At 31.0% G+C, this 115,343-nt stretch carries 106 protein-coding genes and 4 tRNA genes (1 of these 110 running past the window's edge); 61 read left to right on the forward strand and 49 right to left on the reverse strand.

The annotated features are described in order from the left end of the window. The coding region (locus tag M9Q43_RS04515) for a PKD domain-containing protein (protein ID WP_262317780.1) at positions 1–1,844 on the reverse strand (1,844 nt) is incomplete at its 3' end. A gap of 6 nt (positions 1,845–1,850) precedes the next feature. Further along, positions 1,851–2,252, reverse strand: a complete 402-nt coding sequence (locus tag M9Q43_RS04520; RefSeq protein WP_262317781.1) for a hypothetical protein — start codon at positions 2,250–2,252, stop codon at positions 1,851–1,853. Between the two features lie 149 nt (positions 2,253–2,401). On the opposite strand from M9Q43_RS04520, the gene folE reads away from it, so the two are divergent. Next, the gene (folE, locus tag M9Q43_RS04525) at positions 2,402–3,073 is read left to right on the forward strand and encodes a GTP cyclohydrolase I FolE (protein ID WP_262317782.1); all 672 of its coding nucleotides are present in this window, start codon (positions 2,402–2,404) and stop codon (positions 3,071–3,073) included. 291 nt (positions 3,074–3,364) lie between these two features. Beyond that, complete coding sequence (gene cysS, locus M9Q43_RS04530) at positions 3,365–4,852, forward strand: cysteine--tRNA ligase (protein WP_262317783.1); 1,488 nt, start codon at positions 3,365–3,367, stop codon at positions 4,850–4,852. A gap of 130 nt (positions 4,853–4,982) precedes the next feature. On the opposite strand, the gene M9Q43_RS04535 is transcribed toward cysS, so the two are convergent. Continuing rightward, positions 4,983–5,591 carry a hypothetical protein gene (locus tag M9Q43_RS04535; RefSeq protein WP_262317784.1) on the reverse strand — a complete coding sequence of 203 codons (609 nt, stop codon included), beginning with the start codon at positions 5,589–5,591 and terminating at the stop codon, positions 4,983–4,985. A gap of 150 nt (positions 5,592–5,741) precedes the next feature. Here M9Q43_RS04535 and yidD point away from each other — a divergent pair, with 150 nt between their 5' ends. Both yidD and lgt read left to right on the forward strand, forming a co-directional pair. Beyond that, a complete protein-coding gene (gene yidD / locus M9Q43_RS04540; RefSeq protein ID WP_262317785.1) occupies positions 5,742–5,999 on the forward strand; it encodes a membrane protein insertion efficiency factor YidD in 258 nt (85 codons plus the stop codon). Between the two features lie 124 nt (positions 6,000–6,123). Next, positions 6,124–7,074, forward strand: a complete 951-nt coding sequence (gene lgt / locus M9Q43_RS04545; protein WP_262317786.1) for a prolipoprotein diacylglyceryl transferase — start codon at positions 6,124–6,126, stop codon at positions 7,072–7,074. Between the two features lie 35 nt (positions 7,075–7,109). On the opposite strand, the gene M9Q43_RS04550 is transcribed toward lgt, so the two are convergent. The 10 genes from M9Q43_RS04550 to M9Q43_RS04595 all read right to left on the reverse strand — a co-directional run bounded on the left by M9Q43_RS04550 (position 7,110) and on the right by M9Q43_RS04595 (position 22,673). Beyond that, on the reverse strand, positions 7,110–7,571 hold the full coding sequence (locus tag M9Q43_RS04550) for a gliding motility lipoprotein GldH (RefSeq protein ID WP_262317787.1): 462 nt from the start codon (positions 7,569–7,571) through the stop codon (positions 7,110–7,112). Positions 7,572–7,648: 77 nt separating this feature from the next. Beyond that, the gene (gene secDF / locus M9Q43_RS04555; protein WP_262317788.1) at positions 7,649–10,576 is read right to left on the reverse strand and encodes a protein translocase subunit SecDF; all 2,928 of its coding nucleotides are present in this window, start codon (positions 10,574–10,576) and stop codon (positions 7,649–7,651) included. A 290-nt stretch (positions 10,577–10,866) separates the two neighbouring features. Continuing rightward, positions 10,867–11,799, reverse strand: coding sequence for a malate dehydrogenase (locus M9Q43_RS04560; protein WP_262317789.1), 933 nt, complete (start codon positions 11,797–11,799; stop codon positions 10,867–10,869). A gap of 30 nt (positions 11,800–11,829) precedes the next feature. Then, positions 11,830–12,858, reverse strand: coding sequence for a DUF6588 family protein (locus tag M9Q43_RS04565; protein WP_262317790.1), 1,029 nt, complete (start codon positions 12,856–12,858; stop codon positions 11,830–11,832). Then, positions 12,830–14,770 carry a DNA topoisomerase (ATP-hydrolyzing) subunit B gene (gene gyrB / locus M9Q43_RS04570; protein WP_262317791.1) on the reverse strand — a complete coding sequence of 647 codons (1,941 nt, stop codon included), beginning with the start codon at positions 14,768–14,770 and terminating at the stop codon, positions 12,830–12,832. Before gyrB ends, M9Q43_RS04565 begins: the two co-directional genes overlap by 29 nt. A gap of 176 nt (positions 14,771–14,946) precedes the next feature. Next, positions 14,947–16,563: an asparagine synthase B gene (asnB, locus tag M9Q43_RS04575; RefSeq protein ID WP_262317792.1), complete on the reverse strand. Its 1,617-nt coding sequence runs from the start codon at positions 16,561–16,563 to the stop codon at positions 14,947–14,949. 235 nt (positions 16,564–16,798) lie between these two features. Further along, on the reverse strand, positions 16,799–17,248 hold the full coding sequence (locus M9Q43_RS04580; protein ID WP_262317793.1) for a GreA/GreB family elongation factor: 450 nt from the start codon (positions 17,246–17,248) through the stop codon (positions 16,799–16,801). 51 nt (positions 17,249–17,299) lie between these two features. Then, positions 17,300–17,692, reverse strand: a complete 393-nt coding sequence (locus M9Q43_RS04585) for a hypothetical protein (protein ID WP_262317794.1) — start codon at positions 17,690–17,692, stop codon at positions 17,300–17,302. 154 nt (positions 17,693–17,846) lie between these two features. After that, positions 17,847–19,601, reverse strand: coding sequence for a porin family protein (locus M9Q43_RS04590; RefSeq protein WP_262317795.1), 1,755 nt, complete (start codon positions 19,599–19,601; stop codon positions 17,847–17,849). Positions 19,602–19,661: 60 nt separating this feature from the next. Continuing rightward, positions 19,662–22,673 carry a tetratricopeptide repeat protein gene (locus M9Q43_RS04595; protein WP_262317796.1) on the reverse strand — a complete coding sequence of 1,004 codons (3,012 nt, stop codon included), beginning with the start codon at positions 22,671–22,673 and terminating at the stop codon, positions 19,662–19,664. 188 nt (positions 22,674–22,861) lie between these two features. On the opposite strand from M9Q43_RS04595, the gene M9Q43_RS04600 reads away from it, so the two are divergent. Then, on the forward strand, positions 22,862–23,545 hold the full coding sequence (locus M9Q43_RS04600) for a cell division ATP-binding protein FtsE (RefSeq protein ID WP_262317797.1): 684 nt from the start codon (positions 22,862–22,864) through the stop codon (positions 23,543–23,545). On the opposite strand, the gene M9Q43_RS04605 is transcribed toward M9Q43_RS04600, so the two are convergent. Then, a complete protein-coding gene (locus M9Q43_RS04605) occupies positions 23,542–24,366 on the reverse strand; it encodes a 2OG-Fe(II) oxygenase (RefSeq protein ID WP_262317798.1) in 825 nt (274 codons plus the stop codon). The two genes, M9Q43_RS04600 and M9Q43_RS04605, sit on opposite strands and share 4 nt — an antisense overlap. 42 nt (positions 24,367–24,408) lie before the next feature. Between M9Q43_RS04605 and M9Q43_RS04610 the strand changes: the two genes are divergently transcribed. From M9Q43_RS04610 to M9Q43_RS04620, 3 genes are read left to right on the forward strand one after another with little or no spacing between them, the layout of a single operon-like run. Beyond that, a complete protein-coding gene (locus tag M9Q43_RS04610) occupies positions 24,409–25,305 on the forward strand; it encodes a glycosyltransferase family 2 protein (protein WP_262317799.1) in 897 nt (298 codons plus the stop codon). Next, complete coding sequence (locus tag M9Q43_RS04615; RefSeq protein WP_262317800.1) at positions 25,298–26,026, forward strand: class I SAM-dependent methyltransferase; 729 nt, start codon at positions 25,298–25,300, stop codon at positions 26,024–26,026. Before M9Q43_RS04610 ends, M9Q43_RS04615 begins: the two co-directional genes overlap by 8 nt. Before the next feature lies 1 nt (position 26,027). Further along, complete coding sequence (locus M9Q43_RS04620) at positions 26,028–26,963, forward strand: glycosyltransferase family 2 protein (RefSeq protein WP_262317801.1); 936 nt, start codon at positions 26,028–26,030, stop codon at positions 26,961–26,963. Here M9Q43_RS04620 and M9Q43_RS04625 read toward each other — a convergent pair. Together M9Q43_RS04625 and M9Q43_RS04630 are read right to left on the reverse strand one after the other, a co-directional pair. After that, entirely contained in the window at positions 26,960–27,364 is a 405-nt protein-coding gene (locus M9Q43_RS04625; protein WP_262317802.1) for a sugar 3,4-ketoisomerase, read from the reverse strand. The genes M9Q43_RS04620 and M9Q43_RS04625 overlap by 4 nt on opposite strands. Further along, complete coding sequence (locus M9Q43_RS04630) at positions 27,342–28,160, reverse strand: glycosyltransferase family 2 protein (RefSeq protein WP_262317803.1); 819 nt, start codon at positions 28,158–28,160, stop codon at positions 27,342–27,344. Before M9Q43_RS04630 ends, M9Q43_RS04625 begins: the two co-directional genes overlap by 23 nt. An 83-nt stretch (positions 28,161–28,243) precedes the next feature. On the opposite strand from M9Q43_RS04630, the gene M9Q43_RS04635 reads away from it, so the two are divergent. After that, entirely contained in the window at positions 28,244–29,383 is a 1,140-nt protein-coding gene (locus M9Q43_RS04635) for a glycosyltransferase family protein (protein WP_262317804.1), read from the forward strand. Here the strand turns inward: M9Q43_RS04635 and M9Q43_RS04640 are convergent. The 5 genes from M9Q43_RS04640 to M9Q43_RS04660 are packed head-to-tail and all read right to left on the reverse strand — an operon-like array spanning position 29,349 to position 34,606. Continuing rightward, positions 29,349–30,698 carry a glycosyltransferase family 39 protein gene (locus M9Q43_RS04640; protein WP_262317805.1) on the reverse strand — a complete coding sequence of 450 codons (1,350 nt, stop codon included), beginning with the start codon at positions 30,696–30,698 and terminating at the stop codon, positions 29,349–29,351. The genes M9Q43_RS04635 and M9Q43_RS04640 overlap by 35 nt on opposite strands. After that, positions 30,691–31,956 carry an O-antigen translocase gene (locus tag M9Q43_RS04645; RefSeq protein WP_262317806.1) on the reverse strand — a complete coding sequence of 422 codons (1,266 nt, stop codon included), beginning with the start codon at positions 31,954–31,956 and terminating at the stop codon, positions 30,691–30,693. The genes M9Q43_RS04640 and M9Q43_RS04645 overlap by 8 nt, the downstream gene beginning before the upstream one ends. Position 31,957: 1 nt before the next feature. Beyond that, positions 31,958–32,527, reverse strand: coding sequence for an acyltransferase (locus M9Q43_RS14180; RefSeq protein ID WP_316044624.1), 570 nt, complete (start codon positions 32,525–32,527; stop codon positions 31,958–31,960). Position 32,528: 1 nt separating this feature from the next. Further along, complete coding sequence (locus tag M9Q43_RS04655) at positions 32,529–33,632, reverse strand: DegT/DnrJ/EryC1/StrS family aminotransferase (RefSeq protein ID WP_262317807.1); 1,104 nt, start codon at positions 33,630–33,632, stop codon at positions 32,529–32,531. Continuing rightward, positions 33,629–34,606 carry a GNAT family N-acetyltransferase gene (locus tag M9Q43_RS04660; protein ID WP_262317808.1) on the reverse strand — a complete coding sequence of 326 codons (978 nt, stop codon included), beginning with the start codon at positions 34,604–34,606 and terminating at the stop codon, positions 33,629–33,631. The genes M9Q43_RS04655 and M9Q43_RS04660 overlap by 4 nt, the downstream gene beginning before the upstream one ends. A gap of 239 nt (positions 34,607–34,845) precedes the next feature. Here M9Q43_RS04660 and M9Q43_RS04665 point away from each other — a divergent pair, with 239 nt between their 5' ends. Then, complete coding sequence (locus M9Q43_RS04665; RefSeq protein ID WP_262317809.1) at positions 34,846–36,507, forward strand: gliding motility-associated C-terminal domain-containing protein; 1,662 nt, start codon at positions 34,846–34,848, stop codon at positions 36,505–36,507. Positions 36,508–36,509: 2 nt separating this feature from the next. On the opposite strand, the gene M9Q43_RS04670 is transcribed toward M9Q43_RS04665, so the two are convergent. Further along, positions 36,510–37,250, reverse strand: coding sequence for an RDD family protein (locus M9Q43_RS04670; RefSeq protein ID WP_262317810.1), 741 nt, complete (start codon positions 37,248–37,250; stop codon positions 36,510–36,512). A gap of 20 nt (positions 37,251–37,270) precedes the next feature. Between M9Q43_RS04670 and M9Q43_RS04675 the strand changes: the two genes are divergently transcribed. From M9Q43_RS04675 to M9Q43_RS04795, 25 genes are all read left to right on the forward strand, one after another. Next, entirely contained in the window at positions 37,271–38,248 is a 978-nt protein-coding gene (locus tag M9Q43_RS04675; protein WP_262317811.1) for a stage II sporulation protein M, read from the forward strand. Then, positions 38,232–39,170, forward strand: a complete 939-nt coding sequence (locus tag M9Q43_RS04680; RefSeq protein WP_262317812.1) for a hypothetical protein — start codon at positions 38,232–38,234, stop codon at positions 39,168–39,170. Before M9Q43_RS04675 ends, M9Q43_RS04680 begins: the two co-directional genes overlap by 17 nt. After that, positions 39,160–39,870, forward strand: a complete 711-nt coding sequence (locus tag M9Q43_RS04685) for a DUF4129 domain-containing protein (RefSeq protein WP_262317813.1) — start codon at positions 39,160–39,162, stop codon at positions 39,868–39,870. The genes M9Q43_RS04680 and M9Q43_RS04685 overlap by 11 nt, the downstream gene beginning before the upstream one ends. Position 39,871: 1 nt before the next feature. Further along, positions 39,872–41,065 (forward strand): DUF4350 domain-containing protein, encoded by a 1,194-nt coding sequence (locus tag M9Q43_RS04690; protein WP_262317814.1) that lies wholly within the window; start codon positions 39,872–39,874, stop codon positions 41,063–41,065. A gap of 49 nt (positions 41,066–41,114) precedes the next feature. Then, positions 41,115–41,501: a GxxExxY protein gene (locus tag M9Q43_RS04695; protein WP_262317815.1), complete on the forward strand. Its 387-nt coding sequence runs from the start codon at positions 41,115–41,117 to the stop codon at positions 41,499–41,501. A gap of 38 nt (positions 41,502–41,539) precedes the next feature. Beyond that, positions 41,540–42,550: an AAA family ATPase gene (locus M9Q43_RS04700; protein ID WP_262317816.1), complete on the forward strand. Its 1,011-nt coding sequence runs from the start codon at positions 41,540–41,542 to the stop codon at positions 42,548–42,550. Positions 42,551–42,574: 24 nt separating this feature from the next. Further along, a complete protein-coding gene (locus tag M9Q43_RS04705) occupies positions 42,575–43,909 on the forward strand; it encodes a DUF58 domain-containing protein (protein WP_262317817.1) in 1,335 nt (444 codons plus the stop codon). An 84-nt stretch (positions 43,910–43,993) separates the two neighbouring features. After that, positions 43,994–47,017: an amidohydrolase family protein gene (locus M9Q43_RS04710; protein WP_262317818.1), complete on the forward strand. Its 3,024-nt coding sequence runs from the start codon at positions 43,994–43,996 to the stop codon at positions 47,015–47,017. 2 nt (positions 47,018–47,019) lie between these two features. Next, positions 47,020–48,312: an amidohydrolase family protein gene (locus tag M9Q43_RS04715; protein ID WP_262317819.1), complete on the forward strand. Its 1,293-nt coding sequence runs from the start codon at positions 47,020–47,022 to the stop codon at positions 48,310–48,312. A 62-nt stretch (positions 48,313–48,374) separates the two neighbouring features. After that, complete coding sequence (locus M9Q43_RS04720) at positions 48,375–49,163, forward strand: TrmH family RNA methyltransferase (protein ID WP_262317820.1); 789 nt, start codon at positions 48,375–48,377, stop codon at positions 49,161–49,163. Between the two features lie 83 nt (positions 49,164–49,246). After that, entirely contained in the window at positions 49,247–51,466 is a 2,220-nt protein-coding gene (locus M9Q43_RS04725; RefSeq protein WP_262317821.1) for a RelA/SpoT family protein, read from the forward strand. Between the two features lie 2 nt (positions 51,467–51,468). Continuing rightward, positions 51,469–52,137, forward strand: a complete 669-nt coding sequence (locus M9Q43_RS04730; protein ID WP_262317822.1) for a hypothetical protein — start codon at positions 51,469–51,471, stop codon at positions 52,135–52,137. A 99-nt stretch (positions 52,138–52,236) separates the two neighbouring features. After that, complete coding sequence (locus M9Q43_RS04735) at positions 52,237–52,671, forward strand: Fur family transcriptional regulator (RefSeq protein WP_262317823.1); 435 nt, start codon at positions 52,237–52,239, stop codon at positions 52,669–52,671. Positions 52,672–52,712: 41 nt separating this feature from the next. After that, positions 52,713–53,984, forward strand: a complete 1,272-nt coding sequence (locus M9Q43_RS04740; RefSeq protein ID WP_262317824.1) for an adenylosuccinate synthase — start codon at positions 52,713–52,715, stop codon at positions 53,982–53,984. 116 nt (positions 53,985–54,100) lie between these two features. Continuing rightward, positions 54,101–55,765: an OstA-like protein gene (locus M9Q43_RS04745; protein WP_262317825.1), complete on the forward strand. Its 1,665-nt coding sequence runs from the start codon at positions 54,101–54,103 to the stop codon at positions 55,763–55,765. A 76-nt stretch (positions 55,766–55,841) separates the two neighbouring features. Beyond that, on the forward strand, positions 55,842–57,032 hold the full coding sequence (locus M9Q43_RS04750; protein ID WP_262317826.1) for an aspartate aminotransferase family protein: 1,191 nt from the start codon (positions 55,842–55,844) through the stop codon (positions 57,030–57,032). 181 nt (positions 57,033–57,213) lie between these two features. Further along, complete coding sequence (locus M9Q43_RS04755) at positions 57,214–58,608, forward strand: tetratricopeptide repeat protein (protein WP_262317827.1); 1,395 nt, start codon at positions 57,214–57,216, stop codon at positions 58,606–58,608. 54 nt (positions 58,609–58,662) lie between these two features. Further along, positions 58,663–59,631 (forward strand): DUF368 domain-containing protein, encoded by a 969-nt coding sequence (locus M9Q43_RS04760; RefSeq protein ID WP_262317828.1) that lies wholly within the window; start codon positions 58,663–58,665, stop codon positions 59,629–59,631. A 77-nt stretch (positions 59,632–59,708) separates the two neighbouring features. Further along, positions 59,709–60,464, forward strand: a complete 756-nt coding sequence (locus M9Q43_RS04765; protein ID WP_262317829.1) for a shikimate dehydrogenase family protein — start codon at positions 59,709–59,711, stop codon at positions 60,462–60,464. A gap of 357 nt (positions 60,465–60,821) precedes the next feature. Then, positions 60,822–62,717, forward strand: coding sequence for a DUF349 domain-containing protein (locus M9Q43_RS04770; protein ID WP_262317830.1), 1,896 nt, complete (start codon positions 60,822–60,824; stop codon positions 62,715–62,717). 155 nt (positions 62,718–62,872) lie between these two features. After that, the gene (locus tag M9Q43_RS04775) at positions 62,873–64,219 is read left to right on the forward strand and encodes a HEPN domain-containing protein (RefSeq protein WP_262317831.1); all 1,347 of its coding nucleotides are present in this window, start codon (positions 62,873–62,875) and stop codon (positions 64,217–64,219) included. Between the two features lie 270 nt (positions 64,220–64,489). Next, positions 64,490–64,993 carry a hypothetical protein gene (locus M9Q43_RS04780; protein ID WP_262317832.1) on the forward strand — a complete coding sequence of 168 codons (504 nt, stop codon included), beginning with the start codon at positions 64,490–64,492 and terminating at the stop codon, positions 64,991–64,993. Positions 64,994–65,089: 96 nt separating this feature from the next. After that, positions 65,090–65,695 carry a hypothetical protein gene (locus M9Q43_RS04785; protein ID WP_262317833.1) on the forward strand — a complete coding sequence of 202 codons (606 nt, stop codon included), beginning with the start codon at positions 65,090–65,092 and terminating at the stop codon, positions 65,693–65,695. 72 nt (positions 65,696–65,767) lie between these two features. Next, entirely contained in the window at positions 65,768–66,394 is a 627-nt protein-coding gene (locus M9Q43_RS04790; RefSeq protein ID WP_262317834.1) for a Crp/Fnr family transcriptional regulator, read from the forward strand. 89 nt (positions 66,395–66,483) lie between these two features. Beyond that, the gene (locus M9Q43_RS04795) at positions 66,484–66,690 is read left to right on the forward strand and encodes a YgaP family membrane protein (RefSeq protein WP_262317835.1); all 207 of its coding nucleotides are present in this window, start codon (positions 66,484–66,486) and stop codon (positions 66,688–66,690) included. A gap of 50 nt (positions 66,691–66,740) precedes the next feature. Here M9Q43_RS04795 and M9Q43_RS04800 read toward each other — a convergent pair whose 3' ends face one another. From M9Q43_RS04800 to M9Q43_RS04825, 6 genes are all read right to left on the reverse strand, one after another. Beyond that, positions 66,741–67,028: an antibiotic biosynthesis monooxygenase family protein gene (locus M9Q43_RS04800; protein WP_262317836.1), complete on the reverse strand. Its 288-nt coding sequence runs from the start codon at positions 67,026–67,028 to the stop codon at positions 66,741–66,743. Positions 67,029–67,061: 33 nt separating this feature from the next. Continuing rightward, a complete protein-coding gene (gene mazG / locus M9Q43_RS04805; RefSeq protein WP_262317837.1) occupies positions 67,062–67,835 on the reverse strand; it encodes a nucleoside triphosphate pyrophosphohydrolase in 774 nt (257 codons plus the stop codon). A gap of 127 nt (positions 67,836–67,962) precedes the next feature. Next, positions 67,963–68,394 carry a DUF5606 family protein gene (locus tag M9Q43_RS04810; protein WP_262317838.1) on the reverse strand — a complete coding sequence of 144 codons (432 nt, stop codon included), beginning with the start codon at positions 68,392–68,394 and terminating at the stop codon, positions 67,963–67,965. A gap of 115 nt (positions 68,395–68,509) precedes the next feature. Then, entirely contained in the window at positions 68,510–69,097 is a 588-nt protein-coding gene (def, locus tag M9Q43_RS04815) for a peptide deformylase (RefSeq protein WP_262317839.1), read from the reverse strand. A 33-nt stretch (positions 69,098–69,130) separates the two neighbouring features. Beyond that, positions 69,131–69,541 (reverse strand): Holliday junction resolvase RuvX, encoded by a 411-nt coding sequence (gene ruvX / locus M9Q43_RS04820; RefSeq protein ID WP_262317840.1) that lies wholly within the window; start codon positions 69,539–69,541, stop codon positions 69,131–69,133. Between the two features lie 34 nt (positions 69,542–69,575). Then, positions 69,576–70,424 carry an META domain-containing protein gene (locus tag M9Q43_RS04825; protein WP_262317841.1) on the reverse strand — a complete coding sequence of 283 codons (849 nt, stop codon included), beginning with the start codon at positions 70,422–70,424 and terminating at the stop codon, positions 69,576–69,578. Positions 70,425–70,531: 107 nt separating this feature from the next. Here M9Q43_RS04825 and M9Q43_RS04830 point away from each other — a divergent pair, with 107 nt between their 5' ends. Together M9Q43_RS04830 and M9Q43_RS04835 are read left to right on the forward strand one after the other, a co-directional pair. Continuing rightward, complete coding sequence (locus M9Q43_RS04830; RefSeq protein ID WP_133609979.1) at positions 70,532–71,347, forward strand: 2,3,4,5-tetrahydropyridine-2,6-dicarboxylate N-succinyltransferase; 816 nt, start codon at positions 70,532–70,534, stop codon at positions 71,345–71,347. A gap of 143 nt (positions 71,348–71,490) precedes the next feature. After that, positions 71,491–73,359: an LTA synthase family protein gene (locus tag M9Q43_RS04835; protein WP_262317842.1), complete on the forward strand. Its 1,869-nt coding sequence runs from the start codon at positions 71,491–71,493 to the stop codon at positions 73,357–73,359. On the opposite strand, the gene M9Q43_RS04840 is transcribed toward M9Q43_RS04835, so the two are convergent. Continuing rightward, entirely contained in the window at positions 73,345–74,106 is a 762-nt protein-coding gene (locus tag M9Q43_RS04840; protein WP_262317843.1) for a glycosyltransferase family 2 protein, read from the reverse strand. The genes M9Q43_RS04835 and M9Q43_RS04840 overlap by 15 nt on opposite strands. 87 nt (positions 74,107–74,193) lie before the next feature. Between M9Q43_RS04840 and M9Q43_RS04845 the strand changes: the two genes are divergently transcribed. Beyond that, a complete protein-coding gene (locus M9Q43_RS04845) occupies positions 74,194–75,255 on the forward strand; it encodes a glycosyltransferase family 9 protein (protein ID WP_262317844.1) in 1,062 nt (353 codons plus the stop codon). Here M9Q43_RS04845 and M9Q43_RS04850 read toward each other — a convergent pair. The 5 genes from M9Q43_RS04850 to M9Q43_RS04870 are packed head-to-tail and all read right to left on the reverse strand — an operon-like array spanning position 75,245 to position 79,539. Further along, entirely contained in the window at positions 75,245–76,066 is an 822-nt protein-coding gene (locus M9Q43_RS04850) for a glycosyltransferase family 2 protein (protein WP_262317845.1), read from the reverse strand. The genes M9Q43_RS04845 and M9Q43_RS04850 overlap by 11 nt on opposite strands. Before the next feature lie 24 nt (positions 76,067–76,090). Further along, positions 76,091–76,861, reverse strand: a complete 771-nt coding sequence (locus M9Q43_RS04855; protein WP_262317846.1) for a lipopolysaccharide kinase InaA family protein — start codon at positions 76,859–76,861, stop codon at positions 76,091–76,093. 4 nt (positions 76,862–76,865) lie between these two features. Then, complete coding sequence (locus M9Q43_RS04860; protein WP_262317847.1) at positions 76,866–77,720, reverse strand: glycosyltransferase family 17 protein; 855 nt, start codon at positions 77,718–77,720, stop codon at positions 76,866–76,868. A 24-nt stretch (positions 77,721–77,744) separates the two neighbouring features. Next, positions 77,745–78,530 (reverse strand): DUF5672 family protein, encoded by a 786-nt coding sequence (locus tag M9Q43_RS04865; RefSeq protein WP_262317848.1) that lies wholly within the window; start codon positions 78,528–78,530, stop codon positions 77,745–77,747. Between the two features lie 46 nt (positions 78,531–78,576). Then, on the reverse strand, positions 78,577–79,539 hold the full coding sequence (locus M9Q43_RS04870) for a glycosyltransferase family protein (protein WP_262317849.1): 963 nt from the start codon (positions 79,537–79,539) through the stop codon (positions 78,577–78,579). A gap of 429 nt (positions 79,540–79,968) precedes the next feature. On the opposite strand from M9Q43_RS04870, the gene M9Q43_RS04875 reads away from it, so the two are divergent. Next, entirely contained in the window at positions 79,969–81,042 is a 1,074-nt protein-coding gene (locus tag M9Q43_RS04875) for a glycosyltransferase (RefSeq protein ID WP_262317850.1), read from the forward strand. Here M9Q43_RS04875 and M9Q43_RS04880 read toward each other — a convergent pair. After that, the gene (locus tag M9Q43_RS04880; RefSeq protein ID WP_262317851.1) at positions 81,035–82,168 is read right to left on the reverse strand and encodes a glycosyltransferase; all 1,134 of its coding nucleotides are present in this window, start codon (positions 82,166–82,168) and stop codon (positions 81,035–81,037) included. The two genes, M9Q43_RS04875 and M9Q43_RS04880, sit on opposite strands and share 8 nt — an antisense overlap. Positions 82,169–82,324: 156 nt before the next feature. Here M9Q43_RS04880 and M9Q43_RS04885 point away from each other — a divergent pair, with 156 nt between their 5' ends. Beyond that, complete coding sequence (locus M9Q43_RS04885; RefSeq protein ID WP_262317852.1) at positions 82,325–83,344, forward strand: polysaccharide pyruvyl transferase family protein; 1,020 nt, start codon at positions 82,325–82,327, stop codon at positions 83,342–83,344. Positions 83,345–83,372: 28 nt separating this feature from the next. On the opposite strand, the gene M9Q43_RS04890 is transcribed toward M9Q43_RS04885, so the two are convergent. Next, entirely contained in the window at positions 83,373–84,644 is a 1,272-nt protein-coding gene (locus tag M9Q43_RS04890; protein WP_262317853.1) for a hypothetical protein, read from the reverse strand. Between the two features lie 316 nt (positions 84,645–84,960). On the opposite strand from M9Q43_RS04890, the gene M9Q43_RS04895 reads away from it, so the two are divergent. The 4 genes from M9Q43_RS04895 (at position 84,961) to M9Q43_RS04910 (ending at position 88,489) form a co-directional block, all read left to right on the forward strand. After that, positions 84,961–85,530, forward strand: a complete 570-nt coding sequence (locus tag M9Q43_RS04895; protein WP_262317854.1) for an L-threonylcarbamoyladenylate synthase — start codon at positions 84,961–84,963, stop codon at positions 85,528–85,530. 75 nt (positions 85,531–85,605) lie between these two features. After that, a complete protein-coding gene (locus M9Q43_RS04900; protein ID WP_262317855.1) occupies positions 85,606–87,021 on the forward strand; it encodes a CCA tRNA nucleotidyltransferase in 1,416 nt (471 codons plus the stop codon). A 73-nt stretch (positions 87,022–87,094) separates the two neighbouring features. Then, positions 87,095–88,114, forward strand: coding sequence for a COX15/CtaA family protein (locus tag M9Q43_RS04905; RefSeq protein WP_262317856.1), 1,020 nt, complete (start codon positions 87,095–87,097; stop codon positions 88,112–88,114). Positions 88,115–88,120: 6 nt separating this feature from the next. After that, positions 88,121–88,489, forward strand: coding sequence for a hypothetical protein (locus M9Q43_RS04910; RefSeq protein WP_262317857.1), 369 nt, complete (start codon positions 88,121–88,123; stop codon positions 88,487–88,489). 3 nt (positions 88,490–88,492) lie between these two features. Here the strand turns inward: M9Q43_RS04910 and M9Q43_RS04915 are convergent, their stop codons facing one another. From M9Q43_RS04915 to M9Q43_RS04930, 4 genes are read right to left on the reverse strand one after another with little or no spacing between them, the layout of a single operon-like run. After that, positions 88,493–89,245: a LytR/AlgR family response regulator transcription factor gene (locus M9Q43_RS04915; RefSeq protein ID WP_262317858.1), complete on the reverse strand. Its 753-nt coding sequence runs from the start codon at positions 89,243–89,245 to the stop codon at positions 88,493–88,495. 51 nt (positions 89,246–89,296) lie between these two features. Continuing rightward, on the reverse strand, positions 89,297–89,665 hold the full coding sequence (locus tag M9Q43_RS04920; RefSeq protein ID WP_262317859.1) for a 2TM domain-containing protein: 369 nt from the start codon (positions 89,663–89,665) through the stop codon (positions 89,297–89,299). Between the two features lie 23 nt (positions 89,666–89,688). Then, positions 89,689–91,026, reverse strand: coding sequence for a 2TM domain-containing protein (locus M9Q43_RS04925; protein WP_262317860.1), 1,338 nt, complete (start codon positions 91,024–91,026; stop codon positions 89,689–89,691). Positions 91,027–91,036: 10 nt separating this feature from the next. Then, a complete protein-coding gene (locus tag M9Q43_RS04930) occupies positions 91,037–91,657 on the reverse strand; it encodes a hypothetical protein (RefSeq protein ID WP_262317861.1) in 621 nt (206 codons plus the stop codon). A gap of 267 nt (positions 91,658–91,924) precedes the next feature. On the opposite strand from M9Q43_RS04930, the gene M9Q43_RS04935 reads away from it, so the two are divergent. The 13 genes from M9Q43_RS04935 (at position 91,925) to M9Q43_RS04995 (ending at position 105,111) form a co-directional block, all read left to right on the forward strand. Further along, positions 91,925–92,518: an HPP family protein gene (locus tag M9Q43_RS04935; protein WP_262317862.1), complete on the forward strand. Its 594-nt coding sequence runs from the start codon at positions 91,925–91,927 to the stop codon at positions 92,516–92,518. 27 nt (positions 92,519–92,545) lie between these two features. Then, the gene (locus M9Q43_RS04940; RefSeq protein ID WP_262317863.1) at positions 92,546–93,460 is read left to right on the forward strand and encodes a glutaminase; all 915 of its coding nucleotides are present in this window, start codon (positions 92,546–92,548) and stop codon (positions 93,458–93,460) included. A gap of 81 nt (positions 93,461–93,541) precedes the next feature. Beyond that, a complete protein-coding gene (locus tag M9Q43_RS04945; protein ID WP_262317864.1) occupies positions 93,542–94,090 on the forward strand; it encodes a plasmid pRiA4b ORF-3 family protein in 549 nt (182 codons plus the stop codon). 100 nt (positions 94,091–94,190) lie between these two features. Continuing rightward, on the forward strand, positions 94,191–95,249 hold the full coding sequence (locus M9Q43_RS04950) for a nucleoid-associated protein (protein WP_153200198.1): 1,059 nt from the start codon (positions 94,191–94,193) through the stop codon (positions 95,247–95,249). Positions 95,250–95,390: 141 nt separating this feature from the next. Continuing rightward, positions 95,391–96,050 (forward strand): TetR family transcriptional regulator C-terminal domain-containing protein, encoded by a 660-nt coding sequence (locus M9Q43_RS04955; protein ID WP_262317865.1) that lies wholly within the window; start codon positions 95,391–95,393, stop codon positions 96,048–96,050. A 97-nt stretch (positions 96,051–96,147) separates the two neighbouring features. After that, positions 96,148–97,458: an ABC1 kinase family protein gene (locus M9Q43_RS04960; protein ID WP_262317866.1), complete on the forward strand. Its 1,311-nt coding sequence runs from the start codon at positions 96,148–96,150 to the stop codon at positions 97,456–97,458. 130 nt (positions 97,459–97,588) lie between these two features. Next, positions 97,589–98,485, forward strand: a complete 897-nt coding sequence (locus tag M9Q43_RS04965; protein ID WP_262317867.1) for an ABC transporter ATP-binding protein — start codon at positions 97,589–97,591, stop codon at positions 98,483–98,485. Positions 98,486–98,492: 7 nt separating this feature from the next. After that, positions 98,493–99,344: an ABC transporter permease gene (locus M9Q43_RS04970; protein WP_262317868.1), complete on the forward strand. Its 852-nt coding sequence runs from the start codon at positions 98,493–98,495 to the stop codon at positions 99,342–99,344. 16 nt (positions 99,345–99,360) lie between these two features. Further along, complete coding sequence (locus tag M9Q43_RS04975; protein ID WP_262317869.1) at positions 99,361–101,373, forward strand: T9SS type B sorting domain-containing protein; 2,013 nt, start codon at positions 99,361–99,363, stop codon at positions 101,371–101,373. Positions 101,374–101,417: 44 nt separating this feature from the next. Further along, on the forward strand, positions 101,418–102,428 hold the full coding sequence (locus tag M9Q43_RS04980; protein WP_262317870.1) for a DHH family phosphoesterase: 1,011 nt from the start codon (positions 101,418–101,420) through the stop codon (positions 102,426–102,428). Positions 102,429–102,434: 6 nt separating this feature from the next. Then, positions 102,435–102,998: a gliding motility-associated peptidyl-prolyl isomerase GldI gene (gene gldI / locus M9Q43_RS04985; RefSeq protein ID WP_262317871.1), complete on the forward strand. Its 564-nt coding sequence runs from the start codon at positions 102,435–102,437 to the stop codon at positions 102,996–102,998. 11 nt (positions 102,999–103,009) lie between these two features. Next, positions 103,010–104,095 carry a peptidylprolyl isomerase gene (locus tag M9Q43_RS04990; protein WP_262318009.1) on the forward strand — a complete coding sequence of 362 codons (1,086 nt, stop codon included), beginning with the start codon at positions 103,010–103,012 and terminating at the stop codon, positions 104,093–104,095. Between the two features lie 5 nt (positions 104,096–104,100). Beyond that, on the forward strand, positions 104,101–105,111 hold the full coding sequence (locus M9Q43_RS04995) for a peptidylprolyl isomerase (protein WP_262317872.1): 1,011 nt from the start codon (positions 104,101–104,103) through the stop codon (positions 105,109–105,111). 52 nt (positions 105,112–105,163) lie between these two features. Here the strand turns inward: M9Q43_RS04995 and M9Q43_RS05000 are convergent, their stop codons facing one another. The 8 genes from M9Q43_RS05000 to proS form a co-directional block, all read right to left on the reverse strand. Further along, positions 105,164–105,595 carry a hypothetical protein gene (locus M9Q43_RS05000; RefSeq protein ID WP_262317873.1) on the reverse strand — a complete coding sequence of 144 codons (432 nt, stop codon included), beginning with the start codon at positions 105,593–105,595 and terminating at the stop codon, positions 105,164–105,166. A 47-nt stretch (positions 105,596–105,642) separates the two neighbouring features. Further along, entirely contained in the window at positions 105,643–107,439 is a 1,797-nt protein-coding gene (gene typA / locus M9Q43_RS05005; RefSeq protein WP_262317874.1) for a translational GTPase TypA, read from the reverse strand. Positions 107,440–107,582: 143 nt separating this feature from the next. After that, positions 107,583–107,834, reverse strand: a complete 252-nt coding sequence (gene rpsT / locus M9Q43_RS05010; protein ID WP_073583040.1) for a 30S ribosomal protein S20 — start codon at positions 107,832–107,834, stop codon at positions 107,583–107,585. 156 nt (positions 107,835–107,990) lie between these two features. Then, positions 107,991–108,062: transfer RNA gene (locus M9Q43_RS05015), tRNA-Glu, on the reverse strand. 32 nt (positions 108,063–108,094) lie between these two features. Beyond that, positions 108,095–108,166: transfer RNA gene (locus M9Q43_RS05020), tRNA-Glu, on the reverse strand. 32 nt (positions 108,167–108,198) lie between these two features. Further along, positions 108,199–108,270, reverse strand: a tRNA-Glu gene (locus M9Q43_RS05025). Positions 108,271–108,302: 32 nt separating this feature from the next. Continuing rightward, positions 108,303–108,374 (reverse strand) — tRNA-Glu (locus M9Q43_RS05030). An 84-nt stretch (positions 108,375–108,458) separates the two neighbouring features. After that, on the reverse strand, positions 108,459–109,937 hold the full coding sequence (gene proS, locus M9Q43_RS05035; RefSeq protein ID WP_262317875.1) for a proline--tRNA ligase: 1,479 nt from the start codon (positions 109,935–109,937) through the stop codon (positions 108,459–108,461). A gap of 99 nt (positions 109,938–110,036) precedes the next feature. Between proS and M9Q43_RS05040 the strand changes: the two genes are divergently transcribed. From M9Q43_RS05040 to M9Q43_RS05055, 4 genes are all read left to right on the forward strand, one after another. After that, on the forward strand, positions 110,037–111,062 hold the full coding sequence (locus M9Q43_RS05040; protein ID WP_262317876.1) for a hypothetical protein: 1,026 nt from the start codon (positions 110,037–110,039) through the stop codon (positions 111,060–111,062). 41 nt (positions 111,063–111,103) lie between these two features. Beyond that, the gene (locus tag M9Q43_RS05045; protein ID WP_262317877.1) at positions 111,104–112,579 is read left to right on the forward strand and encodes an OmpP1/FadL family transporter; all 1,476 of its coding nucleotides are present in this window, start codon (positions 111,104–111,106) and stop codon (positions 112,577–112,579) included. Positions 112,580–112,778: 199 nt separating this feature from the next. Continuing rightward, positions 112,779–114,080, forward strand: a complete 1,302-nt coding sequence (gene rimO, locus M9Q43_RS05050; RefSeq protein ID WP_262317878.1) for a 30S ribosomal protein S12 methylthiotransferase RimO — start codon at positions 112,779–112,781, stop codon at positions 114,078–114,080. Between the two features lie 131 nt (positions 114,081–114,211). Beyond that, on the forward strand, positions 114,212–114,448 hold the full coding sequence (locus M9Q43_RS05055) for a YdcH family protein (protein ID WP_262317879.1): 237 nt from the start codon (positions 114,212–114,214) through the stop codon (positions 114,446–114,448). A gap of 55 nt (positions 114,449–114,503) precedes the next feature. Here M9Q43_RS05055 and M9Q43_RS05060 read toward each other — a convergent pair whose 3' ends face one another. Beyond that, on the reverse strand, positions 114,504–115,343 hold the 3' portion of the coding sequence (locus M9Q43_RS05060) for an MBL fold metallo-hydrolase (protein WP_262317880.1). 579 nt of this gene lie beyond the right edge of the window; only the last 840 of its 1,419 coding nucleotides appear in the window; its start codon lies beyond the right edge, outside the window; its stop codon occupies positions 114,504–114,506.

Below are 115,343 nucleotides of genomic sequence, written 5' to 3' on the forward strand. Positions count from 1 at the left end.
GTTTGTCCTGAACAAATTGTATTGGCTGAAATGGTTGACGTTGGAGATGGCGGTGAACAATCTATAATAACACAATCAAAACTTGTAATTGCAGGACAAGACAATGTAAAATCCTCTACTCTTACCCAAATTGTTGTTACTGGATTTGTAGCTATAAACGCAGGTGAAATCTGAGGAGCACCTGCTTCTGCATCTAACTGAGTAGCAAAGAAATAAACATCGTAATCAGCTGGGTTTAAAGCTCCTAATATTTCTGGGATCTCGTCATTTAAGTTGAATACATTACTACAACTCTCTAAATCATCTGGTGTTAAATTAATTGCTGGAGCATCTAAGAAGTCAATACATTTTGAAGCGGTTGCTGAACAATTAAAATCATTAGAAACTATAACTGTATAACAAACTGTCCCAGAAGTTGGAGATTCAACAGTTGCTGTTGTACCCGAAGTTCCAGTTATTGTTGGATCTGCTACCCAAGTAACAGAAGTAATTGCTGGTGTAAAACTTAAACTAGTAGGTGTTAATGATGGTGCAAAATTAATCGACCAACTAAAAATATATCCATTATCTATAGCATCCTCATCTGAAACTCTGATTGTCCATATTCCATTTAAAGGACTTCCTAATAAAGGAGCAAAACCTCCACTTGGCAAATATGTTCCTGCTTGTTTTGTTAGATTACCATCTGTAGCTATCGTGGTTGGCCCTGCAACTAAAGTGGTTGTACCTGATGCAGAGAAACAATAGTTAAATCCAACACCAGGAATAGTTGAACCATCATCATTAGCATCTCCTAAATAGGTACCACCACCACCTGGATATGCTTTTAATTCAGCAACCTGTCCTGACGGGCTTATAATTTCAATACGCAAATCTCCCAAAAAAGAATGCTCCATATTAAGACAAATACTTTGTATTTGATTTACATTAGTTAATGTAGTGGTAGAATCAAAACAATCAACAACAACAGAAGTTTCATAAGAAACACCATCTCCATCCGGTAAATATGTAGTTCCACTCACAGGTGGCGCACAATTGTAATCATAAGTTTGTGTAGATACAATTGCCTGTAAATCAAGAGGCGTATTTATACATTGTTCATCTGAATCAGAATAAATAGATACACTTGGTGGATCAGCGACTTGAACAACTTGATTAATAAAGTTTGAATTAATACATTCCGAAGGGTCTCTAACTACAACATTAACTCGATAAACTCCAGCCGTTGGAAATGTATGTGTAACCGATTGCCCTACAGCTGTTGAACCATCATCAAAATTCCAAGTGTAGGTTGCTCCCGTTCCACTAGTTGAAAAAGTAGCCGCTCCATTAAATGTGATGGATTGCCCAGCGCAAATTTTAATAATACCATCTGCCGCAGGCGCTGGTGTTGAACTTGCGAGACTTGCTATAATAGTTTGACAAGGTGTTACGCAACTAATATTTGCACTCCAACCAGAAGCTGTATTTACTGTATCTGATGTAAAAACAAAAGTTAAACAACCCGAGGTATTTGCTGCGGTTGGTTGCAAAGTTAATGGTAAATCAGTTCCTGTATATGTTTGCAATAACGGTGCAGTAGTAGAATTACCATCATAAACATATAAAAAATCTGCATTGTTTTCTAAATTAAATTGTGTAAAAACAAATCTAATTATACTTCCTGGTGTAGAAGGACAAAAAGTTTTTGTAAAATTTTGTGAGTTACTATAATTACCCGTACCACCAGAATCTAAAAAAGTACCTGTACATGTGTTTACAGGTGCATTAGACATATTATAGGTTTGTGCCGATAATCCAAGTGAAAATAGAACAAAGAAAAGTAAAATGTATTTTTTCATCATGAGTTCTTAAGATTTAGGATTAATAATAATTAACCAATCTGTATTGTCAATTCTGTACACCTTAGTGTGTGGTGAGAAGAAATTCAAATCATATTTCAATATATTAAAACTACTTTGGTCAAAATTTGTATCTCTTGTAATTTCACCATTATATTTATTAAACAATGGCTGTTGAGAAAGTTTTGGGAATTTTTCACTTTGGTCTAATGCAACATTACTAAATAATACTCTTTCTCTTAAAAGTATTAGTAAGTTTTTATAGTGTTGACTGTCTTTAGTAATATTAGTACCAAAAACTTCTCCAATAAATTGTTGTTCTAAATCTGGGTTTGATTTAGCGGTGGTCTGGGAATATGCAGTGTTAAACAATAAAATCGATAACACAACAATTAATTTTTTAAATTTCATAGTTTTTAATCATAGTTGTTAAAGCAAATTTAACAAAAATTTAAACTTGACAATTATTTTTCTAATAATTAACATATTGAAATTATTTTTAAAGTTTATTATTTATCTTTGCAACCAATTAAAAATTGCTAAAAAACTAATTAATACCAATGATACAAAACGAGGATTTTCAGGACGAAATGGGAAATAATCATATTGCAACAAGCGCTCAAACACCCATGCGTGATGATGCATTTGCTATTTCTGATGATGAAAAAATTGAATTGATAAAAAAAGACGTTGAAAATATACTAAACACGCTTGGATTAGATTTGACCGATGATAGTTTAAAAGGCACTCCTAATCGTGTGGCAAAAATGTTTGTAAAAGAAATTTTTGGTGGACTAAATCCTGTAAAAAAACCAAGTTCTTCTACATTTGACAATAAATATAAGTATAATGAAATGCTTGTAGAAAAAAACATTGTGGTTTATTCTACTTGCGAACATCATTTATTACCAATTGTGGGTCGTGCTCACGTAGCCTATATTTCAAACGGAACTGTAGTTGGTTTATCTAAAATGAATCGAATAGTTGATTATTTTGCTAAAAGACCTCAAGTTCAAGAACGTTTAACGATTCAAGTTGTACAAGAATTACAAAAAGTATTAGGAACTGATGACGTTGCTTGTGTAATTGATGCGAAACACTTGTGCGTAAACTCTAGAGGTATTCGTGATATTGAAAGTAGCACAGTAACTGCTGAATTTGGCGGAAAATTCAAAGAAGAGAAAGTTCGAAGAGAGTTTTTGGATTATATTAAGTTAGATACGCAGTTTTAAGTTGGAAGTTGAGTGACGGAAGATGGAAGTTTTGGCTAAATTTTGTTTAGCGGTTGACTATGGTTAGAAGATTCCTTACAAGCTCAGAATGACAAAATCAAAAAACTTGAAACTTGAAACCTAAAACTAAAAAATAGCCCTGATAGTAATGAAAAGCCCACAGCAATAAAAATGTAGTTTTTGTTGTTTTAAAAATGCGACCTAAGAAGCACTTTTTAAAACGTAGAAAAACAAGTTTTTATGCGAGGACTTGTAATGAATAGCAGGAATAGCTTCAAAAAAATATCAATAATGGAATTATATAAAAATCAATCGTTGCAAATATACAATACGCTTTCGGGCGAAAAATCGACCTTTACTCCTATTCATGATGGAAACATTGGTATGTATGTTTGTGGACCAACGGTTTACAGTAATGTACACTTGGGCAACGTACGTACTTTTATGAGTTTTGACGTGATTTTTAGATATTTATTACATTTAGGTTACAAAGTAAGATATGTTAGAAACATTACAGATGCCGGACATTTAACCGATGATGGCGATGTGGATAACGATCGTTTTGTGAAACAATCGCGCTTGGAAAAATTAGAACCTATGGAAATTGTACAGAAATATTCTGTTGATTTTCATAAAGTATTAGATACATTCAATTTTCTTCCACCAACGATTGAGCCTACAGCAACCGGACATATTTTAGAGCAAATTGAGTTAACTCAAAAATTAATTGATACCGGATTTGCATACGAAAGCAATGGTTCGGTTTATTTTGATGTGTTTGCTTACAATGAAAAAGGCTTGAATTATGGCGAATTGAGCAATAGAAATATTGACGAATTATTTGCCAATACCAGAGATTTAGACGGACAAAGCGAGAAGAAAAACCCGCAAGATTTTGCACTTTGGAAAAAAGCTTCTCCAGCTCATATCATGCGATGGAATTCACCTTGGGGCGAGGGTTTTCCTGGTTGGCATTTAGAATGTACAGCTATGAGTACGAAATACTTAGGCGAAACATTTGATATTCACGGTGGTGGAATGGATTTAAAATTCCCGCATCATGAGTGTGAAGTGGCACAAGGAAAAGCGTGCAACGGTCATTCTCCAGTAAATTATTGGATGCACACCAATATGCTTACCATGAATGGATTGCGTATGAGTAAATCGACTGGAAACTATATTCTTCCAATGGAATTGGTGACAGGTGAAAACAACTTTTTTGAAAAACCATTTGAGCCTAATATCGTTCGTTTTTGTTTTTTACAAGCACATTATCGAAGTGTTTTAGATATTTCTAACGATGCGATGGTTGCCAGCGAGAAAGGATATAACCGTTTGATGGAATCATACAAATTACTTCCTATGTTAAAAGCAAGCAACACTTCTTCTTTAGATATTGCTTCTTGGAAACAAAGTTGTTATAATGCCATGAACGACGATTTTAATACGCCTATTTTAATAGCTCAATTATTTGAAGGTGCTCGATATATCAATTTAGTAAATGACGGAACAGCAACTTTAACCACAGATGATATTAAACTTTTAGAAACTACACTTTCTAATTTCTTATTTGATGTGTTAGGAATGAATAATACTGCTTCTGGCGGCACTTCAAATACTACAGAAAAATTAAAAGGAGTTGTGGAACTATTAATTGAAATGCGAAAACAAGCAAGAGCTAATAGAGATTTTGCTCTTTCTGATCAAATTCGTGACCAATTATTAACACTAGGTATTCAATTAAAAGATGGAAAAGAAGGAACTACATTTTCGGTGTAATTGTTTCATCATTATAATTAAAAAAAAGCACAACTATTTTAGTTGTGCTTTTTTTATACAAAAGAAATAGAGCCACCTTATTAAGATAGCTCTACTTACTATTTAAACTAACCAATACTCTAACAAAATGCTAGAATAAGAATTTTACACCAACTCTTAATCCACCAACACTTCTTGTTCCAGGATTTAAATCAAATGGGTTAGCGTTAAAGCTAAAGCTATTAGTGCTGTCACCTGAATCTGGTTTTAATGTAGTAGAAGTCATGTTCACTAATGAAAATGAAGTTTCAACAGTCATCCAGCTGTTTACAACATAATCAAAACCTGGAGCAATGTCTACACCAATAGAAGTTGTTTTGTCATCTGTGATTTTATCTTTTCCAAATGTCATTGGTAAAGAAGCTTGACCAAACATAAAGAATTTACCACCTAATCCCCAGTATTTTCTAACTAAAGGTTGAACGATAAAAGTGTTTGACTCAGCAATAGTAAGTGAACCTGCATCAGTAGTTGAGTTAATTACACCAATTCCTAAACCTATAGTTGTAGTTGGAGCAATAAAATAACCTGCAATTGGAACAATTGTATTTGATTTTGTTTCACTTGCACCATTATCAGTTGTAGAAAATGATACTTGACCAGCAACCCACCAAGTTCCTTCTAAACCTTTTTTCTCTTCTTGTGCGTTTGCGTTAAAACCTAATAATGCAATACCTGCTAATAATAATAATTTTTTCATTTTATGTTTTAGTTTAAAATTATGAGACAAATTTATTGTCAAGAATTGTTAAAAAAACTGATATAAATCATAGTTTGAATTTTTTTTTCGTTGTAAAATTTCGACTTAAAAAATATAAAATAGTACTTTTACAACTTAATAAATCGCTATATGTGCAATAATCATAGTCCTCTGAAATTTAGTGGATTAAAAAATATATTAATTCTTCCTTTTATCTTATTGGTGCGATTTTATCAAGCAGCAATCTCACCTTTTACTCCTGCAACTTGTAGATTTGAACCGACATGCTCAAGCTACACTATTCAAGCATTAGAAAAATACGGATTATTTAAAGGCGGTTGGTTAGCTATAAAAAGAATTCTCAGTTGTCATCCTTGGGGAAAAAGCGGCTATGACCCAGTTCCTTGAAAATTTAAAAGTTAAAAAATAGAATTTTGAGCTTGATTTTTGCTCTTGAAAATATCTTATTAGAATTTTAACAAGAAACACAATATTATTATTTATTTTTACACTTTAATCAGAAAATACAGTTATGATTTACGCATTAAATATGGTTTGGAATCCTGCTGAAGGAATAGATTTAGGTTTTTTTATGTTACGTTTTTATAGTCTTTCTTGGGTTTTGGCCTTTGGATTAGGTTGGTACGTAATGAAACCAATTTTTGTTAGAGAAAACGAATCTGTTGAATCATTAGATAAGTTATTTGTGTACACCTTAGTAGCTACAATGTTAGGAGCAAGATTAGGACACGTAATTTTCTATCAATCTGAATTATTCTATCAAGACCCATTAAGTATATTATTACCAATTAGTACAAAACCTACGCTACATTTCACTGGTTTTGCAGGATTAGCTAGTCATGGTGCTGCTATAGGAATCATAATTACAATGTTTTATATACAAAGACGTGTAATTAAACGTTCGTTTCTATGGATTTTAGACCGAATTGTAATTCCAGTTTCTCTTGGAGCTATATTTATTCGTCTAGGAAATTTTATGAATTCTGAAATTATCGGAAAACCAACATCTGCTGATAGCTTTTTAGCAATGAAGTTCATCAGAGGAGAAGAATATCAAGGGCCATTGGGAGAACCTGCAATAATAGCTCAAACTAACCTTCAAGATGCGCAGCAAGCTTTTACTGCAATTGCAACAGATCCAAAATATAAAACAATATTAGATGCATTTCCATATAGATATCCGGCGCAATTATATGAAGCAATTTGTTATGTTTTTGTCTTTGCAATTTTGATGTTTTTATATTGGAAAACCGAAGCAAGAAACAAAGCAGGTTATTTATTTGGTTTGTTTTTAATTTTACTTTGGTCAATTAGATTTGTTGTAGAGTTTTTCAAAGACAGCCAAGGAGGTTTTGAAAAATATCCAATATTTAATGCTTTATCAACTGGACAATGGTTGAGTATTCCATTTGTTATTATTGGATTTTACTTTGTATTTAAAGCAAAAGAAGTTAAACAATAGAAAAAAAGCGGTTAAGTAATTCTAACCGTTTTTTTTTATTTTCTCTTTTCAACTACTATACCAACACCTAGAATATTTGGCAAATAAGGACCTGTAAATTTGCTTTTAACAGCAACTTTATATTTTCCATTTTCAAGTGTTTCAAACGTTTTTATAGTTTGAAAGACATCGCAAATATCTCCAGTACAATCACCAATATCTTTTCCGTATTCATCAATTAACTTAACATTTATCGGCAATAATTCTGATTCTCCATCTGGAGCAGTAATTACAACTTCTAAAGGCACTTCTTTAAATTGAAACCCGCTAATATGACCAAGATGTAGTTTTAAGTCACAAGCTTCTTCAGATTGCTTGTTTTCAAAATCAAATACTCTATAATCATTTTCTTCCCAACGATTATTCTCAAAATTGGAATCAAAATCATCATATATTTTATTTTCATTACATGATAAGAAAATAAACATAAGAGCAACCAAAAGAAATTTAATATGCATAATTTATTTTTAGAATTATAAATATAAAAAAAGTCCTGATATAAAATCAGGACTTTTTAATAATATATAAAACTTAATTAGTCTTCTTTTTTGAATTCAGCCATTTTTTTAGCTTCTTTTTCACTCATTGAGTCATTCATTAATGGGGTTGCCACAAATAACGAAGAGTAAGTTCCTACTAAAATACCCACTAAAATAGCAAAAACGAATCCTCTAATTGTTTCTCCTCCAAAGATAAAGATAGCAATTAAAACTACTAATGTTGTAGCAGAAGTATTGATTGTTCTACTTAAAGTAGTGTTTAATGCTTTATTAACTAATCCTTTGAAATCTGGAGATGAGTTATAATCTAAATATTCACGTACTCTGTCAAATACAATTACCGTATCGTTTAATGAATAACCAATAACCGTTAAGATAGCTGCAATGAATGCTTGGTCAATTTCCATGTTGAATGGTAAAATTGTATAGAAGAATGAGAAAATACCTAATACAATAATCACGTCATGCGCAACTGCTGCAACAGCTCCAAATCCAAATTGCCATTTACGGAAACTAATCATCAAATAAACGAACACTACAAATAATGAACCTAATACTGCCCAAATTGAGTTTGTTTTAATATCTTTTGAAACTGTTCCTGTTACTTTTGCAGATGATAATATTCCAATTGTTTTACCTTCATACAAATTAGCAAATTTTTCATAAGTCATGTCTGCTGGGAAGTTCTTCTTTAAACCATCAAATAACTTATTATTTACTTCTTGGTCAACTCCTTCACCTTCATCATCAACTTTATATTTTGTTGTAATTTTTAACTGATTATTTGTTCCATAGATTTTAACTTCAGCTCCAGCTTCACCAAATACAGCACTTAAATCTTTAGCTACTTCATCCGCTACTACAGGTTTGTCAAAACGAACTTGGTAAGTTCTACCTCCAACAAAATCAATTCCTTGGTTTAATCCTTTAGTAAATAATGAAATTAAACTTAAAACAACTAATACAGTTGAAATAGCATAAGCGATTTTCTTTTTACCTAAGAAATCAATATTTAAGTTTTTAAACCAATTTTTAGTTAACGAAGTTGAAAAAGTTAATTTTTCATTACGAACTAAACTCCAATCTAAAATCATTCTGGTAACAAATACTGCTGTAAATACAGAAGTTATAATACCAATTAATAAAGTAGTTGCAAAACCTTTGATTGGTCCTGTTCCAAATACTAATAAAATGATAGCAGTTAAAGCTGTAGTTACGTTAGCATCCACAATCGAAGATAATGCACCTTTCCATGTAAACGCGTAATCTGTTGCTTCTTGAACCGTTTTACCATTATCTAATTCTTCTTTAGCTCTTTCAAAGATAATTACGTTAGCGTCAACCGCCATACCAATTGTTAGTACAATACCTGCAATACCAGGCAATGTTAACACAGCTCCAAAACTAGCTAAAGCACCAAAGATGAATAAAATATTTACTAATAAGGCTAAGTTTGCATAGAAACCAGCTTTACCATAATACACCACCATCCATAATAATACTAATGCGAACCCTAAAATAAAAGAAATTAATCCATTATTGATAGCTTCTTCTCCTAATGATGGTCCTACAACTTCTGATTGAACAATTTCTGCAGTAGCTGGCAATTTACCTGCTCCTAATATTTTAGTTAATTCTTGTGCATCTTCAATTGTAAAGTTTCCGGAAATTCTTGAACTTCCTCCTGCAATTGCTTCATTAACTTGTGGTGCAGAATAAACAGTGTTATCCATTACAATAGCAATAAAACCTTGCTCTTTTGCTACTCTACTTGTTAATTTTTCCCATTCACGAGTTCCATAAGAATTCATGTTCATGGTTACACCTTGCTTTCCAAATTCATCTGCCTCAGCTCTTGTAGTAGTAATCATATCACCTGCTAAAGCTGGTTTACCTGAAGCATCTCCTTTTAAGAAATACAATTGAGTAAATTCTGGATTTTTTGGATCTGATTTTTCCCAAGCCATTTTAGCATACGTTAAATTAGCTGGTAATAATGCTTTGATATCTGCTCTCTTGAAATAAGAATTGATAACTGCTGTATCTTTTACTTTTGCAATACCTAATACTGGTTGCCCCATAGGTTGTTGCCCTAATAATTGTAATTTATCAAAAAGTGGATTTACTGTTGATGTTGTATCTGCTTTATCAGTTAATAAAGAGTCGATACCTGTATTTTTAACAGGAGTTGATTTTTTAGCTACTTCTGTTTTCTTTAAAGCTTCGTTTACTTGAATTAAATAGCCAAAAGCATCAGCATCTGAATGTGCAACCCAAAACTCTAACTGAGCCGAAGTTTGTAAAATTCTTTTGATTTTATCTACATCTTTTGCACCAGGTAATTCAACTAAGATTCTACCTGAGTTTCCTAATAATTGAATGTTAGGTTGTGTAACACCAAATTGGTCAATACGCTCTCTTAATACTTTGAACGCACTTTCTACAGACTCATTAACTTTTTGTTTGATAATAGGCTGAACTTGTTTATTTGTCATTCCTATTTCAATAATTCCATCAAGATTTTTATTTCTAAAAACATCTGCATCTGATAATTTTAAATTAGCCTTATCAGCTTCTTCAAAAAACGCATCGATGTAATCTTGATTTCCTTGTTGATTGGTTTTCGCATCAGCAAGTGCTTTGTTGAAAGCTGGATTTTTTGTTTCGTTTGCTAATCCTTTTAAGATGTCTTTAACCGAAATTTGAAGAATTACGTTTAATCCTCCTTCAAGGTCAAGACCTTTGTTGATTTGATTATCTGTTACTTCTTTGTAGGTTTTTCCAAGAAATACTTCTTCTTTTTTCAAAGAATCTAAATAACGTAGTTCTTTTTTTGAATCTCCTTTAGCAAAAGCTTTAGCATCGTTAGCTATGCCGTTTGCAACAAAAGTGAATGAAAGTTGGTATACACATACCAAAGCAAAGATAATTGCGAAAAATTTAATTAGTCCTCTATTCTGCATTACTCTATAATTTATTATTCTATTTTATAAAAACGGACAAATATATAATTTACAATAGGATTAACCAATTTTATTTTGATTAAAATGCTATTATACCCCAGATTAAAATGAAAAGCCTTTTATTAGTCAAAAATTGTTAGCTTTTACAACACAAAACAGCGACCAAAGGAAGCTGATTTTTTGTTGTTAAAAGCTGATTTTTGCGATAAAAGCTTGTAATGGAAAGCTGGATTAGGTTCAAAAAAAAACTGCCAATTGCTTGACAGTTTTTGCTGTATTTTTTGTTGAAATTATAGTACTGATTTCAAATCTGCATTCATTGCTCTAACAGCGTCTGCTGATTTTGAGAAAGCTGCTTTTTCTGCATCATTTAATTGAATATCAACTATTTGTTCTACTCCATTTTTTCCGATAATACATGGAACTCCCATACAGATATCTTCTTGTCCATACTCACCTTCTAAGAATACTGAACATGGAATCATACGTTTTTGATTGTTTAAAATACTGTCTACTAAATATGCAACAGATGCTCCTGGTGCATACCAAGCTGAAGTTCCTAATAAACCTGTTAAAGTTGCTCCTCCTACCATTGTATCAGCAGCTACTTTGTCCAATGCTTCTTGTGATAAAAAATTTGAAACTGGCGCTCCATTGTATGATGCTAAACGTGTTAATGGAATCATAGTTGTATCTCCGTGACCTCCAATAACCATACCTTGAACATCATTAGCTGGTTTATCTAATGCTTTTGATAAGAAATATTTGAAACGAGAACTATCTAAAGCTCCACCCATTCCAATTACTCTATTTTTAGGTAATCCAGTAGCTTTTAATGTTAAATAGGTCATTGTATCCATTGGATTAGACACTACTACAATAATTGCGTTTGGCGAATGAGTTAATACGTTATCCGCAACCGATTTAACGATTCCTGCGTTGATTCCGATTAATTCTTCACGAGTCATTCCTGGTTTTCTTGGAATTCCAGATGTAATTACCACTACATCACTTCCCGCAGTTTTTGAATAATCGCCAGTTGTTCCGCTTAGTTGCGTGTTAAATACAGTTGTTGTAGCACATTGCATAATATCCATAGCTTTACCTTCTGCAAAACCTTCTTTGATGTCTACTAATACTACTTCGCTTGCGATTCCTCTGTACGAAATAACATCTGCACATGTTGCACCTACGTTACCCGCACCTACTATTGTTACTTTCATTTTGTTGTGTATATTAAATATTTATAAAAATTAAAATTGATATTGTACACCTAAATTTGCGTTTACAAATTTACCAAAAGCAATTGAACTTTGCACATAAAATTTGCTTATTTGATATCTACCAGAAACTTCTCCTAAAACATTGGTTTTGTCTTTTGCAATTCGGGTAAGTAAATTATTAATTACATCTTGTACAGGCAATATTTCTTCAATAGATCCTTTTTGGCCATCTACAACATATTCAAAAGAACTTCTATTAATTATAAAATTTGTAATTAATTCAAACTTTTTAAATTCTTTTGAAGCACTTAGCTGAAAATGATACGTATCTACTAAACCACTAAAATTATTAATTCCTAAATTTCCGTAGGCAGTATCGATATCTAAAAAATCAAAACTTATATCTTCTTTTGAATAAATAGCAGCTGCAGCAAAATGAATGTTTATAGCTTCAATTTTTGGAAAATATTGACTAAAGTTATGTTTTAATCCAAAACCATACACTTGGTAATCACCCCTTTTAAGTTTTGTTTTAGTCGAATATCTTGCTAAAAATTCAAATCCGTATGGTAATTCAATTCCACCTTGTAAATAAGGATAAACAACTGTTTCTTGATCAATTCCTTGTGGTGTTTCAAAACGAACTTCTTCGCCGCCTAAATCACCTACCAGATATACCTGATTATCATTTCCTATAGCGGTTGGAACAGTTGCTGATGTAGCACCTTCAATTTCAAAAAATTGAAAATCGGAATTTTGAATCGTAAATTTTCTATCTCTTTTTGGAACAAAAAACACATTGGTATGCAACCCTAAAGTAACTTTCCATTTTTCTTTCTTTTTGGGAGAATTTACCCACGCAGATGAAGCTTGATAAACCGCAGCATCTGTAGCAGGAACTATATATTGCTCAGAATACAAAAGGGCATCTGAAAGCAGATACCCTATTTGTTCTAATTCGGTAGATGATTGCCCCTTTACTTTTTGTGTAAAAAAGAAAGCAACAAAAAATGCTATTATTAGACTTGATTTACGCATCAATTTTTGCGTAAGCAGCATTTTTCTCAATAAATTCTCTACGAGGTGGTACTTCATCACCCATTAACATCGAGAAAACTCTATCAGCTTCAGCCAAACTATCAATTGTAACTTGACGTAAAGTTCTATAATTTGGATTTAATGTTGTTTCCCATAATTGCTCTGCATTCATCTCTCCAAGACCTTTATAACGTTGAATAGCAGCACTTCCTCCCATTCTTTCGTTAGCTAAATCACGTTGATCGTCGTTCCAAGCATATTCTTTTTTGTTACCTTTTTTAACCAAGTACAAAGGTGGAGTTGCAATATATACGTGACCACCTTCTATTAATTCTTTCATAAATCTAAAGAAGAATGTTAGAATCAATGTTGAAATGTGAGAACCATCGACATCGGCATCACACATAATCACAACTTTATGGTAACGTAATTTAGTAAGGTTTAAAGCTTTACTATCTTCTTCAGTACCAATTGTAACACCTAAAGCTGTAAAAATATTACGAATTTCTTCGTTTTCAAATACTTTATGTTGCATTGCTTTTTCAACATTCAAAATCTTTCCACGTAATGGTAAAATAGCTTGAAAAGCTCTATCTCTTCCTTGTTTTGCTGTTCCACCTGCCGAATCTCCCTCGACAAGGAAGATTTCACATTTTGCTGGATCTTGCTCGGAACAATCTGATAATTTACCCGGTAATCCTCCGCCACCCATAACGGTTTTACGTTGCACCATTTCACGAGCTTTTTTGGCAGCATGACGTGCTTGAGCAGCTAAAATTACTTTTTGAACAATGATTTTTGCATCATTTGGATTTTCTTCCAAATAATTTTCTAACATTTCAGAAACCGCTTGAGAAACTGGAGAAACTACTTCTCTATTTCCTAATTTAGTTTTGGTTTGACCTTCAAACTGTGGTTCTTGAACTTTTACCGAAATAATAGCTGTTAAACCTTCACGGAAGTCATCTCCAGAAATTTCAAATTTTAATTTATCTAACAATCCAGAAGCATCAGCATATTTTTTCAAAGTACGAGTTAATCCCATACGGAAACCTTGCAAGTGCGTTCCGCCTTCGTGAGTGTTGATGTTATTTACATAAGAAAAAATATTTTCCGAATAACTTTCATTGTAAATTAAAGCAACCTCAACAGGTATTTCTCCTTTTTCGTTTTCCATTGAAATTACATGACCAATGATTGGCACACGATTTCCATCTAGAAACTTAACAAACTCTTTTAAGCCTTCTTTTGAATGGAATGTTTCAACAGGTTGACTTCCATCTTCAGCTAAGTTTCTTTTATCTGTTAAAGTAATAGTAATTCCTTTATTTAAGAAAGAAAGTTCACGTAAACGAGAAGCTAATGTATCATAAGAATATTCTAAAGTTTGAGTAAAAATGGTTGCATCAGGTTTAAAAGTAACCATTGTACCTCTTTTATCTGTAGTTCCAATTTGTTTAACTGGATACATTGCTTTCCCTTTTTCGTATTCTTGCTCATAGATTTTACCTTCACGATAAACCGTTGCACGTAAATGATCAGAAAGTGCGTTTACACACGAAACACCAACACCGTGTAAACCTCCAGAAACTTTGTATGAATCTTTATCAAATTTACCTCCGGCTCCAATTTTAGTCATTACAACCTCAAGTGCAGAAACACCTTCTTTTTTGTGTAAATCAACTGGAATACCACGACCGTTATCTTCAACTGTAATGGAATTATCTTCGTTTATAGCTACATAAATTGTATCACAATGACCGGCTAAAGCTTCATCGATAGAGTTATCTACTACTTCATACACCAAATGGTGCAAACCTCTTACTCCAGTATCGCCAATATACATGGAAGGACGCATTCTTACGTGCTCCATTCCTTCTAATGCCTGAATACTGTCTGCCGAATAATTGTTTTTCTTAACTTCTTCGCTCATATAATTTTACTCTTAAAATATTCGATTTTTATTAACAGACAAATATAACCATTCCGTCAAAAAATAGACTACAAATAAGCATAAAAAGCCATTAAGTTATTAACATTTGTTGAAAAACAAAAACGCCAGCTATTTCTAACTGACGCTTCCTAACAACAAACCATATTTATGAAATACTACACTAATGCTGCACTTGAAGCAATAGCCACATCTGCCTTTACGTGAGCGGCATTTGCCCTACCACTTGGATCTTGATTTTCTTGCCATTTTGGAATCCATTTTCGCACGGTTTGTGCCGCACTATCTTGTGGAAAATGCTTGTGAAAAATGGTTCTATAATAGAATGCTTCTTTTGTAACTGGTGTATTGTAAGGGAATAATGCTTTTGCTTTTGCAAACTCCTCATCCGTAACTTGACTTGAACAATATTCTATTAAAGTATCAATCCAGTTGTATCCTACTCCATCAGAAAACTGTTCTTTTTGACGCCATAAAATTTCTTCTGGCAAGTATGGCTTCTCAGGTGTATCGAATGCTTTTCTTAAAATATATTTTTCAATTCCGTCATACGTTTTTGGCATTTTTTCTTCTGGCTGAATTTTGATTGCTAAATCCAAAAATTCCTTATCTAAAAATGGAACTCTTGCTTCTAATCCATGTGCCATGGTTGATTTATCAGCACGAAGCAAATCGGCTGTAAATAACTTTTGAACGCGTTCGATGGTTTCTTTTTGAAAATCCAACACTGATGGCGCATTTCGGAAATACAAATAACCTCCAAAAATTTCATCAGCTCCTTCGCCTGACAGTACCATTTTGATTCCTTTTTCTGTAATCGCTTTTGATAAGAAATACATTGGTGTGCTTGCTCGAATTGACGTTACATCGTAGGTTTCTAAATGCCAAATTAACTTATCTAAAATATCGATTCCTTGCTCGACTGTAAAATGAATTTCGTGATGTGTTGTTCCAATGAAATCCGCTACTTTTTTTGCTGCTACTAAATCGGGTGCAGAAGCATCTAATCCAATAGAAAACGAATGTAATTCTTGTCCAGTTCCTTCTAACAATCTTGAAGTAATTGAAGCAATTAAGGAAGAATCTAATCCACCAGAAAGCAATACTCCAAAAGGCACATCGCACATTAAACGTTTTTCAACTGCTTGAGTCAAACTTACATTTAAAGCTTCTAAATGTAATTTTTCAACTGCTTTTTCATGAGCTTCCCATTCTGGTTTGTAATATTTCACAAAACCTGTTTTTTCGGTATAATAATGTCCTGGAGGAAAAGTAGAAAATGACTTACATTGGTCGGTAATCGCTTTCATTTCAGAAGCAAAATACAAGCGACCTCTTTCGTCCATTCCATAATACAATGGTTTTACTCCCAATGGATCACGAGCTACAATATAATCATCTCCATCGATAACTACTAATGCGAAAATTCCGTCCAACATATCACAGAAATCATATCCAAATTCTTCGAACAAATGAACGATAACTTCAGAATCTGATGTTGTTCTAAACACATGATGTTTTAGAGTCGTTTCTCTTAATTTTTTGTGATTGTATATTTCGCCATTATGCACCATCCATGCCGAATCGGTTCCTTGAATAGGTTGTTTTCCTGTATGCAAATCGACAATTGACAAACGCTCGTGTGCCAAAATGTGTCCTTTCTCAGTTACATGAATATCACTTTCATCTGGACCACGGTGGCTCATTCTTTTAGACAATTGTTGCACCAATGCTTCTTCTTTTCCTTTCCCTATAATGGCTAATATTCCGCACATAATTTTTAAGTTTAATCGTTGAAATGTTTAATTGTTTAAGTTATATTTTATATTAACTTAATTTTATGAAGCAAAATTGAATAAATAAGTTTAAATAATAAACCTTAAAATTAATTTTAGTTATAATTTAAAACTAAAAAATGGATTTTTAATTAAATTATAAATTTTAAAAGTGGTTTTGAGTTAGTTTTGGTTACAAATCATAAAAAAACCACTCGAGTGAGTGGTTTTTATTTTATTCTATTGTCTTTATGTGAAATCGATTGTTGTTGATTGTGATTTCATCTCCAACACTTTTTCCTAGTAATTGACTTCCCAAAGGAGATTCTGGTGAAACAGCAATAATGGTTTTATTATCGATTGTGATTTTTGGTAAAGCAGTGCTGATATAAAACAGCATTTCATTAGTTTGAACTAAACTTCCCAAAGCAACTCTGGCGTGAATTGCATCTGCATCAATTTTATCAATGCTATTCTTTTGACCGATGATTTCTGCTAATTTTTGATTGAGTTTTTCTTGCTCTAAATGCATCATCGATAAAGCGGTTTCGTGCTTATCGCCAGCCGAACCTTTCGCATCGTTTTGCGCATCTTGAGCTAAATCGGAAATCATAAAACGCAATTCGTTTATTTTCTCCGATAATAGATTTTGATAATGGGATTTTATTTTTTGTTTGAATGTCATGATGAAAGATTAACCACAAAGAGCACAAAGAAGGCGCTAAGGACGCTAGGATTATTTTTTTCCTCTTTTATACAATTCTTCAGCTTCTTTTCTTGATTTTTCAAAAATATCATTCCCAAACTTCTTTAAAACGAGTTCTTTCATCGTTTTCGAATAACATTTTGAATATTCAGTAATTACACATCCTGCATTTTTTGTATCAATCCCGTATTTTTTTCTTCTATACTCTTGAATATAAGTGCTTAAATCAGGGTTTTTGTCAAAAATTAGTCCATAAGAATAACAATTATATATTCCAATATCAAAATCGATTTTTGCTTGTTCAGTTCCGTTTTCACAAGTAACTTTTCTCCAAACTATAGAATCATTATTTTTAGAATTTTCATTTTGAGAAAATGATACTCCAAATATTAGAAGAAATGATATGCAAATAATTTTTTTCATAATTCAATTATTTCGGAGATGCTATAAGTATAACAAACGTTATTGGAAAACCTAATAAAACTAATAACTCAACTTCAAAATTCGTTGTTCAAAATTGAATTTTCAACATTTTTTAATATTTAACAACGAACTTGGAATGTTGAATGTTGAACTTTTAGAAATCAAATTTGTAATTAGCACCTAACAACACCTGAATTCCTTGTACCGGGAAATTTGCCCAGCGATTGTATTGTTGATTAGCTAAATTGTTTCCTTTTAAGAAAGCGGTTAATCTTGCGTTGTATTTGTATCCTACGTGCGCATTCAAATCGAAATAACTGTCTAATGTAACTACTATTGAATCAAATATTGGCGGAAAAACAGCCGCAGCATTCTGAACTGATATCAAATCTTTTCTTTCTCCTACAAAAAATACATTGGCACCTGCATACCATTTTTCGTTGATGTCAAAATCTACTGTTGTTCCAACTTTTAATTGTGGTAAATTCCAAGCTTCGGCTTGCGTATCTGATGAATAATTATTGTAGGTTCCATTAATACCAAAAGTTACACTTTTAGAAAAATCGGCCTTTAATTCACCAAACAAACTCAATGTTTTTACATTATCATAAACTACACCAAACGAATTTCCATAAGCATAACCTTCTGTATTAGCAAATGAAGGATTGTATTCGTTACTCACAAAAAGCGCTTTATCATCTTGGTTCAAATAGGACGCTCTAACGTTAAAAGCAACTGAATTCGCTAATTTACCTTTTAAACCTGCATAAATATCATATTTGTTATCTGTGGGTGCAATAAAAAGTGTTGGTGACACAAATGAATTTTGATCAACAAAATCTGCATATGAGTTTTGCTGTAAACCTCCTTCTGCACCAGCATAAGCTACTAAAATATCGCCAACTAATTTATAGGAAGCTTTGATGTTTGGATAAATAAAAATCTTTCCATCGCTTTCTCCGTTAATTTTTGCAGTTGCATAGAAAACGCCCGCACCTAACTGCACCGATAAATCATCTTGTTGGTACAAAATACTTGGTTTCATTCCGGCAATTATTGTACTGTATTTTAGTTCTGAATCTACATCTAACATTCTTTCAAAACTTCCACCAACGTAATCTACTACGAAATCGGCTTTGATTTTTTGATCCATTACTTCAAAATCAAAATTTGGCTTGATAAAAAATCGATTTTCACCTGAATTTAATCCATCTGAAAAACGTTTAAATTGCATGCTTGCCTCACTAAAAATTCCGTCTTTTAATGTCATTTTTCCGCCAAGAGCAATTGTATTGTAACTTTGTTTTGAATCGATACTGTTAATTGTTGCATCATCAAAAGCGATAGTTTGTATAGGTAATCCGTACCAATTATAAATTTGATTTTTCACCCCTAAATCTACATTCCAGCTTAAATCGCGCTCACGCACTCCATAAGTTACATCTAAACTTGTGTTGTAATATTTGTCATCTAAAACCAAATCTTTGATGCCGCCTTGAGAAGACAAATGGCGCAACATTCCACCTACATAATTGCTTCGGCTAAGATTTTGCGTTATGAACAATTCTGCATTTATTGTTGGATAATTTCCGAAACCTAACGTTGCGTAATTGTTGTATAATTTTTCTTTTTCGGCTTTATCAACACCTGCCGCTTTTCCTTTTGCTGGTGTAAAAGTTGATGCTACTGGAAATGAAAAAATATTATACTGAATGGTTTCCTTTTTTTGCTCTTCTTCATCTTCCAAAACTGGTGTTTCTTTTACTTTAAAAGCATCAGAAATGGTTGGTGTGTATGGTTTTACAATATTTACTACTTCAGAGCCAATGTTTTCATCTTTTTTTTGAGAAAAGGAAAATTGGATTCCGAATATTACTAAAACTATTGTGATTATATTTAATTTCTTCATGTTCAAATTTTTTAGATACGATTCTGAAACTAATTCAGAATGACAGTTTCTTGCTATATATTAATTTGTGATTGATGAATTACGTTTTGCTTCTTCGATTTTTATAGTATCTAATTCCTTTTGTGCTTCCGCAACTACATCTGCGTATTCTGTGAAGTTATCTATTACACTTTGCAAAATTTCGGTAGCTTGAAAACTATCATTTAAACTGAAATAGTTTTTTGCCATAATTATCAATGCTTTTGCTCCAAAAAACTTATAACCTGAATAATCGCTTGCAATTTTTTCAACTACTGTGTTAGATGCATCAAATTTTCCTTCTTTATTTTTGAAATAAGCATCATAATATAATGCTTCTGCTTTTAGTTCGCCTTTTGCAATTTTATTCAATTTTGCATAAGCATCTTTTGCTTTTGTTTCATCGTTGGTTTTAATTGCCGAACGTGCTACGATGATTTGTGCATCACTTTTAATTCGATCATCAACTTTATCATTTGCCAATACTTTATCTGCATAAATTACAGCATTTGCAAAATCTTGTTTTTCGTAATACGATTTCATTAAATTAGATTGTGCATACGTTTTATTTTGCGGAAATTCTGCTTCGGTTTCCAAACGTTTTAAAACCGGAATTGCACTGTCGTAATTCTTTGCTTTTAAATGCACTTGACACAAACGAGCCAATGATTGTTCGGTAAATTCATTTCGTGGTTTTGAAACTACAAAATCATAATGTTTCACTGAATTTGCTTCTAAATTATCGGCAAAATACAATTGTGCTAAATAGAAATTCGCTTTCAAAGCATGTAATCCGTTTGGAAATTTACTCACATAACTTATAAATCCAGAAATAGCTTGTTTGGCATTGTTTTGTAAATATTGTTTTTCGGCAGATTCATAAGTATCGTTATCTAAATCAGCATTTGAAACTTCTACAAAAGATAAGGTTTTAACCCAATCGGCATATTCGTCAACTTTACCGCTATCTACATAAATTAAACGTGCAGTTGACACGGCTTCTAATGATTCTGGAGAATTTGGATATTCGGCAACTACTTTTTTAAATTTTGTTAACGCTTGCTCTTCTTTATTTCCGTTATAATAAATCAAACCTTGTTTCAGAATCGCTTTTGCTACATACGAACTCGATTTGTAACCGCTAATTAATTTGTCATAAGTCGAAATCGCCTTATCGGTTTGATTTTGATTCACGTAAGTATTTCCTAATTCATATAGCGCATCGTCTGCATATTGTGAAGTTGGATACGTTTTTATGAATTTTTCTAAATCTTCAATTTTTTTATCTGGTTTGCTTACAAAACCATAACTAATTCCTTTTTGAAAAGCTGCATAATCGGCATCAACACTTTTTAAATCAATAGCTTTATTGTAGGCATCCATTGCTGGCCAATATTTTGTTGAAATGAAATTACAATCTCCTAAACGTAAGTACGCATCTGTCAAGCGTACTTTATCGTCTTTAATTGAAGTAGTGAAATCTCCAAAATATTTGATGGCATTATCATATTCTTTTAATTTAAAATACGCATACGCCAAGTTGTAATTTGCATTTTTGAATTCAGGAGTAGTTGAAGCTTCTGAGCTATTTAGAAATTGTAAAAAGCTTAATTTTGCTTCTTCAAATTGATCTAAATTGTATTCTGTTTCACCTTTCCAAAAGGTTGCTCTTGCTGAAAATTTTGCATCTTTATTTTCTGCGATAGATTTTTTAAATAACGAATAAGCACCTTTGAAATCGCCATCGGTGTACAATTCTAAACCTCTATAAAAAGTTACTTTTTGATACGCTAATTTGTTTTCTGGAGATTTACTTTTTTCTAATAAAACCAGAGCTTCTTTATAATTTTTTGAAGTGATGTACGAACTAATTAATAACGTATTGATTTCTTGTTTATATGACGTATTTGGATATTTTGCCAAATACGCATTCATAATTTCAGGAACTGATTGATACGGATTTCCAATTTCGTAACTTAATTTAGCATAATTCAAATACGCATCTTCTTGAATTTTAGCATCAAACTCCATTTCAGATGCTTTTTTAAATGCGTTTAAAGCTTGTTGCTTTTTATCGGTTTTTAAATAGCTTTCCGCTAAATGATAATAGGCATTTTGGGCCACAGCATCGTTACCATCAATAATTTTATTGAATTGTGTAATGGCATTTTCATAATCTTTTTGTTGATAATATGCATAACCCAACTGATAGAAATCGGTGTTGTTCCATTTTCCTTTTTTCCCTTTATAGTCTAACAAATAAGGTAATGCTTTGTCGTATTTTTTTAAATTGAAATAACTTTCTCCAATAATTTTAGACAATTCGCTTTTTTCATCAGCTCTTGATTTTGGCATTTGTTCCAAACCTAAATCAACTGCTTTTTGAAAATTACCCAATTTAAAATTCATATCGGCTTGAAAATAGCCCATTTTTTCTTTGTACTTATCTTGGTCTGAAACTTGTTCAAAATACTCGTTGGCACTTTTATAATCATCAGTTTCATATGACATGTACCCCAAATAGTATTTTGCCTGGCTTCCAAATGTTTTAGAATTCACCACCATATTGAAATATTTAGCGGCTTCTTTATTATTTTTAGCTGTGAAATAGGCATATCCTTTTTGGAAATTATATTTTTCTTTATCAGCTTGAGACATTGAATTTGAATCGGCTTTATCAAACCATTCTAACGATTTTGGATAATTTCCTTCGTCAAAATAGTAATGTGCCACTTCAATATAGGCTTGATTGGTTTTTGTGCTAGTTGGATAATCTTCTACAAAATTTTCAACCAAAACATCTGCACCCATTTGATTTAATCTAATGGCACAATTGGCAATATAATATGCACAATCTGCTTCTACTTCTTGATTGTTTGTTTTTGTTTTTTCTTTATCAAACAAAATTTGTGCTGCTTGATATTGCTTATCTTTATACAACTCAACCGCACGATTAAATTCGGTTAAATCGTGTGTATAAACCGACGATTGTTGGGCAAAAAGAGTTCCAGAAAAGAAAACTACTAAAAAAGAAAGTTTTAAATACTTTATCATAAGATTCGTTATTTATAAGTTCCAAATATAAGGCTTATTAAAGGTATAAACGAAGCATCTTAACATATTATTGTACTATTTTTGAACATAGTTTTTAACCAAATGCACTATTTTTAGTCGAAAAGCGTTTAAAATTTTGAAACCCAGTCATAAGTTATTACTTTTACATTTTAAAATCCATTTTCACTATGTCAGAAGCAGTTCTATCTTTAAAAAACGCAACCATTTATCAAGATAAAAATCCAGTTTTAACCGATGTTAATATCGAAGTAAAACATGGTGAATTTTTATATTTAATTGGTAGAACAGGATCAGGAAAAAGTAGTTTTTTAAAAACTTTATATGCTGATTTAGATTTAACTGAAGGAGAAGGATGCGTAGTTGGTTATGATTTGAATACTTTAAAAGAAAGCGACATTCCATATTTAAGAAGAAAATTAGGTGTGGTTTTCCAAGATTTTAAATTACTACCTGACAGAAGTGTAAAAGAAAATCTTTTATTTGTTTTGAAAGCTACAGGTTGGTCTGAAAAAGCTGAAATGGACGCTAAAATTGAAGAAGTTTTAGACAAAGTTGGAATGAAAGGTTTTGCACCAAAAATGCCACATCAATTATCTGGAGGCGAGCAACAACGTGTTGGAATTGCAAGAGCTTTACTAAACGACCCAGAATTAATTTTAGCTGACGAACCAACCGGAAATCTTGACCCACAAACCAGTGTGGAAGTTATGGAAGTACTTAAAAAAATTAATGCGAACGGAAAAACCATTTTAATGGCAACGCATGATTATGCATTAGTTTTAAAATATCCTTCAAAAACTTTAAAATTTGAAGGTGGAAAAATGTTTGAAGTAGTTCAAAGAACAGTTTAGTTCTTTGAACCTTTTTTATAGTAATGTGGATTTTCTTTCACTCCTTTTTTGAAGATTTTTCTCAAATTCATTCGTAACCAAGTATCTGTTTTTAGAATTAAATCAGTTATTTTATTTTCTGGTCTTCCTCTAAATGAAGTAACGTGAAAAGTATCGGTAGATGATAATGGGGCGTTAGAAAAATAATAATTCGAAACACATTTTCGTTCTATATCAACCACAACCGGTGAAACAGAATGCAACGAATGATTGTGCGTAGCCATAACTGCTAATCGATTAAATTTACTTTCAATTGTAATTTGTTTTTCAGATAATCCGTTGGGCCAAAGCTCTAAATTTCCGCCATTTTTTATATCCCAATCTGGTGTTACATAATATAACAAATTTAAAACACGCCATCTTTCACGTTCTTTATCGTGCGAATTATCTAAATGTGGATTCAAGAACTGATTTTTTCCCATCAAAGAAATACCACCAGCATACAGTTTATCATCTGGAAAAGCTTCTTTAATAGCACAAATTTTAGCCACTAATTTCACAATTCGTTCATCTTGAAATGCATAAATAATATCTTCTAAAATAGGATGATACAAATCCATTTGTGCCGCAATATATTTGTTTTCACGAATGCTTTTCTTAAGCACCATTTCTGACGGCTTCGGAAAGTTTTCATGTATTTGAATAGCTATTTCCTCAGGTAAAAGATCATCAATATAAAAAAAACCAATTTTGTTTTTAGAATCTTCAAATTGTTTCGATAAAATGTCTTGGTTTTTTTCTATTTTTGAAAATATTAAATCTGACAAGTCTTTTCGGGTCATTTTACAAATTTTTCATAAAATTAGTTAATTTAATTTACATAAATGTTATCCATTTTAATTCCAACATACAACTATAATGTTTTTTCGTTAGTGAAGGAATTAGTAGACCAAACTTCAAAATTAAATATCGATTTTGAAATTATTTGTTTAGATGATGGAAGCAAAATTACTTTTGTAGAAAATGAAGCTATTAACCAATTGAAAAACTGTAGCTTTAGTTCAAATGAAACCAACTTAGGAAGAGCTTCTAATTTAAACAAATTAGTAGAAAAAGCAAAATTTAATCATTGTTTGTTGCTTGAAGCCGATGCATTTCCTGAAAATGAAAACTACATAAAAAAGTATGTTTCTTTAATAAACGAAAATATTACTATTGCTTTTGGTGGTGTAATTTATAGCAATGAAAAACCAAAAAATAATTCATTGCTTCGATGGATTTATGGCCATAAAAGAGAAAGTAAAAACCTAGATTTCAGATTAAAAAACCCATATAATATTGTTTTTTCTTGGAATTTATTGATTTCAAAAGAAGTGTTTCAAAAATTTCCATTTGACGCTTCAATAAAGGATTATGGTTTTGAAGATTTTATTTTCTTGAAAAAATTAAAAGAAAACGCTGTTCCAATTCACCAAATTGAGAATAATTGCATTCATCAAAACGAAGAAACTTCAATAGAATTTATAAAAAAGTATAATTATTCGCTTCAAAACTTAAAAAAACTAATTGATTCTGAGCAATTGCAGTATGAAGACACTTCATTAAGTGCTTTGTATTTAAAAATTAAACAATTAAAATTAGATGGCTTAGTTGCATTTACATTCAAGATATCAAAAAAAATAATTATCAAAAACTTAACTTCAAGATATTGTTCACTTTTTCTGTTCGATTTTTATAAATTGGGTTATTTTTGTTTACTAAATAAAAACAAACATGTATAACATTCTAAAAAGAGTTTTTACTGCTATTTTTCCAAAAAAAACACTTTTTAGGATAGAGCCTTATTTTAGAAAATGTTATGCTTTTTTTAAGAAAGGAACACAACACTTTTGTAGCGTTTGTAATTTTAAAACTTCAAGTTTTGAACGTTTGCCAAACGCTGATTTACTTTGTCCAAACTGCGGAAGCTTGTCACGTGATAGAAGATTATGGAAACTAATTGCAGAAAAATATTTACGTTCAAACATACAAATTTTAGACTTTTCACCTTCCAGAAGTTTGTTTCGCAAATGGAAAAAAGTATCTAATATAAAACATATTGCGTCTGATTTATCTGGCGATTTCATAGCAGATGTTTCATATGATATTACTCAAATTCCTGAAAAAGATGCTCAATTTGATTTAATTATTTGCTATCATATTTTAGAACACGTAGTTGATGATATAAAAGCGATGAGTGAATTATTTAGGGTTTTAAAACCAAATGGAACAGTTTTAATTCAAACACCTTTTAAAGATGGAGAAATCTATGAAGATTATGCTATAACTTCAGAATCTGAGCGATTAATTCATTTTGGACAAGAAGATCATGTTCGAATTTATTCGGTTGATGGTTTAAAAAAACGATTAGAATCTGTTGGTTTTTCAATAATTGTAAACCAATATAAAAAAGAAGAATATTTAGGTTTTTCTAACGAAATTATTCTGGTTGCCAAAAAATAAGATGCCAAAAATATCAGTAATCATACCACTTTTTAATAAAGGTTTCATCATTTCGGAAACCTTACAATCGGTTTTGGCACAAACTTTTACGGATTTTGAAATTGTTATTGTAAACGATGGTTCGACAGATAATGGTTTTGAAGTTGTTTCTAAATTTTCAGATAATCGAATTAATTTATTTCAACAAGAAAATAAAGGTGCTGCGGCAGCAAGAAATTTAGGAATCGAAAAAGCTACAGGAGAATTAATAGCATTTTTAGATGCAGATGATTATTGGTTTCCAAATCATTTAGAAGAAATTTTCAAACTTTACACAGATTTTCCAAATTGCGGTATGTATGGAAGTCGCTATTTAATGAAAATTTCAGAAAAGAAAACCATTAAAACTACTTATTCACCATCAGTTTCTAATGATTTTAGAGGAATTCTACCTGATTTTTTCAAAGCAAGCAAAGCATATCGTGTTGGATTAACTTCTGCAATTGCTATTCCTAAAAGAGTTTTACAAAATAATTTTCTTTTCAATTTAGAAATAAGTAGCGGACAGGATTTAGAATTATATACTAAAATTGCTATTGAAAAATCTGTTGCAATTACCAACTCGTTTACGGTAGAATATAATTTTTCGTTAGATAATCAATTGTCAAAAACACCGATTTCGCAAAAGAAATTAATGTTTTTTGAACAATTTCATGCTTTTGAAAGTAACAATGAAAGTCTAAAAAAATTTCTCGATTTTTATCGTTTAGAATATGCTTTACAATTTAGAATTGCTGAAAATATAGAAAAATCTAATTTCTATTTAAAAGATATTACAACAGAAATTCCTTTTAAAACAAAAGTCTTACTTTCAACGCCTATTTTTATTTTAAAATTACTTTTAAAAGTAAAACATTTATTAAAAAAATATGGGATTGATTTTTCGGTGTATCACTAATTTTTTGATTCCAAAAAGGCTGAAAATTCTCTAATGTAATCTTCTTCAGAAAATACATCTGAAGCAATTACCAAACAAACTGCACCCGAAGAAAAATTCTTCAATTCGCGCCAAATTCCGTTAGTAATCAATAAACCCTGAAAAGGTTTGTTTAAAGTAACCACATTTTCTTTTTGACCATCGTTCAATATAACATCAAAACTCCCCGAAAGTGCAATTAAAAACTCTTGTTGTTCAATATGCGAATGACCGCCACGCTCTGCTCCACTAGGCACATCATACAAATAATAAACGCGTTTAATTTCAAAAGGAATGACATTGTTTTCAATAACCGAAAGATTTCCTCTTGGGTCTTCGATTTTTGGAATAGATAATAATTTACAATTTTGTAGCATTGGCATAAGCTTCTTTTCCTTTTTGTGCTTGTTTGAATAAGTGACCTACTTCTGAAAAAGAGATTTTACTTTGCTTCAAATCAAAAAATAATTTCAAAGCTATCCAAAATAATTGCATTTTACCAAAAATTCTATAAAAAACTGCACTTTGCACATAATAAACTTCTGAAATTAAAGTTTTGTGTCCTGTTGAAGGCTGTGAATGAGACAACAATTTTTCGGGAATAAAACCAATTTTTAACCCTTTTTTAATTCCATCAGAAACAAAAATAGCTTCTTCACCCATAAAAAATTTGGCACCTAATCCAAAATTCTCATCAAATTGTAAATTTGCGTCTTTTAAACTTTCTCTTTTAAAAACAAGTTCCACTGAAGATGTATTTAAAATTTCAAAATTAGTAAGTTTAGATTGAAATGTTCTTGGATATTTTTTAGCTAAATTGCCTTGAGCGTTCAAATATTGAAATCTAAAACCATCATGTTCTGAATTAGAATTAAAGGCTTTTATGATTTTTTTTTCGAATTTTTGCTGAAAAACCACATCATCATCAGTAAAAATAACCAACTTTTTTATAGCATTTTCGAGTGCAAAATTTCGACTTTTAGACAATCCTTTTTCAAATACATTCAATACTTTTATTCGCTCATTATTAGAATGTAATACTTTATTTTCTGTAGTTTGATTGACAATTAAAATATTAAATTTATTGAAATCGGAAAACAAAAACATAGTTTCCAAAAAATCAAAATTGGTTTGATTCATGGTTGCAATTAATATTTCTATGTCCGATTTATGATACATTTTTAGCAATTGCATTATATTTACACAAATATAGTGATTAGTGATTAGTGATTAGTGATTAGTGACAAGATTTAGAATTATTTATGAAAATACTTTTGCTTGGTGAATATAGTCGTTTACATAATTCTTTAAAGGAAGGATTCGTTACACTTGGTCATGAAGTATCTATTGTGGGTTGTGGCGATAAGTTCAAACAATTTCCGGTTGATTATTCTATTTATGCTCAAATTTGCAACGATAATAAAATCGCTAATTTACTTTACAGAGGAATTCGAAAAGTAATTGGTTTAGATTTTGAAAAAATCGAAAAAGCGATTCGTTTTTATTTGTTAATACCAAAGTTAAATGACTATCATCATGTGCAATTAATCAATTCTGATGCATTAGAAACTTATCCTATTTTATCTCGTTTTTTGTATAAAAAATTATTTAAAAACATACAAAACAGAAGCTTACTCATTTGCGGAGATGAAACGCCAATTGTGGATTATTTGATTAAAAAAGAATTCAAGTATTCTGTTTTAACGCCTTATTTTGAAGATAATTCAATAGAAAAAGAATTTCAATTTCCGCTTAAATACAGAAAAAATAGCTATCGAAAAACATTTGATTGGCTAAAAGAAAATTGTCAAAACTTAATTACATCAGACTTAGATTATGAAATTCCGATGCGAAAAATGGGATTTCAAACTACGTTTATTCCAAATCCGATAAATACTGATACAATTGCTTTTCAAAAAACAGAAAATACTGGTGAAATTGTCATTTTTTTAGGTATAAATCGTTTGAGTTATACTAAAAAAGGAATTATTTATTTTGAAAAAGCATTAGAAATTATTCAAGAAAAACATGCAGACAAAATCGAAATTATTGTAACAGAAAATCTTCCGTACAAAGAATATATTTCCAAATATAACAAAGCACATATTTTGTTAGACCAAGTGTTTGCTTATGATCAAGGTTATAATGCTTTAGAAGCTATGGCAAAAGGAAAAGTGGTTTTTACGGGTGCTGAAACCGAATTTTTAAATCAGTATCAATTGCAGGAAGACGAAGTTTGTATTAATGCATTGCCTGATGAAAATGAAATTGCTGCAAAACTTTCCTATTTAATTGAACATCCTGAGAAAATGATTAAAATCTCAAAAAATGCTCGAAACTTTATTGAAAAAGAGCATAATTATATTGTTATTGCGAAGAAGTATTTAGCGTGTTGGGAATAACATTACTTTTAAAAAACATTAGTACTAAAATTATCATAATAAATTCATAGGGAAAACTATATCTGTCATTTGTTCCAAAAGTTACAATTGCTTGTAAGACCGAATTTCCAAAAACAATTACAACAATAATTACTTCATTAGTTAATATCTTATTTTTAAAAAAATGATAAATATAAAAAGGAACTAACAACAAAAAAGATATTCTAAACAATATCAAAAAAACTCGCTGAAAATACCAAATTCCAACACAAACTTTATTTGCGTATTTAAAATTAAATTTCTCATCATTATATTTAAAAGTTGGCTTCCAAAAATTAAACCAAGATCTAAAAACAACTTGTTTTAGATATTCACCTGGATTCTCTTTGATTGCAACTTTTGCAAATTTTCCTAATTCAATAGACAATTCTTGAAAAGTAAGATTGTGCTTGTCAAAAGCTCCTGCTTCATAAGCAAACCATATAGACATTGCTACATCTTTATCTTCTCGAATAGCTTTTTCTCGATAACGCACATAAGGTTTAGAAATCCAATTGAATTCTTTAGGTGTTTTTTCGGCAAAATAAACACAGTTTTGAGCATTTGTTAATCCGTAATAAGAAGTTGCAGCAAAATAACCTGTATTTACTTTATTAACATAACTCCAACCATAATAAGCAATTAAAGAGAAAACTACTAAGATTATATTTTTTGAAAATACAGTTTTAAAAGTTGGTTTTTTAACTACTAAAAAAGCAAATAATAAAAAAGGTAAAAAAGCATAAAAAGGTTTTATCAATACTAAAAACCCAAAAAATAAACTAAGTCCAATTAAGTTTTTAAATGTAAGACGTTCTAAAATATTATCAGATATTAAATAGAATAAAATTGAGATAAAAAACAACACTACAGTTTCAACTAAAATATTTGTTTCGTAAAAAAAAATATTAATGAAACTTCCTAAAAATAAAGTAATTATAAAACTTGCTTTTTGATTAAACTTATAATTTATAAGTGTTTTATACCAAAAAATAGTTGATAAAATTCCAATACAAAACTGAAATAAAACAACAAAATATAAATTTTGATTGAAAACCGCAATTATTAGTGGATAACCCGGTGAACGAAGTCCATGATAACCCTTCAAATTAAAATCGGAAATTAGTTTACTCAACTCTATATAACCATCAGAATCTGGAAAAATAGTAACCGATGTATAAAAAATTAAAAAGAAAAAAGCCCTCAATAAAATTCCAAAAATAACAATATTTCGAATTGGATTTTTTATTAAACTTCCTATCAAATCATTTATCCATTTCAATGTTTTTTCAATCATTTTTGTTATTTTTAAAGAACAATTTTCTAAACATAAACAAAACCACAAAAAATGTTATAGCATTTGCAATTACATACGCTTCCATAACTCCTTTTACTTGAAGCGAATCAAACAGAAAAAAACTAAAAACTAAAAATAGTCCATTATAGATAATTTCAATAAAAATATATTTTGAAACCATAGCTTTTACAAGGATTTGAAAGCCAAAAGCTAAAGTCATCACTCGAAATAAATCGCCAATAAGTTGCCAAATCAACAATTCACTCACCGGTTGAAATTCTGAAGTTAATGCAATTGAAATTATGATATTTTTTAATAAAAAAACTAAAAAAAGAACGCAGATAAAAACGGGAATCAGTATTCTAAAATAATATTTTAATTCGGTTTTAAATTCATCATCAGTTTTTAAAGCTGATAACTTTGGCAAATAATACAACGACAATCCAGCGCTAAAAAACATCATGTAAAAACCCGATATTCTGGTAATTGCTTCCCAAATTCCTGCGTTGTATAAACTTGAATTATCAATAATATAATTACGAATTAAAATGGTCGTAACTGGAATTAAAATTGCACTTACTAAAGCCATTCCTATAAATTTCGATATTATTTTTAGATAATGAGATTGAAATTTGAAAGAAAAAGAAAATTGCTTTCTCACAAAAAAAACAGCGACAAAAAAGCTGATAAAATCGGCAATTGCAATTGCAAAAAAAGCACCCTCCAACTTTTGTTGATAAATAAAATAAAACGAACTTACAAACAAGAAAATATTCGTAATAATTTGAATACCAACTATTTTCTTAAATTCTTGATTGGCATTAAAAATTGTGATTAGCAATGTTTGCAGAACAAAAAAAGGTAATAACACAGCAAAATAGCTCAAATAAACCGAAAAAACTGTAGTTTGAAATAAATAAGAACTTAACGATTCTGCGAACAAAAAAATTAATATTGTTAATACAAATGATAATCCCAAAAAGAATACTAAAAAAGAAGAAACAATACTGTTTCGTTCTTCTTTACTATCCGAATTTTCTAAAAACAACTTGATTAAGCCTTCTTTTAAGCCTAAAACACTAATCGATTTGAATAAAGTTGTGAAACTTTTAAAATTCCCCGTTAATGCCATTCCGTTTGGTCCTAAAAACTCAGAAATGATTCGCACAGAGAAAATTCCCAATACAAATTGAACCAAGACGCCAAAGGCATTTAGCGATAAAACTTTAAGTAACTTATGTTTTTCAAAAAAACTCAAATTAAATTTCTTTAATAATTTTTGCTGGATTTCCAACAGCAACTACATTAGCAGGAATACTTTTTGTTACAACAGAACCATTACCAATTACCGAATTTTCACCAATAGTTACACCTTTCAAAATAGTAACATTATCACCAATAAAGGCATTCTTTTTAATTGTAATTTCAGCAAATTTTGGCGTTCCTGAAAATCGTTTCTCAATCGCTAAATCATGTCCATCGTTATCAAGAATAGCACAATTTATTCCTATCAAAACATTATCATGAATCGTGACTTTTGAAAGCGATTCGATGGAACAATTGTTATTAATTGAAACATCATTTCCAATGAAAATTTCACTTTCTGAACTTCTTGCTTCAAAATAAGAGTAATGTGAATAATAGTTTGGTGAATTTACAACTCCAATTTGAACATTTTTTCCAAACGATATTTTACCTTTTCCGTTTAAAAGTAATGGATGATATAATTTGGGCTGACCAAAAACCTGCTGACAAGTTGATAAACTTTTATATTTTATTATACGAAGCTTTATAAAAGCAAATTGTTTCAATTGATGCAGAATTCCCATTTTAATAACGATTTAAAGTTGTAATAATATGCTCAATTTCAACATCTGTCAACGTTGCATTCATTGGAATACTCAAAACCTCATCATGAATTTTCTCAGTAATTGGAAACGATAAATGGTTCCAATTAGGCAACGCTTTTTGTTTGTGTGGCGGAATTGGATAATGAATCATCGTTTCTATTTCGTTATTTTTTAAATAATTTTGAAGTGCTTGACGGTTTGGAGTGCGAATGATAAATAAATGAAATACATGATTTTCGCTCCCATCCCAAAATGGCAATACTATTTTATCATTTTTAATTTCAGAAAGATAGCGTTTTGCAATTTGTCTTCTAATTTGATTTTCAGTGTCTAAATGAGACAATTTTACATTTAAAAAAGCTGCTTGCAACTCATCTAAACGTGAATTTACACCAATAATTTCGTTTTCATATTTTATTTTTGAGCCATAATTTCGTAACGAGAATATAACATCAGCCAACTCATCATCGTTAGTTGTAATCGCACCACCATCCCCAAGAGCACCTAAATTTTTACTTGGATAAAAGCTGTAGGCTGTAGCACCTAAATTTTTGAATTCTGAATCCTGAATTCTGACTTTTTCAGTACCATGAGCTTGAGCTGCATCTTCAACTACTAACAAATTATGTTTATGAGCAATTGCATTTATTTCTTCCATTTCGCACAATTGACCATATAAATGAACGGGTAAAATAGCTTTGGTTTTTGAAGTGATTTTTTCTTCAATCAAATCTGGATTAATGTTGTATGTTTCTAATTTTGGTTCCACTAAAACTGGAACTAAATCGGATTGTAAAACAGCTAAAATACTGGCGATATAGGTATTTGCAGGTACAATAACTTCATCACCTTTTTGCAATTTTCCTAATTGAATGTAGGCTTTAAAAATTAAGACTAAAGCGTCTAAACCATTTCCAACGCCTATACAATGTTTTGTCCCACAATAGTTTGCAAAATCAGCTTCAAATGTTTTGACTTCATTTCCTAAAATATACCAACCATTCGCTAAAAATTGCTTCATTTTTTCTTGGAGTGCAATTTCAAACGGTTGGTTTATTTTTTTTAAATTTAGGAATTGAATCATAATAAAATGTTTTCTAAAAGTGAATAATTTTTGGTTTCGATTTCATAAAAACTTTGAACCATTGTTCGTGCGCCAAAACTTTCTTTCCAAAATAAAATTCCTTCCTTTATTTTTCTTCCATTTTCTTCATTTGATGGTCCAAAATCAAAGTAAAGTTTGTGTTTAAACTCTTTAATCAAAAAATCATATAAAAAATCTAAACTACCTAATTCATTTTTATCTGAGTTTCCAGAAATATATTGTGGTTTTGCTACATTATCGTAAATAAACATAGTAGTTCCGGCTACAATTTTATCTTCTTTATACACATTAAATTGTCTAATATTGTTTGGGAATTTTGATTTTAAAAATGATATTTCATCAATTGTATGAACTGGTTTTGCTTGGTGTTTTTGTTTTAAATTAGGAATTAAAATTTCATTCCAAAATAGTTCAAACGAACTTTCCTCTTTAACAATTAATTCATTTTTAACACCGCGATTTATAGTTTGTTTTCTGTCTTTAGAAAATTTATAATGTGTTCTCAAATCTAAAACTGATAAACTATCTCTTCTAACTAATTTCGCATTTATGATAAAACTTAAATATTCCATTTCTTCAGAAGGAAATTTGGCATAAAACGAAGGCAATTGTTTTAAATTTAGTGTTGAAATTCCATTTTCGTTCAAAAAATGTAGCAAATTGAATGTTATTTCAATTACTTCTTGCAATTTTGTTTTTTCATTTAAAATTAATCCTCCATAAGTTAATCCTTGATGTGAATAAACTACATCTTCTAACCTATTAGCTGGTAAAATGGCTTTCAAATTTTGATTTTCGTCAAAAATTAAGAGTGAGAAATCTTGAAATCTATCGCTGTGATATTCCATAAAATCGCGATGAAATAAAAAAGTAGCATTTTTAGCAGTTGCTACAAATTCATTCCAAGTTGAATAATCTGTTGATTGATATTTTCTAACGATATAATTCTTCAAAACTTATTTTTAATTGCGGAAAATTACTAATTTTTTAGTTGAGAAAGTTTCAATATTACATTTTTTAAAAAAAATATAGTAAATTGGAACCATAATTTCTCAATAACAATGTGTTGAAAAAGATTTTTTATCTCAGTTTTATACTTTTAATTTTATTACCTATTACTACTAAAGGCCAGGATATATCATTATACGAACAAGTAAATGGGCGTTATGATTTTACTCTGGTGGGAAATACTATGAATAGTGCTGAAAATAATCCTTCTCCATTTTTAGTTACAGGAAATTCATCTTCAGCAGATTTGACTTTAAATCCAGATGATACTCTAATAAAAGCTTATTTGTACTGGGCTGGAAGCGGAGATGGTGATTTTAATGTTGACCTTAATGGCATACCAATAAGCGCCGAAAGAACATTTAGTCATTCCCGCGTTTTTGCACCAAACACATTTACATACTTTTGCGCTTTTAAAGATATAACATCTATTGTTCAAGCTACTGGAAATGGTACTTATACTTTATCTAATTTAGATATTTCTCCGTTTGAAATACTTCATAATACACGTAAAACAAACTTTGCAGGTTGGGCAATCTTAATAATTTATCAAAATGATGCTCTGCCATTAAACCAATTAAATATTTACGATGGTTTACAAGGTGTTCCAGATAATCTTCAAATCGATTTAACTAACTTGTATGTATTGGACAATAGCGATGCTACAGCTGGATTTATTGCTTGGGAAGGGGATTCACAATTAGCAACAGAGACTTTTTCGGTAAATGGAGTTGTGTTAAGTAATGCTTCAAATCCTTCTAATAATGTTTTTAACAGTACAAGTTCTGTAACTGGAAGTTCGAGTTTATTTAATATGGACTTAGACATTTATGAAATTGAAGATTATGTTGCAATTGGTGATACTGATGCAACAATAACATTATCCTCTTTTCAAGATTTTATTATGATAAGTACTGTAATTACAAAATTAAATAGCCAATTACCAGATGCTACAATAGTATTAGATAATTACACAACATCTTGTAATTCTGGAACTATAAATTTAGATTATACTGTATTTAACATTAATAGTACCGAATTATTACCTGCAAATACGCCCATTTCATTCTACATAGGAACTACATTAGTTGGTACATCCTTTACACAATTTGACATTCCGATTGGTGGTAATGAAATTGGAAACACAATTATAACAATTCCAGTAGGAACTCCTGAAACATTTACAATTCTAGCGGTAGTAGATGATACAGGTGATGGAACTGGAATAATTACTGAACTTGCTGAAAATAATAATACTTTTGAGTTTGAAGTTTCGCAATGGTTATCACCAGAATTTAACGATTTATCAGATTTGACTAGCTGTAATTTAGGTTTTACAAGAGGATTTTTTGACTTTTCAAGTTATGAAGAAATGGTAAAAACCGATGTCAATCAAGTGGTCTCATTTCATGAATTTTTAGATGACGCAACAAACAATATCAATCCGATAAATAATACTTCAAACTACGAAGCTTTTTATACACCAAAAGAAATTTTTGTTCGCATTGAAAATGAACATTGTTATTCAATTACTTCTTTTAATTTATTAACGCGAAATTGTCCGCCAACAATTTATAACGCCGTTTCTGCAAATAATGATTTTAGCAACGATGCTTTCTTTATTGATGGATTACGAGATATTTTTGTGAATTTTGAATTAGAAATTTACAGTCGATGGGGTAAACATTTGTGGACGGGAAATCAAAACAAACCCGATTGGGATGGAACTGTTCCTGATGGAATTGGGAATCAAAAAGCTGCCGCAGGAACTTACTATTATATTTTATATCTGAATGATCCAGATTATCCTGACCCTTTGACTGGCTTCTTATATCTTACTTATTAAAATTACATATTTTGAGTGTAATAGTTGTAATCCTTTAATAAAGTTCTAATAAAATCTTGATCATTTCCAGATTGATTTTTTATTCCGGTAACCGAAAGTACTTTTTCTCGCAACTTAATTATGGTAGCAAAATCTCTTGTTGTAATAGCAGTTTCAAACGTTTCTTTAATAATTCTAACATCATTATCAGATAATTTAATCACTAAAGGATATGTTGGTACATAATCTGAATTAATATCTTGAATAATGGTGTGGTTTATATTGACCTTATTTTTCAAAGTAATCACGGCAGTACCAGCAGCCATATCACCTAAACGTTGACTTTTTTTACTTGCAATTACAGCTATTAAAGCAATAATTCCGTATCCAATAAGAATTTCAACCAATCTAAACAACCATCGTATTAAATAATCCCCAAAACCAGCTTGATATCCATCTAACTTAATTACTTTGGTTTTCATTATACGTTTACCAATTGTTTGACCCTCCCACAAACTTTCTTGAACAATGGTATAAAACATTATAGGCGAATAAATTATTCCATAAGCCCCCATAACAGACCAAGTATCCATCGCTTCAATTGTAGTTGATAAACCAGTGATATCTAAAAGAACACCAACTACAACTGCATAAGCTATCATAACAAGAATATCAAGCAGTTGCGCAAAAATTCGATCACCTACAGAAGCCGCAGTAAAATTTATATTTACATTTTGTGTCGTATTTATTGATAATTGTGTCATATTTTATATTTTAGCATTTCATGAGAGAAATAGCATTCATAAAGCAAAATAAAGAAAAATGGCTTGAATTTGAACAAGCAATTTTTGGTAAAGCTAAAAAAAATCCAGATGATTTAGCCAATCTGTATATACATTTAGTGAATGATTTGTCGTATGCACAAACGTATTACCCTAAAAGTAAGACAGTTGTCTATCTAAATCATTTAGCGGCACAAACCTATCAAAAAATTTATAAAACTAAAAGAACAGAAACCAATCGAATAAAACATTTCTTTTTAACCGAAGTGCCTCTTTTAGTTTATCAATACAGAAGATACATTTTATATGCGTTTTTGATTTTTGGGATTTTAACTGCTATTGGAGTTGTTTCGGCTAAAAACGACGATACATTTGTTCGCTTAATATTAGGCGACCATTATGTAAACATGACTTTAGAAAACATTGAAGACGGAAATCCGGTTGCGGTTTATAAAACGGGAAGCAACTGGGGTGGTTTTATAGCTATAACGCTAAATAATCTTAAAGTTGGAGCACTCTCTTACTTTTTTGGTATTTTTTTAGGAATAGGAACGTTTTACATTTTGCTTATAAATTGCACAAGGTTGGGCGCATTTCAATACATCTTCTATCAAAATAACGTTTTTTGGGAAAGTGTTAGAGGAATTTGGATTCATGGTTCAATGGAAATTTTTGCAATGATAATTGAAGCAGGTGCCGGATTTATTTTAGGAGCCAGTATTTTATTTCCACAAACTTTTTCTCGCTTAAATTCGTTTAAAATTGGTTTTCAAAATAGTTTCAAAATATTTTTAAGCACTATGCCTTTTACATTTGCTGCAGGTTTTTTAGAAGGCTACATAACTAGATATTCTATGGAAATGCCTACCTATTTAAGTGTTGGTATTATTCTAATAACCTTATCAATAATTAGTTTTTACTATTTAATTTATCCGTTTATTGTTCATAAAAAAGCAAAAAAATATGTTTCAACTTTATAAAAAAAGAGATTTTAGCGCACTTGTAGGTGATACTTTTGGCTTTTTTAAGTTAGAAGGAAAAAATTACTTTAAAAATTATTTTACTATTAATGGCGGATTACTTTTGCTTTTAGTTCTTATCATTTATTTCTTCTCAAATATATTCATTAAAGGTGCTTTTGCTGGTGCACAAACTGGAAATGACAATGCTTTTATTGAAGAAATCTACAGTAATTTATCATTATTTATTGGATTTGGAATCGGAATGATTTTTCTTATGACCATAATTTCCGTCATAAACTACTCCTTTCCAATTGCTTATTTAAAATTAATAGAAGAAAACAAAGAACGAAATTTTCAAAATTTAATCACCTATTTCAAAAGCAAATTAGGTAGAATTATCTCGTTTTATCTTCTTTCGTTAGTCATTTTAATTCCATTACTAGTAATTGTTATTGGACTTACCATTTTATCCGTTTTCATCTTAATCGGAATTCCTTTAATTTTTCTATTAATCCCAACATTAACAAGCTTTGTTGCCTTAACGTATTACAATTATATTACAGAAAAAATTGGTTATTTTGATGCCTTAGGAAGAGCTTATGAAATGCTAAAAAGTAAATTTTGGCCTATTATTGGTTCTACTTTTGTTATACATATGATTGTTCAAATTACACTTGGTATATTTGCAATAATTCCATACATTATAGGTATTATCACACTTTTTACGAATCCTGAATCATTACAACAAAATCCTGAAAATGCGATTTCTTTTGTCATGATTTTACTAACTGCAATCATAATTATTTCTATCATTTGTAATTACACTTTACAAAATATTATTTTGATTAATCAAGGTGTTATTTTTTACAGTTGTAAAGAAGAATCAGGAAATATAAGTGTGAAAAACAATATTGATTTAATTGGAACTGATGAAGCTTAAAATTCTATTTCTTTTCTTGTTTATATCACTCGGGATTAGTTTTGGCTTTTCGCAAGTACAAAATGATTCTGCAGCTTTTCAACCAAGAAAATTTGAAAATTTAAAAGGAAAATATTCAGATTCAGATTTCAATTATGTAGAAAAACCAACAAAAGTAGACAGAACCGCTTGGGATAGGTTTTGGGACGCTGTAGGACGCTTTTTTAGCAATTTATTTGACTTTGGAGATGGGGCAAAAGCATTAAGCGGGGTAGAAATTTTAATGAAAGTAATTGCCATTTTAATCATTCTTTTTGTGGTTTACTTAATTGTAAAAATTATCATTAATAAAGAAGGTGGATGGATTTTTGGCAAATCAGCAAAAAAAATCACTGTTTCTGAAATTACAGAAGAAGATATTCATTCACTTGATTTTAACACAATAATTACCAAAGCTAAAAACGAAAAAAATTACCGATTAGCAACGCGTTATTATTATTTATGGCTGCTAAAATCGTTTTCTGATCGCAATGTAATTGAATGGGATATTGAAAAAACCAATGGCGATTATATAAACGAAATTTCAAATGCGGAATTAAAATCTGAATTTCAGTTTTTGTCTTACGTTTATGAATATAGTTGGTATGGTGAATTTGACCTAACGCAAACCGATTTTGAAAAAACAGAAACCGCTTTTCTAAAATTAATCACTAAAAAATAATATGCCAAAGAGTTTAAAAATATACATATTTCTTTTAGTACTAATTTTTATTGGTATCATTTGGGCCGACGCAACAAAAGAAAGACCAATTGATTGGCGAGAAAGCTATTCTCTTAACGAAAAAATTCCGTTTGGATTATACGTTTTTAATCAAGAACATAAAGCGATTTTTAAACCGCAAACTGTTGAAAAATTTAGCGAATCACCTTATGAATTTTTAGATAAAAATTACAACACTTACGATTCTATATATGATATCGAAGGAACCATTTTATTGATTCAAAACAAAGCGGCAATTGATGAGTTTTCTGAAAACGAACTTTTTTATTTTGCGAGTCATCGCAATGCTATTTTTTATAGTAATTCTAATTTTTCTCAAAAATTTGCAGATTCGCTCGGCTTTGAAATAGAATATTCAAATGATTTTGCAGACTCACTTCAATTCAAAATCAATCGAAATCAAAAAGCTGGTAATTTCTATTTTAACAAAGGAATTAATACTGCTTATTTTTCAAAAATTGATAGCAGCAAAACAGAAGTTTTAGGCACACAAATAAATTCTAAAGGAGAAGAATTTGCAAATTTCATAAAAGTGAAACATCTTAACGGAAATTTCTATTTGCATTTACAACCTGTAGCGTTTACCAATTATTATCTTTTAAATAAAAACAGTCAATATACCGAAGATATTTTAGGTTATATTCCGTCAAAATCGCCTATTTATTGGAAAGTAAAGCAATATGATAACGAAGAATTATCGAGTTCGCCAATGCGTTATTTATTAAGTCAACCCGCTTTAAAATGGGCTTGGTTTTTAGCATGGATTGCATTTGTTATATTTATGATTTTCAATGCCAAACGAAGACAACGAGTAATTCCGATTATAGAACCATTGAAAAACACGACTATAGATTTCACAAAAACCATTGGAAACTTATACTATCAAGAAAAAGATCATCAAAATATTGCAGAGAAAAAAATCATTTTCTTTTTAGAAAAAATCAGAAATGAATATTACATTGACACTTTCAATTTAGATGAAACCTTCATCAATAGAGTCAATCAAAAAACGGGAAGACCAAAGAAAGATATTGAAAATGTTGTAATCATGATAAAAAAAATAAGAAATCAATCGATTACAACCGAAAAAGAATTAATTACTTTTAACGAACTATTAGAAAAACTCAATCTTTAGTATGAACACTGATTAAACTGATTAAACCGATATACACTGATTATAAACTATGAACTTATTACATAAAGATACCACGGATATCATATTAAAATCATTTTATAAAGTTTATAACAACTTAGGTTATGGTTTTTTGGAAAAAGTATATGAAAATGCACTTTTATATGAATTAAGAAATCAAGGCTTAGATTGCGAAAAACAAAAACCTATTAAAGTGTATTATGAACAAATTCAAGTTGGAGAATATTATGCTGATATTATTGTTAATGAGTGCATTATTTTAGAACTAAAAGCAGCTGAAAGTATAGCAGAAGAGCATGAATTTCAACTAATAAATTATTTAAAGGCAACAGAAATAGAAATTGGATTATTACTTAATTTTGGTAAAAATCCAGAGTTTAAAAGAAAAATATTTACTAACAAAAAAAAAAATCAGTAAAAATCAGTAAAATCTGATTCATCTGTGTTCAAAACATTATGGAAAATAATTTTGAAACCAATAACGAACAAAACGAAAATGTAAACTTTGAATCGCGTTTAAACTTACAACCGTTACAAGAAAATGTTCAAAAAGTAAAAGCCGAAATTGCAAAAGTAATTGTAGGTCAAAACAAAATGATTGATCAACTTTTGGTTGCTGTTTTGTCAAACGGACACGTTTTATTGGAAGGTGTTCCAGGAGTGGCAAAAACCATTAGTGCCAAACTTTTAGCAAAAACTTTATCCTTAGACTTTAGCCGAATTCAATTCACACCCGATTTAATGCCTTCGGATATTATTGGAACCTCAGTTTTTGATTTATCGAAAAGTACTTTTGAGTTTAAAAAAGGTCCCATTTTTTCCAATTTTGTTTTAATTGACGAAATCAATCGCGCACCTGCAAAAACGCAAGCTGCTTTGTTTGAAGTAATGGAAGAACGCCAAATTACAGCAGACGGAACTACTTATGTTTTAGAAAAACCATTCTTAGTAATTGCAACACAAAATCCAATTGAACAAGAAGGAACTTATCGTTTACCAGAAGCACAATTAGACCGTTTTTTGTTTAAAATCAATATTGAGTATCCAAATTTAGCCGAAGAAATTCATATTATTCAAAAAGAAAATGAATTACAAAGTCGTGATAAAATGAGCGCAATTGCAACCATTATTTCACAAAGTCACATCATTGAATTTCAAGAATTGGTAAAACAAATTCTAATTGAGCAAAATTTAATTGAATACATTGCAAAAATCGTTTTAAATACCCGTGAAAATGCGTTTTTATATTTAGGAGCTTCGCCAAGAGCTTCAATTGCAATTTTGAATGCAGCCAAAGGTTTTGCAGCTTTACGCGGAAGAGATTTCGTTACACCAGATGATATTAAAGACGCAGCAATTCCTGTTTTACAACATAGAGTAGTTGTAACTCCAGAACGCGAAATGGAAGGAATTACCAGTATCGAAATCATCAAACAAATTGTGGATTCAGTTGAAATTCCAAGATAATTAATTTAGATTCATTTTAAAACAATGCGTAGAATTTTCAAACAGCTTTATCTTAATAATTTCCTTTTTTATTGCCTCATGGGAATCATTTTGCTATTTATTGTAGCTTACTTTTTTCCTGCGTTGTATCATGCTGTTTGGTATGCTTTATATGTTTTAATTGCCTTTGTTTGTATTGATATTTTATTGCTATTTGGTTCCAATAAAAAAGTAATTGGCATCAGAAATATGTCTGAAAAATTGTCCAATGGTGATGAAAACGAAATTCACATTGCACTAAACAATCAATTCACTTTTCCAGTCTATTTAAAAATTATTGACGAAATTCCGTTTCAATTTCAACAACGTAATTTTGAAGTAAAAAGAAAAATAAAAGCGTTGGCAAAAGACGATTATCGCTACTTTTTGAGACCAACCGAACGTGGTGAATACTTTTTTGGAAATCTAAATATTTACGCAACTTCCCCACTTCGATTAATTAGCCGAAGATTTACTTACGATAACAATCAAATGGTGCCAACCTATCCATCGTACATGCAATTAAGGAAGTATGATTTGATGGCTTTTTCTAATAATTTATTTCAATACGGATTAAAAAAAATTAGAAGAATTGGACATACCATGGAATTTGAGCAAATAAAAGAATATGTGCAAGGCGATGATTTGAGAACCATTAATTGGAAAGCTACTGCGAAAAAAAATCAATTGATGGTAAACCAATACCAAGATGAAAAATCGCAAAATGTATATATGGTGATTGATAAAGGTAGAGTAATGAAAATGCCTTTTAACGGACTAAGTTTGTTGGATTATGCCATAAATGCAACATTGGTTTTGTCAAACGTAATTCTCAAAAAACAAGACAAAGCCGGAATGTTTGCTTTCTCTAAAAAAGTTGAAAACCGTGTTGTCGCAGAAAAAAGACAAAGTCAAATGCAACTCATCATGGAAAATTTATACAATGTAAAAACCGATTTCTTTGAAAGCGATTTTAGTCGTTTGTATGTTGATGTAAAAAAACACGTCAATCAAAGGAGTTTGATTATGTTGTATACAAATTTTGAAACCTTAGATGGTTTACACCGACAACTACCTTATTTAAAAGGAATTGCAAAGAATCATTTATTAGTTATAGTCTTTTTTAACAACACCGAATTAAATGATTTAATTCACAAAAAAGCAAGTAACGTTCAGGAAATTTATGATAAAGTAATTGCCGAAAAATTTGCTTTCGAAAAACGATTAATTGTCAACGAACTAAGAAAATACGGCATCTATTCGGTTTTAACCCAACCCGAAAATCTAACTTTAGATACTATTAATAAATATCTTGAAATTAAAGCAAGAGGAATACTTTAAAATACAACAATTGTTAAATTTCTATCGTGGGAATTTTTTATAATCAGTTAATTTTTATCTTTAGCCTTTACTAAACCCAAAAACATGAAATACTTATCGTTACTGTTAGTATTCTTGATTTCCTTTTCAGGAAATGCACAAGAATATTTTCCAAAAAATGATGGCGTAAAACAAAGCTTCAAAAACTATGTTGCGATTACAAACGCTACCATTTATGTTGCTGCTAACCAAAAAATTGAGAAAGCAACATTACTTATCAAAGAAAACAAAATCATTGAAGTTGGCACAAACATTTCTATTCCAAAAGGAGCTACAATTGTAGATGCAACAGGAAAAACAATTTATCCATCATTCGTAGAATTATATAGCGAATTTGGAATTAACAAACCTACTCCAAGACCTAGTGGCAACTTCACACCACAATACGATACCAATCGTGAAGGGTATTATTGGAACGACCACATCAAGCCAGAATATAATGCTTATGAAAACTTAAGCTACGATCAAAAAGCAGCTGAAGGTTTAAGAGAAGCTGGTTTTGGTACCGTTTTAAGTCACCACAACGATGGTGTAATTGCCGGAACCGGTTTACTTTGGACATTAAACGACTTCGGCACAAACGCTGATAGAATATTGAAAGATAAAGTATCACAACATTTCACATTTAGTAGAAGTAAATTTACCAAACAAAGTTATCCTTCTTCTATGATGGGAAGTATGGCTTTAATTCGCCAAGTATTTCACGATGCAAAATGGTATGCTCAAGGGAGTGCTACTACCAAAGATTTATCGTTAGAAGCTTTCAATGCAAACAAATCTTTATTGCAAATCTTCAACGCAGGAGATAAATTAAATGCGTTAAGAGCAGATAAATTAGGCGATGAATTCGGTGTAAAATACCTAATCAAAGGAAGCGGAAATGAATTTGAACGTATTGAAGAAATCAAAAAATCGGGAGCAACTTTTATTATTCCAATAAATTTTCCTGATGTTTATGATGTTTCTGACCCATATTTAGCACAACAAGTAAGCTTGAGCGATATGAAATTTTGGAATCAAGCACCTTTCAACTTGAAAATTTTAACTGAGAACAATGTTTCATTCGTACTTTCAACTGCTGATTTAAAAGAAACAAAATCATTTCTTTCCAATTTAAGAAAAGCCGTTTTATATGGTTTACCAAAAGAAAAAGCATTAGTAGCCTTAACCGAAACACCAGCAAAATTGGTCAATCAATTTGATAAAGTAGGGTCGCTTTCAAAAGGAAAATTAGCTAATTTTATCATCGTTTCAGGTGATATTTTTGAAGAAAAAAGCAATATCTTAGAAAACTGGGTACAAGGAAACCGCAATATCATCGATAAAATCAATCCTGCAGCTATCAAAGGAACTTATGATTTAACGTTCGACAACCAAAAATATGAATTAAAAATCGAAGGCGAAGCTCCGAAATTCGAAGCAAAAATAGTTCGTGACAGCATTGAATACGGAACAAAAATCCAATTCAATGATCCTTGGGTGAATTTAGTAATCAAAAATCAAGATACTACAAAAGCGAATTTCGTTAGACTTTCAGGAACTTTCGTAAAAGACATGATGCAAGGAAAAGCCGTTTTAGAAAATGGAAACGAAACGTCATGGACAGCAACTAAAAGAGCAACTGAAGTTAAAGAAGATAAAAAGAAAGACGACAAAAAAGACGAACCAAAAGCACCGTCTATGTATGCTGTAAAGTATCCAAATATTTCTTTTGGAAACGACGAAAAACCAAAACAAGAAACGATTCTATTCAAAAATGTAACTGTTTGGACGGGTGAAAAAGAAGGAAATCTTAAAGAAACAGATGTTTTAATCCAAAACGGAAAAATTGCAAAAATTGGTAAAAATTTACCTTCTTCAGGCGCAAAAGTTGTTGACGGAACGGGCAAACACTTAACTGCTGGAATCATTGACGAACACTCGCACATTGCTATTTCAAATGGAGTTAACGAAGGTGGTCAAAATTCATCAGCAGAAGTTACAATTGAAGATGTAGTTAATTCTGAAGACATCAACATTTACAGAAATTTAGCAGGTGGTGTTACTTCGGCTAACTTATTGCATGGTTCGGCTAACCCTATTGGTGGTCGTGCAGCATTTATCAAATTAAAATGGGGTTATTCTCCTGATGAAATGTTAGTGAAAGATGCGCCAAAATACATCAAATTTGCTTTGGGTGAAAACGTAAAACAATCGAATTGGGGTGATTTTGAAAGAAGCCGTTTCCCACAATCGCGTATGGGCGTGGAACAAGTTTATGAGGATTATTTCACTAGAGCAATTGAATACAAAAATGAGTGGGATACTTACAAATCAGGTAAAAATAAAAAAATGCCAAGATTTGATGTAGAAATGGAAGTTTTAGGCGAAATTTTAGCTAAGAAACGTTTCATCACTTGTCACTCATACGTGCAATCAGAAATCAACATGTTAATGAAATTAGCAGAGCGTTACGGATTTAAAATTCAAACGTTTACTCACATTTTAGAAGGCTACAAATTAGCTGATAAAATGTCGGCTCACGGAGTTGCTGGTTCAACATTTGCGGATTGGTGGGCATATAAATATGAAGTTAATGATGCAATTCCATACAACGCAGCTATTATGATGAACGAAGGCGTAAAAGTTTCTATCAATTCAGATGATGCTGAAATGTCGAGACGTTTGAACCAAGAAGCAGCAAAAACGGTTAAATACGGAAATGTAACGGAAGAAGAAGCTTGGAATTTCGTAACCTTAAATCCAGCGAAAATTCTTCAAGTAGATAATAAAGTAGGAAGTATCAAAGTAGGAAAAGATGCTGATGTTGTGCTTTGGTCTGATAGTCCATTATCAATCTACACAAGAGCTGAAAAAACGTTAGTAGACGGAATTATTTTCTATGATTTAGAAAAAGAGAAAGAAGTGATGAGCGAAATACAAAAAGAAAGAGCTGAATTAATCAACTTCATGTTAGACGCTAAAAACAAAGGAATGAAAACGCAATTACCTAAGAAAAAAGAAAACGGTCATTACCACTGTGATACCTTAGGAGAAAATTGCAAAGAGTCTCACTATAAATACAACTAGTCATGAAAAAATATATAGTTCTTTTATTTATTTCTTTGTTTGGGTTTGCTCAACAAACGCCAGCTCCAAAACAAAGTAAATCGATTTTAATCTTAGGGGCAAAAGCGCATTTAGGAAACGGAAAAGTAATTGAAAACAGTTTAATTTCGATTATCGATGGAAAAATTGCAAACATTGGAGATGCAACAGTAATGAAACCAGCCAAACACGATATTGTGATTGAAGCATCTGGAAAACATGTATATCCTGGATTTATCGCGCCGAATTCAACATTAGGTTTAGTTGAAATTGATGCCGTAAGAGCTTCGGATGACGAAAGTGAAATTGGACAATTCAATCCACACGTAAGAAGTATTATCGCTTACAATGCCGAGTCAAAATTAGTTGAAACTACGCGTCCAAATGGCGTTTTATTAGCACAAATTACACCAAGAGGTGGCAGAATTCCTGGAACTTCATCAATCGTTCAATTAGATGCTTGGAACTGGGAAGATGCTTCGATTAAAACCGACGATGGAATTCACTTAAACTGGCCAAGAAGCTACTCAAGAGCGGGTTGGTGGGCAGAACCAGGAGGAATTGAAATGAATAAAAATTACGATCCGCAAGTAAAAGCTATTCAAGAGTATTTTGACAATGCGTTTGCTTATTTGGGAAGTAAAAATACTAAAAAAGACATTCCATACGAGGCTATGAAAGGTTTACAATCGGGTGAAAAAACCTTGTTTGTAAACGCAAATGGTGAAAAAGAAATCATTGATGCGGTTTTATTTAAAAAGAAAAACAACATCAAAAACATGACAATTGTTGGTGGTTATTATGCTTTTAAAGTAGGTGCTTTATTAAAAGAAAATAACGTTTCGGTCTTATTAAATCGTGTACACAGTTTGCCTTTATTAGAAGATGAAGATGTAAATTTACCATATAAAAATGCCAAATTATTAGTAGATGCTGGTGTCTTAGTTGGTTTACAAAATGCAGGCGACATGGAGCGTATGCAAACTAGAAATCTTCCTTTCTATGCTGGAACTTGTGCTGCTTGGGGATTAACAAAAGAACAAGCATTGCAATTAATCACCGGAAATTCAGCTAAAATTTTAGGAATTGACAAGCAATACGGAACGTTAGAATCAGGAAAAAGTGCCACATTATTTATTTCTGAAGGTGATGCTTTAGATATGAAAACAAATGTAATTTCTTTCGCATTTATCGATGGAAGACAAATCAGTTTGGAAAGTCATCACACGGAATTATACGAACGTTATAAAGGAAAATTTGAACAACAAAAAAAATAAGACCAAAAGCCTTTCAGTAAATGAGAGGCTTTTTTTGTACTTTTGCACTATAATTTTTATTCATGAAACAAATCACCTCGGTTCAAAATCCGTTTATTAAATCGTTAGTTCAATTGCAAGAAAAGGCAAAAGTTCGTAAGCAAACAGGCACTTTTTTAATTGAAGGAAAACGCGAAATTGAATTAGCACTAAAAGGTGGTTATGAATTAGAAACGATTTTATTTTTACCCGAAATCATTTCGGAAAAACAACTAAACGATTTAACAACTAAATCGTTAAACGTAATAGAAATCTCAAAAGAAGTCTATCAAAAACTAGCTTATCGAGACACTACTGAGGGCATTTTAGCCATTGCCAAAACAAAATCGTTAGCCTTATCCGATTTAAAACTTTCTAAAAATCCACTAATATTAGTTGGAGAATCCTTAGAAAAGCCCGGAAACGTTGGCGCCATTTTAAGAACTGCTGATGCTGCTAATATTGATGCAGTTATTATTGCCAATCCAAAAAGCGATTTATATAACCCAAATATCGTTCGCTCTAGCGTAGGTTGTTTGTTTACACGACAAATTGCTGTTGGAACTACGGAAGAAGTAATTGCTTATTTAAAAGCAAATAACATCAATATTTATTCGGCTACTTTACAAGATTCAACCGAATATCATACTCAAAACTACACTACTCCTACTGCTTTAGTGGTGGGAACAGAGGCAACTGGTTTGTCTGAAAAATGGCGAACAGAAAGTACTAAAAACATCATTATTCCAATGCAAGGTGAAATTGACTCAATGAATGTTTCTGTAGCTGCAGCTATTTTACTATTTGAAGCCAAAAGACAACGCGGATTTTAGTCTTTCATCTTTTCTCTTTTTTCTATTTTCTCTCTTGCACAATTAGAAAAAATACCTTACTTTTAGTTGGTTAAAGAAAATGTATGACAGAGTTAGAATTAGAAGCCGAAAACAAAGCCATTGCGCAAGAATATAAAGAATTACTTCGCATCAGTTATCAAACCCTTACTGATGAAGACAAAAAAATCATCCGTAAAGCATTTGATGTAGCTGTTGATGCTCATAAAGACCAACGCAGAAAATCAGGTGAAGCCTATATTTTCCATCCTATTGCTGTGGCAAAAATTGTCGCGCGCGATATTGGTTTGGGAGCTACTTCTATTGCAGCTGCTTTAATGCATGATGTTGTGGAAGATACTGACATTACTGTTCAGGATATTGAAAAAATGTTCAATCCTAAGATTGCTCAATTGGTTGAAGGCTTAACCAAAATTGCCAAAGTTAAAACCGACCAAGAAATTTCAATGCAAGCGGAAAATTTCCGTAAAATGTTATTGACTTTGAATGATGATGTTCGAGTGATTATTATCAAAATCGCTGATAGATTGCATAACATGCAAACTATGGGAAGTATGGCTGATTATAAACAAGCTAAAATTGCTTCCGAAACCTTATATATTTATGCACCCCTCGCCCATCGTTTAGGGTTATACAACATCAAAACACAATTAGAAGATTTAGGATTAAAATATACCGAACCAGAAGTTTACAACGATATTGTTAGTAAAATAAAGGAAACCAAAGAAGAACAAGATGCATACATCAAAACTATTTCTGACGTTTTAAGCAAATCGATGATTGATGAAGGCATTGAATTTACGATTAAAGGTCGCCCAAAATCAATTTATTCGATTCGTAGAAAGATGAAAGTTCAAGGCGTTACTTTCGATGAAGTATACGACAAATTTGCGCTTCGAATCATCTATAAATCAAATCCACATGATGAGAAGTTCATTGCATGGAAGATATATTCTGTAGTTACCGATCATTATCGTCCATCGCCAAGTAGATTACGCGATTGGATTTCATCCCCAAAATCAACAGGATATGAAGCTTTACACATCACTGTAATGGGTCCAAAAGGCCGTTGGGTAGAAATTCAAGTGCGTAGTGAACGTATGGACGAAATCGCAGAAAAAGGATACGCAGCACACTATAAATACAAAAATGGCGCAACTGAAGAACATGGTTTGGAAATTTGGCTTAATCAATTAAAAGAAGCTTTAGAAAATTCGACTGCTAATGCGGTTGATTTTGTAGAAGATTTTAAGTTGAATTTGTATGCTAAAGAAATCTATGTATTTACTCCAAAAGGCGAAATTAAATCGTTACCAAAAGGAGCTACTTCCTTAGATTTTGCTTTCAGTATTCACTCAGAAATTGGCGTAAAAACAAGAGGAACAAGGGTTAACGGAAAATTAGTTCCTTTGAATCATGTTTTAAATAGCGGTGATCAAGTAGAAATTATTACTTCTGCAAATCAAAAACCAACTTCACAATGGTTGGATTATGTAACGACTTCAAGAGCAAAAAATAAGATTAAAAACGTTTTAAACGAAAACACCAAAAAAATTGCAGAAGACGGAAAAGAACTTTTAGAACGAAAATTACGTCACTTAAAAATTACATTAAACGAAAATACAACCAACGAATTGGTTAACTTTTTCAAATTACAAACCAGTTTAGATTTGTTTTACAGAGCTGGAATTGGAACAATTGAAAACCAACAACTAAAAGATTTTGCAGCTCAAAAAAGCAATACGTTAGTAAATTTCTTTAAGAAAACTATAAAACGTTCGCCATCAACGCAGCCAGAACAAATCCATAAAAATGAAATCAGCAAAAAATTTGACATGCTGGTTTTTGGTGCCGAACAAGATAAATTAGACTATAAATTATCAAGTTGTTGTAATCCAATTCCAGGTGATGATGTTTTTGGTTTTATTACAATTAACGAGGGCATTAAAGTACACAAAAAAGATTGTCCAAATGCCATTAGCATGCAATCAAATTATGCTTATCGAATTATTCAAGCCAAATGGATTGATTCTTCGCAAGAAGAATTTAAAGCAATTTTAAAAATCACTGGAATGGACATTTTGGGATTAACCAACGAGTTAACAAAAGTGATTTCAAGCCAAATGAACGTAAACATTCAAAGTATTTCCTTAAGTAGTGAAGCAGGCATTTTTAACGGACAAGTTACAGTTGTAGTTCAAAACAATACGATTTTGAAAAAACTAATTGACAACATCAAAACCGTTGATGGAATTGATAAAGTAACACGTGTTTATAATAATTAGATATGAAGAAATTTTTATACCTATTAATATTTTTTACTGTTAGTCTTTCAGCACAAAACAGTAAATCAAAATATTGGTTAGACCCTGAAGGAAGAGAAATTTCCAGAGAAGAAAAAAATTTTCTAATGGATAAATATCCTGACAACTCTTTGGCTTTTAGAAAAACAAAAGATAGTGGATATGTATATCAATTTAATGCTCCAAAGTATTCAACCTATAAAGTTGACTATAAAATTATTAAAACAGAAATTGAAAAAATTACAAATAGAGTTTATTCAGATTCAACTATTTTTTTAATAAATTATAATTATTTAGATGACAACTGTTCTGATTGGTTTCTAAATAAATTAAGTTCAGAAATAATTAATGATAGAAAAACATTCATTGAACCATTAAAAAAAGGAATTGAATATAAAAGTAATGTAATTTATTTAGCTTTATTTGAAAACGGAATTGTGTTAAAAAACAAACCTGAATCAAAAAAGGAATATTTTTTTTCTGACCAAAATAATTTTTTTAGGAGCAATTTATTTCTGAATCCAACTCTTTGCGGCTCTTTTGGATTAATAAAACCTAATGGCGAAACATTAATAAGAAATGGCGAATATAGACCTGACAACATGTACGAACATCTAAAACCGAAAATTTGGGATCTTATTTTTCAACAATAAATGACAACGTCTTAATAACTCTGTTTAAAAAAACTTCTAACTCCTAACTTCTAACTTCTAACTTTCACTATCTTTGCCAATATTTCATTTAACAAAGCAATGGAAAACAAAAATCAGGAAATTGTAAAAAATGTTTTTACAAAATATTTAGAAGAAAAAGCACATCGTAAAACACCAGAACGCTATGCTATTCTTCAGGAAATTTACAATGCAACCGAGCATTTTGATATTGAGTCTTTGTACATCAAAATGAAAAATAAAAACTATCGTGTAAGTAGAGCCACGCTTTACAATACCATCGAACTTTTATTAGAATGTGGTTTAGTACGTCGTCATCAATTTGGACAAAATCAAGCACATTACGAAAAATCATATTTCGATAAACAACACGATCACATTATTTTAACTGATTCAGGCGAAGTTATCGAATTTTGCGATCCAAGAATTCAGCAAATTAAACAAACCATGGAAGAAATGTTTGGGATTAATATTTCAACCCACTCACTTTATTTCTACGGAACAAAAAAACAATAAAACACACAACTAAACATTAATTTTTAAAACTAACTACTAAAATGACTGTAGATTTACTACTTGGATTACAATGGGGAGATGAAGGAAAAGGAAAAATCGTTGACGTTCTTACTTCAAAATATGATATTATTGCTCGTTTTCAAGGTGGACCAAATGCGGGACACACTTTAGAATTTGACGGAATTAAACACGTTTTAAGAACAATTCCTTCAGGGATTTTTCATAAAAACGCCATCAATATTATTGGAAATGGTGTGGTAATTGACCCTGTAGTTTTTCAAAAAGAAATCGAAGGTTTAGCAAAATTCAATATGGATGTTACAGCTAAATTATTCATTTCTAGAAAAGCACACTTAATTTTACCAACACACCGTTTGTTAGACGCTGCTTCTGAAGCATCAAAAGGAAAGGCAAAAATTGGTTCTACTTTGAAAGGAATTGGTCCAACATATATGGACAAAACTGGTAGAAACGGACTTCGTATAGGTGATTTAGAATTAGTAGATTTCAAAGAAAGATATAGAACTTTAGCTGACAAACACGAAGCAATGATTGCTTTCTACGATGTAGAATTACAATACAACTTAAAAGAAATGGAAGATGAGTTTTTTGCAGCCGTAGAAGACTTAAAAAAATTAACTTTCATTGATAGTGAAGAATATTTAAACAAAGCGTTAAAAGAAGGAAAATCAATTTTAGCTGAAGGAGCTCAAGGTTCTTTATTAGATGTTGATTTTGGAACGTATCCTTATGTAACTTCTTCTAACACAACAGCAGCTGGAGCTTGCACAGGTTTAGGAATTGCACCTAACAAAGTAAAAGACGTTTTCGGAATTTTCAAAGCATATACAACTCGTGTAGGTAGTGGACCTTTCCCTACAGAAGATTTCAACGAAGCTGGACAAACAATGGCAAAAGTAGGTAACGAATTTGGTTCGGTTACAGGACGTGCACGTCGTTGTGGTTGGTTAGATTTAGTTGCTTTAAAATATGCGGTTCAAGTTAATGGCGTAACACAATTATACATGATGAAAGGCGACGTTCTTTCTGGATTTGACACATTACAAGTTTGTACAGGATATAACTACAAAGGACAAGCAATTCAACATTTACCATACAACATTGAACCAGAAAATGTAACTCCTATTTTCACAGAAATGAAAGGCTGGAAAGCTGATTTAACTGGTATGACAACATATGATGAATTACCTCAAGAATTAAAAACATATATCGAATTCATTGAAAAAGAAGTCGAAGTGCCAATTAAAGTAATTTCGGTGGGACCAGACAGAAAACAAACTATTACCAAATAATTTTAAAAACGCTTTCTTTTAGAGAGCGTTTTTTTTTGATTAATAATGATAAAAAAATCTTAATAGATAACCGCATTTCTACTTTTTACTTAAATTTGACTCAAAATAAATACGTCTTGAAAAAAACAGTGTTGTTGGTCGCTTTTTTGCTTTTTACTATAGTGAATGTATTTGCTCAAGAAAGTAAAGAAATAATTATAGAAAATTCAGATTTTATAGATATGAATCAGAACGAAATTCCTGGAGCAATTGTCTTCACCGGAAACGTTCGTGTATTGCACAATGGTGTAAAAATCAACTGCAATAAAGCTTATCACTTTAAAGATGAAAAGTATATAAAAGCCTTTGGAAATGTCATTATCAACCAAGGCGATTCAATTTTTATGAGTAGTCGCTATGCAGAATACGACGGAAAAATTGAATTAGCATTTGCAACAGGTGATGTTATGTTACGCTCACCAGAATCAACTTTATCTACAGATACTATATATTTCGATAAAAAAAATCAGCAAGCATCTTACAATTCCTACGGAACCATTCACAACAAAGAAAATACATTGAAAAGTAAATCAGGTCGCTATTATGTGGATCAAAAAAAATACAAATTTACCACGGCGGTTACCGTTACCAATCCACAATCAACTATTAAAACCAATAATTTAGATTTTTACGAAAATTCTGGACATGCATATGTTTTTGGACCTTCAACTATTACCAGTAAAGAAAATGTAATTTATACCGAAAATGGTTTCTATGATACGAAAAACGATGTTGGAAAATTATCTAAAAACTCCAAAATCACATATGACAATAAAATTATTGAAGGTGATGATTTATTTTATGACCAAAAGAAAAATTATTCGAGAGGAATTAACAACGTAAAAATTACTGACACAGTAAATAAAGTAATTGCCACTGGACATTTTGCTGAACTATACCGAAATCTTGAAACTAAAAAAGATTCAATGGTGTTAACTAAAAAAGCATTGGTTAAAACACTCGTAGAAAAAGACACCATGTTCATGCACGGAAAAAAAATCATCGTTTCTGGTCCACCAACTGATAGAGTTATTCGAGCTTTTAATAATGTACGATTTTACAAAACCGATATGAGTGGAAAATGCGACTCACTACATTCAAGTACAAAAAATGAATTAACACAACTCATAGGAAAACCAGTTCTTTGGAACAACGAAAACCAAATGACTGGTGATGTAATGCATTTAATAGGCAACAATGAAACCGAAAAATTAGACTCATTAAAAGTGTTAAACAACGCATTTATCATTCAAAAAGATAGTTTGAGTAAAAACGGATTTAACCAAATGAAAGGCCAAAATCTATTCGGAAGATTTGAAGAAAATAAACTAAAAGAAGTTGATATCATCAAAAATGCTGAATCCATCTATTACATCTATAACGATAAAAATGAGTTTGTTGGCATTCGAAAATCAGTTTGTAGTCGTATCAATTTAGAAATGAATGACAATAAAATTGAGACTATGACCGGCTATAAAGATGCCGAAAGTAATATTTATCCTGAAACCGAATTTCCCGAAAATGCTCGAAAATTAAGAGGTTTTACCTGGCGTGGCGATGAACGAATTCTATCTAAAGAAAATATTTTTCCTGAAGAAGAATTAGCCATCGATGCAAAGGTTCAAATTGACGCTAAAAAGAAAGCAATTGAATCTGATAAACCAATGGAAATTCAAAAAGAAACTTTGGAATACGATGAAAAAAATCCGAAACCAAAGGATAAGACTTTGAAAAAGCAATAAGCTTTATGCAAAATATTGTTTAGTAATTCTCAACAAAGCATAGAACCTATAGCTTAAAGCCTAAAGCAAATTAATAATGATTGACGATTTTTTTAAATACCAAGCTCAAACTTCACCTTATCCTTTAGCGCTAGAAGTTTCTTATGCAAAAGGTTCCTATATATTTGACTCCAACGGAAATCCGTATTTGGATTTTGTGGCTGGTGTTTCGGCATGTACATTAGGTCATCAACCTAAACGCGTTAACGATGCTATTAAAAAGCAACTTGATACCTATTCGCACGTGATGGTTTATGGCGAATATGCCCAACATCCAGCAACAGAATTATGTAAATTATTAGCCGAAAACCTTCCCTATCCTTTAACGAAAACCTATTTGGTAAATTCTGGAACCGAAGCAATTGAAGGTGCATTAAAATTAGCAAGAAGAGTTACAGGAAGAAGTCAATTGATATCGTGTCACAACGCTTATCATGGCAATACAATGGGCAGCATGAGTGTGATGGGATTTGAAGAACGCAAACAAATTTTTCGTCCCTTAATTCCTGATGTCGATTTCATTACGTTCAATAATGAAGCCGATTTAGAAAAAATTACTACAAAAACAGCTGGAATATTATTAGAAACTATTCAAGGTGGTGCTGGTTTTATTGAACCTCAAAACAATTTTCTTAAAAAAGTGCGCCAACGTTGTGACGAAGTGGGTGCTATCATGATATTAGACGAAATTCAGCCTGGATTTGGTCGAACTGGAAAACTTTTCGGATTTCAAAACTACGATGTCATTCCCGATGTGGTGGTTATGGGAAAAGGAATGGGCGGCGGAATGCCTGTTGGTGCTTTCACTGCTTCCGAAAAAATGATGGATTTATTAAGTCATGATCCAAAACTCGGACATATAACAACTTTTGGCGGACATCCTGTCATTGCGGCAGCGTGTTTAGCAACCTTACAAGAAGTTACAGAAACCAATTTAATTCAAGAAGCTTTAGAAAAAGAACAGTTGTTCAGAAATCTTCTAGTTCATCCTTTAATTAAAGAAATTCGAGGTCGTGGTCTAATGTTAGCTGCTATGACCGAAACTCCTGAAATCACTAACGAAGTAGTTCTTCGCTGTCATAGAAGAGGGCTTATCTTATTTTGGTTATTATTCGAAGGTTGCGCAGTTCGAATTACACCGCCACTTACACTTACTAATGAGGAAATTAGAAAAGGTTGTGGCATTATTATTGAGGTACTTAATGAGATTGAGAAAGAAATGAAGTAAATGATGGATGATGGAAGTTTGTTGATGGATAATTTTATCAGTTTAGGTTGAATTTGATTTTTGACATTGATTTTGCCCTTGTAAATTGTTAATTAAATTGTTTAAAACAAATCCATTTTAATCCTACGCTTGCATCAAATATAAGTACCTTTATTAAGGATAAATCATAAAAGAGAGCGCTATGAATTTGAGTCACGAAGAAGAAGAAAACAGCTTATCCTTATCTAAATTTGAATCGATGTTAAAAACCAACAAAGTTTTTTTCTTTGATTCGGAAGAATTTGAAGACATTATTCTTCATTATATGGATACTGGCCGATTAAATTTGGCCAAAAAAGCGCTAAAACTAGGTTTAGAACAACACCCAAAATCTACCGGATTAAAATTAGTTCAAGTAGAAATGTTAGTCTATGAAGATAAACTCGATGTAGCTGAAAAGTTATTGAATGAGTTATATGCTATTGAACCTACTAACGAAGAAATTTACATACAAAAAGCCAACATACATTCTAAAAGAGATGAGCACGAAAAAGCTATTGAGTTTTTAAAAATCGCACTCAAATACACTGATGATTATGCAGATGTATATTCGATGATTGGTATGGAATATCTTTTCATGGATAATTTAGAATTAGCTAAAGAAAATTTTATCAAATGTTTAGACGAAGATACCGAAGATTATTCGGCACTTTATAACGTAGTGTATTGCTTTGATTTCTTAGATCAAAACGAAGAAGCTATCGTATATTTAACCAAGTTTATTGATAAAAACCCGTATAGTGAAGTCGCTTGGCATCAGTTAGGCAGACAATATTATGCGCTTAAAAACTTTGATAAAGCGGTTTGGGCATTTGAATATGCTACCTTAATCGATGAAGGTTTTTTAGGTGCTTACATGGAAAAAGCAAAATCGTATGAGAAGCTTAAAAAATTCGAAGAAGCTATCGAATGTTACAAAATAGCTATTGAATTAGACGATCCATCTTCGTTTGTTTTATTACGCATGGCAAAATGCTATGAACGACTTGAAAACATTGAATTTGCGCTTAATTTCTATTTAAAAACAGTTCACGAAGATCCTTTATTAGACAAAGGTTGGATTGCAATTACCGATTTTTATATTCGTCAAAAAAACTATCAAAAAGCCTTGTATTATGTCAACAAAGCTATTGGAATTGATGGAGATAATCCGTTGTATTGGAAACGTTTTGCTGCTGTAAATAGTGCTTTACATTTCTTTGAAGAAGCAGAATATGGCTACAGAAAAGCATTTGAATCGGGTGATGTAAATTTAGATACTTTCACGCTATGGACAGATGTTTTACAATTTTTAGGCGAATTTGAAAACGCTATCGAAATACTCTTAGAAGCCACTAACCTTTTCCCAGAAGAATACGAAATCGAATACCGATTAGCGGGATTATACTTTTTGAGCAACGAAAATAGTAAAGGTAATTTTCACCTAAATAATGGTTTACGATTGAATTACAAAAACAAAACCGTTTTAAAAGATTATTTTCCAGTGGTTTGGGAAAGAACAGAAGTACAAAACCAAATTGCAAAATTTAAAAAATAACTATCAACTTATAAATCTATTCCAAAGTAGCAATGCTTTGGAATTTTTATTGACATGAGAAAACTATTTCCCGATTATTTAATTATTACTTTAAAAGGTTTAGCGATGGGCGCTGCCGACGTTGTTCCAGGTGTTTCAGGCGGAACAATCGCTTTTATTTCTGGAATTTATCAAGAATTAATTGACAGCATTAACAACGTAAATTTATCGGTTTTAAAAACTTTAAAAAAAGAAGGATTAAAAGCCGCTTGGCAACAAGTAAATGGTAGTTTTTTATTGGCATTATTAACCGGAATTGGAATTAGCATTCTTACTTTTTCGAAAGTAATCACACATTTGTTAGAAACGCAACCAATTTTAGTTTGGTCGTTCTTTTTTGGATTAATCATTGCAAGTATTGCATTAATTTGGAAAGAAACCAGCAATTGGAAAATAGTAGACATTTTAGCACTAATAATTGGTATTGCGCTATCTTATTACATCACAATCGCAAGACCAGTGAGTTCTCCTGATAGTTATTGGTATTTATTTTTATCAGGATTTATTGCAATTATTGCCATGATTTTACCAGGAATTTCAGGTGCTTTCATTTTACTTTTAATGGGATCGTATGAAACCGTAATTGGAACCATAAACCAATTTAGAGATGGTTTAGTGAATTTTAATACCGAAGTACTTGGACAAGCCATTTTAAAATTAGGCGTATTTGCTATTGGAGCAATTATTGGTTTAAAATCATTTTCAAAAGTGTTGCATTGGATGTTCGAAAAACACAAAAACACAACACTTGCTTTATTAATTGGTTTTATGGCAGGTTCATTGAATAAAGTGTGGCCTTGGAAACAAGTTTTAGAAACCAGAATCAATAGTCATGGCGAAGTGGTGCCATACATAGACAAAAGTATTTTACCCCAAAATTTTGACGGACAACCACAAATTCTAACAGCTATAATATTAGCAATTATTGGGTTTATTGTAATTTTTGGCATGGAAAAATTAGCTGCTAAATTGGGTAAAAATTAAAAAAATAACATTCTCCTAACACATATTAATGAAATACTAATTAACTTTGATTAGTCTCATTTATAAAACCAACAAAAATGAAAAAGAAAAGCAAAAAGCAATTAAAATTTGGTCTTATTGGACGAAATATTAGCTATTCTTTTTCTAAAAAATATTTCTCCGAAAAATTCGAAATTAGTCATTTTGACAATTGCGAATACAAAAATTACGACATAGAATCCATCAAAGAATTTCCTAAAATTGTTTCTGAAACCAAAGGATTAATGGGATTTAACGTTACTATTCCGTACAAAGAAGAAATCATTCCGATGTTGGATAAACTTTCTAAAACGGCTAAAATAATAGGTGCAGTTAATTGCGTTACTGTTTCTAAAAAAAGAAAATTAAAAGGCTACAACACCGATTATTATGGATTTAAAAAATCGATAAAACCGTTACTGAAAGAACATCATAAAAAAGCATTAATTTTAGGAACAGGCGGTGCAAGTAAAGCAGTTGCCTATGCGTTACGAAAACTAAAAATTGAATACGATTTTGTTTCAAGAACTCCCGATGAATTTCAGTTTGATTATGCTGATTTGAATGCTGAAGTTTTTGAAGAATATCATATTATCATCAACACAACACCTGTTGGAACACATCCAAATGTAGAAGATTTTCCAAATTTAGACTACAGTTTGTTTACCAAAAAACACATTGCCTATGATTTGGTTTATAATCCTGAAGAAACTGCATTTTTGAAAAAAGCCAAAGAACAAGGAGCAAAAACTAAAAATGGTTACGACATGTTGGTTTTTCAGGCTGAAAAGGCTTGGAAGATTTGGAACGAGTAGGTTTACTTAAACGCAAAGACGCAAAGGTTTACGCAAAGTTCGCAAAGTTTTTTACGTTTAGTTTGTCATGCTGTTAAGCATCTCTTTTATGTCATGCCTAACGGCATTTTAAATTGGCCTTTTGAAAAAGTAAGAAATCAAAAACTCTTCAAAACTTAATCCCAAAAAAGCCTTTTGACGGCAATCTAACCCCGATAGAAGCGACACCTTGTAAAGCGGATAGCGGGAAAATGGATTGCAAAAAAGCCCAAAACACTCGTTTTAAAGAAAATAACAGATAAATAGTCGATTTTTTTTGAATTTTCGTAGTGCTTTACTATCTTCACACCTTTAATAGTAACCTTAAGCATTTATACAATGTCAGAAGCACAACACGATAACCTGCAAAACGCAGACGGACAAGAACCAGTTGAACAACAAATTGAACAACAAGATGGTGTTACAATTATTAGTCAATCAGTTTTAGAAGAAATCGATAACTCGAATGCAGAAGAAAACGAAGATGATTCGGTAAAAGAAAAGCACGAAATTCCAATGCTGGATTACGATGCCTTATCGATGGAAGAATTAACAGACGAACTTGAGAGATTGGTTACCAACGAAAAAGTAATGGCTATAAAAGACCATGCTGAAGGAATCAGAAAAGCTTTTTCAGACAAATACCATCATTTTATAGATGAAAAAAGAGAGGAATTCAATGCACAAAACAACGAAGAAGGTGTTGATTTTGAGTACCATTTTCCTTTAAAAAATAAATTTGATACGATTTTTAACGCGTACAAAGCCAATAAAGCCAAACATTTTAAACAATTACAAAACAATTTAGAACACAACTTTGCGGTTCGTGAAGCGTTGATTGAAGAGTTAAAACAACTTATCGATTCTGGTGATTCTAACATTGGTGACATGTTTAAAAAAGCGAATGACATTCGTGAGCGTTGGAAAAATGCAGGAGCCATTCCAAGAGATAAATACAACATCTTGTGGAACAACTACCATTTTCACACTGAACGTTTTTATGATGTAATTCATTTAGATAAAGAAGCGCGAGATATAGATTTGAAAAATAATTTAGAGCAAAAGCAACACATTATTGCTAAAGCGAAGGAATTGTTAAACGAAGAAGATGTTATGAAAGCCTTCCGAGAATTGCAATTGCTACACCGCGTTTGGAAAGAAGAAATTGGTCCAGTTGACAGAGAACACAGAGAAATAATTTGGAACGAATTCAGTGAAATTACCAAACAAATGCATGATAAACGTGAAGCTTTATATGCCGTTGCAAGAGGTAAAGAAACAGAAAATTTAGCCGTTAAAAACGAAATTATTGCTCAAATTGAAGCGTTGGGAACTGAAAAAATCGATTCGCATAGTGGATGGCAAGCACAAATTAAAAAGTTAGAAGCTTTGCGTGAAGACTTTTTCAAAGCAGGAAAAGTGCCAGCGGAAGTTACTGAAGATACTTGGTCAAAATTTAAAAATGCGGTTAGAGCATTCAATGTTCACAAAAACGTATTTTACAAAGATATTAAGCACGAGCAACACGAAAACCTGACTAAAAAATTAGCTTTAGTTGAACAAGCAAAATCTTTACAAGAAAGTATAGATTTCAATACTGCTACACCAATCATGAAGAAAATTCAAGACGATTGGAAGAAAATTGGTCATGTGCCTCGTAAATATTCAGACAGTATTTGGAAAGACTTTAAAGATGCTTGTAACGCTTATTTTGACAGAATGCACGAAGCCAGAAACGCTGAAAGTAGCGAAGAAGTAGAAGCATTTGAAAAGAAAAAAGCCTTTTTAGAAGAATTGAAAGATTTTACTCTTTCGGGAGAACACAAAGCCGATTTAGATGCGATAAAAGAACACATTGCTACTTGGAAAACCTTAGGAAAAGTGCCTTTTAACAGAAGACACATTGAAGGAAAATTCAATAAGATTTTAGATGCCTTGTTTGAAAAACTAAGCATGTCTAAAAAAGACACCGAAATGATGCGTTTTAGCAACCGTTTAGAGCAAATGAGCGACAACGACGACAAACGTGCTTTAGAACAAGAGCAATTCTTTATTAGAAAGAAAATCGACGAAGTACAAAGCGAAATTTTCCAATTAGAAAACAACATTCAGTTTATTAGCAGTAGCTCAAAAGGTGAAAATCCTTTTATTAAAGAAGTTCAGAAAAACATTGAACGCCACAAAGACGACTTGAAATTGTGGAAAGAAAAGCTACAGCAAATTAAAAATATGTAAGATAGAATCCCGAGTGAGAGCTCGGGATTTTTTTTGTTCTTATTTTAAAATGTACAGAAAATCTGTAATTGAGTTTGTGGGAATTTGGGTATTTTTGTAGAGAAGCTTGAATTATTTAAACAAGACGGTAGTTACTTTGATTGAAAAAGGAAAAAATGAATGAAACTAATTTAGAGAATAAAGCATATAATTTTGTTCAAAAAGTAAAAATTTTTGAAGATCCTAAAAAAACAAATGATAATCAAAATTGGAAAGGGTCTTCGTCTCATTTAGGTGTGATTGATTTATCGGATAAAATTGTAGATAATGATATTATAGTACGAGAATACATGTCTGATTTATCAGATTATAAAATTTACATTATTAGAGACTCTATCAGATATGGATTTATTGAAAGTGATTATTATGAGCTTTATAAATTTGTATATGAACTTTCTGAGTGGAACAATATCCAACAAAATGTTTCAATAGAATATTTGAAAGAAAAAATAATATCTTGGATTGTCGATGTTCATATAAATAATGTTTCAAGAATTAATCTATTCATATATTTAGATGAAAAACTAAAGAAAGACATAAATAAATATAGATTTTGTTTCCCAATTTTAAATATTGATATTGAGAAAGATTTTAATATTGGTGATTCAAAAATAATGTATTTTTCAAAGGAATACTTCGATGAATTTTATAAATTTCAATTAAGCAAAATTCAATCATCAGAAGAATATTCTGAAGAAATTTTTAATAAATTATATAGAAAATATCAAGGTCAGGTTTTCGTTGCAATTGATGTTTTTGCTGAATCAAAAAAAGCAGAAATTATTGCATATGAAAATGCTTGCTTTATTGTTGATGTTTTAAAGATATGTGGGCCTACAATTCAATTCCCAAATGAAGTGTGTTATCTAGAGCTTGAAAGTAGAATGCCATTTAGTTACAACTATTTAAGATTCAAAAATGATAATCATTTTGATTTTTCAATAACAACAAAAGTAAATCGTCAACAAATGCTCCCATTTGATTCAAAATTAGTAAACTCCTATAAAGTTTTTTTTGATGAATTTGGTAGGCTAATCAATTCAAAGTATAATTCTGAAATGGAAAAAATAGTCAAAAACTCACTTATTTTTTTTTCAAAATGCATATCAGAAACAGATTTACATTTAAGGATTTCACAATTAATAATGATTTTGGAAAGTATATTTTTACTTGATGAAGAAAAATACAAAATGGAGAATAAAGCTAAAAGAAGATTCATTGATTTTAGATTCAATTCAAATACAAAAGAAAAAAATGACTTTAGTGAAATCTTAACAGAAATGTATCAAGTAAGACATAAAATGACACATAAATCAATAAGAATATATATTGATTACAAAAAATTAAGAATTTTTCAAATTGAAATGATTAATTTATTTTATAGCTTATTGAAACAATGTAATATGTTTAATAGTAAAGAATTATTAATAACATATTTAGATGAAAAAGCAAACCCCAGCTAGCAAAAGTATCACGCTCATTAACACAAAAAATATTAAATAAAATATCGTCCCTACAGGACTTCCTAATCGTTGTGTTTATTTTTTACCCATATTACGTACCTATATCTCGTTCCTACGGAACTAAAAAAGTAATTACAACCGTTTGAAATGCCGTTAGGCATGAAATATGAGTAACTTAAAGTAATATAGCTGGTAAAAATCCCGTAGGGATGGCATAAAAGAGATGCTTAACAGCATGACAAACTGGGTAGAAAATTAAAAATAAATTATATGATACATTTACTTTGGACCTTACTTAATGCTTCATTAATAATCTCCTTTTTTTATTTAATCTTTGGATTCATTATTAAAGGAAAGAAAATTTTTAATCCACGAATTAAAGTGGTTTCGATACTTTTAATGGTTTTAGGAATCACTCAGATTATTTCAGCATCAAAAACGCCGAAAAACAGCAACCGAATTACAATAACAACTGATTATAAAAAAACGAACAACTCGAGGATTAAAAAAGTGTTACTTGAAGATAATTTAGTTTTTGACATCAACCTTTACGTCAAATATTCAGTTGACAAAAACGAATATATTCCAATAGAAAGCTATAGTTTTCTGACGGGTCTAATTAGTGGTTATAATTGGGAATTCAAATCTATTGAAACTCAAGTTTACAAAACAAATGAAAAAGCAACTTTTACAGCTGATGGAGTTTTGAAATGGAATCTTTTCGGTATAAATATATATAGCGAATACAAAACATTTAGTGGAATAATCGAATAAAAGAATACTTCGTTACCTCAGCATGACAAACTAAACGTAAAAATATTTTTCACTATTTCGTACAAAAGCTCTAATTTTAGCATAAACTATTAAAAAATGATATACTTTCTTTTCTTCTTTATATCCATTTCAATGTTTTCCCAAAAACGTGAAATAACTTATAATTTACATTTTAATAACTCTGAAAAAAGCTCATTGATTACTATTAAAGAAGAAAATAAAATGCTTTTTTTGGAATATAAATTAATTGATAGTATTTCTTCTGATTTAAATAAAGATAAAAAATACAATAGAATATTACGTAAAATTGAAAAACTATCATTTAAAGCAGAAAATTTAAAACTAATAGAAAATCATCTTTACCAATTAAATATTATTAAAGAAAAATATATTTTTTACAAATCAGATAGTATTTTGGTGCCAATTTCAGAAAATGAAATCTTTTATAACGATTTCAATAATCTATTCAACACTCATGTCGATATCTTAAAAAATAAAAAGAAAACACGAATTGTATTAGATAGTCAAAGAAGTATACAAACAATATTAAAATCTAATGATGATATTAAAATTATTCCCATGATGTCGCCTGACGAGAAAAGTCATCCATTACTAATTTCATTCTTAAAAAACTCACTTAATTTATATAGAGAGCAGAAACAAAATAATTTTCTCAGTAAAGAATACATTTATAATTATTGATATGTATTTTTGATTTCAACTAATTATAATATCACACAAAAACACTAACTTTAGTTACCAACCATTGTAAAAATGAACCGCTCGCAAGAAATAAAAAAACAGTTTCCGTATTTTCAAGATGCACTTGTAGCAGAATTAGTTACACACGCTATTGAAAAACATTTTGAAAAAGAAACCGAGTTGCTTCGTGAAGGGCAATATATCAAAGTGATTCCGTTAGTAATTAGTGGATTAATCAAGGTTTTTACTCGTTTTGAAGACAAAGAACTCCTACTCTATTACATCAAACCTAATGAAAGTTGTGTAATGTCGTTTTCGGCAGGTATTAATGAAGCACCCAGCAAAATTTTTGCAATCACAGAAGAAGACAGTCACGTTTTGCTTATTCCGGTTGAAAAATTATCCAAATGGATGAAAGATTTCCCCGATTTCAATTCACTTTTTTACATGCAATACAATATGCGCTATGCTGATTTATTGAGTACTATTAACTCGTTGCTGTTTGAAAAATTAGATAAGCGCGTGTATGATTACTTAAAAGAAAAAGTGGCGATTTCGCAGAAAAATCCTTTAAAAATTTCGCATCGACAAATTGCCAACGAATTAGGAACCGCAAGAGAAGTCATCAGTCGCATCATGAAAAAGCTTGAAACTGAAGGCAAAGTCAAACAATTTGCTACTACCATAGAAATTTTTTAAACTTTTATTCCTCGTGGTGACTATAGTCACTGCACAGCTATTTTACACTATCTATCTTTGCTTCATATTAATCAGTAAAATTATTTATTATGAAAAAAAATATGGGAAGTGCAGATAGAATCATCCGCGTTTTGATTGCTGCCGTGTTAGCGTTTTTATATTTCAATGGAACAATTTCTGGCACATTAGGAATTGTTGCTGTAGTTGCTGCAGTTGTGTTTGTTGCAACAAGTTTAATCAGTTTTTGCCCTCTTTACCCTTTACTTGGCATAAATACTTGCTCTACAAAAAAGTAATTTTTGGAATAAATAAATCCCGAGTTTAGGCTCGGGATTTATTATTTATTTTAAAACTCATATTCGCGTTCTACTTTTGCAATTCTTACTTTGTAATTTTTATACCAAGTGGTTTTACCTTTTTCTTGTGCTTCTACATGTTCCATATTAGCTTTCCAGTTTTTTATGGCTTCCAAGCTTTCCCAATACGAAACGGTAATTCCAATTTCGCTTCTTGCGCTTTCCATGCCTATATATCCAGGTTGGGCTTTAGCTAATTCCACCATTTTAATTGCCATTTCGGCATAACTTGCTTCTACTTCGGTTCGGGTAGAGGTAAAAATTACTGCGTAGTACATGTGAATTATGAATTGTTAATTATCAATTGTCAATTAAAGCTTCTTCGCTTCTTCCCAAAAAACATCCATTTCTGCCAGTGTCATATCCATTAAAGGTTTGCCTAATTCGGTGGCTTTGCTTTCTAAATATTGGAAACGTTTGATAAATTTTTTATTGGTGCGTTCTAAGGCGTCTTCTGGGTTTACTTTTAAGAATCTTGCATAATTTATCATGGAGAACAAAACATCGCCAAATTCGGCTTCTATTTTATCTTGGTTGCCAGCTTGTACCTCAACTTGGAGTTCGTTTAGCTCTTCTTGCACTTTGTCCCACACTTGTTGCGGTTCTTCCCAATCAAATCCAACGCCTTTAACCTTATCTTGAATGCGACTCGCTTTTACTAATGCTGGTAAACTTTTAGGCACACCTTCTAAAACCGATTTTTTGCCTTCTTTCAGTTTTAATTTTTCCCAATTTTGCTTTACCTCTTCTTCGTCAGCCACTACCACATCGCCATAAATATGCGGATGACGATCGATTAGTTTATCACAAATGGAATTCGCTACATCGCCAATATCAAAGGCATTGGTTTCGCTACCAATTTTTGCATAAAATACAATGTGCAACAATACATCGCCCAACTCTTTCTTGATTTCCTGCAAATCGTTGTCTAAAATGGCATCGCCTAATTCATAGGTTTCTTCAATCGTTAAATGACGTAAACTTTCTAGTGTTTGCTTTTTATCCCATGGACATTTTTCGCGTAAATCGTCCATAATGTCTAAAAGTCGATTGAAAGCTTGTAGTTGGTGTTGGCGTGTGTTCATGATTTTGTTTTTTGTTTCAAGTTTCAAGTTTGAAATTGTTCTTGAAATTGATTTTTGCACTTGTTTATGTAAAAATAAAAAATCCCACGTGGAAAACGCAGGATTTTAAAATATAGTTTTCAACTACTTATTCAGCAGCTGGAGTTTCTTCTTCTTTTACTTCTTTAGATAACGCTTCTAATGAAACGAAACCTTTAGGTTGTAACAAATTGTACCAGTTTAAGATTTTTTTGATATCAGACGTATATACTCTGTCTTCGTCAAATTCTGGTAAAATTTCTCTGAAGTAGGCTTTTAATTTCGCATCGTCTTCTTTGTGAGACATTGCCATACCGTCGTTTTCTTTCGTAGCGATTGCTTTGAAAACTTCTGCTAAACGCACTTCTTCTGAATACGTGTACACAGCAATTTCTGACAACAAACTTACGTTAGCTCTCATTCCAACAGTTATTTTTTTTCCGTCTAATAAAGACTCGGCTACAAATCCTGTACGTGTTTGAATTTTTAATTCATATAAACCTGGTTTCCCAGAAATAGCTAATATTTTTTGAATGCTCATGTTTCTTACTTATTAAGGTTGGCAAATATATTATTTTAAAGTAAAAAGTGAAAAGTAAAAAGTAAAAAGTTTAGTTAAAATAGCTATTTACTTTTGACTATTAACTAATCACTGATTAACGTCCTTTTTTGTTTACGTACTTCATTTTATAATCAGGTCTTGCTTTACCATCCATAATGTTTTGCAATTTCTTCCCAATTAGCTTCTTTTTCAACATCGATAAGTGATCGGTAAATAAAATTCCTTCGATGTGATCGTACTCATGTTGGATAACGCGCGCGATTAAACCATCATATACTTCAGTCTTCTTATTGAAATCTTCGTCCATGTATTCAATCGTAATCGTATCATGACGAAAAACATCTTCACGCACATCTGGAATACTCAAACAACCTTCGTTGAATCCCCAAATATCACCTTCTTCTTTTATGATTTTTGCATTAATAAAAGTTTTTTTGAACTCTTTCATTAAAGCCGCTTCTTCTTTTGAAACGTCGTCACTATCGCTAAAAGGTTCTGTATCTACAATAAACAAACGAATTGGCAACCCAACTTGTGGAGCAGCCAAACCAACGCCGTGCGCATGATACATGGTGTCATACATATTAGCAATCGTTTCTTTAAGATTCGGATATTCTGGTGTAATGTCCTCACAAACTTTGCGTAGAACCGGTTCTCCGTATCCGTATATTGGTAAAATCATGGTAATCGTATTAATTTTAAAAATGCAAAAGTACTATTTTTTATAACGTAAATAATCTTGAAGTATAATTGTTGCGGCAATTTCGTCTACCAATGCTTTATTTTGGCGTTGTTTTTTATTTAAGCCACTATCAATCATGGTTTGAAATGCCATTTTAGAAGTAAAACGTTCATCTACTCTATTCACAGGCATTTCAGGAAAAGCTTCTTGAAATTTTACCACAAACGCATTGATAATTTCAGCACTTTGAGATGGTGTTCCGTCCATTTGCTTAGGTTCACCAACGATAACGCACGCTACTTTTTCTTTAGAAAAATAATCTTTTAAAAAAGCAATTGTAGTTTCGGATTGAATTGTGGTTAGCCCAAAAGCTATCATCTGCATTTCATCAGTAACGGCAATGCCAGTTCGTTTTATTCCGTAATCTATTGCTAAAATTCGCATTTATTGACTAATTTTTAGCAAATATAAGTTCAATTTACTTAATAATTTCAAACTCAGCTAAAGTTGCCATTCTGGCTTTGTTTAATTTTAAAGTTTTCCCATCAAAATTATAATTATCTGCCATTTCTAAAACTTTAGCTAATTCTTGTTCGGTAATCATATCTTCACAAGCCATCATGGTTGAGGCCACTTTTGAAAATTCAATACGACTAACCTCTTCCTTTAATTTATAACTTCCCATCATATTATTACAACCTGCAAAAGCTGAGAATCTTCCATCGGTGTTGAATGTAATTCCGTGTTCCCTTTTGGCATCTTTACTTCTCTGAACACTCTTACCATTTAATTTTACCAAACGCCATTTTGAATTTTTCAATTCTACTTTAGCAACTTCTTTAGTTTTTGTTTCTTCTTTTTCAACTGGAGCAATTGGTTCCGATATTTCAATTCTCGATAATTGGTATTTTGAAGCTAAATCACCTTCAATGCGTTTTCCATCAACATCTAAATGAAACAATGCATTTTCACCTACAAAATATTGATTTGGTGCAGCTGAACCCGAAAGCGTAATGGTATTTCCAGCTTCATTCCATGTAAATTTTCCGGTTTCTTTGAACACTTTACTCGATTTTCCTTTATAAACGGTTTCCTTAATATACGAATCTTCAGTTAATGAAATCGTAGTTTCGATAGATTCGCAATCGGCACAAGGAAGATTCCCTCGATAGTTTCCTTGATAATCTAAACTATTTTTAGCGTTATGTTCATCAACCTGAACTACTGAAGAATCAATTGGTGTTCCTTCTGTTTCTTTTTCAATTTCCTTTTTACAAGAAGTAAAACCAATAGCTATTATTCCTAAAATTAGAAGACTTTTTTTCATGTTGTTTTTTTTTTTGTGATTAATGTAAATTTACGACTTATTTCTTATATCAAAAAGAATTCCAAAATTCATAAAATGTTATCTTTGCATCACAAATTTTTACAATCATGACCAATTTACAAGCTACAATAGAACAAGCATGGGAAAATCGTGCATTATTACAAGAAGAAACTACGCAAAAAGCCATTAGAGAAGTTATCGAATTATTAGATAGCGGAAAACTTCGTGTTGCTGAACCAGTTGAAAATGGTTGGCAAGTAAACGAATGGGTTAAAAAAGCAGTGGTAATGTACTTCCCTATTCAAAAAATGGAAACTTGGGAATCGGGTATTTTTGAATATCACGATAAAATGTTGTTGAAACGCAATTATGCAGAAAAAGGAATTCGTGTAGTTCCAAATGCTGTGGCTAGATATGGTGCTTATATTTCTTCGGGAGTAATTTTAATGCCAAGTTATGTAAACATTGGTGCTTATGTAGATGAAGGCACGATGGTGGATACTTGGGCAACCGTAGGAAGTTGTGCTCAAATTGGAAAACATGTTCACCTTTCAGGTGGTGTTGGAATTGGCGGTGTTTTAGAACCTTTACAAGCCGCTCCAGTAATTATTGAAGATGGTGCATTCATTGGTTCAAGATGTATTGTGGTAGAAGGTGTTCACGTAGGAAAAGAAGCGGTTTTAGGTGCAAATGTATGTTTGACTGGTTCTACTAAAATTATTGATGTTACAGGTGATGAGCCTATCGAATATAAAGGAGTTGTTCCAGCTCGTTCGGTTGTAATTCCTGGAAGTTATACGAAGAAATTCCCTGCTGGAGATTATCAAGTGCCTTGTGCAATTATCATTGGACAAAGAAAACCTTCAACCGATTTGAAGACTTCTTTAAATGATGCTTTGAGAGAATATAACGTAGCGGTGTAATCAAAATAAAATATAAAGTTGAATTCCAATTCATGACAAAATTGTTGTGAATTGGAATTTTTATTTCCTTTCAAAAGTAAATTAAAGGTAAATAAATTGTAAATTTTATTTGAATAGTTAAATTTGCTGAAAATTACCTTTTTATGTCAAACTATTTTAGCAGTGTAAAACTATTTTTCAAGCGTTTTTTTGTGGTTCTTTTTATTTACCAAATCTGTCGTTTGTTATTTTACTTTTTCAATCGAAATGCCTTTGAAAACATTTCTGCTAAAGGTTTTTTAGGTGGTATTCATTTTGATTTATCGGCAATAGCGTACATCAACTTAGTTTTTGCACTTTTGCACTTTATTCCAGGTAATTTTAAATACAAACCCAACTATCAAAAGTATTTGAAAATTGGTTTCTTCATTGTGAATTTCATCTTCATTTTAACCAATTTTGTTGATTTCGAATATTACAAATTCACCGGCAGAAGAAGTACTTTTGGCATGATTACCGCAAGCGGAATGGAAAATGAAATTGGCGGATTAATCTTTTCGTTTTTAATTGAATTTTGGTATTTGCCAATTCTTGCTTTGGTTTTAGGAATTTTATTTTGGAAAGTAATTCCGAATTTAAAATCAGCAAGCGAACAAAGTGCAAACTGGTCACAAATTGCGAAACAATCCGGAATATTTATTCTTTTAATGGGATTTGTTTTCTTGTTAGGTCGTGGTGGCTTTCAGAAAAAACCGTTGCGAATTGTAGATGCAGTAAATTATGGTTCTATAAATCAATCCGCAATTGTGTTGAATACACCGTTTTGCATTATTAAAACTATTGGTAAAAAAGAAACGTTAGAATCTCCAAAATACTTTTCGGAAACGGAATTAAACCAAATTTTCAACCCAATCACTGAAATCTCTTCAACCGAAAATCCGAACAAAAAAAATGTGGTGATTATTATTTTAGAAAGTTTCGGACGAGAAAATATTCAGCGTGGACAAACACCTTTTTTAGATGGTTTGATTGAAAAATCGTTATTCTTTGAAAACGGTTTTGCTAATGGAAAACTTTCGATTGATGCAGTTCCTTCAACGCTTTCGAGTATTCCTAGTTTGATGAATAATTCGTTAATTACGTCAAGTTATTCGATTAATGAAGTGTATGGTTTACCAAAAATATTAAAAGATAACGGCTATCAAACTGCGTTTTTTCACGGAGCTTTTAACGGAAGTCAGAATTTTGACCAATATTGTAAAGTAGCCGGTTTTGATAATTATTTTGGCAAGAATGAATATGTAGGTCCAGAAGCCTTTGATGGAAGATGGGGCATTTTTGACGAAGAATTTATGCAATATTTTTCAGGTAAAATGACCGAATTCAAACAACCATTTTTCAGTACGATTTTTACGATTTCATCGCATAATCCATACATAATTCCAGAAAAATACAAAGGAAAATTCCCAAAAGGAACTACTAAAATTCATGAAAGTATTGCGTATGCTGACAATGCTTTGAAACGTTTTTTTGAAACGGCTTCTAAGGAAGATTGGTATAAAAACACACTATTCGTAATTACTTCTGATCACACTTCATCTGAACCAACTGAGAAAAAATTTAAAACTAATGTTGGAAAATTTAGAGTGCCAATATTATTTTTTGATCCTTCAAATCCTTCTATCGTTGGGAAAAATCAGAAGAATTTACAACAAATTGACATCATGCCTTCGATAATTGATTATTTGAATATTGATAGTAAAATGATTACCTATGGAAAATCGTATCAATCTGAAAAAGATTTTGTGGTGTATTATTTAGATAACATTTACCATTATGTTTCGGGCGATTATTACTTGGCTTTCGACGGAAAAAAATCGTTGGGATTATTTAATTTCAAGAAAGATGAATTGCTAAAAACCAATTTAATCAAAACCGAAAAAGCAAAAGCAACCGAAATGGAAACGTTTATAAAAGCGTATATTCAATCGTTCAACGAACGAATGATTGGAAATAAATTAACGCTTCAATAATTTTTCTTGACGTTGTAATTTCAGTAATTTGGCGTATTTCATGTGCGAGAAAAATCCTTGGATTAAGGCTATTGTGATGCCGTCAATTCCGTTAAAAATTCCTTTTTTGAAGAAATAACATCTGATAAAAGCGGTTAAACCATTAATCACGGGTTTCATTGCTCCTACTCTTTTTCCTTGATCAAAAAGTTGTTGTGCGTGCCAAGTAGAATATTGGTTTTTCTTTGCAATAATTTGCTCAAAAGATTCCCAGCCATAGTGTAAAATATGAACGGCTACTTTTTTCTCGTTAGTTGTTTCTATTTTTTGATGCACTTTAGCTGGCGAAGGTTGTGCCGTTTTCTTATTGAAGAAACGCACTTTATGATCGGGATACCAACCTGAAAAATCAATCAATTCATCGGCTAAAAAGTTTTTAACTCGAAACGAAAAAGCATCATAATCTCCTTCTAAATACTTTCCTTTTAAGATAAATTCTTTAGCATCTTTATCTAAAAATTCGTCTGCATCTAAATTTAAAACCCAATCGTTTTTGCAAAATGGCAATCCATGCGTGCGTTGTGGTCCATCGCCAAGAAACTTTTGAGAAATAACTTTTGCTCCTTTTTCTTCGGCAATTTTTACTGTATTATCAGCACTTAACGAATCAACAATGATTACTTCATCGCATACTTCAAACAAAGCATCGATGCATTTTCCAATATTTTTTTCTTCATTATAAGTAATGACTAAACCGCTAATTGCCATAAAAATTGAATTTTCACAAAAGTAATCAAATTATTTTGTTGGCAAAGTTTCAAAATCAGTGTATTTTAGCCAAATAATTTATCAAAAATGAAAATTTTAGTCATACAGCAAAAGCGAATTGGAGACGTACTTACCTCAACTATTTTATCCAATAATTTGAAGCAAAAATATCCGAATGCGCAAGTGGACTACATGTGCTACGCCAATTGTGTTAATGTACTAAAAAACAATCCAAATATTGACAATATTATTGTTTTGGAAGAAAAAGTGCGAAAAAACTATCTTTCACTTTTTCAATTTATTTTCAAAATTAGAACTACCAAATATGATGCGGTAATTGATGCTTACAGTAAGTTGGAAACCAATTTAATCACACTGTTTTCTGGCGCAAAATTCAAGATTTCATACAAGAAAGGTTATTCTAATATTTTTTACAATTATAATATTGAACGCTTAAAAAACGGTACAAAATCGGAAATTGGATTGGCAATTATTAATCGTTTACGTTTACTAAAACCACTTATTGAGGAAGAAATTACCGATTATAAACCAAAAGTTTTTTTAACGGATTTGGAAATTAATCAAGCAAAGGAAATGCTATCAAAATTCCCATTAAAAACAGACAAACCCACTTTTATGATTGGGATTTTAGGTAGCGAATGGTACAAAACCTATCCGTTTGAAAAAATGGCGGAATTGTTAGATTTTATAGTTCAAACAACTGATGCGAATTTACTTTTCAACTATATTCCGAAACAAAAAGAAGACGCTCAAAAAATCTTTGATTTGTGCCTTCCCGAAACACAACAACGCATTTATTTTGATTTGTATGCCAATGATTTGCGTTCGTTTTTAGGTTTATTGTCGCAATGTGATGCATTAATTGGTAACGAAGGCGGAAGTGTAAATATGGCAAAAGCTTTGTTTGTTCCTACATTTTCACTGTTTTCACCAAGTGTAGATAAAGAAACGTGGCAAATTTTTGAAGATGAGAAAAACATTTCGATTCATTTAAAAGATTTGAAACCCGAAATTTATGCTAAATTTGACGAGAAGTACATCAAAGAAAATACTTTCAAATATTTTGAAGAATATCCGATTGCGTTGATTAAAGAGAAATTAAAAGCTTTTTTTGAGATTATTCGCTGATATATTTTGACAAACCATTTTCAATAAAAGTTACATTGTGTTTTTTATTGAAATTGCGAATGGTATTGTTTTTCTCCCAAGTTTCGGGCGTAGCATAACCTCTTTTGTGGTCTAAGTGCAAACAAACAGCGCTATAACGAATTTGCTTTGATAAAATTCCGAAGTTGAACAAACGTTCTCCAACTTCTCTATCTAAACCACCGTATTGCATTTCTTCATTGAATCCATTTACGGCAATTAAATCTTTCTTAAAGCAAGACGTGTTGTGACCGTTAAAAGTTCGTTTTGTAGGAGTTAACCAATTCATGAAAGTCGCAAAAAGTGAAATCTTAGTCAGTTTTGATAATTTAAAAGTCTTAGAAACGCCATTTTTTATCAACCAAGAAATAGAAAAACAATCTTGCTTTTGGATATTTTCTAATGAAATTTTCTGAGAAGTTTCCATCGGTAATTTAAAATAACCTCCAGAAAGAAAATAGCCTTCTTCTTGGTGTTTTAAATGTTGGGCAACAAAATCTTTTCGAGGAATACAATCGCCATCGGTAAAAAGTAAATAATCGGAATTTGTTTTTAAGATAGCTTTATTTAAGATTTTACATTTCTGAAAACCATTATCTTCTTGCCAAACATGAACAATTGGAAACTTAAATTGGCTTTGAAAAGATTCGATTATTGCTTTTGTTTTTTCGGTAGAACCATCATCGGCAATAACAACCTCAAAGTTTGGCTCAGTTTGGACGCTGTATCCAACAAGCACTTTTTGAAGCCATTCTTCCGAATTGTAAGTGGTGATAATTACCGATAATTTCATGCAAAGAATTAAAAGTGAAAAATACTACTTTTTCCAGAACTTTAATTTCTTTTTGATTCTTTTTTTTCGGTGAAAGCGATATTGGAAATCGGCCGTTAAACCCCACATAGTTTCAAAAATAGTAGTTTCGTCACCGTTTAAAAGTTTGGCATATTCGTTACTCATTACTGCAATCATGTCTTTCTTATGTGTAATCTTTGATAAATTCTTCATTCGGGTTTGAAAATTCATAGTTTCATGAAATTGCATTCGGTTCAAGTCCACTAAAAAAAAGGAATAACTTACGTCGTTATTTTTTCGAATTAGAGTATTTCCAGGTGAATGATCTAAAAATTCAATGCCTTTTTCGTGCATTTCAAAGGTAAATTGAGCAAACTTTCTAATAATAAAATCTCGGTTTTCAAAAGCTTCATTTTGGACAATTTCTCTGAATTCAAATACATTTTCTAAATGTTCACAAACGTAATAACTATCTTTAAGTCCAATGAAATCATAATTTTCAAAAAAAGCGACAGGTTGAGGAGTACCAATTTGCATTTCCATCAATTTTGAAGCAAATTCGAAGGAACGACGTGCTTTTGATTTTCTGAAGTATCGATAAACTATTTTGTTAATTAAATTTGGTCTTTTGAACGATTTAATGTTAAGCGTAATTCCTTCAACTTCAAAAAGTTTAATTGCATTTCTTTGTCCATTAACAAGAATTTTTCCTTTAAAATTAAAGTTGACAAATATTTCATTTAAAATATCCGATAAATTTGAAAATTTAGGGTTATAATTTACATTTATGGACATAATCTTATTTTTGTATAAAATAGTCTTTAAACTTTTCAAGTATAGATTCTTTTTGAAGATATTTTGGCAATGAGCTTAAATCAGTTAAAACATTAAATTTAACATCTCTACCAAGAACATCTTGTCCCGATTTTAATTGTTGTTCAATTTTTTCTTTATTTTTAAATTCTTCATTATTGAATTCAGAATGAGAAAATGCTTCTAATTTTTCGATGATTTTTTGTACACCACCAATATAGGTAAAATGCCAACCTGCATCTGGTAGGATTTTATATACTTCTTTTCGTCTAATCGTTCGCATTATTGTTTTTCTAATTTTTTGTGGCTTTTTTTTCAAAAGTTTGAATGGTAATAATGCTGAACAATGCCAAATACCATCTTTAGCTTCTTCAATTGATAATAATGTTCCTGCATCATAAATAAGCTGATTATTGAAATAATACAAAAACATACTCATTTTTAAGCCATATATTTGGTTGATGCCTTTACTAATTGTTTCTTTAATAAGAGATGCTTTTGGGATTTCATCAACATCGGAAATTAGTATTATATCTTCTTTTTCGCAATTTTTTAAACCTTGTAAAATAGAATTTCTTTGATAAATCTCTAATTTCCAAGGGGTAAATGGATTAATTATTGGTATAAAAAGTGGGTATTTATCTAATTTTATGTGTATGATTTTTGGTAAAAATTGTGAAAAACGTTCTTTATTTTCATCAAAATAATAAGGTTTGTGGTTATTTTGAAATGTTCTGTTTGCTTCAACTAAAACAAAATAATCTACTACATCATCTAATTCATTTAATCTAATTTCTAATAAATCTAATTCATTAAAGAATATAAAGCAATCATAAACCATAATTTCTGTTTTTTATATTTTTATTTATTGTTTTAATTCTGCCATAAAAGTTTTCCAAAAACTAACAACTTTAGGCTTATCAATCCCATGACAACCAAACGGTATTTGATTTTTATTTAATTTAAAAGCTAATTCTGGTTTTCTATCTATTGCAAAATTTAAAGCTTCTTTGTAATCTGGAATTTTGAATGATGGTATAAAATCTATTGCTTTAAATGACCAAAACACATCTTCAATTGCATTTAGAGAACCTCTTTTTGAGGTTAACAACTCATTAATATAATTTGCGTTTTCTTTAGAAATTTGATAATGTGATGCAACTTTTCTTAATGAAAATCCTCCATTCCCTACTTTAAAAAATATTTTCTTTCGTTCTTTTTTTTCTTTAGAATCAAAGATACTTGAAATTTTATTTAACATCATAACTAATGGATTATTACTTATAGAAGCAATCCAAGGAGCACCTATATAATCATAATTTTTATTGCACCAAAAAATTAAATCATCCTTAAATACGAAGGCATCTAATTGATAGATTAAAATATATTTATAATCTAAAAAAGACTCGTAAAAATTAAATGATAACATTAATTCATTATAAGTTAAAGCACTTTTAAAATATGAATCAGGAAAACTTATTTGGGGTATATTCTCAAAATCAAATTGATCAGATTTTAATAACAAACTTTCTGGTTTAACAAATATTATAGGATGATTTCTTAAAACATTAAAACATTGTTTTAAAGCAGTTATTTCAAATTGCTCAAAATTATTTTTGTAAATAGGTATTACAACTGCAACTTCTTTCATCTTTTAATTATTATTATTAATTTATTACCAAGAAATAATATTTTGTTTAGTCAATAAAAACACTTTTAAACTTATTCATCACTTTTTCTGGAGAATATACCTCTGAATATGCATCCCAATTTTTATTAGAATCAACTTTAAAATTTTGAATTATTTCGCTTAAGTCTTTTTCGTTTTTATATAAAAGTGCTTTATCTCCTAAAATATCAATATGCGATTTTTCCTCAGAATCTGTCCAAGTAATTATTGGTTTGTTACAAATTGAAAATTCTCCAACTGCAATACCAAAACTTTCGCCTTGCTTTCTAGCGTGTAAATAAGCGTCACAAGTGTTTATAAATTTTGCTTTGTAAATTTCGTCTTGTGATTTTGGGAGAAAAATAATATTCTTATAAGGAGTTAAAAAACTTTTAAAAACAAAGCTGTTTGTTCCCATAAAAAGAAAATAAATATCCTTCCTTTTTTTTGAAATTTCAATGATTTGTTTTTTTACAAATGGAATATCAAAAGTGGTTTCTCCTCCATGTCTTCCAAAAACAATAGCATCTTTGGGAATACCTAATTCACTTCTCAAATTTTGTTCTGTACTTTCAACACTAATCATGTGAGGTACAAATGGAGCAAATCCGTTTGTCATTTCTTTTGACAACCATTCTGAAACATAGGCATAAACATTACCATGTGGTTCATAATATTTAAATACTGCATGAACAGCAGTTTTACAACTTTTGGCTTCTACACCATCATTTTTACCAGCTTTAATTGCATAAAACAAATCTGCCTTTGTTTTATCTACAATATTGTCTATTTCATTACTTTTGGTATAAGAAATAACCTCAAATTTATTTTTAAATTTTTCAATTGCTGGAATGTAATTATTTTTATTATTTTTTTGATAAATAATAATAGACTCATTATTTAAATACTTTTGATTAAATAAGGCATAATTATATATAGCATTCGAAGTTCCTCTATAAGAAAGTTGATTTTCGTGAAAAAGTATTTTCATTATTAAAATTCAGAAATTAAAATAAAAAGCAATTGAAATATTTTTTCAAAAATACATTATTTTTTTAGTTTAATATATAAATATTAGATTTGTAAAGTTTATTTTTATTGTAAATTTTGTAAACTGAGGTGATTATTTTTATTAAAGTTAAAATAGTTTTTAAATGCAAAAAAACATTTTGACTATTAATATCAATAAAACCAAAAGCTTAATTGTTTTGTAAATTAAAGAACTTGTAAAAACAGTCCTCTTAGCTTTTGTCGAATACATTAAGAATGCATATACTAAAAACTTTTAAAATAAATTGCCTTCAAAATTATAAAAGGTATTGACTATGTTGTAAATTTGTTCCACAACGATGTTTGCAAAATTCTTCTACCATTATTAGATTAGGCGTAGATAATTAGGTAAAAGTGATTCGCAAATAAAATGAAAAAAAGTATTGTTTTTGTTAGTAACTGTCTTCCTACATTCGATAAAGATTCAGGTGCTAATCGATTAAAAGAGATTATTGAAGAGTTTATTATCTGTAATTTTGAATGTTATTTTCTAACTAACGAAAACGATTGTAGTAGTAAATATTGGAATTATTTCTCCGAGATTGGTGTTGAAATATTAAATGTTTCAGAAATTGAGAAAATTCAATCTTTAGGAAATGTAAACTTTGTTTGGTTTAACGGTCCGAATTCATTTAAAAAAAATCTGAATTTTGTTTCTCAGCATTTACCTAAATCAAAAATTATTTATGATATGGTAGATGTTCATTTTTTACGATACAAAAGATCACTATTCTTAAATCCGTTTAAAATTTCGGATTACAAAAGGTATATAAAATACAAAAAAATTGAAACTAAATTAATCCAGAAAGCCTCAATTGTTGTTGCAATTTCTGAGAAAGAAAAAGAGCTAATCAGTAAATATGTATCACCAAAAAAGATAATCACTATTTCAAATATTCATTATCCAAAAGTAAACAAATTAGAAATTCCAACTTTTAACCAAAGACAAAATATTTTATTTATAGGTTCAAAACATACACCAAATATTGATGCTATTTACTTTCTTTACAATGAAGTTATGCCTAAAGTTTGGAAAATCAATAAAGAAATAAAAGCGCAAATTATTGGAGATGTTGATGAGGAAATCAAAGGAATTTCACATCCTATGTTTGAATTTTTAGGATATGTTCCAAATGTAACATCTTACTTTTTAAATAGTAAATTAATGGTGGCTCCATTACGATATGGTGCTGGTGTAAAAGGTAAAATTGGTCAAGCATTTGAATATTATTTACCCGTTATTACAACCGATATTGGTGCAGAAGGAATGAATTTAACAAATAACCATCATGCCATAATAACAAACGATTCTACTGAATTTGCCAATAAAATTATTGAACTTTATGAAAACGAAGAGCTTTGGAAAAAGCTAAGCAATGCGAGTGAAGACAGCTTAAAACCCTTTTCAAAAGAACATTTGCGAAATGTGATTCAATCTATTTAAAAACGTTGTCTAACTCAGAATAAACAACTTCCGTTGATAAATAATTCGCAAAGAAATTCTTTGCTAAAGCTTGTTGTTGCTCATAAAAATTGTTATCAGTCAGTAGTTGTTCGATATGTTTTGAAAAAATTGAAGCATCAACAGTTACTAAACAACCATTGTTTGTTTTATTTATTAATCCATCAATTCCTCTTGGATTACAAACAACAGGCAAACCATAAGAAAGCGCTTCAACAACCTTTATTTTAAGTCCGGTACCAGATAACATTGGACAAATTGCAACTCTTGATTCGCTGTAAACTTGATTTAAATCTTCAACAAAATGTATTTTAGTAACATTTGGAAGTTCCGGGATATATTCGTTAATTTTTCCAACAACGCAAATTGACAAAGTGGTATTTAATTTAGGATAAACTTCTTCAAAAAACCATTTTGCCGATTTCACATTGTGCTCATTACTACTAGCAACATAAACCAAATCATATTTTTTTGTGCTATTCAATTGAAATTTAACTTCCAAAGCATGTGGAATCGTGATTACATCACTTGAAACAAATTGCGAAAAGACATAATTCTCATCTGAAGAAATGACCCAAATTTTTTGAAACAAATTCAATAATTCAACTTCTTTATTAAAATACTTGCCCAAGTTAAATCGCTTTTGATTTTGAAACTGAGAAGTCAAAAAATCATGCGTATCAATAATCAATTTAGCTTCTTTTAAATGCTTATTTTCTCTTATTAATTCTGCCCAATAAGCATACGAAATAATAATATAATCATACTGATTGTCTTCCAAAATTTTAGAGAACTGATTTTTATGACCAAATCTTGTTCTATCAAAATCTCTAATTCTTCCCTTTAATTTATTTGGAATTGCATAAGTGAACAAATACGACAAAGTCTTAGAAATACGTTTATCTCTTTTCAAAAGAAAACCATTTTCTATTAAATTAGCATTTTTAATTGCTTCCAAATCAACTTCAGAAAATGATTTTGAAGCAATCCCTATATAATCAATTTTATGATTTCTATTTTTAAAATACAGAAGCAAGGCAAATGCTCTGGCATTATTTCCTTGATTAGAAGTTGTTGGATTTTCGGGATAGAAATAAAGTATTTTCATAAAAAAATTTTCGTAAAAGTATAATATTCAATTTGAAAACTAAAAAGACTTTTTTATTAAATCAAAATAAATTTTTACAAAAAATCAGAATAAATAAAAACTTATAAAAAACACCTTATTTTTTTGTTATTTTGTAAATATAAAACCAAAAACAATATGAAAGAAGCTTTATTAAAATATGATTTCACAGACAATGGATTAAATATTGGTGACTATATTCAAAGTTTAGCCGCTAAACAATTTTTAAACAATCAAGATCCTATTTTAATTAGTAGAGAAGCTTTAAACGAGTATGATGGTGAACAAGTAAAATTAATTATGAATGGTTGGTTTTTAATGAACGGAGAAAATTTTCCTCCATCAGAAAAAATAACACCTTTATTGGTTTCGCATCACATCAATACTTCTGTTCATTCTCATTTTAGAAAAGAAGAAATCGTCAATTTTTATAAAAAAAATGAACCTGTTGGATGTAGAGACTACTTTACTTTAGAGTTTTTAGAAAGTTTAGGAGTAAAATGTTATTACACAGGTTGTCTTACCTTAACATTATCAGAAAAATATAGTTCAAACGAAAAAAATGATAACATTTACTTTGTTGACCCAAGATATAAAAAAGCAAGAGGTTTAGCTGATCAATTAACTCGTATGTATTTATTGATAACGAAATTTAATACTATTAGTGTTATCCGTTCCAAATACATTAGATATAACAACAAAAAAAGTTGGAGAAAAACTTTAGATTTTTATCGATCATTTTCTCAAATATTCGAGGACGAAGTTTTAAAAAAAGCAATCTACATAAAACACTACATGCCAGCTAATAAATTTAATAATGATACCGAAATATTCGCTTATGGTGAAGAATTATTAAGAAAATACGCTTCGGCAAAATATGTAGTTACATCTAGAATTCATTGTGCTTTGCCAAGTTTATCTTTAGGAACTCCTACGTTGTATATTGATATTCCGAACGACCATAACGTAAGCTCTTGTAGACTAAATGGAATTAAAGAATTTTTTCACATTATCCACACAAACGGAAATAAATTATCTTGTGATTTATTAAAAAATGGAGAAAAATTTAATTTAAAATCAGCATTTAAAAATAAAGATGATTTTAAAGTTATAAGAGATAATATTAAAGAAACAGTAATTAATTTTATGAAAAAATAAAATTTAAATTGGAATAGATGGTATCTTTTTACAAGATGTTTTTCACTTTCCAAAGAAGCCATTTATTTCTCAATTTATTTTTTAATCGTTTTATTTTAAATGTTTTACTAGGAAAATTTGCATTTATTTTATTAAATAATGAACTTATATGTAGTATTTTTTCTTTTTCTTCTTTTTGATTTTCAAAAACATAAAATTCAATATCATTTTTAATTTCTGAATCAATTTCTAGCCAAAAAGCATATTCTCTAAAACCAAATGATGAATTAGTTAGCTGTTTAATAATAAAATTATATACATCCTTGTCAACATTAAATCCAAAATCATTTGGGTTTTTGTTTTTTAAAATTAATGAGATAATCATTCTTAAACATTTTGCACATTTTCCACAATTTAAACCAGAAAAATTATGTTTATAACAAACCCTTAATGGAAATGTTTTATCCAAATTATCAACATGTTTAACAACAAATTCTGTTTTTTGAAATCTATTAAACTCTTGTCCGTCATGAGTTATGGTTGTATTTCCAAATTTTATATGATTATCTAATTTAGATGAACCCCAAACCATATCTTCTTTTTCATTAAGACTAGAAGCAATAAAAACATTTGAAAAACCATAATAATAGGCTAAAGGAGCTGTTGAAGCGGTTAAAACAATACCAAATTGTACCATAGTCCACCAATCAACATAATTAAAGTAAATTAATTTTTCTAAGTGACGAGTATGAAAATCACGAAAATTAGAAGCAATAAAATGTACAGGTAATCCAGTTAACAAAGAATTTTCTTGATAGGAATTCCTTATCAAGTCCATTTTTTCAATGTTTCCTAATTCAATATCAGAACCTTGAATAGTAATTAAATCTAATTTTTTTTCTTTATGTTTTAAAAAAGTAGTCCAAGCATCTAAACCTCCGCTAAAAAGCATTGCTTCTTTATCAACAGCAAAGGTGTTCTTTATACTTTTATTTACTATTAAATTTGAATTTTTAGCTAAAATTACAACATGTTCCTCTGCAAAACTTTTTTTCAAAATTTCTAAACATTCTAAAAAATCATCATCAATTTCATCAATTATAATGGTACATCCCGAAAACCAAGAAATAGTAATAAAATTAGCCAACCAAGGAATAGCTAAAATACTTTTAGGAATAGCACTTACCTCAAAATCATAAGTAACATATAACTTTTCTTTATTTTTAAAATAAATCTTTAAATCTGAACTATAACTGTAGTCATAAATTACTTTATTATTTTCTACCTTAATATCGTGAAGTTGAATTGTTGATTTTTTCATTATTTTAAATACCTCTTATAAGTTTCAAAGATAGAGATTACAATATTAAAATTTATAAAGTAATAAAATTCTAATAATTTTTAAATACAAGAATATCTAAAAAAGTATAATTCGTCATTCAAGTAATAATAATAAAATATTTTTGATGAATATGTTTGTTAGTAATCGTAAATTTGTGAACAGTTTTAGCACTTAGGTTTTTGAAATTTTATTTGAAATAGAAAAAAACATGAATAGATTTTTTTACCTAAATATTTGGGTAAAAAAATTAAAAATTGAATAATTACCTTTATTATATATTAAAGACAATTTTAAAATGGGAGACATAAACACCGAAGTACATAACGCATTTGAAGTCATTAAAAATGGCGGCATTATCTTATATCCAACCGATACCGTTTGGGGAATTGGTTGTGATGCTACAAATGAAGAAGCCGTAAAAAAAATCTATGCATTAAAACAACGTGAAGAAACCAAAAGTATGATTGTTTTAATGAATGGCGAACGCATGATGCACAATGTTTTCAAAGAAATTCCTGAAGTGGCTTGGCAAATTTTAGATTTATCGGAAAAACCAACGACTTTAATCTTAGATAATCCTCGAAATGTAGCTAAAAATATCGTTGCGGAAGACAACACATTAGGTGTTCGAATTGTCACCGAACCTTTTTGTTTTAAACTAATGGAACGAATGAAAAGACCATTGGTTTCAACCTCAGCTAACATTTCTGGAGAACCAACTCCAAAAACTTTCAAAGAAATTAGTCCCGAAATTATAAAAGGTGTCGACTATGTAGTAAATTTGCACCACGATAAAGTTTGCAAAAATCCTTCTACGATTATTAAATTAGGTTTAGATCATCAAGTAAAAGTGATTAGAAAATAATAATTTGAAAATTTGAAGATTTGAAAAATACACCAATTTTCAAATTAACTAATTTTCAAATTTTCAAATTAAACAATGAATTACAAACAACATTTAGAACATAACATTTTCAAAATCATTTCGCAAGCAGCTCAAGAACTCAACTTGGAATGCTATGTTATTGGTGGTTTTGTTCGCGATATATTATTAAACCGAGACCATAAAAAAGACATTGACATCGTTGCCGTTGGTAGCGGAATTGAACTAGCTTTAAAAGTTTCTGAATTGATTCCTTTCCATCCAAAAGTGCAAGTTTTTAAAAACTACGGTACAGCGATGTTACGCTACGATGATATTGACGTGGAATTTGTAGGTGCTCGAAAAGAATCGTACACACACGATAGCCGAAATCCATTAGTAGAAAACGGAACGCTAAAAGACGACCAAGAACGAAGAGATTTCACGATAAACGCTTTGGCTTTTTCATTAAATTCTATAAACTTTGGAGATTTAGTTGATCCTTTTAATGGTGTGGAAGATTTGAAAAACAAAATCATCAAAACACCTTTAAATCCAGATATTACGTATTCTGATGATCCGTTACGAATGATGCGTGCGATTCGTTTTGCTACGCAATTGAATTTCGAAATCGAATCGGAATCTTTAGAGGCGATTTCAAAAAATAAAGAAAGAATCAACATCATTTCAGGCGAACGAATTGTTGATGAATTGCATAAAATTCTTGCTTCTGATAAACCATCAATCGGATTTTTACATTTATATCAAACCGGTTTGTTAGATATTATTTTACCAGAACTTACGGCGTTAAACAATGTCGAAGAAGTGGAAGGTCATACACACAAAAACAATTTTTATCACACCTTAGAAGTGGTAGATAATATTTGTCCAAATACCGATGATGTTTGGTTGCGTTGGTCGGCATTATTGCATGATATTGGAAAAGCTCCAACAAAAAGATTCAACAAAAAACAAGGTTGGACGTTTCACGGCCATGAATTTTTAGGCGGAAAAATGGTCAAAAAAATATTTGAGCGTTTACACATGCCTTTAAATCACAAAATGAAATTCGTGCAAAAAATGGTCATGATGAGTTCGCGCCCAATTGTAATTGCAGAAGATATTGTTACCGATAGCGCAGTTCGACGTTTGGTATTTGATGCAGGTGAAGATATCGATAGCTTAATGACGTTATGTAAAGCAGATATCACAACAAAAAATCCAAAAAAATTTCAGAAATATCACAAGAATTTCGACATCGTGAAAGAAAAAATTGTGGAAGTGGAAGAAAAAGACCGCGTTCGTGTGTTTCAACCACCAATTTCAGGAGAAGAAATCATGGAATTATTTGGTTTACAACCTTGTAGAGAAATTGGAGTTTTGAAAGAAGCCGTTAAAGAAGCAATTTTAGAAGGCGAAATTCCAAATGAATATGAAGCTGCTAAGGATTTTGTCTTAAACAAAGCTTCAAAAATGGGATTGAAAAAAGTATAAAAATTATAATCTGTTAAAGCACTTTTCAAATGAGCATTATGTAAATTTGGGGTGCTTTTTGAATATCAAAAAAATGAAAACAAATAAATCAGTTATTTATTGGCTACTTTCGGGATGTGTTTTGCTATTTATCATGGTAACTGTTGGTGGAATTACGCGTCTAACCAACTCAGGTCTATCCATGACCGATTGGCATTTAATCAACGACACCTTCCCTCCTATGTCGGAAGAAAAATGGGTGGAAGCCTTTGAAGAATACAAGAAATTTCCAGAATATCAAAAAGTAAATCAATACAAAGATTTTCAATTAGACGACTACAAATTCATCTTCTTTTGGGAATGGTTCCACCGTTTTATTGGTCGTATTATTGGAGTGGTTTTCATTATTCCGTTCGTTTATTTCCTAATCAAAAAACAATTAGATAACGAAACCATCAAAAAATGTTTCATTCTATTAGGAATGGGTGCTTTTCAAGGATTTTTAGGTTGGTTCATGGTAGCAAGCGGTTTAAAAGACATGCCAGATGTGAGTCACTTCAGATTAGCGATTCACTTAACGTTTGCTTTTATTACGTTTGCATATACACTTTGGGTTGCTTTAGATTTAATTTATCCAGAAAGAAAATTACCGGTTTTAGAATTAAGAAAAATTGCTCGAATTGCATTGGTAATTTTAATCATCCAAATTATTTATGGAGGTTTTGTTGCTGGATTAAATGCAGGATTAATTCACAATCATTGGCCTTTAATGAGCGATGGACAATTTTTCCATGAAAGTATTCAATTAGAACAATCAAATTTACTTTTATCTTTTACAGAAGGAAAAAGTGGTGTACAATTCATTCACCGAACATTTGCTTATTTTGTAGTTTTTTCAATCGTTTATTTATTCATAAAAAGTAGAAAATTTGTATTAGACAAAACACAAGATAATGGTATAAAAACACTTTTAGTTTTTGTTTTTATCCAATTCATTTTAGGTATTTTCACGTTGCTATTCCATGTACCACTTTGGTTAGGATTAGCACATCAAATTATGGCTTTCTTTTTATTGACAGCGATGACGTTTTCTTTGCATAGGTTTTCAAAATAAATTTTAATGAAAAAAGCTATTCTTATAATCAATATGCTATTTTTAGTTACTTTTTTTTCAAATGCACAAAATAATGACGATTTAATTTTTAAAGACGGAAATCAAACAATTAAAATTGAGTTTGAAACTAAACAACCTTATTTAGAATTAAATAAAAATACTAAATTTATTGTTTCTGTTGAAAATATTGAGTTACAAAAAACTTCAATAATTGGTAGAGGAATTAGAATTTTAGGTTCAAATAATAAAACTGGTTTTGAATGTTCTGTTTTAGTTGATGAAAATGGGTTAGAAAATGGAAGGTTCAAAATGCGTTTAATCTATTATAATAAAGATGAATTAAAAACACATATTTTCATAATTCCTGTAAAATGATTTCTACCCAATCCACTCTTTAAAATCGCCAACACGTTCTCTGGCTACAATAACCTCATCGTCTTTGTAAGTTGGTAAAATGATTTTTAATCTTGAATTCGAGTACACCTGAATTTCCTTCACCGCTTTCAGTGGAACAATGAATTTTCGGCTTACACGATAGAATTCTTTTGGATTGATTTCTGCTTCTACAACTTCTAAAGTAGAATCAATTAAATAATCGCGATTGTCTAAAGTGTGAATATAAGTTCCTTTGTTTTCGCTGTAAAAACATTCTACTTCTTCAATTGAAATCACTTTTAATTGTTGTCCAATTTTTACTGAAAATCGCTTTTTATATTCTTTTTCCACTGGATTGACTAACATTCGCTTAATCGCTTCAAAATCTAATGAAATATTTTGCGCTTGATTTCTGGCTTTGAATTTATTGACCGCAACTTCTAAATCTTCTTCATCGATAGGTTTCAGCAAATAATCAATACTATTCAGTTTGAAAGCTCGTAGCGCATATTCATCATAAGCAGTTGTGAAAATCACGGCGCTTTTAATATCAATTTGCTCAAATATCTCAAACGACAAACCATCAGACAATTGAATGTCCAAAAAAATCAAATCAGGATGCGGATTGTTTTGAAACCATTCAATAGCTTCTTCCACTGAATGTAACATCGTATTTACTTGCAAACCTAATTTTTCAACTTTGCGTTGCAACAATCGTGCTGCTGGTTTTTCGTCTTCGATAATTAATATGTTCATTGTTTTAAAACTTCAAAATTCAACATTCGTTGTTCAATATTCAGCGTTTGATTATTCCCACTTATTCGCTTTTTCTTTCTCCATAAATTCTTTAATCTTACGCTCTTCCCAGTTTTGACCCATGATAAAATCAGGTAAAAATACCGATAATCCGTGTGCTAACAATCCTAATCCCCAAAAGAAAGCGGTGAAAAAATTATGCGCTTGAAAATAACTTTCACCATCTTTTAAGTTTTGAATATTGATAATCACAATCATAATATTGATGACCAAATAAACAACTGCGTGCGTGTAAAATCCTTTAATTTTCTTAACTCTTTTAACCGCTTGAAAATATCTTGCTTCTTCGGCATTGGATGGAATAAAGTTTTTAAACGCTTCTTTATCCATTCTACTATTGATTCTATCTTGTACACTCATGATTTCTTATTTTTTAAATTTAATTATTCCCATTTATTGCTTTTCTCTTCATCCTTTTTCAAAATTTCTTGAATTTTTCGTTCTTCCCACGAACTTCCGTAACCGAAAACTCTAAAAGCGTGAAAAACTAATCCCATTCCCCAACCTAACATCGGAAACCAAAACCATTGAAATCCTGAGAAAGTTCTAAAATTGATAAACACTAAAACCGGAATTACGATGCAATAAGAAATTAAACTTCCGTAAAACTCTTTTATTTCTTTGACTCTTCTTGACGCTCTGTCATAAGCCGTTTGTTCATTATAATTATATGTTGTTTCCATAATACTTATTTGTTTGGTTAAAATCGGTAGAAATACTTTAAATTCTTTTTCGTTTTGTTCTACCAATACTTTTCTTTTGGTTAAAATTCCGTAGCGATTAACAATATTTTGTAATCCTACGCCTTTTCGGTCTTGTAAAACTTCTTTCTTTTGAAGATTGTTAGTGATGACTAACTGACCATTTTCAATACTAATCTTTACATGTAGCGGTTTTGCTTCGCTAACTACATTGTGCTTGATGCAATTTTCTAATAACAATTGTAACGAAAGCGGTACTACTTTAGCTTCTTCATTTTCAAAATTTTCTGGAATTTCAAAAGTGATGCTGTTCTCAAATCGCATTTTTAGCAAATTCATGTACGTTTTCGCAAATTGTAATTCTTCTGCGACCGAAACCAATTCCTTATCTTTTTGCTCCAAAACATAACGATAAATCTTTGAAAGCGATGTTGTGAATTTTTGAGCATTTTCAGGATTCTCTTCAATCAGTGAACTCAATACATTCAAACTATTAAAAAGAAAATGTGGATCGATTTGATTTTTTAAACTTTCAAACTGTGCCGAAGCCGTTCCTGCAATGATTTTTTGCTCTTTTAATTTGTTTTCCTGATACGACTTGTAGAAATAAACTAAATGAATTACCAATGAAACAATAATTGTAATCACCATTGCGACAACATAATTAGCTGGCATTTCGTTTTGAATAAATTCTTGAATTGTTTTGTTTTCAAACCCAACATCTTCCAACATTCGCAAAAAGAAAATAGCCAATCCCGAAACAAAAAACGAAGCTAAAAATCCGATTACCAATCGTTTTAAATGAAATCGATTCTTTTCAAAATGTTTATCTAATTGAATAAAAATTAAAGCATTGGTAAAATAAAGTACTACACTGTACAACATCGTAAAAATGAAATTCCATTTTAATGAAAGAAGACTTGGTAAACTTCTAGTGATTACAATATTTACGCCTTGAAGTATTGCAAAAATTACAATTCCTATCAATACTGCTTTAACTATTTCTCTTGAATATTTCATTTTAAAAATTTTATTTACAAGCTTTTACAGCTTCTTGCGCTCTATCTAACCCCCAACTTGGATGAAAAGCTGTTTCAGGTTTAAAAGTAGCAAAAAGTTCGATAGATTTTTCAATTTGAGCACACATTGGTTTTGTGTCTTGACCAAAATATTGTGCCATTCCAATTTCAAACGAAGCTTTTTGAAACACAACTCTCGGATTTTCAGGAGCAATTTTGTAAGCTTTATTTAAAATGTACATTACATCACCCGATAATTTTTGTCCGTTTGTCATTGGATCATAAACAATTGAAGCCGTGTGAATCATAGCTTGCATAACTAAAACTTCTGGATTGTCCATTGCTAAATCGTTACAAAAATCTTGTGCTTTTTGAGCCGATTCAATTAATGATAACATTTTAGTTTTGTCTTGTTCACCAAAAGCTTGTGTAGTGTTTATTAATGCGATGTAATAATTTGGCAACCAATTTGTTTTTTCAACAGAAGCAATTTTCTCGAATTGAACTAATACTTCTTTTGAATTTCCGTTTTTCCAAGTTTGCAAGGCTTTTTTCATTCCTTGATCAAACTGTGTTTGCGCTGATACAATCGAAGCGACAAACATGGCGATGATAGTGATTAATTTTGTCATGATTAATTTTGTTTAATGGTTAAACTGTTCGTTTTTTAATTTTGATCTTGTTTTTGTTCTTGCGCTTGAACTATCTTATTTTGATGAAGCAAAGTTGCAACAGAAATCGCACCCATAAAATTGAAACTAACCGAACTGTCATTTTTTGAGGATGAATTGTAAATTTTGGTTTTCTAATCCTGTTTTAATTTAAAAAATTAACTTTGCATTGCTGATACTAAAGGAAAAATTAAAAAAACTAAACCCAAATTCTTATAAATAAAACAAATGAAAAAAAAGCTAAAACGCAATTACAGAAAAGCAAAATATGTTTTATACAAAGAAACTTTAGTTGATTTTAAAGAACACTTTTGGGCTTTTTTAGGGTCGTTTGTAGGTTTAGGAATCATTAGTTTATTGCAATTCAGAATTTTCTCAACATCAGACAATGTTTTTTTAATTGGTTCTTTTGGTGCTACCTGTGTTTTGGTATATGGAGTTATTGAAAGTCCTCTAGCGCAACCTCGAAACCTTATTGGAGGTCATGTGATTTCAGCAATAATTGGAGTTAGCATTTATAAATTATTTCCTGATTTAATTTGGGTTGCAGCTCCTTTAGCTGTTTCCTTATCAATTGTATTAATGCAAATTACAAAAACCTTACATCCTCCTGGTGGAGCTACTGCTTTAATTGCTATTGCAGGTTCCGATAAAATAAAAGAATTGGGGTACTGGTATGTGATTTCGCCCGTTTTATCTGGTGCTATTATTCTTTTGATAACCGCTTTAATTTTCAACAATATCCCCTCAAAAAGACACTATCCTTCAAAAGGTAATTTTTTATCAAAAAAAGAGCTCAAAAAACGCATTCCTTTTCTGTAAGTAACTATTTTTACCAAAATTAGTTTCATGGCATACCAAGATATTTTAGACGGAATCTATAACGAAGTCATCCAAATTGAAAACACCGGAAAAGTAGCCGATTACATTCCAGAATTAGCAAAAATTGATGCTAATAAGTACGGAATTGCATTGGTAGACAAACATCAAAACGTGTTTACAAAAGGTGATGCTTTGGAGAAATTTTCGATTCAGAGTATTTCAAAAGTCATTACCACTTCGCTTATATTTTCTAAAATTGGAAACGATTTATGGGAACGCGTAGGTTATGAACCTTCGGGAAATTCGTTTAATTCGTTAGTGCAATTGGAAAACGAAAATGGTATTCCAAGAAATCCATTCATCAATGCTGGCGCTTTAGTTATTGCCGATTTAATGTTAGAACATTTTGAAAATCCAAAAGCATTCCTTCTTGATTTCGTAAGAGAACTGACCGAAAATCCAAACATCAATTACAACGAAAATGTAGCACAATCTGAAAAAGCTTTCGGTTACAGAAATGCAGCTTTGGTAAACTTTATCAAATCATTCAACAACATCAAAAACGAACCAGAGGCGGTATTAGACTTTTATTATCATCAATGCTCTATTGAAATGAGTTGCGTGGATTTAGCTAAATGTTTTCAAGTTTTCGCTAATAATGGGGTAATTCCTAAAAGTGATAAAAAATTCCTATCCACAAGCAAATGCAAACGCATGAATGCTTTAATGCAAATGTGTGGTTTTTATGATCAAGCGGGCGAATTTACTTTTAAAGTTGGGCTTCCTGGAAAAAGTGGTGTTGGTGGTGGCGTCGTTGCGGTTTTCCCAAATCATTACACCGTAGCGGTTTGGAGTCCGAAATTAAACAAAAAAGGAAATTCATTTTATGGATTAGAAACCTTAGAACGATTAACAACAGAAACCTCGTTATCCATATTTTAAAATCTTATCAACAATTCGCAAAAGCAAAAAAGTTTCTCGTAAATAATAATTACTTTTGCAGTTCTTAAAATTTCAACGATTATGATTTATAAATTCAGAGCTATTCTCGATGCTGAAGAAGATATTTTTAGAGATATTGCCATCGAAAGCGACAATTCATTAGAAGATTTACACAATGCGTTAATCAATGCATTTGGTTTTGACGGAACAGAAGTAGGCGCTTTTTATACGTGTGCAAACGATTGGTCTTGGCATGAAGAAGATGGTATTCCGTTGTTTGATACAGGTGATATTCCTGGGGAAATCAAAACTATGGCTGAATATAGATTAGACGATTTAGTTCACGAACAAAACACTAAATTAGTATATGTGTATGATTTGTTTTCGATGTGGACATTTTTCTTAGAATTAGCCGCTATTGAAGAAAAAGCTCTTAGTGAAACATATCCTGCTTTATTATTTTCACACGGCGAACTTCCAGCTGAGGCTTTACAAAGTGGTATGCGAGGAGATTTATCTGACGAAGATATGTTTGGCGAATTTGAAGATGATTTAGATGATGATGACTTCGACATGTTTGATGGAGACGATAGTTTTGAAGACATGGGATTTGAAGAAAATTGGAACTAAAAGCCAAAGAATTAAAAAGAATAAACCAAAATACAATCTTTAAAAGCCAAGAAAAAACAACACCAGTTCTATCTTGGCTCTTTTATCTAAACTATAAAAAATGATCAATCTATTTAACGCACATATTGAAAACCTATCTATTCACCGCGTAGGAAATAAAAGTAGAAACGAAGCTATTTTCTTATCTGAAAATCCATACGGATTGAATGATGAAATCATGCCTTTATTAAAAGAATTTTTCTTTAAACCATTTCGTGAAAAAGAAGAAAATTACTTTCAGTTTGCTCACGAAGTAGATTTAGAATACAACGAAATGTACAATTTTGCTTCAGAAGTTTTCAATAACCCAAGCGAAATTCACAACGTTTCAAAAAAAATCACAAAACACCTTTTTGAGCAATCGAATCATCCGCATATTAAAAACGGAGAAGTGTATGTAGCCTATTTTACACACGTTTCTATTGATAATAATGTAGTTGACGCTATTGGTGTTTTCAAAAGTGAAGTACAAACCGATTTCTTACAATTCGAAGAAAAAGAAAGCAACTTAGAAATGATTTTACAACAAGGAATCAACTTGAATAAGTTAGATAAAGGTTGTATCATTTTCAATTATAAAAAAGAAGAAGGCTACAAAATTTTAACCGTAGATAGCAATCGTTACGATGCGCGTTATTGGTTAGAGCATTTCTTATCAGTTGATGCGTTTCAAGATGAAAACTTCATGACGAAGAAATACTTAAAATTCTGTCAAGAGTTTGCCAAAGAAGTAGTTTTACCTGCTGAAGACAAGCAACAAGAAGTATTGTTTATGAACCGTGCTATCAATCATTTTGCGAAAAATGATGAGTTTGAAGAAACGGCTTTCTTAAACGAAGTAATGCAAAATCCTGAATTCATTCCAGAATTCAAAAATTATAAAGTAGATAAAGGAGCTAAATACAGCATCGAAGACGTTTCAAGTTTTCCAATTGCAAATGCTGCCGTTACTGATGTGCGTCGTACGTTAAAAAACACAATTCAATTAGATACCAATATTCAAATCAAATTAGATTTCATCAACCCAGAAAGCGCTGAGAAATTCGTTGAAAAAGGTTGGGACGAAGAAAAACAAATGTATTATTACTTGGTTTACTTCAATAAAGAACAGAAATCATAAGACATTTACATACAAAATATTAAACCTCAATTACAACTTTGTACTTGAGGTTTTTTTTGAAAGAACTTTAACAAAATATTTTGTTTAACTTTTTTGATTGTAAATTAAACATTCTTTATCTTTGATAAAATTTTAAAAGTCATGGCAAAGAAGAAAGAGATTACTAATCAAGATATTTTAGGTTTCTACATTGATTATTTTTTAGAAAATAACAAAGCGCCACATTCGGTATATAAATTTGCGAAGCAATACAACTTTGAAGAAACTGTATTTTATGCTAATTTTTCATCTTTTGAACAAATTGAAAAAACCTTTTTCACTTCATTATTTCATCAAACAATGGGTTTGTTAGAAAAAAGCGAAGATTTCGAATCGTATGATGCACGAACTAAATTATTAAGTTTTTATTTCACGTATTTTGAAATGTTAACCGCAAACAGAAGTTTCACGGTTGCACTTTTAAAAGAAGACAAAAACAAATTAAAAAGCCTTTCTAAATTAACAGAATTAAGAAAACACTTCAAGCAATTCTTTGATACTTTAGATATTGAAAAAATCGATTTAAAACAAGAAAAATTAATTGAATTTCAAGAAAAAACCATGAGCGAAATGGCTTGGTTCCAATTCTTATTCACTTTGAAATTTTGGATAGAAGACACTTCACTATCTTTTGAAAAAACTGATATTTTTATTGAAAAATCAGTCAACACCAGTTTTGATTTAATGGATATTGCACCTTTGAAAAGTTTAATTGACTTCGGAAAATTTATGTGGCAAGAAAAAGCTTCATTTAAAATGTAATTTTATGAAATCGCTACAAACAAACATTTGCGCAAGCAAAATCTTCTAACAAAAAAGCGATACCATTTTTTACCGCTGAAAAATAAAGTCAAAAAAAATGAAAACTATAGATAGTATTCCAACATCAAAAATTCAGAGAGCATCCAAACTGATTCAAACTGGAGCAAAAGTTGGTGTAAATTACATTAAATATTATGGTGATAAAATCACCAAAACAGAAGCCGAAGCCAAAGAAAATCTAAACATTAACAATGCTTCTGACATTTACGACGGTTTAAAACAAATGAAAGGAAGCGCTTTGAAAGTAGCGCAAATGCTAAGCATGGACAAAAGTATTTTACCTCGTGCTTATGTAGAGAAATTTTCATTAGCTCAATTTTCGGTTCCACCGTTATCGCCACCATTGGTAAACAAAACCTTTAAAAACTATTTTGGCAAACAGCCAAACGAAATATTTGACACTTTTAACGCCACTTCAATAAACGCTGCGAGCATTGGTCAAGTGCACCAAGCGAGCAAGGATGGGAAAAGTCTTGCTGTGAAAATTCAATATCCTGGAGTGGCAGAAAGTATTAGTTCTGATTTGGCGATGGTAAAGCCAATTGCGATTAAAATGTTCAATATTAAAGGAAAAGATTCGGATAAATATTTCAAAGAAGTTGAAGATAAATTGATTGAAGAAACCAATTACATCAACGAAGTTAAACAAAGCATTGAAATGGCTGAAGCTTGTGCCACTATTCCTAATTTAATTTTTCCAAAGTATTATCCTGAATGGTCATCTGAAAAAATTATCACAATGGATTGGATGACAGGCGAACATTTGTCAGAATTCACCGCTCACAATACCGATGCTGAAAAATCGAATATTTTAGGACAAACGCTTTGGGATTTTTATATGTTTCAAATGCATAATTTAAGAAAAGTCCACGCAGATCCGCATCCAGGAAACTTCTTAATTACTAAAGATACCAAATTAATCGCATTAGATTTTGGTTGTATTAAAGAAGTTCCGAATGATTTTTATGTTCCTTATTTTGAATTGGCGAAGAAAGAAAATTTAGCTAATCCAGAATTTTTCAAATCAAAATTATACGAATTAGAAATATTAAGAACAGACGATTCTAAAGAAGAAACTGAGTTTTTCACTGCGATGTTTCACGAATTATTAAGCTTATTCGCAAGACCTTTTCATGTAGAAGAATTTGATTTTTCTGATGATGAATTTTTTGGACAAATTGCCGATTTAGGCGAACGCTATTCAAAAAGCACAGAATTAAGAAATATGAATGGAAATCGAGGTTCCAAACATTTCATTTACATCAACAGAACATTCTTTGGTTTATACAATTTAATGCACGATTTAAAAGCTAAAAATGTAAAAATCAACAACTTTATAAAATATTAATTTTGCTCCAAGTTTACTTAAAATCCCTAACTAAACCATAATGTTAGGGATTTTTTATGTTTTATATTTTAAAGTTGGTAACAAATACAACAACTGTTCGTCTTATTTATAAATCAAAAAACGAACAAACTTGGAAACCATTTTAAAAATCACCAATCTTAATAAGATTTTCAATAAACATTTGCACGCAGTTAAAAACGTGTCTTTTGAAATCAAAAAAGGAAATGTTTACGGAATTCTTGGACCCAACGGCTCTGGAAAATCAACCACTTTAGGAATAGTATTAAACGTTGTCAATAAAACTTCAGGCGATTTTGAATGGTTTGGAGGGAAATCAAACACTCATGATGCACTAAAAAAAGTAGGTGCTATTATTGAACGACCAAATTTTTATCCGTACATGACTGCCAAAGAAAATTTGGAATTGGTATGTAAAATCAAAGGAACTTCACTTTCAAAAGTAGACGAGAAATTAGAATTGGTTGGACTTTTAGAACGAAAAAACGATAAATTCAGAACGTATTCACTTGGTATGAAACAACGTTTAGCGATTGCTTCTGCCCTACTAAATGATCCAGAAATTTTAATTTTAGATGAACCAACAAACGGTTTAGATCCTCAAGGAATTAGACAAATTAGAGATATTATCCGAATTATCGCTTCGCAAGGAACCACTATTTTATTGGCTTCGCATTTGTTAGATGAAGTTGAAAAAGTATGTAGTCATGTGGTTGTTTTGCGTAAAGGTGAAATGTTATATCAAGGTTCGGTTCATGATATGATTGAAAACAATAGCTTTTTCGAGTTAAAATCAGACGATAAAGAGCAACTTAAATTGGCACTTCAAAATCATCCTTCAATTGAAAAAATAGAGGAAGAAGAAGGAAAAGTATTGGTTTATTTAAAACAAGATATTGCTGCCAAAGATTTAAACTCGTATCTGTTTGAACAAAAAATTGTTTTAGAACATCTTGTTAAAAGAAAAAACAGCTTAGAAGAACAATTTTTAGAATTAACCAAAAACTAACACAATCATGAAAAGATTATTATCTATAGAATTTCAAAAAATTTGGAAAAACAAAGCCAGTCGTGTATTACTTCTTGCTTATTTTGTTTTATTAAGCTCAATTGCTTTAGTTGCATCAATCAAATTTAGTTTTGGAACTTTCGAAATTAGAATTGCTGACCAAGGAATTTTTAATTTCCCATACATTTGGCATTTTAATACATTTGTAGCTGCATTATTCAAAATATTCTTAGCGGTAGTTATCGTTTCAATGATGGCAAACGAATACACTTATGGTACTTTAAAACAAAATTTAATTGACGGATTGAGTAAAAAAGAATTTATCTATTCTAAGTTTCTTGTCGTAGGTTCTTTTGCATTAGCCTCTACGCTTTTTGTATTTATCATGTCCTTAATTTTAGGGTATTCATTTTCTTCATATACTGAATTATCAATTGTATTTACAGATTTAGAATATTTATTAGCCTTTTTTATTAAACTTTTTGCCTTTTTCTCTTTCTGTTTGTTCTTGGGAATTTTAGTAAAACGAAGTGCTTTTGCTCTTGGTTTTTTAACCTTATGGTTTATTGCTGAACAAATAATTTATTGGATTGTAAAATTTGTAATTTTAAGTGGCGACGATAAACATAAAAATTTTGGAGATACAATGATAAAATATTTCCCAATGGAATCTATGTGGAATTTAAGCAAAGAACCTGTTACTAGATTTAATGCTGTTAAAACTATAGAAAATGCAATGGGAGGAGCACAAAATATTAAAGATTACGGCGTACATTTTTCCGAAGTTAGCATTGTTTTAGTCTGGACATTTATATTTATTTTAACATCATATTACATCTTAAAAAAGAGAGATTTATAGTATCTTTGCCGATGCTATGATTACAATAAAAAATACCCTTAAAATTGTACTTTTCGGATTGTTTTTTCAGTTCGGAAATGCGCAATATATTACAGTTGATGAAAGCTATACTCCTCAAGATTTAGTTGAAGATATCTTAATAAATAGTCCATGTGCTAATGTATTCAATGTTAGTGTTTCGGGCGGAAATTTTGCTTCAGGTGAAAAAAGTTATGGTTTTTTTGACGCTACTGGTACTGGATTTCCTTTTGAAAACGGAATTATACTTTCTACTGGAAAAATTAATAATTCCCCTGGTCCAAATTCATATCTTTCAGATGATGGCGGAAGCATGGGTTGGAATGGTGATCCCGATTTGAATCAGGCTTTAGGTTTAAGTAATTCATTCAATGCTACCATTTTAGAATTTGATTTTATCCCACTTGGAAATCATATTAGTTTTGATTATATCTTTTCATCTGAACAATATCTATCAAGTCCAACATCAGGACAATGCAATTTTACTGATGGTTTTGCATTTTTATTAAAAGAAGCAAGTGCTACTACATATGATAATTTAGCTGTAATTCCAGGTACAAATATACCAGTAAAAGTAAATACCGTTCGTGGTCCTGGCACAATTTGTCCACCAGCAAATGCTACCTATTTTGATGCATTTAACGATGATAATCACCCAACAAATTACAACGGACAAACAGTGGTTTTAACAGCTCAAGCCGATGTAATTCCAGGTCAAACTTATCATATAAAATTAGTAATTGCAGACGAAGGAAATTATAGATACGATTCGGCAATATTTCTTGGAGGTGGTAGTTTTAATTTTGGAATAGATATTGGTGATGATCGTTTAATAGCAGATGGAAATCCACTATGTCCAAGCGAAACTTTAGTTGTTGATGCTACTCAAACCGGAGCAACAGGCTATCAATGGTTTCAAAATGATATTGCTTTGATAGGTGAAACAAATTCAACTTACACTGTAATTTCTGAAGGCGAATATTCCGTTAAAATAAATTATGGAACTTTATGCCAAACTACTGGAAATATTACAATTGAATATGCAACCGACTTAATCGTAAACGAGGATACATTCTATTTATGTGATGCTGATGATAATCAAGACGGAATAATGACATTTGATTTATCTACTATTACACCTGATTTATTTACAAACTTACCTTCAAGTTACACTGTTTCATTTTTTGAATCTACTTCAAGTACCATTGCTTTACCAACAATTTACACAAATACAACTGCCTATAATCAACCTGTTTTTGCAAGAATAATGAATATTCAAGGTTGTTATTCTGATTATCCTGTAAATTTAGTCATAAAAACTTTTAACGAAATAGTTACAGACGAAGAAGTAGGTTTGTGCGAAACCAGTTCTATTATTCTAAATGCTGGTTCAGGATTTTCAAGCTATACTTGGAATACAACTCCAGTAGAAACTACACAATCTATTACGGTTGACACACCTGGAACCTATATTGTTACGCTAACAAATTCAAATAATTGTTCAAAAACCAAAACATTTACCGTTACAACATCAGGAATTGCTACTATTAACGACGTTATAATTAATGATTTTTCAGATAATAATACAATAACAGTTGATTATTCTGGATTAGGTGTTTATGAGTTTTCATTAGATGGTACAAATTATCAAAGTTCAGCTATTTTCAACAATCTGAATGAAGGAGAATACACTGTTTTCGTTAGAGATACCAAGGGCTGTGGTGAAGTTTCAAAAACATTTTACATCTTAGATTATCCAAAATTTTTCACTCCAAATGGAGATGGAACAAACGATTTTTGGCGAATTAAAAACTTAAACAAGCGCAATTTGCAAAATAGTACCATTGATATTTTTGACAGATATGGCAAATTAGTCTTCCAAATAAATCCAAGAAATCAAGTTTGGGACGGAAATTTCAACGGTTATGCACTACCTAGTTCAGATTATTGGTTTGTAATTCAATTGACCGATGGGAAAATAGTAAAAGGGCATTTTACTCTAAAACGTTAGGCATAATTATTGCACAATAGCTTACAAAATAATATATTCGCAGTATGATGCAAGTACACGAAATTGAAGCTATAAAAATACTATTAGCTACTCCAAAAAAAATTACCATAATTCCACATAGAAACCCAGATGGCGATGCTATGGGTTCAACTTTAGGGTTATATCATATATTAAAACAATTACAACATGATGTTGTTGTGATTGCTCCTAACGAATTTCCAGATTTTTTAGCTTGGTTACCCGAAAGTGAAAAAGTATTGATTTTTGAACGAAGTTTTGATAAATGTAAATCCATTTTAGAAAAATCAGAAGTAATTTTTACATTAGATTTTAATGCTTTGCATAGAACTGGTGACCAAATGGAAAACCTGCTAAAGACGCTAACTGCAACAAGTATTATGATTGATCATCATCAATCACCAGATGGTTATGCAACCTATACTTTTTCAGATACTGCTTATGGTTCTACTTGCCAAATGGTATATGATTTTATTTATCAGTTAGATTATGAAAATCTATTAAACAAAACAGTTGCAACATGCTTGTATACTGGAATTGTAACCGATTCTGGCAGTTTCCGTTTTCCAAAAACTACGGGTGCAACACACAAATGTGTAGCCGATTTAATCGAAAGAGGTATAAATAATAGTGAAATTCATAATTTACTTTTTGATAATTCAAGTTATAATCGCTTATTACTGCTTGGAAAAGCGCTTCAAAATTTAAAAATTTTAGATCAATACAAAACATCGTATATTACATTAAGTCAAGATGAGTTGAATGCATTTGGTCACCAAAAAGGTGATACCGAAGGTATTGTAAACTATGGATTAAGTATAAAAGGAATTGATTTTACAGCAATTTTCATCGAACATAAAGAAGAAGGAATAATAAAAATATCATTCCGTTCGCAAGGTGATTTTGATGTGAATAAATTTGCCAGAAATCATTTTAATGGTGGCGGACACATTAATGCTGCTGGCGGAAAATCTTTTTTATCACTTAATGAAACGGTACAACAATTTATTGCTATTTTAGCAATTGAAAAAAAATAACTTCCAATGAAAAAACTTACCTACATACTAATTGTCTTTATAATACTCACACTTACAAGCTGTTCTCAACAACAAGAACAAGCTCGCAAACCAATATCACATACCTCTGGAACTTTTATTAAAGAATCCATAGAGCGTAATAAAATATTAGTTGCAAGCGAAGAGAAAACAATTGATTCTTTGATTAAAAATGATACTTTAAAACAATATATAGCTTCAAGTAAAGGATATTGGTACAAATATGAAACTAAAATAGAAGAGCCAACTGCATTTCCTAAAAGAGGTGACATTGCTTTTTTTGATTACGAAATTAAAGATTTAAAAAGTCGTATAATTTATACCAAATTAGAAACAAAACCTCAAACTTACTACGTTGACAAAGAAAACATAATGATGGGGTTGCGCGATGGTATTAAATTAATGAAAAAAGGCGAAACAATTACTTTTTTATTCCCTTCACATATGGCATACGGTTATCATGGTGATGACAAAAAAATTGGAACAAATGAGCCTTTAATTTGCACCGTAACTTTAAATGACATAAAATTAGACCCAAAACCAAAAAATTAATAATGAAAAAAATGAAACCGATTTCAATTTTATTTTTAAGTTTAATAACCCTTTTTGCTTCATGCTCAAAGTCATATGACCAATTAAAAGAAGGAATTTATGCCGATATAGAAACTTCAAAAGGAAACATGATTGTAAAACTTGAATATCAAAAAGTACCCAACACCGTTGCAAACTTTATAACACTTACTGAAGGAAAAAACCCTTTTGTAAGTGATGAATTCAAAAATAAACCATTTTATGATGGTTTAAAATTTCATAGAGTAATTGCAGATTTTATGATTCAAGGCGGTGATCCAAATGGAGATGGTTCTGGAGGTCCAGGATATAAATTTAAAGATGAGTTTCATCCTGATTTAAAACATACAAAAGCTGGAATTCTTTCAATGGCAAATGCTGGTCCTGGAACAAACGGAAGTCAATTTTTTATAACACATAAAGAAACTCCTTGGTTAGACAACATGCATAGTGTTTTTGGAGAAGTAATTGAAGGCTTGGAAATCATCAATGCAATTAAATCTGATGATGTAATTGAAAAAATTACAATTGTTAGAATTGGAAGCGACGCAAAAAAATTCGATGCTGTTAAAATTTTTAAAAGCTATTATTCAAAAGTAGCCAAAGAACAAAAGGAAACAGAAGAAAAAGCAAAAGTGCTAGCAGAAAGCAAAATAAAAGAAATCAATGATGTAAAAGTAAACGGTACCAAATCAAAATCAGGTTTAATCTATGAAATTATTACAACTGGTGATGGTAAAAAACCTACTGCAGGAAGCAAAATTTATATTAATTACACAGGGTTTTTAGAAAACGGCTTACAATTTGATACTACCATTGAAGAAAGTGCAAAACAATTTGGAACTTATAATCCAAACAAAGCCGCTCAAAACGGTTATGCCCCTTATCCAGCAGCTATGGGGAATTTACAATTTATTCCTGGTTTTGTTGAAGGTATCAATTTATTAAACTTTGGAGGAAAAGCTAAACTATATATTCCTTCAAATTTAGCATATGGACCACAAGGTGCTGGAGGAATTATTCCGCCTAATGCAGACATCTATTTTGAAATTGAACTATTAGAAAATCCAACAAAATAATCACAATGAAAAACATACTTAAATCAGTAGCAATTGTACTAAGTTTTATTACTTTAGGATTTGCACAAGACAAAAAAAAAGACGGCATTTTTGCTGAAATAAATACTACAAAAGGCAAAATTGTAGTTGAATTAGAATACAAGAAAACTCCAGTAACTGTAGCTAATTTCATTTCCTTAGCAGAAGGAAAAAACACTAAAGCAGATGCAAAATTTAAAGGAAAACCATACTATAACGGATTAAAATTTCACCGTGTAATTGCTGATTTCATGATTCAAGGTGGTTGCCCTGATGGAACTGGAGCTAGTGGACCAGGTTATAAATTTGATGATGAAATTGTTGCCGATTTAAAACACTCAGGAAAAGGAATTTTGTCAATGGCAAATGCAGGACCTGCTACTAACGGAAGTCAATTTTTTATCACTCATAAAGCAACTCCTTGGTTAGATGGAAAACACACCGTTTTTGGACATGTAGTAAGTGGATTAGAAATTGTTGACAAAATCGTACAAGATGATATAATTACATCTGTAAAAATTATTAGAACTGGAAAAGAAGCAAAAAAATTCAATGCTGAAAAAGTATTTGCAGACTATTTCATAAATAAAGAAGCTGCTGAAAAATTGGCTGCTGAAAAGCAAAAGGAAGCTAAAGAAAAAGCTTTAAAAGAATTTGCTACTGCAGCAACTACTCCAAGTGGTCTAAAATACATTGTATTACAAGAAGGAACTGGAAACAAACCAGTTGCAACAAGTAATGTTAAAGTACATTACACTGGAATGTTTTTAGACGGAAAAGTATTTGACAGCAGTGTACAAAGAGGTGAAACTATCGATTTTGGTTTGAACCAAGTAATCAAAGGTTGGACAGAGGGTGTTCAATTAATGAAAGAAGGAGCAAAATACAAATTTTATATTCCATCTAATTTAGCTTATGGCGAAAGAGGTGCTGGTGGCGTTATTCCTCCAAATACTGATTTAATTTTCGAAGTTGAATTAATAAAGATAAATCAATAATAAAAAAAGCCGCTAATTAAATTAGCGGCTTTTTTTATTATACTTATTTAAATTAGAATCTCCAGTCAAATTCGTCTTTATCACTAAAAACGGCACCAACTTCAATCTTTACAATTTCGTTATAATCAACATGAACGAATAACCAATTTTCTTCGTTAAAGTAACTCATCATACCTTCTACTGTATCGGTTTCAAAAGACTTTACTTTATTCTTTTCTAAAACAGGAAAAACATCACTCCAATTCTTTCCAATTAAAGTCGTGTTGAACAACTTCACAACTGGATTTGTTGTTGTCATATAACCTAATTTGAATGCTTCTTCTTTGTAAAAAATTAAACGAAGTTTTCTAGCATTATACATAAAAACAACGTTTTCTTCCTCGTCTTTGTATTGTGTATCGGGTTTACCCAAAATTTTTGTAACATCTTGCTCTTTCATTCCGAAAAGCAAATTGTCAATTCCGTATTTCAATTTAATTTCCATTATTCTTTATGCTAAAAAATCCCGATTTTCATCGGGATTCAAATTAATTATATTTTAAAACGTTTTCTATCGTTTTCTGTCAAATAAATTTTTCTTAAACGAATAGATTTTGGAGTAACCTCAACATATTCATCTTTTTGAATGTATTCTAATGCTTCTTCTAATGAGAAAATAATCGGTGGAATAATTCTTGCTTTTTCATCATTTCCAGATGAACGTACGTTTGACTGTTTTTTAGCCTTAGTTACGTTAATACACATATCATCACCACGAGAGTTTTCACCAATTACTTGACCTTCATAGATCTCAGCATTTGGCTCCACGAAGAATTTACCACGATCTTGTAATTTATCGATAGAATAAGGAATAGCTTTTCCGTTTTCCATAGAAATTAACGATCCATTGTTACGTCCAGGAATTGCTCCTTTGAAAGGTTCGTATCCAATGTAACGGTGTGACATAATTGCTTCACCTGCAGTTGCAGTTAACAATTGATTTCTTAAACCAATGATACCACGAGATGGAATATTAAATTTAATAATCATACGATCACCTTTAGCTTCCATTGATAACATTTCTCCTTTACGGATAGTTACGAATTCAACTGCTCTACCTGAAAGATTTTCTGGTAAATCGATTGTTAATTCTTCAATTGGCTCACATTTTTGACCATCAATTTCTTTGATGATTACCTGTGGTTGACCAATTTGTAATTCATAACCTTCTCTTCTCATAGTTTCAATAAGAACCGATAAGTGAAGAACTCCACGACCAAAAACCATGAATTTATCAGCAGAATCAGTTTCACCTAACTTCATTGCTAAGTTTTTCTCTAATTCTTTAGTTAGACGATCTCTAATATGACGCGATGTTACAAATTTACCTTCTTTACCAAAGAAAGGAGAATCGTTAATTGTAAACAACATACTCATTGTAGGCTCATCAATTGCAATAGTCTGTAAAGCTTCTGGATTTTCAAAATCAGCAATAGTATCACCAATTTCAAATCCTTCAATTCCGATAATTGCACAAATATCTCCAGCAACTACTTCGTCAACTTTTTTACGTCCAAGACCTTCAAAAGTATGTAATTCTTTGATTCTTGATTTTATTACTTTACCATCTCTTTTTACTAAAGATATTGGCATTCCTTCTTTTAAAACTCCTCTTTCTAAACGACCAATCGCAATACGGCCTGTGAATGAAGAGAAATCTAAAGATGTAATTAACATTTGAGGAGTTCCTTCAGATACTTTAGGAGCTGGAACATGTTCCAAAACCATATCTAATAAAGGCTCGATGTTTTCAGTTTGATTTCTAAAATCATCAGACATCCAGTTATTTTTAGCCGAACCATAAACAGTTGGAAAATCTAACTGCGCTTCAGTAGCACCTAATTCAAACATTAAGTCGAAAACTTTTTCATGAACTTCTTCTGGAGTACAGTTTTCTTTATCTACTTTATTAATAACCACACAAGGTTTTAATCCTAAGTCAATTGCTTTTTGTAATACGAAACGCGTTTGAGGCATTGGTCCTTCAAAAGCATCTACTAAAAGACAAACACCATCAGCCATATTAAGTACACGCTCAACCTCACCACCAAAATCGGCGTGACCAGGAGTATCGATAATGTTGATTTTTGTTCCTTTATAAGTTACAGAAACGTTTTTAGAAGTAATAGTAATACCTCTTTCACGCTCTAAATCATTATTATCTAGGATTAAGTCTCCCGTGTTTTCGTTTTCACGAAACAATTGACAGTGGTACATAATTTTATCAACCAAAGTAGTTTTACCGTGGTCAACGTGTGCAATAATTGCGATGTTTCTAATAGAAGTCATTTATTTTATTTTTGAAAGTGCAAAGGTAATCTTTATTTTTGTAAAAACACTATAGTAATCAACACTTTAGTTGAAAATAATAATTGCTTAACATAAAAAAAAGCCCTCATAATGAGAGCTTTAGTGTTATTTGTAACAGTAGACTATAAAGAAGCTACGTGTTTAGTTAACTTAGATTTTAAGTTAGATGCTTTATTATCATGAATGATATTTTTCTTAGCTAATTTATCAATCATAGAAATTACAGTTGATAATTTTGCAGAAGCCTCAGCTTTATCAGTAGCTAAACGAATAGCTTTGATTGCATTACGAGTAGTTTTGTGTTGGTATCTGTTCAACACTCTTTTTTTCTCGTTACTTCTAATTCTTTTTAAAGCAGATTTATGATTTGCCATTTTGTTCTTTTTTTAATTGTAATAATTGTTATAAACTACTAGTTAAAAAAGAAAAACCTCCCACAATTACATTTGTAATCACTTTGGTTTTAACTAATAAAATAACAACAGAGACACCAATCATTATTTTATAAAACTTATTTACAACTAATTCTGTAGCCCGTAGGGGAATCGAACCCCTCTTACCAGGATGAAAACCTGGCGTCCTAACCGAGAGACGAACGGGCCATTAACCTATTCTTTTGTAACCTCAATACTTGTAGCCCGTAGGGGAATCGAACCCCTCTAACCAGGATGAAAACCTGGCGTCCTAACCGATAGACGAACGGGCCATTAACCTATTCTTTTGTAACCTCAATACTTGTAGCCCGTAGGGGAATCGAACCCCTCTTACCAGGATGAAAACCTGGCGTCCTAACCGAGAGACGAACGGGCCATTAACCTATACTTTTTTAACCTCAATAATTGTAGCCCGTAGGGGAATCGAACCCCTCTTACCAGGATGAAAACCTGGCGTCCTAACCGATAGACGAACGGGCCATTACATTAATTTTGTAATGCGAGTGCAAAAATACAACTAATTTTGATTTCTGCAAGACCTTGTATAAAAATTTTTATTTTTTTTTAGTACGCCTTAGCAAAAAGAACTCTTCCTTTAGACGGAGCACCAGTAAACATACATCTTCCAGCCTCTTCTACTCTATCTAAAGCGATACATCTGATAGTGGCTTTTGTAAGTTCTTTTATCTTTTCTTCGGTTTCAGCAGTCCCATCCCAATGTGCCGCTAAGAAGCCTCCTTTGGTTTCCAATAGCTCTTTAAATTCTTCGAAAGAATTCACTTCTGTAATATGAGCATCTCTGTATTTCAATGCTTTAGCAAACATATCATTTTGAATAGTTTCTAATAAATTTTGAATATAAGGTGCTACTCCTTCTTTAGAAACTACTTCTTTTGACAAATTATCTCTACGAGCAATTTCGTAAGTACCGTTTTCTAAATCGTTTGGCCCAAGAGCAATTCGAACAGGAACACCTTTTAATTCCCATTCAGCAAACTTAAATCCTGGTTTTTGTGTATCTCTGTTATCATATTTTACTGAAATACCTAATTTTCTTAATTCCGCAGTTAAACCATTCACTTGTTCTGAAATCGCATCAAACTGCTCATCAGTCTTATAAATAGGAACTATAACCACTTGAATTGGAGCTAAATTCGGAGGCAAAACCAAACCTTTGTCATCTGAATGCGTCATTACCAATGCTCCCATTAAACGCGTTGAAACTCCCCAAGAAGTTCCCCAAACGTGTTCTTGCTTTCCTTCTTTGTTAGCAAATTTCACATCAAAAGCTTTAGCAAAATTTTGACCTAAAAAGTGAGAAGTTCCTGCTTGCAATGCTTTTCCGTCTTGCATTAACGCTTCAATACAATACGTTTCATCTGCTCCAGCAAAACGTTCTGTTTCAGTTTTTAACCCTTTTACAACTGGAATTGCCATGAAATTTTGCACAAAATCGGCATACACATGCATCATTTTTTCTGATTCTTCAATAGCTTCTTGACGCGTTGCATGAGCCGTATGTCCTTCTTGCCATAAAAATTCGGCTGTTCTTAAAAACAAACGCGTTCTCATTTCCCAACGAACAACATTTGCCCATTGATTAATTAGTAAAGGTAAATCTCTATACGATTGAACCCAACCTTTATATGTTGACCAAATAATTGCCTCACTAGTAGGACGAACAATTAGTTCTTCTTCCAATTTAGCGTTTGGATCAACCATTAATTTTCCAGGCTTATCTGGATCATTTTTTAGTCTATAATGTGTTACAATAGCACATTCTTTTGCAAAACCTTCTGCATTTTTTTCTTCGGCTTCAAACATACTTTTCGGCACAAAAAGTGGAAAATAGGCATTGCTATGACCTGTTTCTTTAAACATTTTATCCAATTGGGCTTGCATTTTTTCCCAAATTGCATATCCATATGGTTTAATGACCATACATCCTCTTACTCCTGAATTCTCAGCTAAATCAGCCTTTACAACTAATTCGTTATACCATTTGGAATAATCTTCTTCTCTTGTAGTTAAATTTTTACTCATTTTGAATATATTGGCATAAAAATTGTTTAACTTAATCTTAAGTTATTTATTCCGCAAAAATAGTTAAATTTGAAGTGTCCAACAATAAAAAAAAGAGTTATGAAAACTTATTACCAAATTAATTCGAAAAACATTGCCTTTTCCTTGATAGGATTAGTTTCAATTTTCGCTACTTCATGTGGTTCATATCAAAACTCATCGTATTATGATAATGATGGTGTTTACGGTTCTTATGAACGACCAAGAGAGCAAGTTGAAAACAAATATAGCGAACAAAACATAGAAAAATCGAATGAATATGCTCAGCAATTTAGAGCAATGCAGGAAGATTATTCATATTTTACTGATGTTGATAATTATCAATCTGCAGAACCACAGGATACTGCTGTAGTTGTGTACAGAACTGAATATAGCGATCAAAGTTATGCCGGATGGGGCAATAATGCGTCAGACGTAACAATCAATTATTACAACAACAATTGGGGTTGGAATAATTGGTATTCTCCTTACTGGGGCTATTCTAACATTGGCTGGGGAGCTGGCTGGGGTTGGAATTCTTGGTATGGAGCAAACTGGGGTTGGGGTTGGAACAGCTGGTACTCTCCTTGGGGATGGAATGGTTATTATGGGAATAATTGGGGTTGGAATGGATATTACGGAAACAACTGGGGCTGGAATGGCTACAGAGGTAGAAATGTGGCTTACAATGCTGGACCAAGAGGCGGAAATGGATATTACAATTCTGGTTCTGGAAGAAATGCTGCCAATTACAATAGTGGTAGAAGAACAAACCCAAACTTTAATGCAACACCAAGAAGTACAAATCCTAGAAGTACTTTTCAAAATCCAAGATCATCTCAAAATACAGGAACACCTAGAACAACAAATAATCCTAGAACAAACACTCCAAGAAGCATATCAGCTCCGAGAGAGAATTCGACTGTAACTCCTAGAAGTAATAATAACTATTCAACACCAAGAAGTAATAACAACACTTCTACGCCAAGAAGCAGCAATTACTCAACTCCAAGAAGCTCTTCTTCAAGTGGAAGTTTTGGCGGAAGTTCTTCTGGAGGCGGCGGCCGCTCATCTGGTGGCGGTGGCGGAAGAGGTGGTCGCGGTTAATTGTTGTACAGAAATTAGTTTTCTTAAAATATAAAATTGCAATGAAAAAAATATTTTTATCCCTACTTTTAGGAAGCTCTATTATTTCAATAGCGCAAGAAACAACTATAAATGATGCATTGAGGTATTCAATAAGTAACATAACTGGAACTGCACGTTTTAGAGGAATGAGTGGTGCTTTTGGAGCCGTTGGTGGCGATTTATCATCTATAAATGTAAATCCAGCAGGTTCTGCTTTTTTTACAAATAATTTTGGAAGTATTTCTGGATCAAGCTTTAATGTTCGTAATAATTCTAATTATTTTGGAACAAAAACCAAAGAAAATTATAGTACTTTAGATTTGAATCAATTAGGAGCTGTATTGGTTTTTAATGATAAATCAGGAAAATCAGATTGGTCAAAAATTGCGGTAGCATTAAACTATGAAAATATAAGTGATTTTGATAATAGTTTATATTCTGCTGGCGTAAACCCAACGAATTCTATTTCTCAATACTTTGTTAATCAGGCGAATTATATTGCAAATACAGATTTTAATGATTATCAATATGAAATGGCTTATGAAACCTATATTATAAATGAAGATGCTTCTACACCTAATTTATATGTATCAAATGTTCCTTCTGGCGGAAATTATTTTCAAGACAATTATGTAACAAGTAATGGTTTCAACGGAAAATTATCGGCTAACATAGCTACTGGATATAAAGATAAATTATTTTTAGGTTTAAACTTAAATGCACATTTTACGGATTATGTTCTTACTACAAGTTTATATGAAAGTAATGACAACCCAGCCAATTCTGGAGTGCAACCAACGGTGAGAAATATTATTTTCGATAACCAACTAAGTACTTATGGCTCAGGATTTTCTTTAAACGTAGGCGCAATTTATAAAGCTACTGAATCATTACGATTAGGCGTTGCTTATGAATCGCCAACTTGGTATAGATTAAATGATGAATTGATTCAAGATTTATATACCAATGGAAATGAAAATGTACCATCGGGTGATATAAATAGATATTATGGAAGCCCTATTTTTGTTTTCCCAACATATAAAATTCAAACGCCAAGTAAAGTAACTTTCAGTGGTGCTTATATCTTTAATAAAAAAGGATTAATTAGTATTGATTATGCGATGAAAGATTATAGCAATACCAAATTTAAACCAACAAGTGATAGTTTTTACAGAAACTTGAATACGCAAATGAATAATCAATTAAACAATGCTTATGAATTAAGAATTGGTGGCGAATACAAAATTAAACAATGGAGTGTTCGTGGTGGTTATCGATTTGAAGAGAGCCCATACAAAGTAGATTATGCGATGGGAGATTTAACAGGATATTCTGCTGGTTTAGGGTATAACTTTGGTGAAAGCCGTTTGGATTTAGCATACGCAAACGACCACAGAAATTACAATTTAGCTTTTATTTCTTCAGGAATGAATGATACAGCAAGAATAAGAACTACGAATAACAATGTAACGCTTACCTACTCTATCAATTTCTAAGAAATTAAGAACAAGATATCAAACCACTTTCTCAACCGAAGTGGTTTTTTCATACCCATACACAACTACTAGCCCCGATGGAAGCGACATCCCGCCTTAGCGGATATAGCGGAGAGCGGGACAAAAACATTAAAAAATCACCAAACGCTGGTGCTTCTACTAATTATTTTATGTAATTTTGTACCTCAAATTTAAAAGCATGAGAACCAAATCGTTAAAGAAAAATAAAATCAATGTAATTACACTTGGATGTTCTAAAAACACTTACGATAGCGAAGTTTTAATGGGACAACTAAAGGCCAACGGAAAAGATGTAGCGCATGAACAAGAAGGCAATATTGTAGTAATTAATACCTGCGGTTTTATTGATAATGCAAAGGAAGAATCGGTAAATACGATTTTGGAATATGTTGACAAGAAAGAACAAGGCTTAGTTGATAAAGTTTTCGTTACCGGATGTTTATCTGAAAGATATCGCCCAGATTTAGAAAAAGAAATTCCTGATGTTGACCAATATTTTGGAACTACCGAATTGCCTCTTTTATTGAAAGCTTTAGGTGCCGATTACAAACACGAATTACTTGGCGAACGTTTAACAACAACTCCAAAAAACTATGCTTATTTAAAAATTGCAGAAGGTTGCGACAGACCTTGTAGTTTTTGTGCGATTCCGTTAATGCGTGGAAAACACGTTTCGCAACCTATTGAAAAATTGGTTAAAGAAGCTGAAGGTTTAGCTAAAAATGGTGTAAAAGAATTGATTTTGATTGCACAAGATTTAACCTATTATGGATTAGATTTATACAAAAAACGTAACCTTGCCGAATTGCTTGAAAACTTAGCTAAAGTTGAAGGAATTGAATGGATTCGTTTGCATTATGCTTTCCCTAGTGGTTTCCCAATGGACGTTTTAGATTTGATGAAACGTGAACCAAAAATTTGTAATTATATAGATATTCCGTTGCAACATATTTCAGATGATATTTTGAAATCGATGAAACGTGGTACTACGAAAGAAAAAACAACAAAATTATTACAAGAATTTAGAGAACGAGTTCCTGGAATGGCAATTAGAACGACTTTAATTGTAGGTTATCCTGGAGAAACACAAGAAGATTTTGAAATTCTACGTGATTGGGTGCAAGAAATGAAATTTGAACGTTTGGGTTGTTTTACTTATTCACATGAAGAAAATACGGGCGCTTTTGCTTTAGTTGATGATGTGCCACAAGAAGTAAAACAAGCACGTGCAGCTGAAATCATGGATTTACAATCGCAAATTTCTTGGGATTTGAATCAGGAGAAAATTGGACAAACTTTCAAATGTGTTATCGATAGAAAAGAGGGTCAATATTTCATTGGAAGAACCGAATTTGATAGTCCAGACGTGGATAATGAAGTTTTAATAGACGCTTCTAAATTTTATCTAAAAACAGGTGATTTCGTAAATTTAAAAATAACCGATGCTACAGAGTTTGATTTGTATGCGGAGCCTGTTTAATCAGTGTTCAAAATTATATAAAAAATCCTTGCAATTTTGTTGTGAGGATTTTTTATTTGAAATGACATTTGTCATATCATTTCTGATTTTTTGATAGTAACTTTGAGTATACTAATAAAAAAACCAATATTATGATAACGAAACATCCTATTTATCAAGACTTTCCTGAATATGCAGACAAGATTAAAGACTTGTATCATCACAATGATGAATTTCAAGTTTTGTTACATTCATATACTGAATTAGATACTAAAATCTACAAAATCGAAACCGACGAAGAATTAGCAATGGATGACGAATTAAGTCATTTGAGAAAAGATAGAGTTTTTTTGAAAGATGAAATTTATAATTTTTTAAAAAACAATTAGAAACAACAACCTAAACCAACAAAAAGCCGCTTTAAAAGCGGCTTTTCTATTTTCATTATAACAATGTTGAAGGACAAACATATGCAGTTTTTGGCAACTGAGTGGTTTTTGCAATTTCATTAAAACCTCCAGAAACATCTACAAAATTATCAAATCCATTTTGTTTTAGAATAGAAGCTGCAATCATACTTCGATAACCACCTGCACAATAAACTACAAAAGGTTTCTCCTTTGGAAATGCTGTAATATTTGCCAATAGTTGGTTTAATGGAATGTTTTCAGAATCAATAAGATGCTCTGAATCAAACTCGCTTCTTTTACGAACATCAAACAAAAGTAAATCTTCCGTTTGAAGTATTTGTTCTAATTGTTCACCTGTAATTCTTCTGAAAGAATCAGTTTGTTTTCCAGCGTTTTTCCAACTATCAAATCCGCCTTCTAAATACCCAATTGTACCATCATAACCTACTCGCGATAAGCGAATCATACACTCTTCTTCTCTTCCAAAATCGGTTACTAAAAGAATTTTTTGATTTATATCTGATACCATTTCTCCAACCCAACTTGCAAAACTTCCATCAATTCCAATGTTAATACTATTTGGAATAAACGCTTTTGCAAATTCATTAACGTTTCTTGTATCTAAAATTAATGCTTGAGTTTGCTCGGCTATCATTTCAAACTGATCTGCCGTTAAAGGATGTCTAGCTTTTTTCATCACATCATCTAACGATTGATATCCCATTAAATTCATGATGACATTTTTTGGAAAATAACCTGGTGGCGTTGTCAATCCGGTTAATAATTCATCCACAAATTCATCTTCAGTCATATCTGGTCGTAACGCATAATTGGTACGTTTTTGATTTCCTAAAGTATCTGTGGTTTCCTTACT

The organism is Flavobacterium odoriferum, assembly GCF_025499515.1.
GTDB lineage: Bacteria > Bacteroidota > Bacteroidia > Flavobacteriales > Flavobacteriaceae > Flavobacterium > Flavobacterium odoriferum.

What these genes read in the sequence shown, in the direction of transcription:
- gyrB (WP_262317791.1), bottom strand. Translation starts at nt 14,770, where the DNA reads ATGAGCGAAGAAGTTAAGAAAAACAATTATTCGGCAGACAGTATTCAG.
- M9Q43_RS04590 (WP_262317795.1), bottom strand. Translation starts at nt 19,601, where the DNA reads ATGAAGAAATTAAATATAATCACAATAGTTTTAGTAATATTCGGAATC.
- M9Q43_RS04765 (WP_262317829.1), top strand. Translation starts at nt 59,709, where the DNA reads ATGAAAAAGAAAAGCAAAAAGCAATTAAAATTTGGTCTTATTGGACGA.
- M9Q43_RS04845 (WP_262317844.1), top strand. Translation starts at nt 74,194, where the DNA reads ATGAAAATTTTAGTCATACAGCAAAAGCGAATTGGAGACGTACTTACC.
- M9Q43_RS04835 (WP_262317842.1), top strand. Translation starts at nt 71,491, where the DNA reads ATGTCAAACTATTTTAGCAGTGTAAAACTATTTTTCAAGCGTTTTTTT.
- asnB (WP_262317792.1), bottom strand. Translation starts at nt 16,563, where the DNA reads ATGTGCGGAATATTAGCCATTATAGGGAAAGGAAAAGAAGAAGCATTG.
- M9Q43_RS04720 (WP_262317820.1), top strand. Translation starts at nt 48,375, where the DNA reads ATGAAACAAATCACCTCGGTTCAAAATCCGTTTATTAAATCGTTAGTT.
- folE (WP_262317782.1), top strand. Translation starts at nt 2,402, where the DNA reads ATGATACAAAACGAGGATTTTCAGGACGAAATGGGAAATAATCATATT.
- M9Q43_RS04940 (WP_262317863.1), top strand. Translation starts at nt 92,546, where the DNA reads ATGGCATACCAAGATATTTTAGACGGAATCTATAACGAAGTCATCCAA.
- M9Q43_RS04605 (WP_262317798.1), bottom strand. Translation starts at nt 24,366, where the DNA reads ATGACCCGAAAAGACTTGTCAGATTTAATATTTTCAAAAATAGAAAAA.
- M9Q43_RS04520 (WP_262317781.1), bottom strand. Translation starts at nt 2,252, where the DNA reads ATGAAATTTAAAAAATTAATTGTTGTGTTATCGATTTTATTGTTTAAC.
- M9Q43_RS04855 (WP_262317846.1), bottom strand. Translation starts at nt 76,861, where the DNA reads ATGTCCATAAATGTAAATTATAACCCTAAATTTTCAAATTTATCGGAT.
- M9Q43_RS04970 (WP_262317868.1), top strand. Translation starts at nt 98,493, where the DNA reads ATGAAAAGATTATTATCTATAGAATTTCAAAAAATTTGGAAAAACAAA.
- M9Q43_RS04860 (WP_262317847.1), bottom strand. Translation starts at nt 77,720, where the DNA reads ATGGTTTATGATTGCTTTATATTCTTTAATGAATTAGATTTATTAGAA.
- M9Q43_RS04880 (WP_262317851.1), bottom strand. Translation starts at nt 82,168, where the DNA reads ATGAAAATACTTTATTTCTATCCCGAAAATCCAACAACTTCTAATCAA.
- M9Q43_RS05040 (WP_262317876.1), top strand. Translation starts at nt 110,037, where the DNA reads ATGAAAACTTATTACCAAATTAATTCGAAAAACATTGCCTTTTCCTTG.
- M9Q43_RS04885 (WP_262317852.1), top strand. Translation starts at nt 82,325, where the DNA reads ATGAAAGAAGCTTTATTAAAATATGATTTCACAGACAATGGATTAAAT.
- lgt (WP_262317786.1), top strand. Translation starts at nt 6,124, where the DNA reads ATGATTTACGCATTAAATATGGTTTGGAATCCTGCTGAAGGAATAGAT.
- M9Q43_RS04625 (WP_262317802.1), bottom strand. Translation starts at nt 27,364, where the DNA reads ATGCCAATGCTACAAAATTGTAAATTATTATCTATTCCAAAAATCGAA.
- ruvX (WP_262317840.1), bottom strand. Translation starts at nt 69,541, where the DNA reads ATGCGAATTTTAGCAATAGATTACGGAATAAAACGAACTGGCATTGCC.
- M9Q43_RS04830 (WP_133609979.1), top strand. Translation starts at nt 70,532, where the DNA reads ATGACCAATTTACAAGCTACAATAGAACAAGCATGGGAAAATCGTGCA.
- M9Q43_RS04895 (WP_262317854.1), top strand. Translation starts at nt 84,961, where the DNA reads ATGGGAGACATAAACACCGAAGTACATAACGCATTTGAAGTCATTAAA.
- M9Q43_RS04840 (WP_262317843.1), bottom strand. Translation starts at nt 74,106, where the DNA reads ATGGCAATTAGCGGTTTAGTCATTACTTATAATGAAGAAAAAAATATT.
- M9Q43_RS04960 (WP_262317866.1), top strand. Translation starts at nt 96,148, where the DNA reads ATGAAAACTATAGATAGTATTCCAACATCAAAAATTCAGAGAGCATCC.
- M9Q43_RS04870 (WP_262317849.1), bottom strand. Translation starts at nt 79,539, where the DNA reads ATGAAAATACTTTTTCACGAAAATCAACTTTCTTATAGAGGAACTTCG.
- M9Q43_RS04685 (WP_262317813.1), top strand. Translation starts at nt 39,160, where the DNA reads ATGAAGCTTAAAATTCTATTTCTTTTCTTGTTTATATCACTCGGGATT.
- M9Q43_RS04930 (WP_262317861.1), bottom strand. Translation starts at nt 91,657, where the DNA reads ATGACAAAATTAATCACTATCATCGCCATGTTTGTCGCTTCGATTGTA.
- M9Q43_RS04740 (WP_262317824.1), top strand. Translation starts at nt 52,713, where the DNA reads ATGACTGTAGATTTACTACTTGGATTACAATGGGGAGATGAAGGAAAA.
- secDF (WP_262317788.1), bottom strand. Translation starts at nt 10,576, where the DNA reads ATGCAGAATAGAGGACTAATTAAATTTTTCGCAATTATCTTTGCTTTG.
- M9Q43_RS04900 (WP_262317855.1), top strand. Translation starts at nt 85,606, where the DNA reads ATGAATTACAAACAACATTTAGAACATAACATTTTCAAAATCATTTCG.
- M9Q43_RS04580 (WP_262317793.1), bottom strand. Translation starts at nt 17,248, where the DNA reads ATGACATTCAAACAAAAAATAAAATCCCATTATCAAAATCTATTATCG.
- M9Q43_RS04995 (WP_262317872.1), top strand. Translation starts at nt 104,101, where the DNA reads ATGAAAAACATACTTAAATCAGTAGCAATTGTACTAAGTTTTATTACT.
- M9Q43_RS04850 (WP_262317845.1), bottom strand. Translation starts at nt 76,066, where the DNA reads ATGAAATTATCGGTAATTATCACCACTTACAATTCGGAAGAATGGCTT.
- M9Q43_RS04770 (WP_262317830.1), top strand. Translation starts at nt 60,822, where the DNA reads ATGTCAGAAGCACAACACGATAACCTGCAAAACGCAGACGGACAAGAA.
- M9Q43_RS04890 (WP_262317853.1), bottom strand. Translation starts at nt 84,644, where the DNA reads ATGAAAAAATCAACAATTCAACTTCACGATATTAAGGTAGAAAATAAT.
- M9Q43_RS04980 (WP_262317870.1), top strand. Translation starts at nt 101,418, where the DNA reads ATGATGCAAGTACACGAAATTGAAGCTATAAAAATACTATTAGCTACT.
- M9Q43_RS05055 (WP_262317879.1), top strand. Translation starts at nt 114,212, where the DNA reads ATGATAACGAAACATCCTATTTATCAAGACTTTCCTGAATATGCAGAC.
- M9Q43_RS04585 (WP_262317794.1), bottom strand. Translation starts at nt 17,692, where the DNA reads ATGAAAAAAATTATTTGCATATCATTTCTTCTAATATTTGGAGTATCA.
- M9Q43_RS04920 (WP_262317859.1), bottom strand. Translation starts at nt 89,665, where the DNA reads ATGAGTGTACAAGATAGAATCAATAGTAGAATGGATAAAGAAGCGTTT.
- M9Q43_RS04775 (WP_262317831.1), top strand. Translation starts at nt 62,873, where the DNA reads ATGAATGAAACTAATTTAGAGAATAAAGCATATAATTTTGTTCAAAAA.
- M9Q43_RS05000 (WP_262317873.1), bottom strand. Translation starts at nt 105,595, where the DNA reads ATGGAAATTAAATTGAAATACGGAATTGACAATTTGCTTTTCGGAATG.
- proS (WP_262317875.1), bottom strand. Translation starts at nt 109,937, where the DNA reads ATGAGTAAAAATTTAACTACAAGAGAAGAAGATTATTCCAAATGGTAT.
- M9Q43_RS05045 (WP_262317877.1), top strand. Translation starts at nt 111,104, where the DNA reads ATGAAAAAAATATTTTTATCCCTACTTTTAGGAAGCTCTATTATTTCA.
- M9Q43_RS04565 (WP_262317790.1), bottom strand. Translation starts at nt 12,858, where the DNA reads ATGCTGCTTACGCAAAAATTGATGCGTAAATCAAGTCTAATAATAGCA.
- M9Q43_RS04915 (WP_262317858.1), bottom strand. Translation starts at nt 89,245, where the DNA reads ATGAACATATTAATTATCGAAGACGAAAAACCAGCAGCACGATTGTTG.
- M9Q43_RS04705 (WP_262317817.1), top strand. Translation starts at nt 42,575, where the DNA reads ATGCGTAGAATTTTCAAACAGCTTTATCTTAATAATTTCCTTTTTTAT.
- M9Q43_RS04595 (WP_262317796.1), bottom strand. Translation starts at nt 22,673, where the DNA reads ATGATAAAGTATTTAAAACTTTCTTTTTTAGTAGTTTTCTTTTCTGGA.
- M9Q43_RS04550 (WP_262317787.1), bottom strand. Translation starts at nt 7,571, where the DNA reads ATGCATATTAAATTTCTTTTGGTTGCTCTTATGTTTATTTTCTTATCA.
- M9Q43_RS04750 (WP_262317826.1), top strand. Translation starts at nt 55,842, where the DNA reads ATGATTGACGATTTTTTTAAATACCAAGCTCAAACTTCACCTTATCCT.
- M9Q43_RS04610 (WP_262317799.1), top strand. Translation starts at nt 24,409, where the DNA reads ATGTTATCCATTTTAATTCCAACATACAACTATAATGTTTTTTCGTTA.
- M9Q43_RS04690 (WP_262317814.1), top strand. Translation starts at nt 39,872, where the DNA reads ATGCCAAAGAGTTTAAAAATATACATATTTCTTTTAGTACTAATTTTT.
- mazG (WP_262317837.1), bottom strand. Translation starts at nt 67,835, where the DNA reads ATGAACACACGCCAACACCAACTACAAGCTTTCAATCGACTTTTAGAC.
- M9Q43_RS04735 (WP_262317823.1), top strand. Translation starts at nt 52,237, where the DNA reads ATGGAAAACAAAAATCAGGAAATTGTAAAAAATGTTTTTACAAAATAT.
- cysS (WP_262317783.1), top strand. Translation starts at nt 3,365, where the DNA reads ATGGAATTATATAAAAATCAATCGTTGCAAATATACAATACGCTTTCG.
- M9Q43_RS04600 (WP_262317797.1), top strand. Translation starts at nt 22,862, where the DNA reads ATGTCAGAAGCAGTTCTATCTTTAAAAAACGCAACCATTTATCAAGAT.
- M9Q43_RS04810 (WP_262317838.1), bottom strand. Translation starts at nt 68,394, where the DNA reads ATGAGCATTCAAAAAATATTAGCTATTTCTGGGAAACCAGGTTTATAT.
- M9Q43_RS04925 (WP_262317860.1), bottom strand. Translation starts at nt 91,026, where the DNA reads ATGAAATATTCAAGAGAAATAGTTAAAGCAGTATTGATAGGAATTGTA.
- M9Q43_RS04785 (WP_262317833.1), top strand. Translation starts at nt 65,090, where the DNA reads ATGATATACTTTCTTTTCTTCTTTATATCCATTTCAATGTTTTCCCAA.
- M9Q43_RS04695 (WP_262317815.1), top strand. Translation starts at nt 41,115, where the DNA reads ATGAACTTATTACATAAAGATACCACGGATATCATATTAAAATCATTT.
- M9Q43_RS04875 (WP_262317850.1), top strand. Translation starts at nt 79,969, where the DNA reads ATGAAAAAAAGTATTGTTTTTGTTAGTAACTGTCTTCCTACATTCGAT.
- M9Q43_RS04760 (WP_262317828.1), top strand. Translation starts at nt 58,663, where the DNA reads ATGAGAAAACTATTTCCCGATTATTTAATTATTACTTTAAAAGGTTTA.
- M9Q43_RS04795 (WP_262317835.1), top strand. Translation starts at nt 66,484, where the DNA reads ATGAAAAAAAATATGGGAAGTGCAGATAGAATCATCCGCGTTTTGATT.
- M9Q43_RS04715 (WP_262317819.1), top strand. Translation starts at nt 47,020, where the DNA reads ATGAAAAAATATATAGTTCTTTTATTTATTTCTTTGTTTGGGTTTGCT.
- M9Q43_RS04950 (WP_153200198.1), top strand. Translation starts at nt 94,191, where the DNA reads ATGATCAATCTATTTAACGCACATATTGAAAACCTATCTATTCACCGC.
- rimO (WP_262317878.1), top strand. Translation starts at nt 112,779, where the DNA reads ATGAGAACCAAATCGTTAAAGAAAAATAAAATCAATGTAATTACACTT.
- M9Q43_RS04680 (WP_262317812.1), top strand. Translation starts at nt 38,232, where the DNA reads ATGTTTCAACTTTATAAAAAAAGAGATTTTAGCGCACTTGTAGGTGAT.
- M9Q43_RS04945 (WP_262317864.1), top strand. Translation starts at nt 93,542, where the DNA reads ATGATTTATAAATTCAGAGCTATTCTCGATGCTGAAGAAGATATTTTT.
- M9Q43_RS04975 (WP_262317869.1), top strand. Translation starts at nt 99,361, where the DNA reads ATGATTACAATAAAAAATACCCTTAAAATTGTACTTTTCGGATTGTTT.
- M9Q43_RS04725 (WP_262317821.1), top strand. Translation starts at nt 49,247, where the DNA reads ATGACAGAGTTAGAATTAGAAGCCGAAAACAAAGCCATTGCGCAAGAA.
- M9Q43_RS04910 (WP_262317857.1), top strand. Translation starts at nt 88,121, where the DNA reads ATGAAAAAAGCTATTCTTATAATCAATATGCTATTTTTAGTTACTTTT.
- M9Q43_RS04655 (WP_262317807.1), bottom strand. Translation starts at nt 33,632, where the DNA reads ATGATTCAATTCCTAAATTTAAAAAAAATAAACCAACCGTTTGAAATT.
- M9Q43_RS04620 (WP_262317801.1), top strand. Translation starts at nt 26,028, where the DNA reads ATGCCAAAAATATCAGTAATCATACCACTTTTTAATAAAGGTTTCATC.
- M9Q43_RS04730 (WP_262317822.1), top strand. Translation starts at nt 51,469, where the DNA reads ATGAAGAAATTTTTATACCTATTAATATTTTTTACTGTTAGTCTTTCA.
- def (WP_262317839.1), bottom strand. Translation starts at nt 69,097, where the DNA reads ATGATTTTACCAATATACGGATACGGAGAACCGGTTCTACGCAAAGTT.
- M9Q43_RS04560 (WP_262317789.1), bottom strand. Translation starts at nt 11,799, where the DNA reads ATGAAAGTAACAATAGTAGGTGCGGGTAACGTAGGTGCAACATGTGCA.
- M9Q43_RS04790 (WP_262317834.1), top strand. Translation starts at nt 65,768, where the DNA reads ATGAACCGCTCGCAAGAAATAAAAAAACAGTTTCCGTATTTTCAAGAT.
- gldI (WP_262317871.1), top strand. Translation starts at nt 102,435, where the DNA reads ATGAAAAAACTTACCTACATACTAATTGTCTTTATAATACTCACACTT.
- M9Q43_RS04665 (WP_262317809.1), top strand. Translation starts at nt 34,846, where the DNA reads ATGAATAGTGCTGAAAATAATCCTTCTCCATTTTTAGTTACAGGAAAT.
- M9Q43_RS04825 (WP_262317841.1), bottom strand. Translation starts at nt 70,424, where the DNA reads ATGAAAAAAAGTCTTCTAATTTTAGGAATAATAGCTATTGGTTTTACT.
- M9Q43_RS04615 (WP_262317800.1), top strand. Translation starts at nt 25,298, where the DNA reads ATGTATAACATTCTAAAAAGAGTTTTTACTGCTATTTTTCCAAAAAAA.
- M9Q43_RS04865 (WP_262317848.1), bottom strand. Translation starts at nt 78,530, where the DNA reads ATGAAAGAAGTTGCAGTTGTAATACCTATTTACAAAAATAATTTTGAG.
- M9Q43_RS04670 (WP_262317810.1), bottom strand. Translation starts at nt 37,250, where the DNA reads ATGACACAATTATCAATAAATACGACACAAAATGTAAATATAAATTTT.
- M9Q43_RS04675 (WP_262317811.1), top strand. Translation starts at nt 37,271, where the DNA reads ATGAGAGAAATAGCATTCATAAAGCAAAATAAAGAAAAATGGCTTGAA.
- typA (WP_262317874.1), bottom strand. Translation starts at nt 107,439, where the DNA reads ATGACTTCTATTAGAAACATCGCAATTATTGCACACGTTGACCACGGT.
- M9Q43_RS04635 (WP_262317804.1), top strand. Translation starts at nt 28,244, where the DNA reads ATGAAAATACTTTTGCTTGGTGAATATAGTCGTTTACATAATTCTTTA.
- M9Q43_RS04630 (WP_262317803.1), bottom strand. Translation starts at nt 28,160, where the DNA reads ATGTATCATAAATCGGACATAGAAATATTAATTGCAACCATGAATCAA.
- M9Q43_RS04640 (WP_262317805.1), bottom strand. Translation starts at nt 30,698, where the DNA reads ATGATTGAAAAAACATTGAAATGGATAAATGATTTGATAGGAAGTTTA.
- M9Q43_RS04535 (WP_262317784.1), bottom strand. Translation starts at nt 5,591, where the DNA reads ATGAAAAAATTATTATTATTAGCAGGTATTGCATTATTAGGTTTTAAC.
- M9Q43_RS04905 (WP_262317856.1), top strand. Translation starts at nt 87,095, where the DNA reads ATGAAAACAAATAAATCAGTTATTTATTGGCTACTTTCGGGATGTGTT.
- M9Q43_RS04700 (WP_262317816.1), top strand. Translation starts at nt 41,540, where the DNA reads ATGGAAAATAATTTTGAAACCAATAACGAACAAAACGAAAATGTAAAC.
- M9Q43_RS04935 (WP_262317862.1), top strand. Translation starts at nt 91,925, where the DNA reads ATGAAAAAAAAGCTAAAACGCAATTACAGAAAAGCAAAATATGTTTTA.
- M9Q43_RS04780 (WP_262317832.1), top strand. Translation starts at nt 64,490, where the DNA reads ATGATACATTTACTTTGGACCTTACTTAATGCTTCATTAATAATCTCC.
- M9Q43_RS04755 (WP_262317827.1), top strand. Translation starts at nt 57,214, where the DNA reads ATGAATTTGAGTCACGAAGAAGAAGAAAACAGCTTATCCTTATCTAAA.
- M9Q43_RS14180 (WP_316044624.1), bottom strand. Translation starts at nt 32,527, where the DNA reads ATGGGAATTCTGCATCAATTGAAACAATTTGCTTTTATAAAGCTTCGT.
- yidD (WP_262317785.1), top strand. Translation starts at nt 5,742, where the DNA reads ATGTGCAATAATCATAGTCCTCTGAAATTTAGTGGATTAAAAAATATA.
- M9Q43_RS04990 (WP_262318009.1), top strand. Translation starts at nt 103,010, where the DNA reads ATGAAACCGATTTCAATTTTATTTTTAAGTTTAATAACCCTTTTTGCT.
- M9Q43_RS04800 (WP_262317836.1), bottom strand. Translation starts at nt 67,028, where the DNA reads ATGTACTACGCAGTAATTTTTACCTCTACCCGAACCGAAGTAGAAGCA.
- rpsT (WP_073583040.1), bottom strand. Translation starts at nt 107,834, where the DNA reads ATGGCAAATCATAAATCTGCTTTAAAAAGAATTAGAAGTAACGAGAAA.
- M9Q43_RS04955 (WP_262317865.1), top strand. Translation starts at nt 95,391, where the DNA reads ATGGCAAAGAAGAAAGAGATTACTAATCAAGATATTTTAGGTTTCTAC.
- M9Q43_RS04710 (WP_262317818.1), top strand. Translation starts at nt 43,994, where the DNA reads ATGAAATACTTATCGTTACTGTTAGTATTCTTGATTTCCTTTTCAGGA.